This is a genomic window from Rhizobium sp. FG113 (assembly GCF_057809895.1).
Genome location: NZ_JBMDKV010000016.1, coordinates 1 through 110,729, shown reverse-complemented (window position 1 = coordinate 110,729; position 110,729 = coordinate 1). Strand labels below are relative to the sequence as shown.

The window sequence follows — 110,729 nt, the reverse complement described above, 5'->3', positions numbered from 1 at the left end:
GCGCGCTGCAGGAGGAGCCAGGAGGCCATCTGCATCAGGCGGGTGGTGAGGCGCATGGATTCCGCTGCGTAGAGAACCGATGCCATGCGCGGCAGAACCTTTGATGCGGTGCGGCCATTGCCATCCAGATAGGCGGCGGTCTCTTCGACCAGCGACATGCCCTCGGAGTACAATGTCTTAAACTGCGACGATGCGGCAGCGCGTCCTGCAAAACTGATCGTGTTCAATCCAAGCTCTGACATTTAAAGGGTCCCTGTTGCACGCATCTACTTATTGATCAGGTAACGCAGGCCGGTCCCAAAAGGTTTCACCGGTCGGCCTTAATGACTTTAAAGATGGTAGTTTTAGCCTAATAGCGCAAGGCGTTTCTTAATAAAGGGTTAACTTCCACAGTTTCGTGGTTTTCGTCCCCAGCCAATGCGAAAAAGGAGAGCCGCAAAAGCGGCTCTCAAGGTAAAACAGGGAGAAAAATCAGACCAATTCACCGCATGGGAAACTGTCTGAGATCCAGAGCAAGTCCGGATGAGCACATCAATACATTAGAAAGCTTAACGCCTCATTAAGTGTGTGCCGAATTAACACTTGCGCGGCGGCTATAAATCAAATCCGGGCTTTTGCCGGGTCACGATTTGAAGAGGTTTTCTGCGGCCAATCTTCCCGATGCCTTGCGAGCGGCTTCCTGCTCGATGCGCGAAATCTCGGCTTTGAGCATGCCGATACGCGCGTTGAGCTCGTCCACCGACATCATCGAGAGGTCCATGCCGATCTCGTGATTCGGCTTCTTCTGCGGCCGGTCGTCATCCATGAAGGTCATGTTCGGTCCTCCGTCCTCGTGTCGGCGGGCAAGCGCCCGGCCGTCTCCGCATTCCAAGTCTATCGGGTTGCCGGCTCCATCGGCGGCTCGGGCGTCTTGTTCTGCCCCCGATCGGCAAGCGTCATGCCCTCGGGCGTCATCATCTGCGAGGTGGCCGTCGGGATGGTGGTGAAGGCGTCGCGGTCACTTGCCGGAATGGCGGCGCGCGCGCGGCTGCGGATAATCGCGTAAGCGGTGATCAGCACGTGTGCTAGTGCGGTGACCAGGAACAGCGCGTGCGGGCTCGCCATCGACATGACGGGGCCGCCGATCGTCGGGCCGATGATGGTGCCGATGCCATAGAGCAGCAGCAGGCCGCCGGAGACCTTCACAAAGTCCTCCGAGGAGGCGTAGTCGTTGGCGTGGGCGACGGCGATCGGATAGAGCGTGTTGGCGACCGCGCCATAGAGCACCACCAGCGTGATGATGAAGGCGGGCGAGGAGGGGTGGAGGACGACGAGCATCAGCCCGGCAAGGGCCGCGATCGCCGACATGGCGGCCAGCACATAACGACGGTCGATGCGGTCGGAGAGGCGGCCGGCGGGGAGCTGCATGACGGCGCCGGCAAAGATGGTCGAGCTCATCATGATGGCGATCGAGGTATCCGAGAGACCGGCGCCGGCGCCGAAGACGGCGCCCAGCGTGCCATAGGCGCCATTGGCGATGCCGACCAGGAGAATGCCGAGGCAGGAGACCGGGGAGTTGCGATAGAGCGCCTTGAGATCGAGCTTCACGGCCTTCAGCGGCTGCGGCGAGGCGGCGGTCGACAGCAGTGTCGGCAGCATGGCGATGCAATAGAAGATGCCGCAGATCATGAAGAGAATGGGTGTGCGGACATCCTCGAGCGGGATCATCATCTGGCCGGCGACGACGCCGATCAGGGTGATGGCGATATAGAGCGAGAAGATCGCGCCGCGGCTCTCGTTTGTAGCGCGCTCGTTCAGCCAGCTCTCGATGATCATCGAGGTGCCGGCCGTGGCAAAGCCGGTGACGGCGCGCAGCAGCACCCACCAGACGGGATGAACGGCGATGCCGCTCACCAGCGCGATGATGGCGATGATCGAGATGAAGCCGGAGAAGGCGCGCACATGGCCGACGCGGCTGACCATCTTCGGCGCAACAAGGCAACCGATGACGAAGCCGGCGGCCCAGGATGTGCCGAGCAGGCCGAGCGTGGTGGTCGCATAACCTTCGAGATTGCCGCGGACGGGGAGGAGGATGCCTTGCAGGCCATTGCCCATGAACAGAAAGAGCGTGCCGAACAGAAGTGCGGCGACGGATAGAAGATTTCGTTTCATTGGCCCCCCATGCAACTCAGCTTACATGCACAAAGACATATGGCAGCACACGATGCTGCCCAGTCTTTGAAATGTTGATTGTCTCCCCGAATGCCTTTACGGCATGTTTAGAGGCAGTCGTCGCGCGAAATAATGTCCGTCCTGTGACATCAAGAACATATGGAAAAATAAAGACATGACGAAGCTGATCGCGCTTCTCCTGATGCTTGCGATGGTGGTGCACCTGATCAAGCCGCTGGGTCTTCCGGGCCTCAGAAAGCGCGCGGATTTCTGGAAGATCGCGCTGTTTGCCTTCGCGATCTGGGCGGTTGCGCTGCTTGGGCGGGATCTGTTTGTTTAAGCGCAATTGGTTGTAGAGACGCCGGTCGCGGGAAGAGGCTCGCCCCCGATGGCGTCCGGCCGCCGTTTCGGGTACTTTACGGCTGCTTGGACGCTTCTTGGGGGGAGAGGACATGCTTGCCCTGCATCACGTGTCGATCATCACTGATGACCTGGAGACATCTCTTCCGTTTTACCGCGATGTCTTTGGTCTTTCCGAAATTCCTCGGCCGGACTTTCCGGTCGAAGGGGCGTGGCTCGCCTGCGGCAGCTTGCAGGTCCACCTCGTCGTGCATCCCGAGGGTACCTTCCGACAACGGCCGGTCATCGATCGCAACGACTGGCACTTTGCGTTTCGGACCGACGACTTCGAGGCCGTTCTCGAGCGCCTCGCCGCTCTCGGCTTCAGCGGGGATCTGCCCGAAGGCGATCCCAAGCACATGCTGATTTTCCGCACCGGCCTGGCCGGGTTCCCGCAGCTTTATCTTCGCGACCCTGACTTGAATATCGTCGAGATCAACGGAGCGCCTTGAGGGGCGGTCTATAGGCTCGTCGACATCTTATGCCGACCACGGATCATCCGGCAGCGGGGTTTCCTGCTGAATGCTCTGGAGGATGCCGATCAGGCGGGGTGCCATTTCGCGGATTTCCTTGAGGTGGATGGTCGTCAGCTGTTTGAGGACGGCCTCGGCCTGGTCAGTCAGCATGAGCGTCTGGCGGCGGCGGTCGTTGGGGTCGGGGCGGCGGCTGACGTAGCCGGCTGCCTCGAGACGCCCTACCAGTTCGGTGGCGGTATGCGGCGCGATGATCAGCCGCTCGGCGAGCAGCCCGACGGTCATCGGATCGGGCGCGCGGTGTCCCTTGATGGCGAGCAGCGCCTGATGCTGCTGCGCGGGCAGGCCGGCTTCAAGCGCGGCCGAGGCGCTGAAATCCATGAAACGGCGCAGCGTATGGCGAAGGTTCGCGAGCGCTTCGTAGTCCTCGTCCGACAGATCGTCCCGCATCGCCACATCCTTCCGTCAACGCCCATGAAAGTCAGGGCGATCTCTAGCCGTTATCGCCGCCATCCGCAAAGCCTGCGGCGCGAGAAGCGCGCCTTATGAGACGCGAGAGGCGGGTCTCTTGATTTGTATCGTAATACGATATATTTGAGCGCGCGGATAAACACCAGACAGGATCGACCATGCCCCCAAAATCTCTTCCTCCCGATACATCCCCCAATGCCGCTTCCCTGCTGCGGCGCCGCGCGGCGGGCGATTTCACCACCGACAGGCGCGTTCTGGCGCTGATCGCGATGGCCGTCGTCGTCGGCACCGGCGGCGCGTTTGCGGCGTGGCTGCTGGTCAGCCTGATCTCGCTCGTCTCGAATGTCGTCTGGTTCGGAAAGTTCAGCCTCGTTGCCGAGAGCCTGGCGCATGCGCGTCCGTCGCTATGGATGCTTGTCGTGCCTGTGATCGGCGGACTGATCATCGGGCTGATGGCGCGCTTCGGCTCGGAGAAGATCAGGGGACACGGCATTCCCGAGGCCATCGAGGCGATCCTGATCGGCGGAAGCCGCATGTCGCCGAAGGTGGCCGTGCTCAAGCCGCTGTCATCGGCGATCTCGATCGGCACCGGTGGGCCGTTCGGGGCTGAAGGGCCGATCATCATGACCGGTGGCGCGATCGGTTCGCTGTTTGCGCAGTGCTTCGAGATGAGCTCGGCGGAGCGCAAGTCTCTGCTGGTCGCGGGCGCTGCCGCCGGGATGACCGCGATCTTCGGCACGCCGATCGCGGCACTTCTCCTGGCGGTCGAGCTGCTTCTGTTCGAATGGAAGCCGAGAAGCTTCATTCCAGTTGCCGTGGCGGCCTGCGTGTCGGCTTGCTGGCGGCCGTTTCTGTTCGGCGCCGGTCCGCTGTTTCCCGCGCATTTCGCCATGAGCCTGCCCTGGTGGGGGATCGCGCTCTGCGCCGGGCTAGGCATTCTCACGGGCTTCGCGTCCGGTCTTCTGACCGTGCTTCTTTACAAGGTCGAGGACCTGTTCGAGGCCCTGCCTGTTCACTGGATGTGGTGCCCTGCGATCGGCGGGTTGTTCATCGGGCTCGGTGGGCTGATCGAGCCCCGCGCGCTCGGCGTCGGATACGATATCATCGAGGATCTGCTGCACAGCAACGTGCTCCCGGCTGCTGTCCTCACCATCCTCGCCGTGAAGGTGGCGATCTGGCTGATCGCATTGTCATCCGGCACGTCGGGCGGTGTGCTCGCGCCGTTGCTCATCTTCGGTGGCGCGATCGGCTGGCTGGCCGGGCTGTTTCTGCCAGGCGACCAGGGCTTCTGGGCGCTGATCGGCATGGCCGCGATGATGGGCGGCACGATGCGCGCGCCGTTGACCGGGACGTTCTTCGCGGTGGAGCTGACGGGAGACCTGTCGGCGCTTCTGCCGCTGCTTGCCGCCACGGTGTCCGCCTATGCGGTGACGGTGCTCGTGCTCCGGCGCTCGATCCTCACGGAAAAGATCGCCCGGCGCGGCCAGCACATCACGCGCGAATACGGTATCGATCCGTTCGAGCTGACGCGCGCCCGCGACATCATGATCGTCGACGTCGACGTGCTGTCGGCCCGGCAGACGGTGGGGGAGGTGAAAACCTTCTTCGAGACCGCCGAGAAAACGCATCGGGTCTATCCCGTCGTCGACGACCAGCGTGTGCTGCTCGGCCTAGTCTCCCGCGCCGATGTGCTGCGGTGGCATCAGCAGGGCGTGGCAGATGATGTCAGCATTGTCGACGCGACGTCGAACGCTGAGATCGCCTATGCGCTTGCGGATGATACGGTCGGGCATGTCACGGATATCATGCTGAATTCAGGTGAAGGACGCATCCCCGTCATCGATCCGCAGACGAAGCGGCTGGTCGGGCTGATCGCACGCAAGGATCTGCTGCATCTGCGGCATTCCTTCAAGACGAGCGAGACCGAACGCCGGCCTTATCTGTTTTCAAGCGCTGCTTAAGTCGCTGCTGAACAAGTCGCCCGCCGCGTTCTCGTGGCGGGCGCTTTCATTTTGTCACTTCTCGACACCCTCGGCCGCCGGCACCTTCCGCTCCCTGATATGGCGCAGCGAGACGCCTGACGGGATCGTCCCCATGGCGCGGCGCTTCGGGACGCCGAGGCGCTGGGCCAGATAGATGCTTGAGTGGCCACTGCAGAGATAGGCGAGGAAGCAGGCGACGGCGAGGTAGACGGCGTGGGTGGCGCCGAAGAGCTCGATGCCCATGATCATGCAGGCGAGCGGCGTGTTGGTGGCGCCGGCGAAGATCGCCACGAAGCCGAGCCCGGCGAAGAGATCGGACGGAGCGCCGAAGAGGGCTGCCAACGCATTGCCGAGTGCGGCGCCGATGAAGAAGAGCGGCGTGACCTCGCCGCCCTTGAAGCCGGCGCTGAGCGTGACGATGGTGAAGAGCGCCTTCCACAGCCAGCTCCAGCAATCGACGGCGCCGGGTGCGAAGAAGCCCGCTATCGTCGGGTCGGCTGGATCGGGCGACCAGACACCGAGGCCGAGATAGGCGCGGGTGCCGAGCAGGTGAACGAGGCCGATCAGGATCAGCCCGGCCAGAACCGGGCGCAGCGGCGCGTAGGGTAGGAGCTTCTTGAACAGGGCTGAAGCCGCGTGAGAGAGTTCGGCGAAGGATTTCGCCGCGAGCCCGAAGATGACGCCGGCGATCGCGACTTTCGTGAGCAGGATCGCATCCAGATGGAAGACATTGGCGGGCGCGTCGGCGAGATAGGCGATGTGGTAGTGCGTGTGCTCGATGCCCCAGGCGTGGCAGGCCCAGTCGCCGGTGACTGCTGCCATCAGGCAGGGGATAAGGGCTTCATATTGCATGCGGCCGATGGTGAGCACTTCGAGTGCGAAGATGGCGCCGGCGATCGGCGTGCCGAACACCGCGCCGAAGCCGGCCGCAACGCCGCCCATGAGGATGATCCTCACGTCGGCGGGCGACAGACGGAATAGCTTCGCCACGGCGCTGGCGATGCTGCCGCCAAGCTGCACCGCCGTGCCCTCGCGGCCGGCGGAGCCGCCGAAGAGATGGGTGGCGATGGTGGAGATGAGGATGAGCGGTGCCATGCGCAGGGGAACGCCGGCGCCCGGTTCATGGATCTGGTCGACGATGAGGTTGTTGCCGCCTTCGGCCGACTTTCCGAATGTCTGGTAGATCAGAACCATCAGGAAGCCGGCAACGGGCAGGCCGTAGAGCAGCCAGGGATGGTCGAAGCGGCTCCTGGTCGCGAGGTCGAGCGCCCAGAGGAAGAATGCGCAAAGCGAGCCGACGACGACCGCCATCGGAACGATGACGGCGATCCATTTGCCGATATCGCGCAGTTGGCGCAGGCGAATGCCAAAGATGTCGGAGAAGGCGATCATAGTGCTGCCCCTTGATGATGGGCGGTATCGCCGGCGATGTGTGATGGAATGAAGATTTCGAACATGACTCTACCCTTTCGCGCGATGGCAAATGAAGTAGGAGTCATCGGCTTCGTCGGGGAAGCGGTTCAGCCTTTTCTGGCCTCGGCAGAATCCATTACCGATAGCCAGTTTGATATCGCTTGCGCCGGATTGCTGTCAAGCGTGCCGGAGCGTTGATCCCTCCTGTTCGAGCGTGGCGATCAGCAGTCGATCACGCCACGCATGACCTCGACGCAGGCGCCCGAGATCGCAACGTCGGTGACTACGCCATCCTTCTTCGTTACCTCGATGCCGATGAGGCTGCGGCGGCCCATCTCCACGCCCTGCTCGATGGTCAGCGATACCGTCATATTCGGTTCCGGCTCGAGCGAGACGAGGTAGGCGCCGAGGGCGGCCGAGGCGCTGCCGGTCGCCGGGTCTTCCGGGACGTTGTCGAGCGGGGCGAACATGCGGGCGCGGATGTGCCAGGGCTTGTCGGCCGAGCGGATGTAGACGAAAAGCGAGAAGTCGTGGTTGCCCTCCAGTGTTGGGCCGGCCGCATCCTGGAAGTAAGCGAGGTTGGGGCGGGCGCGGGCGAGCGTGTCGAGATCGGCGAGTTCGGCGACGACGAAGCTCAAGCCGACGGACGCTGTCAGTGGCTGGTGGATGCGGGTGCTGACCTCTGTGCTGTCGATGGCGAGGCAGCGGGAGATGGTGTCTACGGCGACGGTGTTGCCAGTCGATAGCGGCTTCGGTGCGCGGATCGCGGTGGAGGTCACGCGGCCTTCCTCGCGGCGCACGTCGACGGTGACCACGCCGGCTTTTTCCTCGAAGCGCATGACGTCGCCAACAGGCTTTCCGAAGATATCGCCGAGATTGCCGAGGACATAGGCGGTGCCGACATTGGGGTGGCCGGCGAAGGGCACTTCCGTGGTCGGCGTGAAGATGCGCACGCGGGCGGTGTTTTCGGGATTCTCTGGCGGCAGAACGAAGGTCACTTCCGAATAGCCGAACTCGGCGGCGATCTTCTGCATCTGATCATCGGAGAGGCCGCGCGCATCCGTCATCACAGCCAACGGGTTGCCTTCGAAGCGGGTGGAAGTGAAGACATCGACGGTGGTGAAGGAAACGGCGGTCATTGCGTGCTCCGATAGTTCAGGAGCGAAATCAGTAGCCATCGCCGCCGCTTGGCAGAAGAGCAATTCTTGTCGCCGTGACAATCGACCGATGGCAATTAACCGGCAACAAAAAACCGGCCGCCAGAGGCAGCCGGTTTGTAAAGATAGGCGGGCGGATCAGGCCTTGTTGACGCTGGCCGTGTAGATCTCGTTGATCGTTTCGGCAAGGCTCGCGTCGAACTCCGCATCGCTCATCGAAACGCGCAGGTTTTCCGTCAGTGCGCGCGAGAAGCTGGCGATCATGCCGTGGTTGTGGCTGAGCTTCTCGCAGGCGTCGGTGCGGCTGTAGCCACCGGAGAGTGCTACGACGCGCACGACCTGCTTGTGGGCGACCAGAGGCGCGTAGAAATCGGCAACCGTCGGGATCGTCAGCTTCAGCACCACCTTTTCGCTCGCCGGCAGCAGGTCGAGCTGCTTGGCGATCTCGTCGCGCAGGATGGCTTCGGCCTCCTGCTTCGTCGGGCTTTTGATGGACACTTCAGGCTCGACGATCGGAACGAGGCCGCTGCCGATGATCTGGCGTGCCACTTCGAACTGCTGCTTGACGACGGCTGCAATGCCGGTTCGGTCGGCGCTTGCGATCACCGAGCGCATCTTGGTGCCGAAGATTCCCTTGTCGCGGCCGCGCGCGAGGAGCGTCTCCAGTTCGGGCATCGGCTTCATGATCTGGACGCCGTTTTCCTCGGCGGCCAAGCCCTTGTCGATCTTAAGCAGCGGAACGACGCCGCGCTTTTCCCAGAGATAGGAGGGAACGGGCTGGCCATCGACGTCGCCGTCCATGGTGCGCTCGAAGAGGATCGCGGCGATGATCTTGTCGCCTGTGAAGGCCGGCGCGCTCATGATGCGGACGCGCATGGCGTGCATCAGGCGGAACATTTCCTCATCGCCCTGGTAATCGCTGTCGGCAATGCCGTAGAGGCGCAACGCTGCGGGTGTCGAACCACCGCTCTGGTCCAGCGCTGCAATGAATCCCGGCGCCGAGCTGATCTTGTCCAACATCTTCGCGTCCACCATACTTCACTCCTTCCGTAAAACCGGCGCATCGCGTCCGGGTTTTGCTCTATGTCAAAGCCGATAGGCACTCGAATCTGCGATATCAGAAGAATTTTAAAAGGAAAATCCTGGTGTAAGCTATTGAAACGATTGAAATCATTTCAAACGTTTGAAAGTTAAGTGTAATTTTAGCGCCAACGAAAAGACCGCGAAAGCGCTGGCTCTCGCGGTCTTGGATTAGATGGCCCAAACAGGCCGAAAACCCGGTTTGACTTACTTGGTCTTGGTGAGGACCTCGACACCAGGAAGGACCTTGCCTTCCATCCATTCCAGGAATGCACCGCCTGCGGTCGAGACGTAGGTGAAGTCATCGGCAACGCCGGCGTGGTTCAACGCCGAGACCGTGTCGCCGCCACCGGCGACCGAGGTGAGCTTGCCGGCCTTGGTGCGCTCCGCCGCGTATTGCGCGGCGGCGACGGTTGCCTTGTCGAAGGGTTCGATCTCGAAGGCGCCGAGCGGGCCGTTCCAGACCAGCGTGTTGGCGCGCTCGATCCAGGCCTTGACGGCTTCGACCGACTTCGGGCCGACGTCGAGCATCATGGCGTCATCGGGAATAGCGTCGATGGCAACGATCTCATTGGCGGCACCTGCCTTGAACTCGCGGGCGACGACGCCGTCTTCGGGCAGAACGATCGCGCAGCCAGCGGTGGCGGCTTCGATCATGATCTGGCGGGCGGTGTCGGCGAGATCATGTTCGCAGAGCGACTTGCCGACGCTGGTGCCGCGCGCGGCGATGAAGGTGTTGGCCATGCCGCCACCGATAACGAGGGCGTCGACCTTCTTCACGAGGTTCATGAGGAGATCGATCTTGGTCGAGACCTTGGCGCCGCCGACGATGGCAACGACGGGACGGACCGGCTGGCCGAGGCCCTTTTCCAGCGCTTCCAGTTCAGCCTGCATGGTGCGGCCGGCGTAAGCGGGGAGATGGCGGGCAAGGCCTTCGGTCGAGGCATGGGCGCGGTGCGCCGCCGAGAAGGCGTCGTTGACGTAGATATCGCCATTGGCGACCAGCGCCTTGACGAAATCGGGGTCGTTCTTTTCCTCGCCCTTGTGGAAGCGGGTGTTTTCGAGAAGCAGGATGTCGCCATCCTTCATGGCGGCCACGGCGCCGGCGGCTGCTTCGCCGATGACGTCGGTTGCCGTCTGCACGGGATGATCGAGCACGGCTTCAACCGAGGGGGCGATCAGGGTGAGCGACAGGTCCGGCGAGGGGCCATCCTTGGGGCGGCCGAAGTGCGCGAGAAGGATAACCTTGGCGCCCTTCTTGGAGAGTTCCTTGATGGTCGGGGCGACGCGCTCGATGCGGGTCAGGTCCGTCACCTTGCCGTCCTTTACCGGGACGTTGAGGTCGACGCGGACGAGGACGCGCTTTCCGGCAATGTCGTTAAGATCGTCGAGTGTCTTGAAGGAAGGCATTGGGAAATCCGTTCGTTTATTGCCTGAAAAGATGCGGGGACCATAGCAAGGATCATCGCGGACGCAAGGCGTTCAGCGCGGGTTTTCGTCGGCTTTTCCACCCGCCGCGGCGGCTGCCGCCTCCTTGTTCTTGCGGCTCTTGAAGCGGTCGTGCACGCGGTCGATGATATCGCGCATATTGATGAAGATCGGCAGCGTCACTGCCGGCTCGACGGCCTCCAGAGACATGCCGATCGCGCTGATATGGTCGTGGTCGTCGAGGTCGCGGACGATGAGGATGATGGATCCCAGGCGCACCCGGTCGGCATATTCCGCCTTGCCGCCGAGACGCTGCTTCATCAGCTCGGCGATGGTCAGGCCCTTCTCGTTTTCGTTCAGCAGACCGGGGCCATAGGCGGCGTCGAGATCGGTTGCCGGGCGGCTCGGGGAGAGCGCGAAGGCGCCGAAGAAATCGGTGTCGTCTTCCTCCACCGGCACGCGGCTCGCGAAGAGCTTGTCGAGCAGGCGCGAGTAGGAGGGAACGATGAAGAGATAGACGAGATCGTTCTCGCGCAGGCGGCCGGCATATTGATAGCGCATCGACTTGCCGTCGCGGATGACGAGCGAGGGTGTCGCCCAGCGCGGAATGCGCTCGCCGCGCAGCACCGGGCTGTCCTTGACGACGCGGTAGGAGAGGAGCTCGTGGTTGGCAGCACCCGGCAGATCGACCTCCACCTTGTCGACGGCGCCGATGCGCGGAGGAATGATCAGGCCGAGCTTCTTGGCGACCGGCTTGATGGTCCAGCCCTGCACCAGCAGCGAGACAAGCACGATGATGAAGGCAGTGTTGAAGTAGACTTGGCCGTTTTCCAGCCCGCCGAGGATCGGCATGATGGCAAGCAGGATGGAGACGGCGCCGCGCAGGCCGACCCAGGCGACGAAGCCGATCTCCTGCTGCGTGTAGTCGAAGGGCAGCAGCGACAGCCAGATCGCCAGCGGGCGGGCGATGAAGATCAGGAAGAGGGCAAGCAGCACGGCGGGGATGGCGATCGCGCCGAACTGCGACGGCGTCGCCAGAAGGCCGAGCACCAGGAACATGATGATCTGCGCCAGCCAGGTCATGCCGTCCTGGAAGCGCTTGATCGAGGCATAGCCGGGCAGCTTGCGGTTCCCGGCATAGATGCCGGCGACGTAGACCGCCAGGAAGCCGCTGCCGCCGACGGCGCCAGTGAACGAGAAGACCAGAAGCGCCAGCGCCAGAACGAAGATCGGCGTCAAGCCGCGATCGGTCTCCAGCCTACCGACGATCAGCACGATCATCATGCCGCCGAGCAGGCCGAGGATGACGCCGAGGCCCATCTGCTGCACGAACATGGCGAGCATGCCGATGTTGATACCGTGATAGCGCTCGCCCGATGCCAGGACCTCGACCAGCGCGATGGTGAGGAAGATTGCCATCGGGTCGTTGGTGCCGGATTCGACTTCGAGCGTCGAGCGCACCTTGTCGCGGATGTTGATGCCGCCGATGCGCAGCAGGAAGAAGACGGCGGCGGCATCGGTGGAGGCGACGATGGAGCCGAGCAGCATGCCCTCGAGCCAGGTGAAGTTCAAAAGCCACATGGCCGCGACGGCAAACAGGGACGCCGTCATCAGCACGCCGACCGATGCCAGCGTTATCGAGGGGACGGCGGCGAGCTTGAAGGCCTGCACCGGCGTGCCGAAGCCTGAATCGAACAGGATGATGGCAAGCGCGATCGAGCCGAGGATATAGGCGAGGTAGTTGTTGGTGAATTCAATGCCGAGGCCGTCGCTGCCGGCAAGCAGACCGATGCCGAGGAAAAGCAGCAGAAGGGGCGCGCCGAAGCGGAAGGCGAGCAGGCTGGAGAAGGCCGCAAGAAGCACGAGCGCCGTCGATACCAGTACGACGATGTAGAATGCTTCCATGCCCGAACCCCTTTATGCAAATATCAATCGCCGCAGTGTCGCCCCCCGTCGCATGCGGCTGTCTAAAACTATGGTATCGCTTCTCCAGTTCCGGTCCGATGCCTGCCAGTAAACGGCAAAATCCAAACGAAGGGTAGACCTAAAGGGCTATCCTTGCGCTTTGCTGCATCATGCTGCTGAGCGATCCGCCTAACGGCAAATCAAATGAACGGTTGGAGAGTGATCCTGAGTAAAGTGTAGGATCAAATCAGGCGAGAGCAGGGCAGAAATCGCTGCCCTGTCCTTTTCTTGGACAATCGTCGTGTATTTCTCTTTGGCCTTACGCTTCTTCGTCGCTGTCGTCTTCATCCGCGTCCGAAATCGGGATGAGGAAGACGACGAATTCGTCGTCGATGGTGCGCGAGGGGTCGTCGTCGAACTCGTAGGCATGCTCGACTTCGCTGGCCTCATCCGGGGTCGCCTTGCGCAGGGTGAGCGGCGCCTTGCCATCCCATACCGGCTTGCCTTCCGTCTCGAGCACGGTCAGATCCTCGCGGAAATCCTCGGCCTCGATGAAGTGCTTGGCGTCTTCGGCGTTTTCCGAACGGAAACTCGCGATGGCTTTGCCTGATATCTCGATGGTGAAATAATCCATTGAATTCTCTTTCGTTTCGCTGATGTCTAACATTATGGTGTTCGTTCGCGCCACGCCAGCCCCGCAGCTGTCGTGCGTGCAATTATCGCGGTCCCATCAGTCGCGAGGAGGAGGCCAGCAGCGGCTGGCCCTTGGCGAGCTGCTTGGAGCCGCCGCCGACGACGGTCAGGCTGAGCACACCGGCGATCATGACAAGTAGGATTGCCAACATCAGGATTTTCATGGGTGGTTCGCTCGTTGTCGGTTCGGCGTCTAGTTGCGCGACCGCGTTGCAGCTGTGAGCGAATTTACCGCATCCAGCCGGATGACGGCAAGCGCGTTTGGCCGTCGCGGCGCATCTTGGCAAACGAAAAGCGGCCCGGTTTCCCGAGCCGCTTTCCAAAGTCTTGTCGCGAGGACCTTAGATGGTCTTGGCGAAGGCGACAGCCGTGTCCGACATGCGGCTGGAGAAGCCCCACTCGTTGTCGTACCAGGACAGGACGCGCACGAAGTTGCCTTCCATGACCTTGGTCTGGTCGGAGGCGAAGATCGAGGAGTGGCTGTCGTGGTTGAAGTCGCGCGAAACCAGCGGCTCGTCGGTGTAGCCGAGGATGCCCTTCAGCTTGCCGTTCGAAGCAGCCTTGATGGCTTCGTTGATTTCGGCAACCGAGGTGGCCTTCTTGGCAACGAACTTGAAGTCGACGACCGAAACGTTCGGGGTCGGAACGCGGATCGAGGTGCCGTCGAGCTTGCCCTTGAGGTGCGGCATGACGAGGCCGACGGCCTTTGCTGCACCCGTCGAGGTCGGGATCATGGACAGAGCTGCGGCGCGGGCGCGGTACAGGTCCTTGTGCATGGTGTCGAGCGTCGGCTGGTCACCCGTGTAGGAGTGGATCGTGGTCATGAAGCCATGATCGATGCCGACGAGATCGTCGAGAACCTTTACAACAGGCACGAGGCAGTTCGTCGTGCAGGAGGCGTTGGAGATGACCAGGTGTTCCTTGGTCAGCTGATCGTGGTTGACGCCGAAGACGACGGTCAGGTCGGCACCGTCGGCAGGAGCCGAAACGATGACGCGCTTGGCGCCGGCCGTCAGGTGAGCGGCAGCCTTGTCGCGCGAGGTGAAGATGCCCGTGCATTCCATGGCGATGTCGATGCCGAGTTCGGCGTGCGGCAGCTGTGCCGGGTCGCGAACAGCGGTGACCTTGATCGGCTTGCCGCCGCCGACGGTGATCGTGTCACCTTCGACCTTCACTTCGGCCGGGAACTTGCCGTGGATCGAATCGTAACGCAGCAGGTGCGCGTTGGTCTCGACCGGGCCGAGGTCGTTGATGGCAACGACTTCGATGTCCGTGCGGCCGGATTCAACGATGGCGCGGAGAACATTGCGGCCGATACGACCGAAGCCGTTGATGGCAACCTTTACAGTCATGTGTGTCTCTCCCGAGAGTAGGGCTTGGTTTATAAGCAAAGAGGAGCGCCCTGAGGCGCTCCTTGTATCAGATCAAAGCTTGGCTTCAACTGCGGCGACGACGGCTTCCGCCGTGATGCCGAACTTCTTGAAGACATCCTTGGCAGGACCCGAAGCGCCGAAGCCCTTCATGCCGATGAAGGTGCCTTCCGGTCCGATGAACGCATCCCAGCCTTCGCGAACGGCGGCTTCGACGGCGATCTTGATCGGCGACTTGCCGAGGATTTCGGCGCGGTAGGCATCCGGCTGCTCGAAGAACAGTTCGGTCGAGGGGACCGAGACGACGCGGACGGTAACGCCCTTTTCTTCAAGCGTCTTGCGGGCGGCAACGGCCAGCTCGACTTCGGAGCCCGAAGCGAAGATCGTCACCTTGGCGTCGGCATTGCCGGCCAGTGTGTAGGCGCCGAGTTCGCAAAGGTTCTTCTCGCTGTACTCGGTACGAACCGTGGTGAGGTTCTGGCGGGTGAGCGCCAGGCCCGACGGACGGTCCTTGGTGTTCAGCGCGATCTGCCAGCACTCGGCGGTTTCGACGGCGTCGGCCGGGCGGAACATCATCAGGTTCGGGATGGCGCGCAGCGAGGCCATCTGCTCGACCGGCTGGTGGGTCGGGCCGTCTTCGCCGACGCCGATCGAATCGTGCGTCAGAACGTGGACGACGCGGATGCCCATCAGCGAAGCGAGGCGGATCGGAGGACGGCAATAATCCGAGAAGATCATGAAGCCGCCGCCGTAGGGGATGAGACCGCCGTGCAGCGCGATACCGTTCATGGCAGACGCCATGCCGTGCTCGCGGATGCCCCAGTGCATGTAACGACCGGCGAAGTCCGTCGGCGTGATCGAATGCATCTGGCTGGTCTTGGTGTTGTTCGACGGCGTCAGGTCGGCGGAGCCGCCGATCGTCTCGGGCAGGAAGCCGTTGATGACTTCAAGCGCGTCTTCCGAAGCCTTGCGGGTCGCAACGGTCGGCTTGGTCTCGGCGAGCTTCTTCTTGTAGTCGCTGATGGCGGCGTCGAAACCCTGGGGCAGGTCGCCCGCGAAGCGGCGGGTGAACTCGGCCTTGGTCGCTGCCTTTTCGAGGCGGCCTTCCCATGCCTTGACGGCTTCAGCCGAGCGGGTGCCAGCGGCGCGCCAATCGGAGAGAACGTCGTTCGGGATGACGAAAGGTGCGTATTCCCAGTTCAGCGCCTTGCGGGTGGCTGCGATTTCCTCGGCGCCGAGCGGCGAACCGTGAACCTTGTGGCTGCCCTGCTTGTTCGGAGCGCCGAAGCCGATGACGGTCTTGCAAGCGATGAAGGTCGGCTTGTCGGACTTGTGAGCTTCTTCGATGGCAGCGGCAATCGCAGCCTGGTCGTGGCCGTCGACTTCGATCGTGTGCCAGTGAACAGCCTTGAAGCGCATGATCTGGTCGGTCGAATCCGACAGCGATACGGCGCCGTCGATGGTGATCGAGTTGTTGTCCCAGAAGAGGATGAGCTTGTTGAGCTTCAGGTGGCCGGCGAGCGCGATGGCTTCATGGCTGATGCCTTCCATCAGGCAGCCGTCGCCGTTGATCACGTAGGTGTAGTGATCCTGCAGGTCGGCGCCGAATTCTTCGCGCAGCTTGCGTTCGGCGATTGCCATGCCGACGGCATTGGCAATGCCCTGGCCGAGCGGGCCGGTGGTGGTCTCGATGCCCGTGGCATGGCCGTATTCCGGGTGGCCGGCGGTCTTGGAGCCGAGCTGGCGGAACTGCTGGAGGTCATCAACCGACATGTCAGGGTAGCCGGTTAGATAGAGCAGCGAATATAGCAGCATCGAGCCGTGGCCGGCCGACAGCACGAAGCGGTCGCGGTCTGGCCAATGCGGCTTCAACGGGTCGAACTTAAGATACTTCGAGAACAGGACGGTGGCGACATCGGCCATACCCATCGGCATGCCCGGATGGCCGGAATTCGCCTTCTCGACTGCATCCATTGAGAGGAAACGGATCGCGTTTGCCATCCGGTCGTGTTGTTCAGGAGAAATCATCGCTATTCCGCTTGTTCCGGGGTGTCGGGGGATGGCCTCAAGCCTGCGGAGACCATCAATGAGAGCGGGTGCACAAATAGCAGTTGGAGCAGGCAAGTCAATAAATCGAAGCCCTATTAGAGAGCTCGGAATGACGATTTTTGACATTTGACCAACGATTTTAACAAAAGTTGACAGGCGTGTGACAGAGGTGTCGGCAGAGGCGCCAACGGGGCTGCTCACGGAGCCCCGGGCAGAGTTGCCGATTTCAGTCATCCACAACTAGCTCGCCTGCCGCCTTCCAGCCTTTATTGACGGGCAGTTGGCGAGCTGCATATCCTTTTGAAAACATCGCGTCGGGCCTCATTACCGATTCGCGGGTCTTGCGCGGGGAACCGGAAAGACATGACATCCACAGGCAACAGCATCGATGCAGCGCTCCTGGAGCTCCGGCAGGCGATTTCGGCGCTCGACAGCGCCGTCGACGCCCGGATCGAGCGGCAGCGCGAGACCGGCGAGATCGAGGGCGAGGTTCGCCGCGTGCATGCCGATCGTTCCAAGCTGGCGCAGGAACTCGATCAGGCGGAATTCCGCGCGAACCGGCTGGAAGAGGTCAATCGCGAGGTGTCGCGTCGGCTGGTGACGGCGATGGAGACGATCCGCGCGGTTCTCGACCGCTGATAAAGGGCTTAGGATATGGCGCAGGTAACGGTAACGATCGACGGCAAGGCCTATCGCATGGCTTGCGAAGAGGGGCAGGAAGATCACCTGACCGATCTCGCCACCCGGTTCGACCGCTATGTCGGCCATCTCAAGGATCAGTTCGGCGAGATCGGCGATCTCCGTATCACCGTCATGGCCGGCATCATGATCATGGACGAGATCTCGGAGCTGACGCGGCGCGTCGCCAGCCTGGAAGATGAACTCAACAGCCTGCGCAGCAACCGCGACACGGTGCTCGCCGCAACAAGCCGCACCGAAGAGAGCATCGCGGCCGCTATCGTAGAGGTCAGCAGCCAGCTGCGCGGGATCACCGACAAGCTGAACGGCCGGGCGCCAGCGGCTCTGAACTAAGCGGGCTCAACTGAAGCGCTTGAATTAAATCCGGGACGCCCGCGTCACCCTCTGGCGCGCGTCATGGATCGGTCTTATATAGCAGTTGCGATCTGCGCCTCTCGACAGGAACCACAATCCCTGGGGCCATACTCGATCCAAAGGGAGCTGTCCCTGGCCAGGCCCGTGGGCTTGGACATATGGCGCCCACCTACGTTTGTAGGCACCCAGGATCGTAAACCTCCATCGGTTGCCGCGGATCGCACTCTTCCTTCTCATCTCCCGCAATCGTATCGCGTTTCGAGCGCCCTGGTATCAGTCGCTATTCAGCGCCGTTTTCCTTCATGCAGGTCGTCAGCGCGGCAAATGCCTCCTCTGTGCCCGTCAGCGGCAGGATGACGTCGATGCCGTTTGCGGTGACGGTGAGCTCCTTGCCCGAGGTTAAGGCGGTGACGGCGGTAGCGTCGTTCGGAACGTCGATCGTCACGGTCTTGTCGCTATCGGCGGTCGAGGAGAATTCCGCGGCGGCAGTCCCATCCACCGACCATGTCCCGTTGACGCGCTCACCCTTGGCGATCGCGAAGGCATCGGCATTGGCAAACAGCGCCAGCTTGTCGCCGACGGCGAGGTAGCCGATGCCGGTGTGATTGTTCTGCGCAAGGCAACCGATGAACGTGTCGCCATCCGTCATCGGGGTGACGCCGAAATCGGCGGCCCGCGTGGCAGTGACCGAGAGCAGCGTGGCGGTTACGAGCGTGGCCGCGGCGAGGATATGCTTCATGTGACGTCCTTGTTGCGCGGGTGCTGGCACGGCCGCCTGATGTCGCGCATTCGATCACGCCGACGCGCTTCTACTGCCGCGTGCCGGGTTTGCTGGCAATGGGGTGCGGCTGCTTGCGGTGAAAAACGGGCTCCTCGTGAGCCTTTCACAGGCCGTCCGGTACTGTGTCGCAGGCTTGCCAATAAAGCATGCGCTGAGCGCACGGGATGCGTTTCGGGTTTTTCTCACGCAGAAATCGCTGATTTTCCGAAGCGTGAAGCCGATATCCGTCGATTAAAACGGTTAAAACACTTTAACGATTGTGATCGAGACGGCTGCCGTTCCGCGAATTCGGGCGAAATCGCCGCAAAATGGCGTTTTCCTAAAACGTTTACGGCTTTTCTGAGGGCAAAAATATTAAGCAGCACCGTTTTAGCCATGCGTCGCGTGCATGGGTGTTCTGATGCTTTAGCGCTGTTCGTTGTCGGCCTTCATGCATATATTCGCATCAACAGAGAGACACGGGCAGCAAACACGCTGCCAAGCGCTGAAAGCCCTAGGAAAGGGGATCATCATGAACGTAGCACGCTCCTTCAATAACTGGCGCAAGTATCGTCAGACCGTTAGCGAACTCGGCCGCATGTCCAACCGTGCGCTGAACGACCTCGGCATCGACCGCTCGGAAATCCAGCGCGTTGCTCGCGACGCCACTCGCTAACAAGCGATCGCTGCTCCCAATGAGCAGATAGATTTCAAACGCCCGTTGCTTCCAGCAGCGGGCGTTTTGCTTTTGTGGTCTTTGATTTGCGAGCGGGGCTGGGATTTGCGAGCGGGGCTTGGGCTTCAAGCCGGTTTTGCTTGCGAAGCGCGCGGTGCTGGCGATATGGCAGTGGCCATGTTTTCACTCACCCGCATCGAGACCCTGGAGCAGATCGTCAAGAAGAGCCGGTTTCTGGCTGTCGCGGCGCCGATCGGCTCGGAAGACGATGCCCGTGCGTTTCTGGCCGCGCACGGCGATCCCGCCGCCAACCATAATTGTTGGGCGTGGCGGATCGGACAGAACTATCGCTTCAACGATGATGGCGAGCCGAGCGGCACTGCCGGCAAGCCGATCCTGCAGGCAATCGACGGGCAATCGCTCGACCGGGTGGCGGTCGTGGTTGCCCGCTGGTTCGGCGGCGTGCTGCTTGGAACCGGCGGCCTGATCCGCGCCTATGGCGGCACCGCTGCCGCTTGTCTGAGGGCCGCCTCGACGGTCGAGCTGGTCGCAACCGTCGAGGCGGAGATCGCGGTGAATTTTTCGGATCTGGCTCTGGTGAAGGCTCGGCTTGCCGGCTCGGCCGGCGTGCGCGTCGTGGGCGAGGTGTTCGTGGATGCGGGTGCCCTGCTGACGCTTTCCGTGCCAGAAGCCGTGTTCTCCGAGACCGCGCGGATGCTCAGCGATGCCACCAGCGGCCGCGTTACCTTTGCGGTGCAGCAATGAGCCGCAACCTTAATGGTGGTTTGCGGTTGACATTCGAAATATTTTTTTAGTTTCCAGATTCGGCGGAACGCCTTGCGGGCTCGCGGTTCTCGCGTTCATTGGCGTCCCCAGCGTCGGCGTTCCCGCTATTGTGACGGAGACTTCGCTTGCGTGCTGCAGTGCGAGTGATAGGTATTCGCGAATAATATCGATTAGATTCTCAATTCTCAGGAGATTATGAGATGAAGCTTGGCATGGTTGGCTTGGGCCGTATGGGCAGCTTCATGGTCCAGCGCTTGATGCGTGATGGCCATGAATGCGTGGTCTATGATGCGAAGACGGAAAGCGTGAACGATCTGGTCGGCAAGGGCGCCATCGGCAGCGCCTCGCTGGAAGAGTTCGTTTCGAAGCTTTCACGCCCGCGCGCCGTGTGGCTGATGCTGCCGGCGGCCATCACCGACAAGGTGATCGCGCAGATCACGCCGCTGCTCGACAGCGACGATATCATCATCGACGGCGGCAACTCCTATTACCACGACGACATTCGCCGTGGTGGCGAGCTGATCACCAAGGGCCTGCACTATGTCGACGTCGGCACCAGCGGTGGCGTCTTCGGTCTCGAGCGCGGCTATTGCCTGATGATCGGCGGCGAGAAGGCCGTTGTTGAATCGCTCTCGCCGATCTTCAAGTCGCTGGCGCCTGGCGTCGGCGATGTCGTTCCTTCGGCGCATCGCCCCGATCAGGCCGGCAGCACGGCCGAGCAGGGCTATCTGCATTGCGGCCCGCACGGCGCCGGCCACTTCGTCAAGATGGTGCACAACGGCATCGAATACGGCCTGATGGCGGCTTACGCCGAAGGCTTCAACATCCTGAAGCGCGCCAATATCGGCGCCGACAATCATGAAGTCGATGCCGAGACAGCGCCGATCGCGCATCCTGAGCACTACCAGTACGACTTCAACCTGCAGGACGTCGCCGAAGTGTGGCGTCGCGGCAGCGTCATCACCTCCTGGCTGCTCGACCTGACCTCGGATGCGCTGCATGCCGATCCCGCGCTCGGCGCCTATGCCGGCCGCGTTTCGGATTCGGGCGAAGGCCGCTGGACGATCATGGCCGCCATCGACGAAAGCGTTCCGACGCCGGTCCTGAGTGCCGCGCTCTACAGCCGCTTCTCCTCGCGCGACAATGACGAGTTCGCCAACAAGGTGCTCTCGGCGATGCGCGCCGGCTTCGGCGGCCACGTCGAAAAGCCTAAGGCGTAAACCATTCAGCAATAATGGTTATCCAAGCCCGCGCAGCCTCAAGCTGCGCGGGCTTTTCTTTCCCGCGCTTCAATATAAGCTACGCTATATATATTGGAGGGGCTGGCATGGGTCTGGGGTTTGGTGCGTGCATCATGAGGCGGCTTCTGCCGCTCCTTGCATTTGGCATGATCGTTTCGAGTGCCGCGGCGCAAACGCCGGCGGTAACACCCAGCCCGGCAGCGCCGCCGCCCGCCGAGGTGCGGCAGATGCTGCAGCTGATGGAAACGCCCGCCGTCAAGCAATGGATGGCGACGCAGGCGCAGACGCAAAGCCCGACAGGACAGGTTCCGGCCGCAGCGCAGCCGGCGAGCACCCCGGCACAACCGGCAGCACCCGGCGGCGAGATGTCCGGCGAGCAGATGTCGGTTCTCTCCGATTTCCTAGGCCATGCCCGTCGTCACTTCGATCTCGTCTCCGGTGCCGCGATGACGCTGCCGGATGAAGTCGAAAATGCATCTGAGATCGTCGAACGCGAGGTGCAGCCGAGTGGTTGGGCATTCGTGACCATCGAACTGCTGGCGCTGTTCCTGGCCGGGGTGGTGGCGGAACTCCTGTTCCGGATGATCGTGCCGCGCCCGCGCGTCAAACTCGAAGACGGCGCGGTCGTTACGGTCGCACACCATGCGGCGAACAATCTGAGCTATCGCATTGTGCCGGCGCTGGTGTTCTGCGTCGCGACGCTCGTACCGCTCGTGCTCTTCAACTGGCCGCCGATCACGCAATCGCTGGCGATCGCTGTTGCCATCGCGCTGATCGTCTCGCGCGTCACCATCTCGGTTGGCCGTCTCATCGTGGCGCTGGTGACGCTGCCGCATGTCGGTGGTGAAAGGGACGTCTCGCGTGCCACCGCGATGTTCTGGTTCAAGCGCAGCTGCGTCTTCATCATCTATTTCGTCTTCGGCTGGGTGCTGATCCAGCTGATGGCGCCGCTGGGTTTCTCGCCGGGGTCGCGCTATCTCGTCGGCTATACGCTCGGGCTTGGGCTACTTGCCATCGCGACCGAAGCGGTCTGGTCGCGCCCTGTAGAGGAGGGGCAGAAAAGCACGACGGCCTCCTGGATGCTGACCATCTATTTCGCAGCGCTCTGGCTGCTATGGGTGGCGGGCTTCAATCTCATCCTGTGGATCGGCATCTATCTTGTGGCGTTGCCGCGTGTTCTGCGCGTCTCGACGCTTGCCGTGCGGGCGCTGCACAAGGCGGAAGCCGGCTTCCTCGCCAAAAAGCGGATTGCGGCGGTGTTGCTCGATCGCGGTGTGCGCGCCGTCATCATCACCATCGCGGCCCTGTGGCTCGGCCGCATTCTCGGCTTCGCGGCCGAGCGGATGGCGGCCGGCGAAACGATGATGGACCGGATCGTGCGCGGCTCGGTCGGCGGCATCGTCATTCTGCTTGCGGCCGATCTGCTCTGGCATCTGGCGCGCGCCTATATCAACGGCAGGCTGGAGGACTCGCCTCTGGAGGGCTCGATCAACGATGAGGAGAAGGCAAGGCGGGCGCGGCTGCAGACGCTGCTGCCGATCTTCCGCAATATCCTCGCTGTCGTCATCGCCGTCATTGCCGTGCTGATGGTGCTCTCCGGCCTCGGCGTCGAGATTGGGCCGCTGATTGCCGGTGCCGGCGTGGTCGGCGTCGCGGTTGGTTTCGGGGCGCAGACCATCGTCAAGGATGTGATCAGCGGCATGTTCTATCTCTGGGACGATGCCTTCCGGGTTGGCGAATATATCGAGAGCGGAAGCCACAAGGGCGTGGTCGAGGCCTTCAGCCTGCGTTCCGTGAGATTGCGCCACCATCGCGGGCCGCTGACGACCGTGCCGTTCGGCGAGCTCGGCGCGGTCAAGAACCTCAATCGCGACTGGACGATCGACAAGATCACGCTGAACGTGACCTACGACACCGATCTCGTGCTGGCGAAGAAGGTAATCAAGCAGATCGGCCAGAAGCTGCTCGAAAACCCCGATTACGCGCCTCACATCATCGAGACGTTGAAGATGAAGGGCGTCGAGCAGTTCGGCGAGTTCGCGATCGTCATCCGTCTGGCGATGATGACGAAGCCCGGCGAGCAGTTCGTCATCCGCCGCAACGCGCTGGCGATGATCCGCACGGCCTTCAAGGAGAACGGTATCGAATTCGCCGTACCGACGCTGCAGGTTTCGAGCGAGACCCACGATGCCGACGCCAATGCGGCCGCCGCGCGCTATGCGGCGCAGAAGAGCGGTCAGGGCGCGGAGCCGGCGGCTTAGCCGGCATGCCGGCATCCCCGGATGCCGGTGTTGGCGCATCGAAGGCTTTAACCTTACGAAAATACAATATTCAAACCCCTGTCCCCGCGCCAAAAATGCCCCAATTGGGGATGAAGCAGGCGTCGTTAAGCGGCATTGGGGTAGTGTTGGCATGTATTCGCGGGCTTGCGTCCAAGAACTTACATGCAGGTTATGTTAGATGTCCAAGACATGATTCCCGCTAATATGTAGGTTTACGACGGTTCGTAATGTCGAAGCACGCCAATTTGGAAGAGATTGAAGTCATAGAAGAATCGGGCATCTCGCGATTTTTCAGCCGGTACCGGACGCATCTGACGGCGCTTGCGACGCTGGCCGTGTTCTGCATGGTCGGTTTCGCGATCGAGCAGCTGACCACCGAAGTGCGCTACGACGACGTGGTGCAGGCGCTGGCCGACACGAAGATCAGCTCGATCGTGCTGGCGCTGTTCTTCACGGCGCTGAGCTTCCTCGCGCTGGTGTTTTACGACGTCAACGCTATCGATTACGTCGGCAAGAAGCTGCCGTTCCCGCAGGTCGCGCTGACCGCGTTTGCCGCCTATGCCGTCGGCAACACGGCGGGCTTCGGCGCGCTGAGCGGTGGGGCCATCCGCTACCGCGCCTATTCGAGGCTTGGACTGACGCCCGAGGATATCGGCCGCGTCATCGCTTTCGTCACCATCGCCTTCGGCCTCGGCCTGGCCGGCGTCGGCTCCATCGCGCTTCTCGCCATCGCGGACGAGATCGCGCCGCTCATCGATGTCAGCAGCTGGGTTTTGCGTCTCCTCGGCGGATCGATCGTGCTGGTGCTGGCGGCGGGCGTCGTGCTCGGCCGTGGCGGTCGTGCGGTCAGCATCGGGCGTTTCTCGCTGCGGCTGCCTGATTCCGCCACATGGTCGCGTCAGTTCCTGGTCGCCGCCTTCGATATCGCCGCGTCCGCCACCGTTCTCTACGTTCTCCTGCCGCAGACGGCGATCAGCTGGCCGGTGTTCCTCGCCGTCTACGCGATTGCCGTCGGCCTCGGCGTGCTCAGCCATGTGCCGGCCGGTCTCGGCGTGTTCGAAACCGTCATCATCGCCGCGCTCGGCAGTGCGGTGAATATCGATGCCGTGCTCGGCTCGCTGGTGCTTTACCGCCTGATCTATCACGTCGTGCCGCTGCTGCTGGCGGTTCTGGCGGTCTCGGCGACCGAGCTTCGCCGCTTCGCCGACCATCCTGTCGCCTCCGGATTCCGCCGCATCGGCATCCGGCTGATGCCGCAGCTCCTTTCGGCGCTGTCGCTGCTGCTCGGCGTCATGCTGATCTTTTCGAGCGTCACGCCGACGCCGGATTCCAACCTGGAGTTCCTTTCCAACTATCTGCCGCTGCCGATCGTGGAAGGCGCGCACTTCCTGGCGAGCCTTGCCGGACTGGCGCTGGTCGTTGCCGCGCGCGGTCTTGGCCAGAAGCTCGACGGCGCATGGTGGATCACCATCTTCTCGGCCGCTGCGGCACTGATGCTGTCGCTGCTGAAGGCCGTGGCTCTTGTCGAGGCCGCGTTCCTCGCCTTCCTCATCTTCGGCCTGTTCGTCAGCCGCCGCCTGTTCCGCCGCCGCGCCTCGCTGCTCAACCAGACGCTGACGGCATCTTGGCTGACGGCGATCGCTGTCGTCTGCGTCGGTGCCGTGGTCATCCTGCTCTTCGTCTATCGCGACGTCGATTATAGCAACGAACTTTGGTGGCAGTTCGAATTCGCCGACGAGGCGCCGCGCGGTCTGCGCGCCGTGCTCGGCATCACCATCATCTCCACCGCCATCGCCGTCTTCAGCCTGCTGCGGCCGGCCACAACCCGGCTTGAGCCTGCAACCGACGAGGCGCTGGAGCGCGCTGTCGATATCGTCGAGAAGCAGCGCTACGCCGACGCCAATCTGGTGCGCATGGGCGATAAGAGCGTGATGTTCTCCGACAAGGGCGACGCCTTCATCATGTATGGCCGCCAGGGTCGCTCGTGGATCGCACTGTTTGATCCCGTCGGCGACCGCAGCGCCATGCCGGAGCTCGTGTGGCGCTTTGTCGAGACGGCGCGCGCCGCCGGTTGCCGCGCGGTGTTCTACCAGATCTCGCCGGCGCTGCTTTCTCATTGCGCCGATGCGGGCCTGCGCGCCTTCAGGCTCGGCGAACTCGCAGTCTCCGACCTTTCGACTTTCGAGATGAAGGGCGGCAAGTGGGCGAACCTGCGCCAGACCGCAAGCCGCGCCCAGCGCGACGGGCTGAGCTTCGAGGTGATCGCGGCGGAAGACGTGCCTGGCGTGATGGACGAGCTGGCGGCGGTTTCCGATGCCTGGCTTGCCGACCATAACGCCAAGGAGAAGGGCTTTTCGCTCGGTGCGTTCACGCCCGACTACATTCTGGCGCAGCCGGTTGGTATCCTGAAGCTCGAAGGCAAGATCGTCGCCTTCGCAAACATCCTGATCACCGGCGCCAAGGACGAGGGCACCATCGACCTGATGCGCTTCTCGCCGGATGCGCCCAAGGGCTCCATGGACTTCCTGTTCGTGCAGATCATGGAATATCTGCGCGCGGAAGGCTTCTCGCACTTCAACCTCGGCATGGCCCCGCTTTCTGGCATGTCGAAGCGCGAGACGGCGCCGGTGTGGGATCGCATCGGCAGCACCGTGTTCGAGCACGGCGAGCGCTTCTACAACTTCAAGGGCCTCAGGGCCTTCAAATCCAAGTTTCACCCTCAATGGCATCCGCGCTATCTTGCGGTGTCCGGAGGAGGCAATCCGATGATCGCTTTGATGGACGCGACGCTCCTGATCGGTGGCGGATTGAAAGGGGTCGTGAGGAAATGATGAAAAGACACATTCTGGCCGCCGCCTGTGCGCTGGCGCTCTCCATTCCCGCCGTACATGCGGCCGACGAGACGACGCAGGAGTTCGAGACCGGGCTCATCCCGTCGCCGCATATCTTCCTGCCTGACGGCGACGTCAAAGGCGCCGTGATGCTGATCTCGGACGCTGGCGGCTGGGGCGACAAGGAGAAGACTGAAGCCGATCGTCTGGTGGGCGAGGGCGCCGTTGTCATCGGTGTCGACTTCCCGTCCTACATCGATGCTCTGCGCAAATACGACGTCAGCGACAATGACGGCTGCATCTATCTGGTCTCGGATATCGAGTCGCTCAGCCAGCAGGTGCAGCGCGCCGCCGGCAACAGCCCGTATCATCTGCCGATCGTGGCCGGCATCGGCGAGGGCGGGGCGCTGGCGCTGGCAATCGCCGCGCAGACGCCGGATGCGACGATCGGCCAGACGCTGGCGATCGATCCGCTCGCGGGTATTCCGCTGACGCAGCAGCTTTGCACGCCGGCCAAAAAGAAGACGGTCGGCGACCGGATGATCTATGGCCTCAGCGACATCGCGCTGCCCGATCCCATCATCGCCGCCTTCACGCCCAATGCCGACAAGGACGGCCGCGCGCATGCGGACGAGCTGAAGAAGGCGCATTCCGACATCGACATTCGCGAAGTCCAGGACGATGCGCAGACGACGCTGAACAGCACGCTCGACGACCTGATCGCCGCATCCGGCAATGCCGACAATCCGCTTGGCCTGCCGCTGACGATCCTCGACGCCAAACCGGCCTTCGACACGATGGCGATCATCTATTCCGGCGATGGCGGCTGGCGCGATATCGACAAGGAAGTGGGTGCGGCGCTGCAGAAACAGGGCATTCCCGTGGTCGGCGTGGATTCGCTGCATTACTTCTGGTCCGAGCGTAAGCCTCAGGAAACTGCCGACGATCTTGGCAAGATCATCGAGCTCTACCGCAAGCAGTGGAAGGTCAAGCATGTTCTCTTGGTCGGCTATTCCTTCGGCGCCGACGTCGTGCCGGCCGCTTTCTCGCGGCTGAAGCCGGCGGCCAAGAGCGCCGTTGCACAGATCTCGCTGCTGTCGCTCTCGCACGAAGTCGATTACCAGATCTCCGTCATGGGCTGGCTCGGCGCCAAGACCGAAGGCGCCGGCGGCGATCCGGTGGCCGATCTGAAGGCAGTCGATCCGAAGATCGTTCAGTGCGTCTACGGCAAGGAAGACGACGACGAGGTTGCCTGCCCGGATCTGAAGGACAGCGGCGTCGATGTGATCGCGCTCGCCGGTGACCACCACTTCGACGAAAACTACGCGCTGCTCAGCAAGACGATCATCGACGGGCTGAAGGCGCGGCTGCAGGATTAGCGCATCAGCTTCTCTTCGCTCCATCCGAGGGCGGCGATCTCGTCGTCCCGGAACCTGGCATCGTCTGAGACGATGAATTCGTCCAGCTGCGGCGGCTTCACGCTGGTGCCCGCCAACATGGCATGCACCTGGCCGCGATGATGCGTCTGGTGCTGGAAGAGATGGTTGAGTACATCCTCCATTCGCTCCCGCTGAATGCGTTCGCCGCGATGGATCTCGACGGTCGAGGTCAGCTTCTGCGGCGATAGCGCTTCGGCGAGCGTCACCAATCTTGCATCGACGGATTTCTGCTCGGCGGCAAGGCTCGCGATATCAGGGCAGGGCTCCTCGACCGCCCAGGCCTGCGGCCCCAGCGTGCCGCCCTCCAGCGCATCGACATAGAACCAGTCCACCGTCAGGATATGGTTCAGCGTCGCCTTGATCGACGGGAAGAAGCTCACGCGCGGCGCCTCGAACTCTCCAGGCTGCAACAGCGCGCAGGCCATGTGTACGCGGTGATTGGCGAGCGCGTTGTTATAGGCGAGCTTGCGGAAGGATCGGATGGGGTCGAAATCAGGCATGGCTCTCCCTCTGCGGCGGATCCGTAAGTTCCGCGTAATTTTAGCAGCCGCGTTATTAGCAATCCAGGCGCAAGGCCTGCGGGATAGTTTCCCGGCGAAGGTTAGCCGATTCTGGCTACCTGATCCAAAGGGCCGCCGATGAATACCGACAAAAGCATACAGACCATCCACGCGATGACGAATTTCATAGTCGAGCAACACCCGGAAATCTTGCTGACTATGGTACAGAGATTGCGGCTCCAGCTGTCGAACTCCGTGGGAGAGTTTCATAAAAACAAGGTTGCGCGCGGGCCGTTCAAGGGGCTGTCGCTCAGCACGGATTTGCAGTGGGGCGGTGGGCTCGATAAAGGGTCCATGATCCTTGGCCTCTACGAGCAGGAAATCCTGAACCTGCTGGCCGAGATTCCCGCTAAGTATCGGACATTCATCGATCTCGGGGCGGCTGATGGCTATTACGGCGTCGGTGTGCTGGTGAGCAAGCAGTTCGACACGTCCTACTGCTACGAAATGACGGAACGTGGCCGCGATGTCATCGCCGCCAACGCCGCGCTGAACGGTGTGACCGACAAGGTGATCATCCGTGGCGAAGCAACCCGTGAATTCTACAATGACATCCCCGCCGAGGTCCGCGACCAGTCTCTGGTCTTGATCGACATCGAGGGTGCAGAATTCGACCTTGTCGACGCCGATACTTTCGCGGCTTTTTCCAAGGCGATGATCGTCATCGAGATCCATGATTGGCTCGTCCAGGACGGCGCAGGCAAAATGGCCAAGCTGCGCGCCGACGCTGCAAGCACACACCGCATTACCGAGATCAAGATGGGTGCCCGCGACCTGTCGGAGATTTCCGAAGTTTACAGCATGCCCGATACGCAGCGCTGGTTGCTTTGCTCGGAAGGTCGCCAGCGGCTTATGACCTGGCTGCGGTTCGATCCGATCGAAGCGTAGTGTAGCTCACCCGAGGCTCACGAGCCGACGCCTTGCATTCTCGTTGCGAGGCGTCGGCACTGTAGGCATGGTCTCAGTCAGCCGGATTTCTTCAGCTCGGAATGGCTCTTCAGCACCTTGCCGCCGTCTTGCTGCTCGATCAGATAGGCCGGCTCCTCAGTGCTCGCCTTGCGCTTGATCACCGCACCTTCGATCGTGCGCTCGACGTCGTCGGTGAAGCTCTCCTTGATCTTGCCGGTTCCGGTTCCCTTGCCCCATTTCCATTCGACATCAGTGCCGATGCGGTACTTGCGCATGACGATCTCCTTTCGAGATGCCAATGCGCGACGCCGGGTAGGGGTTCCTCAATCGTCCTGCTGGAACAGGCGGAACTGAGCGGCTTCGAGATCCTTCGGTGGCTGCATGCCGAGGTGCTTCCAGGCGGTGGCGGTCAGTACACGGCCGCGTGGGGTGCGCTGGATGAAGCCCTGCTGGATCATGTAGGGCTCGATGATATCCTCGATCGCGTCGCGCGGCTCGGAAAGCCCGGCTGCTATCGTTTCGATGCCGACGGGGCCGCCGCCGAAATTCACGGCGATCATGTTCAGATAGCGCTTGTCGAGCTGATCGAGGCCGAGATTGTCGACCAGCAGGCGGGTCAACGCCTCGTCGGCGATCTCGCGGGTAACGGCTTCGGCCCTCGCGACCTCGGCGAAATCGCGGACGCGACGCAAAAGGCGGCCGGCGATGCGTGGCGTGCCGCGGGCGCGGCGCGCGATCTCGCGGGCGCCTTCGTCGGTCATCGGCAGGTTCATCAGCCGGGCGCCGCGACGCACGATCAGCTCCAGTTCGTCGACGGTGTAGAAGGAGAGCCGCACCGGGATGCCGAAGCGGTCGCGCAGCGGCGTCGTCAAAAGGCCGAGACGGGTGGTGGCGGCGACCAGCGTGAATTTCGACAGGTCGATCTTCACCGAGCGTGCGGCCGGGCCTTCGCCGATGATGAGGTCCAGCTGAAAATCCTCCATCGCAGGATAGAGGATTTCTTCGACGGCGGGGCTCAGGCGATGGATTTCGTCGATGAAGAGCACGTCGCGCTCCTCGAGATTGGTGAGCAACGCCGCGAGATCGCCAGCCTTGGCGATGACGGGGCCCGATGTCGAGCGGAAGTTGACGCCGAGCTCCTTGGCCATGATCTGCGCCAGCGTCGTCTTGCCGAGGCCGGGCGGGCCGACGAAGAGGACGTGATCGAGCGCCTCGCCACGGTTCTTCGCCGCTTCGATGAAGATCTTCAGGTTGGCGCGAGCCTCGGCCTGTCCAGTGAAATCGTCAAGCGACTGCGGCCGCAACGTCGCGTCGAAATCCTCGCCGCGTTTTTCCGGGGTGATGAGGCGGGCGGTGTCGGTCATGCGAGAAGTTCCATTCCGGGAATTTTGCGGGCGGCCTTGCGGTCGAAGGTAAAAGTTTTGGCGCAGCCGGCGTTAGCGGCCGCCCAGACAACAAGATAGTCCGCGATATCGGCGATCGGTCGGGATGCGTCGGCGGCCAAAAGCTTCAACTCCTTCGAATGCTCGATAAGGATTTCATCCGCTTGCGCAAGCTGCGCCAATACTGCGGCAATCTCGGGCTTCGAGTAACCAAGACGCCGGTTGAGCAACCAGATGGTTTCCGCGAGCACGACTGCGCTTACATACGCAGGATCGTCAGCGGTTCGCTCGGACATGAACTGTCGCGCCATCGCGCCTTGCGCCGGCTCGTCGTCCAGAAGAAACCGAAGGAGGATGTTCGTGTCGATCCCGATCATTTACGACCTTCGCGCCATTCCCGCTGGATACGCTCCTCGTCCTCGGCCACCGCGTTCATGATGGCCTCATCGATGTCCTCCAAGCTCAAGCTCCTGCCGTTGGGAGGCTTGCCGAGAATTCCCGCGAAATCCATCAACCTCTTCGTGCTTGGTATGGGCGCGCGCTTCGGTGTTGCCAATAGCTTGCCGTCTTCAACCGTCAGGTAAAATTCGGTGCCCGGCGCGATGTCCAGCTTCTCCTGAATTGCCTTCGGGATCGTCAGCTGTCCCTTCGAACTCAATTTTGTCAAAGCGCTCATCGTTGAAGCCTCTTTCGGTCGAGTGCATCAATTGTAGTTGCAAAGCCGCTTCCAGCCAATCACCGCGACAACTCCTTCAACCCCAGCCGGATCAGCTTGGCGCTGTCGGCGCCTTCTCCTGCCGTCTTCATCGCGGCGGCGACCGCGTTGGCGGCTTGGTCTCTGCTGTAGCCGAGATTGGTGAGGGCCGAGACGGCGTCTGCGACAGGGGCGGAGGCGACGCCCTCGCCGAGTTCCTGCTTTAGGCCGATATTGGCGGATGCCTCGCCGGCGAAGGCCGGTGCCTTGTTCTTCAACTCGGTGACGATGCGGACCGCGACCTTGGGGCCGACGCCGTTGGCGCGGGAGATCGATGTCTTGTCCTGCAGGGCAATGGCGTTGGCGAGTTCGCCCGGGGTCAGTGTCGAGAGAACCGCGAGCGCCACCTTGGCGCCGACGCCCTGAACGCTCTGCAGCAGGTTGAACCATTCGCGCTCGAGCGCGGTCATGAAGCCGAAGAGCTTCAATTGGTCTTCACGCACATAGGTCTCGATGAAGAGAATGCAGGCCTCACCCATCGAGCCGATGCGCGACAGGGTGCGCGCCGAGCAATGGGCGACGTAGCAGACGCCGTGCACGTCGACGAGCACATAGTCGTCGCCGATTTCGTCGATGGTGCCTTTGAGCTTGCCGATCATGTTTGGTGGTCCGCCGGTTAAGAGTTCAGATGGGATGGGTTTCGGGCGTAATGAGGTCGAGCGCCGGGAAATAGGCCCGGTAGCGCCCGGGGTCGCGAGTGAGCAGGCGATGGGAGCGAACGGACGCATGGGCGCCAATCAGGAAATCGGGCAGGGTGCGCTCTCGCGCGCCGCCGGCGCGGCGGTAAGCGATGTGCGCCATTCCAGCCTGATAGGCTGCAGGAAAGGGTACCGCTTCGCGCACCAGATTAAGCCGTGCCAGCATGAACATGAGTTGGTCTTCACTCGGCGCCATGCTTGCTAATTCGGCCCAGACAATCGGCGTGAGAACGAACTGCGCTTGCGGGCGCAGCCTCAAAATCATCTCCGACGACCATTCCTTGAATTGCGTTTCCGGCCCAAAAACGTCGATGAAAACATTGGTATCAACGAGGACCGAGGTCATCGCGCGGCCCCCTCAGCCATTCCATATACTCGTCGGTGGTCATGCCGAGCGTGTCAAACGTACCCGACACGCTTTTCAGCCACGTCGCGAATTCCTCGTCCGATGTGGATTTTCCCTCGGCGACGACCACGAGCCGAGCGCCTTTCTCGTCCGCGACAAAATCCACCTCCGATCCCGGGCCGATGTTCAATCGGTCGCGGATCTCCTTGGGGATCGTCACCTGGCCTTTTTCGGTTACACGCATGGTAATACCTCTCAGGTATTACTTACCACGAAAAGAGAACAAGTCAAGAACAAGCTAGCCGGCGAGCGCTGCCATGCGCATGCGGGCGCCGCCGCGGTTGTGGGCGTGGCAGATGGCGATGGCGAGTGCGTCGGCGGCATCGTCGCCCTTGAACTCGGCTTTCGGCATCAGAATCTTCAGCATCATGTGGATCTGCTTCTTTTCGGCGTGGCCGACGCCGATGACAGCCTTCTTCACCGCATTCGGCGCGTATTCCGAGACGTGCAGCCCGGCGCGAGCGGGAACGAGCATGGCGATACCGCGGGCCTGGCCGAGCTTCAGCGTGGCGACGGCGTCCTTGTTGACGAAGGTCTGCTCGACGGCGGCCTCATCAGGCTGATGCACGTGAACGACGTCGGCAAGGCCATCATGCAGCTGGCAGAGGCGCGAGGCGAGATCCATGTCGCCATCGGAGGTGACCGTGCCGGAGGCGACGAAGCGCAGCGAATTGCCGAGCGTCTCGATGACGCCCCAGCCGGTGCGGCGCAGACCGGGGTCGATGCCGATGATACGAATCGCGCTTTGCATGCGGTAATCCTATTGCAGATCAACGATAACTGCCATCGATATGTGAACAAAACAAAAACATCCCGGTGTTTTTGTCAGGGCTCATTTACGTGAATTTAAATTCCCTCGGTAACTTATGATCCACAAGAGATGAGAGGAGCCAGCTTTCTTGAGTGAAGGCTCCCCGTGTTCTGTTTTCAGGCCTGCCTGCGGGGCGCCAGCCCCGTCGGTATCAGCCGTTCCGGAAGGGGTTCGAGTTTTTCCATGGTTCAGAGATTCCAGTCGCTGTCCTTCAAGGTCATTGCTACTTTCATTCTGCTGACGGCGCTGTCGATCGCCGCCATCAACTGTCTCGCCTATTTCGCCAGCAGCCGCATTTCCGGCGAGCAGGCGCTGAAGGCCAAGGAGAGCGTGCTGATCTTTCGCGGCGACATGCTGCACGATCAGTTGGCGCAGCTGGAAAACCAGGCCAATTCGATTGCCCGCATCGAGGCGCTGCAGATGTCGATCACCAGCCTGAAGAGCGGCTGGAAGACCATCGAGAAGACCTCGGGCGATGTGCGCGCCGAGCTCAAGAAGGTGTTCATCACCGACAATCCGAACCCGGCCGGCGAGCGCGAGAAGCTGGTGAAGCCGGATGCGCCGAGCGGTTTCTATTATTCCAACCATGAGAAGACCCAGGGCGAAGTCGCGCGCGATCTGCAGAACACGCCGTTCAGCGATCTCCTGATCGCCGATCTCGATGGCTTCGTGCTCTATTCCTACAAGAAGAACGACGATTTCGCCGAGAACCTGAAGTCGGATGCGTGGAAATCGACCGGCGCCGGCCTTGCCTTTGCCAAGGCGATCGAAAACACCGCCAGGGCCACCGACGATGGCGCACCCGCCGGCTTTTCGGGATTGCGGGTGGATGCGAACGGTGCATCGGCGATCTTCTATGCCGTGCCGGTCGTCAAGCTCGGCCAGCCGAAGGGCGTGATGCTGTTTAGGGTGCGCGACGATGTCGTTGCCAGCATCCTCTCCAAGGGCATCGTTGCCGGAAGCACCGCGCAGGCCGCGATCGTTTCCGAGGATGGGTCGGCGGTCACGGTCAACGAGGCCGGCCGGTTGGCGACGCTCGATACCGCGCCCTTCACCTTCCTGAAGGATGCGTTTGCCAATCCCGCGATGTCGGTCAACGATTTTAGCCGCGCCGATGGTGCTGCGCGCGCCTATGTGAAGCCCGTCGATTATCAGGATGCGCGCTATCTGGTGGTCGAGAGCATGCGGCTCAGCGAGATCAATGCCGGCTCGCTCGAAATCGCGATGCTGTTGACGATGATCGGCTGCGGCGTGCTTGTGGTCATGGCGGTTGCCACCGGGATCATCACCAAGATGCTGTTTTCGCCGCTCGCCAAGCTTGCCGGCGTCACTCGCGCTGTGGCCGATGGCGATCTCGATGTCGAGATCGGCAGCCAGAACCGCCACGACGAGATCGGCACGATGGCCAAGGCGCTCGCCCGCTTCAAGCAATCGCTCATCGACAGCCGCACGCTGGAGGCAGCCAGCGCGGAGACGCGCGAACGCGCCGACCGCGACCGCCAGCAGCACATGGCCGAGCGCGAGGCGGAGGCGAAGACGCTGCAGGAGGTGGTCGAGGCGATCGACGAAGGGCTGCTGCATCTGGCGAATGGCGATCTTGCCTATCAGATCGACCGTCGTTTCCCCAACGAGCTCGAGGGGCTGCGCCACAATTTCAACCAGGCGCTGGCCACGCTCAGCGACACGATGACGGCGATCGGCGGCAATTCGGCGGCGGTGCGCGCGGGCTCGGAAGAGATGCGCGCTGGTTCGGACGATCTTGCCGGCCGCACTGAGCGGCAGGCGGCATCGATCACCGAGACGGCAAGCGCCATCGACGCGATCACCCAGTCGGTCCGCTCGCAGCTCGCGCGCGCCGAAGAGGCGGAGCGGATCGCCCGCGACGCCAAGCGCGAGACATCGGGCTCCGGCCAGATCATGCGCGATACGATCGCGGCGATGGAGGCGATCCAGGCCTCGTCGCGGCAGATCAACTCGATCATCTCGGTCATCGATTCCATCGCCTTCCAGACCAATCTGCTGGCGCTGAATGCCGGTGTCGAGGCGGCGCGCGCCGGTGAAGCGGGCAAGGGTTTTGCGGTCGTGGCGCAGGAAGTGCGCGAGCTTGCGCAGCGTTCGTCGGGTGCGGCCAAAGAGATCTCGCATCTCCTGCAGAAATCCACGAATGAGGTCGAGGCCGGCGTGTCGCTGGTCGAGCGGGCAGGCGTGGCGCTGACGGGGATCGGCGGTCACGTCGAGGCGATCAACGGCCAGATCAGCGAGATCATGGATGCCACCCGCGAGGAGGCGGAGACGCTACGCCAGATCAACAGCGCCGTCGCCGAGCTCGATCAGATGACGCAGCAGAACGCGGCGATGGTCGAGGAGAGCACGGCCGCCATCCATCTGCTCGCCACCGAAGCGGTCGAGATGGATCGCCAGCTCGCCAATTTCACGCTGGCGCAGGGTGAGCATCAGCACAGCGCCGAGGTGCATGTGCTCAGGCGGCGTGGATAAGACACGAATCGAGGCCGCCGCTTCTCATGGTTGAAGCGGCGGTGCCGGACCTGCGTATGCTCAAGGGCCGTCTGCGGGCGAAATCAGCTCCATCGCGAACGTTCTTCTCCGGTTCAGCCAATCGTCCGGACGAAGCTGTCGGCACGCCACTTGCCGCCAGCGCGCGATTGGCGTAAATAAGCGCATCGCGAAAAGCGACCGCTTCCCTTGATCCGCTCAGTGGCGGAGTAAAACAGGTGGACGAATTGTCGTCCATGCGGTCAAGCACACGCCATCCATGCCGTCTCCGGCATCGATCGGCCAGCGTTCCCAAACATCAATCGCCTGCATCGTCAGGCCCTATCGTGAGCCATCGGCGCCGCGTGCGTTCGTGCGCTTGCGTTCGATCGGAACACGCCATGACCACACCATCTGTGACCAGACCACTTCTCGTCATCTTCACTGCCATCGTTCTCGATGCCGTCGGCATCGGGCTTATCTTTCCCATCCTTCCCGCACTGCTCAAGGGCGTCACCCACACCGACAACGTCGCCTCCACCATCGGCATCATGACCGCGCTCTATGCGACCATGCAGTTCATCTTCGCGCCTGTGCTCGGCTCGCTCAGCGACCGGCTCGGCCGGCGGCCGGTGCTTCTGATCTCGCTTGGCGGTGCGGCCATCAACTATCTGTTCCTCGCCTTCGCACCCAGCCTCTGGATGCTGCTTCTCGGCCGCGCCATTGCCGGGCTCACCAGCGCCAATGTCTCCGTCGCGTCGGCCTACATCACCGACATATCGCCCGAGGCCAAACGCGCCCGCCGCTTCGGCCTCATCAATGCGATGTTCGGGGCCGGCTTCATCGTCGGTCCGGTGCTCGGCGGCGCGCTCGGCGATTACTGGCTGCGGCTGCCCTTCATCGCCGCGGCGGTGCTCAACGGCTGCAACCTGCTTCTAGCCTTCCTCATGCTACCGGAATCGCGCAGGCCCAGCCGGGAGAAGATCGATCTTGCGGCATTGAACCCGCTGCGGCCGCTTCATTGGCTCTTTTCCATGAAGAGCCTGTTGCCCATCGTCCTCATCTTCTTCGTCTTCAGCGCCACGGGCGAGGTCTACGGCACCTGCTGGGCGCTTTGGGGCGCGGACAGTTTCCAGTGGAACGGTCTTTGGGTCGGCCTCTCGCTTGGCGCCTTCGGCGTCTGCCAGACGCTCGCCCAGGCCTTCCTTCCGGGGCCGGCCGTCAAGCTGCTCGGCGAACGCGGCGCCATCCTCACCGGTGTCGCCAGTGCCTGCCTGTCGCTCGTCGCCATGGCGTTTGCCACGCAGGGATGGATGATCTTTGCGATCATGCCGCTCTTCGCGCTCGGCGGCATAGGCGTTCCGGCGCTGCAATCGCTGGCGACGCGGCAGGTCGACGAGAGCCAGCAGGGGCGGTTTCAGGGCGTATTGTCGTCGGCGGTAAGCCTTGCCTCGATCGTCACGCCGCTAGGCTTCTCCAGCATCTACTTTCTCGTCAGGGCGCAATGGCCCGGCGCGATCTGGCTGTCTGTCATCGTCGTCTATGCCGTCAGCGTGCCGCTCGTCTGCGGATTGCGGTTCAGCAAGCCCGGGGCGGTTCCTGTTCCGTCTTCGCCGTGAGCGGATACCAGCTCACTGTCCGAAATGCCGAACAGCCCGTGCGGATTGTCCTGGCTTATCGATGGAACCAGACTGACCTATTTCTCGTCTTGATCGAAACGGAGAAAGATCATGTCCAATCTTGAAAAGTCTGGAACATTCAAACTCGGCAACCGCACCGTCAAACGGCTCGGTTATGGCGCCATGCAGCTTGCCGGCAAGGGCGTCTTCGGGCCGCCGAGGGATCGCGCGGAAGCGGTGGCCGTGCTGCGCGAGGCGGTCGAGAGCGGTGTCGATCATATCGATACCAGCGATTTCTACGGACCGCACGTCACCAACCAGATCATCAAGGAAGCGCTGCATCCCTATAAAGACGACCTCGTGATCGTCACCAAGATCGGGGCGGTGCGCGGGGCGGATGCGTCGTGGAACCCGGCCTTCTCGAAGGAGGCGCTGACGCAGGCTATCCACGACAACCTCAAGAACCTCGGCCTCGATGCGATCGAGGTGGTCAATCTGCGCGCCATGTTCGACGTGCACGGCCCGGCCGAGGGCTCGCTGGAAGAGCCGCTGACGGTGCTTGCGGACCTGCAGCGCCAGGGCCTCGTCAAGCATATCGGCCTCTCCAACGTTACCGCCAAGCAGATCGCCGATGGACGCAAGATCACCGAGATCGTCTGCGTGCAGAACCAGTACAATCTGGCCCATCGCGGCGACGATGCGCTGATCGAAAAGCTTGCGGGCGAGGGGACGGCCTATGTGCCTTTCTTCCCGCTCGGTGGCTTCTCGCCGCTGCAGTCCTCGACGCTGTCGGATGTCGCGGCCGAGCTGGGTGCCTCGCCGTTGCAGGTGGCGCTGGCTTGGCTGCTGCAGCGCGCGCCGAATATCCTGCTCATCCCCGGCACCTCGTCGCGCGGACACCTGCGGGAGAACCTCGCGGTTGCCGATCTGGTGCTGCCGGCCGATGCCGTCGCCAAGCTTGATGGTATCGGATCGGCAAAGGCTGGTTGATCTCTCGACCACAACAGGCTCATGCCGGCATTGGCGCCGGCATGAGCGGTATCTTTCAGGTCATTGCCCCTCGGGGAGTGCCGCACGGGCGGTTCTGCGGCGCAGGGCGGTGGCGATCAGCAGGCCGAAGGTGGCGGTGATGCCGCCGACAAGGAAGATGCTGTCATAGCCGGCCCGATCGGCGAGGAGACCGGCAAGGGGCCCTGTCAGCCCGTAGGACGCATCCTGGAATGCCGAGAAGCCACCGAGCGCCGTTCCGCGCAGATGCGGCGCAACGAGGTGGACGACCTCGCGGCCCATGGCCGGAAAGATCATCGAGCAGCCGAGGCCGGTCATGAAGGCGCCGATCAACGCGACGCCGGGATCGCCGGCGCTCCAGATCAGCGTCTGGCCGACCGCCTCGACGGCAAGCGACACCATGGCCACGGCAAGCCCGCCGAACCGATCCGGCAGATGGCCGAAGAGAATGCGCACCATGACGAAGCCGACGCCGAAGGCCGTCAAGCCGAGCCCGGCGAACGCCCAACCTTTGCTCTGGAAGTAAAGCGTGAAGAATGCGCCGATCGCGGCGAAGCCTATGCCCTGCAGGCAGATGACCGCGCCATGCAGCCAGATGCGGCCGATCACGCTCAGAAGCGGAGGGCGCTGCTGCGCGGCATGCACCGGAACTGCTGGAACCCTGCTGATGGCGATGAGCCCGAGCAAGGGCAGGATCGCGCTAACGGCCATGGTTCCGGCAAAGCCGAGATGGGCGAGCAGCAGCAGGCCGATGGGGCCGCCGACGGCCAGCGCGCCATAGATGGCAGCGCCGACGAGGGCGAGCACCTTGCCCGAACGCTGCGGCCCGACGATGCCGATACCCCAGGAGATGATGCCGACCGCGACAAGGCTTTCGCCAAGCCCGAGCAACAGCCGTCCGGCAATGAGCACAAGGTAGGCGGCGGCCGGCATCTGCGACAGCAGGCCCGAGATCAGCGACACCAGCGCGCCCAGCATATAGAGCGCAAGTCCGCGCTGCACGGCAACCTTGGTGCCGCGCTGGTCGCTCATTCCGCCGGCATAGCCGCGGCTGACGATGGTCGAGAGGAATGCAATACCGACGCCGAGGCCGGCCCACATGTTTCCAAGCTTGAGCGTGCCGGTGACGTAAACGGGGATGACGGGAAGCGCGATCGCGATGCAGAGATAGGAGATGAAGAGGATCGCTGCGAGCAGATACAGCCGGCGCTGCTGCGGATCACGAAAAGTCTGGAAAGCCACGGTAACCTCCTGGCTATTCCTCGTCCAACGGGCACAAAAAAAACGCACTCCGACCGACGAGGATCGATAAGTGCGTTGCTTGACGTTAGACGCTTACGACCGGTCAGCCGGTATGAGGCATGCTTAGACAACCGGCGGCGGGCTGTCAATGCGCGCGCTACCTTTCCGTGTTGCGGCCGGTGTTTTTCGCGCGCTGCCCTTTGGGGCTTCCATTCGAGCACCTACATAGGATGTCCAATCCAACCACCGACAGGCCGCGCCATGGTTCCCTTCTCCATCCTCGATCTCTCACCCGTTGCCGAAGGCAGCACAATCAGGCAGTCGCTGGAGAGCTCGGCGCAGATGGCGCAGCGGGCCGAGGCGTTCGGCTATAACCGCTTCTGGCTGGCCGAGCACCACGGCATGCCGGGGATCGCCAGTGCCGCAACCGCCGTGGTCATCGGCCATGTTGGGGCGGCGACGAAAAGGATCAGGATCGGCTCGGGCGGCATCATGCTGCCTAACCACTCGCCGCTCGTGATTGCCGAGCAGTTCGGCACGCTGGAAGCGTTGTTTCCGGGGCGCGTCGATCTTGGGCTCGGGCGGGCGCCGGGCACCGACATGCGCACGGCGCAGGCGCTCAGACGCAATCTCGATGCCAGCAGCTTCCCCAACGATGTCGTCGAATTGCAGCAGCTGCTCGGCGCGCCGGTCGAAAACCAGGCGATCCTTTCCGTGCCCGGGATGAACAGCAACGTGCCGATCTGGCTGCTCGGCTCCAGCCTCTACAGCGCGCAGCTCGCCGGCATGCTCGGGCTTCCCTACGCATTCGCTTCGCACTTCGCGCCGGATTCGCTGATGGAGGCGCTGGATATCTATCGCGACCGGTTCCAGCCATCAGCCGTGCTCGACAAGCCCTATGCGATGGTCGGCGTCATGGGATCGGTAGCGGAGACCGACGAGGAGGCCGCGTATCATTTCACCTCGGCGCAGCAGCAATTCGTGAACCTGCGCCGCAATGTGCGCGGCCAGTTCCCGAGGCCGCTCCAGGATATGGAGAGCTTCTGGTCGCCGATGGAGAAGATGACGGTCGAGCACACGCTACGCTACGCCGTGGTCGGGTCACCAAAGACGGCAGAAGCGAAGCTCGCGGAATTCCTACGCGATACGCAGGCCGACGAACTGATCATCTCGATGCCGATCCACGATATCGAGGCGCGGCTGAAGTCCGTCGAGCTGTTCGCCGGGCTCAACACGCTTATGAAGGCCGCCGCCTGAGCCTCTACTTGATCGTCTCGTTAGGATAGACGCCCCAGAGCGCCGATTGCCTAACGAAGCCGTCCAGATCGTGGCCGGTCACGTCCACCTTGCACCAGCTGCCGTCGCAATCGCTGATCGCGACCCGAACGCGAGGGGTCAGCGAGGCCAGCTTGCGCGCCGAGCTGCTTGGTCCGTCGCGGAGCGGCACGTGCGCCGATAGCCACGGCCCGACGATGGCGGTGCGGTTGCTCGACAGCAGCGCGCGGTGCATCCAGCCGGAGACGCCGTCGCTGTCGCGCACCTGGCGCCAGTTGCCGTATTCGGCGGTGATCTCCAGCGGCAGGCCGGGAACGCGGTAAATCCAGGCGATGCCGTAATCGAGCGAGGGGCCGACGCGCATGCGGGCCTCGCGCGACCGCAGCGACACGAAGCGGGGAACCTTCAGCCCGGTCTCGCGGCCCTTGGGGCCATTGTCGGCTTTGGCCGCGACCGGTGCGGGCTGCGACAGCAGCGGATTGGCGGCGATCGAGGTGCAGGCCAGCGCCATTCCGGCGAGGCAGATCGCCGCCGTGCGTTTCCAGCCGCGAGCAAGGCGGGAAGGGGACGGCACCCGGGCGCCGTCCTTTCGAGCGCGCCTCATGCCGAGATGCGCTTCGTCAGTTTTGTCTTACGCATTGCGATCGGCTCAGTTGCACTGGGCCATGCGCTTCAGCGCGGCGGTAACACCGTTCAGCGAGTAGGTGTAGCTGGTGGCAGTGCCGCGGCGCGAGACGGCGTCGACGGTCATGTCGCTGCCGCCGCGCATGGAGTCGATCAAATCCGGCTCCTTGGTCTCTTCCAGCACCCAGGCGGACGAGCCCTTGGTGAACATGGTGAATTCCTTGCCGCCGATCTCCACCTTGGCGCGCGAGCCGGGCTTCAGATCATAGCCCATGATCGCCTGCGGCTCGTAATTGGTGCCACGGCCCGGCGCGCGGCCGACCACGAAATAGTTGCGGCCATGATCAACGGCGGCGGGCTGCATGGTCTTCGGCACTGTCAGAATATAGCACACCGTCTTGCCTGAGCGGTCGTAGGAATAGACACCCCAATCGTCGAACTGCTTGACCATGGATGGCTGCGCATGAGCCGTGACCGCGCCTGCGAGCGTGCCTGCAAGTGCGATGGAGAGCGAAAGGGATAGTCTTTTCATGGGTCGTTTTCCCGCCGAGAGTATGAAGTGAGGCTGGCCTTGAGGCAGACCGGCTGGAGCGAATGGGCGGCATTCAAAGCGGCCAGGGTTACCGAGGCCTTAACAAACACCCCGTGTTCACGGACGTGTTACCGCTTGAGGCCAGTATGTGAGGGTTCACGCGGATAGACCTGTGGACAACAAAAAAACCAGCCGCGTTTCCGGGGCCGGTTTTTGGGATTGCGATCGGAAGCGATCAGGCCGAGAGCTTGGCCAGCACTTCTTCCGAAACTTCGAAGTTCGAATAGACGTTCTGCACGTCGTCGTCGTCCTCGAGGCTGTCGATCAGCTTCAGCAGCGACTGGGCGCGCTCTTCGTCGACAGGCACGTTGTTCTGGGCACGCCAGACGGCCTTGACGGTTTCGGCTTCGCCGAGGGAGGCTTCCAGCGCCTTGGCGACTTCGCCGAGGGCTTCGAAACCGCAGGTGATGTAGTGGCCTTCCTCGTCGGTCTCGACGTCGTCGGCGCCGGCTTCGATCGCCGCTTCCATCATCTTGTCGGCATCGCCGGCAGAGAGCTTGTAGGTGATCTCGCCGACATGGTCGAAGGAGAAGGATACCGAGCCGGTTTCGCCCAGTGCGCCGCCGGCCTTGGTGAAGATCGAACGGACGTTGGAGGCGGTGCGGTTGCGGTTGTCGGTCAGCGCTTCGACGATGATCGCGGTGCCGCCCGGGCCGTAGCCTTCGTAGCGCACTTCATCGTAGTTCTCGCCGTCCGCGCCGGCAGCCTTCTTGATGGCGCGGTCGATGTTGTCCTTCGGCATCGATTGTGCCTTGGCGTTCTGGATCGCCAGGCGCAGGCGGGCGTTCATCGTCGGGTCGGGCAGACCGGCCTTGGCGGCAACGGTGATTTCGCGCGCGAGCTTGGAGAACATTTTCGACCGCACGGCATCCTGACGGCCCTTGCGATGCATGATGTTTTTAAACTGTGAATGGCCAGCCATGGCACCCCTGTTCACGTCTTATTGTTGGGAATGGGCCGCCTTATAAGAGTGAAACGGGGCGCGTTCAAGGGAAAACAGGCGTGCCGGATGGCCGCGGCGCCGGGGCGCTGCGTCAATCGACGGTGTATTTGTTGCGGCTCGCGAAGAAGCCGTGTCCGTCCTTGCGGCGGCAGGTGAGGCCGCTCTCATCGGACATGCAGGTGAATGGTCCCGCCTTCCAGCGATCGCCGTAGTTCAGCACGTTGACATCGTCGCAGCAGGCCGTGTCGCCTTCCATCTCGAAGATGAAGGCCTTGCCGGAAGCCGACAGGATCAGCCGGATGTATTTCGGCTCGATGCGGTCGCAGCCGAGCTCGGGGCCGCCGTCATCGGGCTTGTACATCTGCGTCCCGCCCTTCGGGATATAGGTGCAGCCGATGTTTCTCGATGGCGTGACGAAGACGATCTGGCCGTTCTCGTCGGGCATGAAGCTGCGGTCGGCGGCGTCGGCGGGCAAGAACGATGCCAGAGACAATGCCGAGGCGAAGCCCAGCGTGACCAGTGCCGCTATGCGCATGACGATCCCCCATATCCCCACGATACCAGGAGCGTAGCATCTGTTTTCACTTTGGGGAACAAAGCCCGCGAGATGACGTTTCAAACACGGACCATTCGAAACGGAAGGAAGCGCTATGGCTAGTTTCAACGAGGCACGGGAACACCCGGCACGCCAGCTCTGGGATCAGGTCAACGACATTCATGCCGGCATGCTCGGCGTCGATGGCGCCGACATGCACATGCAGCCCATGGCGCCGAACGCCGATCCCAAGACCAATACCATCTGGTTCTACACCAAGTCGGACGCGGAGATCGTGCGGGCGATCAAGCCCGGAACGCGGGCGCATTTCTGCGTGGTCGGCAAGGATCACGACTACCACGCTTGCCTGGCCGGCAAGATCGAGGTTCGCCAGGATGCGTCCAAGATCGAGGAATACTGGAACTCGGTGGTGGCCGCCTGGTACGAGGACGGCAAGAAGGACCCGAAACTGACGATGCTCGCCATGCATGTCGACGACGCCGAAATCTGGGTGTCGACCGGCAGCAAGCTGAAATTCGGCTGGGAAATCGCCAAGGCCAATCTCGACGAGGACAAGATGCCGGATGTCGGCGTGCGTCAGCATCTGCAGTTCGCCTGAGATTGATTGCGGCGAGGTCGATCGAGGCCCGGGAGCTTTGGCTCCTGGGCTTTTTGTTGCGTCGGTTGCATGGGTGAGAGGTTTGACGCATCTGCTGGTATGGCGTAGCTTTCGTTACAACCGGAGGTGAGCGATGAGCAGTCATGACCTTTCAGACCCGATCACCATGCGTCTGCCTGCCGATGTGCTCGCGGAGATCGAGCGGATCGCTGGTATTTGTAATCGGAACAGAAGCTGGGTGTTCGTGCGCGCTCTGAAATCCTATCTCGCATCGGAAGGCCGGGAAATCATCGAGCTGGATCAAGCTCGCAAGGATATCGACGCAGGCCTAGGACATGACCTGGACGACGTGATCGATGAGGTCGATGCCATCGTGAAAGGTGCCGTTGCATGAAGATAGCACCACTTCTCGCCATGCCGACGAACGAGGCGGAGTATGATCGCCTCGTTGGACAGCTTGACGAAATCTTTGCCGAGATCGGTGATGACGAAGATCATCCGCTCGCCTTGCTGGCGTCGCGGATCGGCGATCTTGTCGAAGCCTATGACGAAAAGCACCGTCCGATATTGCCGCCGCTTTGAGTGCCCCCGCCTTCCTACTGCATCCCCTTCGCCACAAAAATCTGCGGCTTCTTCGGTAGCGTGCGCATCGAGACGTCGATGCTGTTGCCCGAGGCGTAGACGACGTCGAAGTCGGGGCCGAACATGGAGAGGAAGTTGGCGAGCGGCCGTTGCTGGTGCATCGGCAGCACCAGCGAGGAGCGAAGGCGCTTGATGATGCGGCTCATACTGTCGGCGCCCATGGTGAGCCCGCCGTCGACGGGAACCATGACGATGTCGAGCCGGCCGATCTCCGTGTAATGCGCGTCGGTCAGTTCGTAGTGCAGGTGGCCGAGATGGCCAATGCAGAGCCCTGCGACCTCGAAGATGAAGATCGAGTTCCCGTCCGGTTGCGGTCCGCCATAGCCGCCCCTGATATCGGTGGTGACGTTGCGGATGTAGGTGTCGCCGACCGTGAGGTCGATCTTTGCTTTCTCTCCCGGCACGTCGCTCCAGCCGTGCAGCACATATTTGATCGCCGGATCAGGCGTCAGCGTGTAGTGCGAGGAGTGGGCGCGGTTCATCGTCGCCACCATTGGCATCCGCGGCGGCGTGTACCAACCGCTGTAATCGGTGGCGATGCTGACGCCGCCGGGCGTCTCGATCAGGAAGGTCGAGTGGCCGATATAGGTGAGCGTCACCGTCTCGTTGTCCGCGGCGCCTGCGATCGGGACGGCGCCGGAGAAGCTCGCGAATGTCGCTTTGGGAATGGACTGCGCGATCGCCTGGCATTGGCTGACGTTGCGGCGCGCTTCCTGCGCCTGCGCGGCGTCAGAACCCAGCCAACCGGGCAGCAGGCCGGAGAGGGTGGTCATTGCGAAGACAAGAAAATGCAGCTTCATGCCACGTCCCCAGCGCTTTCACTGGCAAAAGGATGCGGCAAGGGTCGGCAGCGGTCCAGATCAAATCCGGACCGCGATGCTCACTTTTACGTCATGGAAGACAAATGCCCGGATCAGCGCCAGAATTCCGGAATGGTTTCCGACAGTCTCGGGCCGAGGCGCAGCGGCGCGATCTTTTCCGCAAGGCCCGTCGCATCCGAGATCTCGACACCGACGCCGCAGATGGTGGCGGGGCCGGTTGCTGCCTCCATGCGGCCCTTCGGCATCTTCGAAATGAAGCGGTTCAGCGGCTCTTCCTTGTCCATGCCGAGCGAACTGTCATAGTCGCCGCACATGCCGGCATCGGAAAGATAGGCGGTGCCGCCGTTCAGGATCTGGTGGTCGGCGGTGGGCACATGCGTGTGGGTGCCGACGACGAAGGAGGCACGGCCATCGACGAAGTGGCCGAAGCACTGCTTCTCGCTGGTGGCTTCCGCGTGGAAATCGAAGATGATCGCATCGGCCTGCTCCTTCAACGGGCAGGCGTCGAGAATGGTCTCTGCCGCTTTGAAGGGGTCGTCGAGTTCCGGATGCATGAAGACGCGGCCCATGACGTTGGCAACCAGCACGCGGGCGCCGTTGCGGGCGTAGAACAGGCCGGAGCCGCGGCCGGGCGTGCCTTGCGGATAGTTGGCGGGGCGCAGGAACTGGTCGTTGCGGCCAGCGAAAGCGACCGCTTCCTTCTGGTCCCAGACGTGGTTGCCCGTGGTCACCACGTCGGCGCCGGCATTGATGGTCTCGAGAAAGATGTCCTCGGTGATGCCGAAACCGCCGGCGGCGTTTTCGCCGTTGACGACGACGAAGTCGAGCTTCAGGTCCGATATCAGGCCGGGGAGGCGATCCCACACCGCCGTGCGTCCCGTCTTGCCGACCATGTCACCCAAAAAAAGCAGTCGCATTGCTATCCAATCCAAGAGGCAAAAAAGCGCAGGCCGCTTTCTGTCAGGATGGCATCCAGGCTTACATCGTGCGGCTCGTCGGGCACATGTGCCACTTCCTGGCAGTCGAATGCAATGCCGATGAGTTTCGGATGCATGCCTTTTTGCCTCAAACGGTCGATCGCGCGGTCATAATGACCGGCGCCGTAGCCGATCCGGTGGCCGCGCTGGTCGAAGGCGGACAGCGGGACGAGCAGGATCTCGGGGTCGAGAACCGGTGCGTCGGGGCCGGGACCAGACGTGCCGAAGCCGGTGGAGACTAGTGGCGCGCCATCCACGAGTTCGCGAAAAGCGATGGTCTGGCGGTCGAGAATGGCGGGGACGCAGAGCCTGGCGCCGCGTGCGCGAAACCGCGCCATCAGCGGGCGAAGGTCTGCTTCCGAGCGGATCGGCAGGAAGCCGGAGATGATCGTGCCGGGATCAAACGCAATCGCCTCGCCGGCGTGTTCGGCCATGGCAAGGCTCATCGCTGCCCTGGTCTCCACGGGAATGGCATCTCTCAGCGCCAGCCTTTCGGCGCGCATGCCGGCCTTGATGTCTCTTGCGTTCATGATGTCCGCCTTGCTCTTGTGGCGCGACAATAGAACGGACGGCGCGCAATGCAACGCGCGTATTCAAAAGCAACGCGCGAATGCGACGTTCGTGCGTCAGGCCGCCGGCTGTGTCGCGAGCGCGTGGATGGTTTCCTCGAAGAGCGGCAGTCCGCCCGGCTGCCAGCCCAGCGCCTGCAGCTTGGTCGTGTCCATCGGCGTCAGCAGCGATTTGTCGGCGGCCACAGGCAGGCGGTTGGCGCAATCGTGCTCCCAGCGGATCGGCTCGAGAATATCCCAGGTGTCGAGCGCGAGGTCGGAGACGTTGAAGGTCTCACCCGAGATGCGGCCGGCATCGGCCTCGAGCATGACGCGCACCGCCTTGCCGACGTCCTGGCCGTGCACTTCGGTGCCTGCCCGCGCCGGGATCGGCCGGCCGCTCAGATAATCGCCGAACAGCTTGTCCCACTTGTTGGGGCGCAGATTGCCGTAGACGCCGGTGAGGCGCAGGCTGGCGGTGGCGAAGCCGGGCGCGGCCAGATGCGCCAGGCTGCGTTCGGCGTCGAGCTTGGTCTGGCCGTAGAGCGTTTCCGGCTTTTCCTGTGTCGCTTCCGTCAGCGTGGTTCCCGGTGGATGCTCGCCATAGGCGGCACGGCTGGAGATGAAGATGCAGCGGCGCGTGCCGGCGCGCTTGGCGGCCTCGAACAGGCGCACGGTGCCATCGAGATTGAAGCGCTTGAAGGTCTCGGGGTCGTCGCCTTCGCCGCCGCGATATTTGCCGGGCGCATGGTGGAAGGCGGCGTGCACGAAGAAATAGGCGTCGTCGAAGGCCTCGATATGGTCCTTTTCGGGGTCAAGCGACAGCGGCGCGAAATCGACGGGGCGGGAGAAGGCGCGCGGCAGCGGGGCGTGGCGGCCACCGATGATGACCGAATATCCGGCTGCAAGCAGTTCCTCGACGATATAGCGACCGACAAGCCCTGTTCCACCCGATACCAGTACCTTCATGCTGCCCCTTTCGGATTGGCCATGGCCGATATGTCCGGCACGTCCTTGCCCGTGTAGAATGCCTGCCATAGATCGATCAGCGGCCGCAGGCTTTCCGCCTTCGGATGATCTGTTTCCCATGGCTTTTCATACTGGTAGTGCAGGACGGAAATACTGTTCCAGTCCCAAAGCGCAGGCATGGTAAACCAGACATATTGTAGCATGTTGAAATAAACAGGTAGACCATGCCATTCTGGGAAAAATGCCTGCAGGAAGGTCTGGTCGGTGCGTTTCCACAGGATTTCCGGCTGGTCGAGCCGCTCCAGCATGGCGCTGAATGTTTCCTTCGAAGGCTTTGCGACGAAGACACCGGAGTTGATGCGGTGAAAATCGGCGAGCGATTCGTAGACATTGGGCGCAGCGGAGAATTCGGGGTAGGCGAAGAGCCGGTCTATATTGCGCAGCACGATGGCGTCGGCGTCGATGAAGACGCAGGTCGTGTATTCGGTCAGCTCCCAGAGGCGAAGCTTGCAGAAATTGTCGAGCGGCGAGTGGAACAGCGGTTTGCGGCCCTTGGTGAAGGGGGCCGCGGCGTGTAGCTGGCCGCGCGCGTGGCGCTCGTTGAAGGCGTCCGACAGCGGCAGGTGCTCGACTAGGATGAGGCGGCAGCCGATAGTGCGCAAGGGCGCGAGGTCCGCGCCGGTGACGCCGCCGGTGTGGAGGACGATGATGTCGGCGGTGGTTTGGGTCATGCTCAGCGAGCGGGCCAGCGCGGTGGCGCCCATGGCGTAGTCGGCGTTGGTGACGAGGGTGACGTAGGCGTTGGAGGATGTCATTGTGCGAGGGTCTCGGGGTGGGCTGTGGAGGTGGCCTTCGCTTGCTGCTCAGGCCGCTCGGCTAGCCTCGCCCCCCTCATCGCCTCGCTGGCGCTCCGGCACTTCTCCCCGTTGGGGAGAAGAGGCAGGTGGTGGGCGTTCTGCCCAACTACAGGAACGGTAAGGTTAGGCGAGGCAGAGAGAGTGCAACGAGTCTCTTCTCCCCACCGGGGAGAAGGTGCCGGCAGGCGGATGAGGGGGCTCAGCGTTCGGCGGAAGTTATAGCCACTTCCCCTCACGACACCGACTTCAATCGCTTGCCCTCGGGATCGTGGTTGATCGTCGGCGCGATATCTCTCGTCCAGGCCGACACCGCCGGTACGCGGCTGCGATCGACGCGATAGGCGAATTTCTTCGCGACGTCGACGATCTCGCCCATCAGCCCCGTCTTCAGCGTGATCGGATCGAGGCCGAGATTGCGGAACTTGTCGTTCTTGACGATCAGTTCGTTTTCCGGCGCTTCCTTGCGCGGATTGGGCAGCCAGGCAATCTCGGCGCCGGTCAGCTTTGCAATCATCTCGGCGAGGTCGCGGACGCGGTGGGTTTCGGTCATCTGGTTGAAGATCTCGACGCGGGCGCCGCGGGTTGGCGGGTTCTTCAGCGCCAGCTCGATGCAGCGCACGGAATCCTGGATGTGGATGAAGGCGCGGGTCTGGCCGCCGGTACCGTGGACGGTCAGTGGATAGCCGATCGCGGCCTGGATCAGGAAGCGGTTCAGAACGGTGCCGTAGTCGCCGTCATAGTCGAAGCGGTTGACCAGCTGTTCGTGGCGGCGGGTCTGCTCGGTGTGGGTGCCCCAGACGATGCCCTGGTGCAGGTCGGTGATCCTGAGGCCGTCGTTCTTGGCGTAGAAATGGAAGAGCGTCTGATCCAGGCACTTGGTCATGTGGTAGATCGAGCCGGGATTGGCGGGGTAGAGGATTTCCTGGCTCACGGTTTCGCCACTCGTCGTCTCGATGCCGACGGGGAGATACCCTTCGGGGATGGCGGCGCCGACCGTCGAATAGCCGTAGACGCCCATGGTGCCCAGGTGGATCAGATGCGCGTCGAGCTGCAGTTCGACCAGCGCGTTCAGGAGATTGTGCGTGGCGTTGATGTTGTTGTTGACCGTGTAGTTCTTGTGCCGGTCGCTCTTCATCGAATAGGGCGCGGCGCGTTGCTCGGCGAAGTGGATGATGGCGTCGGGCCGGTTCTCGGCGAGCCATTTCTTCAGGAGTTCGTAATCCCGCGCGAGATCGATCAGGTTGAAGTGGATGCGGCGGCCGGTCTCGGCGTGCCAGATGCGGGTGCGCTCCTGGATCGAGTCCATCGGGGTCAGCGACTGGACGCCGAGTTCCGTGTCGATCCAGCGCCTCGAGAGGTTGTCGAGGATGTGAATATCGTGGCCGGCGTCCGACAGATGCAATGATGTTGGCCAGCCGATAAATCCATCTCCGCCCATCACCGCAATCTTCATGGTGTCGTCTCCTTGTTGGCCTTCGCTATCGAGGATTACTTAGAAAGCGTGACAATTGTTCAATGCTTGCAAGGCGGAATGTCTTCAGCCAAAGAGGGCGCGCGACTTTGGAGAAAATTATGGCGGACGGTGTGCATTCGATCTCTCATTCGATCTCGGGCGAACTGACGGAAGCGGGCCATCGCCTGCTGCAGCGGGTCTATTACGAGGACACCGATTTCTCCGGTCTCGTCTATCACGCCCGCTATCTGCACTTCCTCGAGCGCGGCCGCACCGATTATCTGCGCTGCCTCGGCGTCGAGCAGCGCGAGCTGATCACCGCCGACGAAGAGGGGTTGGTCTTCGTCGTCCATCGCATGGAGATCGACTTCAAGTCGCCGGCGCGCATGGACGATATACTGACCGTGACGACCCGCACCGAAAAGGCCGGCGGCGCCAAGATGGTGCTTGCGCAGGAGATCCGCCGCGATGACACGCTGCTGATCGCCGCCAAGGTGATCATCGCCGTCATCAACGCCAGCGGCCGTCCTCGGCGCCTGCCGGAGGGGTTGGCGAAGCAGATGATGATTGAGGTCTAATTTAGACCAATCGTCCGGCGTCATCCTTGAATTTTTACCCTCAAAGGGTAATATTGGGTATGGAGAAACGGACGGCGCATTACGATCTTGCGGCGATTGTCGTGGTGGTGAAAGCCCGCCGCGCTGCAGCTTTCACCAAGACCGCGATCGACGGCGGCAGAGCCATGGGGCTGACGATCTCGGAGATGATCGATGTGATCTGCGGGCTGAAGAGAAAAGATCTCTACAAGTCGATGACGACATACGCCGACAGTTCCGTATGGCAGGACGTCTACCATGCAGATACGCCGGCCGGCATGGCCTATGTGAAGGTGACGCTTCGGGCCGATGGCGCGCCGGTGATACAGTTCAAGGAGTTGGGTTCATGACCAAGCTTTGTGTTTGCTGCGAGGCGGAGCGCGAGATGGTGCGCTTTGCCAATGAAACACATCAGGTCGTCTTTCGGGATATGAAAGCGGATGTGGAGGGCCTGTCCGGTTTCCGCTGCGGCGCCTGCGGCGAGATCGAGTATGATCAGGAAAGCGCCGAGCGTTACGCGGCGGCCGGTGACGCCTTGGTGCTCGAAGCTCGCAAAGCGCTCGGCAGCGAGTTGCGTCGCATCCGCAAGAAACTCCGGATCAATCAGGTCGAAGCGTCCGAGCTGACGGGTGGGGGGCACAACGCCTTTTCGCGCTACGAGACCGGCAAAGTCATGCCGACGCCTGCTGTCGTCAATCTCTTCCGTCTGCTCGATCGTGATCCCGGCGCTATCAAGGAATTGAAGCGGGCGTGATCGTCCTGCTAACCGGTATTCGGTAAGAGCTCTTCCGTTACCGCATTGCCGCCATGCACGGATATCGCCAACCAGCCCTTGCAAAAACATGACTTTCATGTGAAGGAATTGCCGCGCGCAAGGTTTGTGCTGTTTTGGTCATCGATCTGAGATCTGGCCAAGTATTCCAAGGGATCAACCTCTCGCCAATAGTCAGCCTTTTATGATCCGGCGCTAACGAACTATTAACGATAATAGTGTCTTACTCGGATTGTCAGAGTTTGTGCGGTGCACGCCTTCCTTTGACCAAATTTGACGGCAAGGAAGGCGGATAAGAGCTTGGAAGCTTGACCAGGGCTTTGGGCGGCGGCAGCCAGACATATCTTGCGAGATCACTTTGTGCCGCCCGGTCAAGTGCCGGGCGTTTGGATTCGGGGATTTTGGATCAATGGAACAAGTAGGTTTGGCAGCGGCTCACACGGACGTCAGTCTCTGGTCGCTCTTCATGCAGGCTGGCCTCGTCGTCAAGCTCGTCATGCTCGGTCTTATCGCAGCGTCCGTCTGGACCTGGGCGATCGTCATCGACAAGTATCTGGCCTTCGGCCGCGCTCGTCGGCAGTTCGACAAGTTCGAGCAGGTATTCTGGTCGGGCCAGTCGCTGGAAGAACTCTACCGCTCGCTGTCCGAGCGTAACAACACGGGCCTCGCCTCGATCTTCGTCGCCGCCATGCGCGAGTGGAAGAAGTCGTTCGAGCGCGGCGCACGTTCGCCGATCGGCCTGCAGATGCGTATCGACCGCGCCATGGACGTGACGCTTGCTCGTGAATCCGAAGGGCTGTCGGCCCGTCTCGGCTCGCTGGCGACGATCGGCTCGGCCGGTCCGTTCATCGGTCTGTTCGGTACCGTCGTCGGTATCATGACCTCGTTCCAGGCGATCGCCGGTTCGAAGTCGACCAACCTCGCCGTCGTTGCGCCGGGTATCGCCGAAGCGCTGCTCGCAACCGCGATCGGCCTCGTCGCCGCTATCCCGGCGGTTATCGCCTACAACAAGTTCTCCGCCGATGCGGGCAAGCTCTCGGCACGCATGGAAGGTTTCGCGGATGAATTCTCCGCCATTCTTTCGCGCCAAATCGACGAGAAGCTGCAGCCGCGTCAGGCCGCGCAGTAATTCGACGGAAACGGAGAGAACGACATGGGTATGGGTGCTCCAAGCGGTGGCGGAGGCGGTGGAAACCGTCGGCGTCGTCGCGGTGGCCACAGAGGTGGCGCCATTTCCGAAATCAACGTGACGCCGCTGGTCGACGTCATGCTCGTGCTTTTGATCATCTTCATGGTCGCCGCTCCGATGATGACGGTCGGCGTGCCGATCGACCTGCCGGAAACGCAGGCAAAGGCGCTGAACTCCGAAACGCAGCCGATCACGATCTCCGTCAAGAACGACGGTACCGCGTTCCTGCAGGAAACGCCGATCCCGGTCGAGGAAATCGCCGCCAAGCTCGAGGCGATCGCCACCACCGGCTACAATGAGCGCATCTTCGTTCGTGGCGACTCGGCCGCGCCTTATGGCGTGATCGCCGATGTCATGGCACGCATCCAGGGTGCGGGCTTCAAGAACATCGGTCTCGTCACCCAAGAGAAGAAGGGCCCGTAGTAGAGCTATGAAGGCCAGTATTGTCTCATCTGCTGTACTGCACTGTGCTCTGCTCGCCTGGGCGCTGATTTCGATCGGCTCCCCGTCGGAGTTCAAGGTCGAGGATTTCGAGGCCATGCCCGTCAACCTCGTGCCTGTCGAGGACCTGACGCAGTTGCAGCAGGGAGACAAGACGGCCAAGCCGAGCGACAAGCCGGCGCCGAAGCCGACCTCAAAGCCGACCAACGTGGCCAACGCCGAAAACATGGGCGAGAACAAGGTCGACCTGAAGACGCCGCCGATCCCGAACGCCAAGCCAAACAACAACGAGTCGGCCGCAGCACCGAAGGCCTCCGAAAAGCCGCTTCCGGAAAATGATCCCGTGCCCAACGAGGTGAAGGACATCATGAAGGAAGACACGGCGGTGGAGCCGAGCCAGGTCGCGTCGATCACGCCGCCGAAGCCGGAAATCGCGCCGACGCCTCCGAAGGCTGAAGAGAAGCCGCAGGACATGCCCGAGCCGCCGAAGCCGGATGCGGAAGCATTGCCGGACAAGGTGCCGACACCCGTAATCAAGCCGCAGCCGAAGCCGCCGGAACAGAAGCCGGCTGAAAAGCCCGCGGAGAAGAAGACGGAAGACAAGGCGCAGACCGACGAGAAGCCGTCTGACAAGAAGAAGTCCGACAAGAAGCAGGAAAAGGCCAAGGCCTCTTCCGCGCAGAAGAGCGACTTCAACGCCGATGACATCGCCGCACTCTTGAACAAGCAGGATCCGTCGAATGGCGGCGCCAAGAGCTCGACCGAAGTGGCCTCGCTCGGCGCCAAGAAGGCGACCGGCGGCTCCAAGCTGTCGATGAGCGAAATGGATGCGCTGCGCAGCGCGATCGCCGGCAACTGGTCGGTCATTCCCGGCATGGAAGGCGCCAGCGAAGTCCGCATCAGGGTCCACATGAAGCTCGACCCCGACGGCAACATCATTGGCGCTCCCGAAGTGGAAGCCATCGGCGGCACCAACGAATCGACCCGCATGGCGCTCGCCAGCGGTGCCAAGCGCGCCGTCATGAAGTCGTCGCCGTTCACCAATCTGCCGAAAGACAAATACGACGCCTGGGGCGAAGTCATCGTCAATTTCGACCCCAGCGATCTAGCCCTTTAAAATGCTGAAAGGCTTGTCCTCTATGTCCAAGTGTTCCCTTTTTCGCGCCCTGATGGTCGCCGTCGGCATGATGACCACCGCGGTCATCGCCACGCCGGCGCATGCGCTTGTCGAAATCAACATCAACAAGGGCAATGTCGAGCCCCTGCCGATCGCGATCACCGACTTCCTGCAGGGCGACATGGGCGCCCAGGTCTCGCAGGTTATCGCCGCGGATCTGCAGCGCTCGGGCCTGTTCAAGCCGATCGCCAAGAATGCCTTCATCGAGAAGATCTCCAACCCGGATGCCGCTCCGCGCTTCGAGGACTGGAAGGTCATCAATGCGCAGGCGCTGGTCACCGGCCGCGTCACGCAGGAGGCCGATGGCCGTCTTCGCGCCGAGTTCCGCCTCTGGGACACGTTTGCCGGCAGCCAGATGACCGGCCAGCAGTTCTACACGCAGCCTGAGAACTGGCGCCGCGTGGCCCACATCATCGCCGACGCGATCTACAAGCAGATCACCGGTGAAGAAGGCTATTTCGATACCCGCGTCGTCTTCGTTTCCGAATCCGGCAGCAAGCAGGAGCGCAAGCGCCAGCTCGCCATCATGGACCAGGACGGGTTCAACGTGCGCATGCTCACCAATGGCAGCGACCTCGTTCTGACCCCGCGCTTCTCGCCGAACCGGCAGGAAGTCACCTACATGTCGTTCGCCAACCAGCAGCCGCGCGTCTACCTGCTGCAGCTGGAAACCGGACAGCGCGAAGTGGTCGGCAACTTCCCGGGCATGACCTTCTCGCCGCGCTTCTCGCCTGACGGCCAGAAAGTGGTGATGAGCCTGCAGCAGGAAGGCAATGCCAACATCTACACGATGGACCTGCGTTCGCGCACCACGACGCGCCTGACGTCCACGGCCGCGATCGATACCTCGCCGTCCTATTCGCCTGACGGCAGCCAGATCGTGTTCGAAAGCGACCGCGGCGGCCGCCAGCAGCTCTACAAGATGAGCGCCGACGGTTCCGGCCAGACGCGTATCTCCTTCGGCGACGGTTCCTACTCCACGCCGGTCTGGTCTCCGCGCGGCGATCTGATCGCCTTCACCAAGCAATCGGGCGGCAAGTTCTCGATCGGCGTGATGAAGCCTGATGGTTCGGGCGAGCGCATCCTGACCACGGGCTTCCACAATGAAGGCCCGACCTGGGCGCCGAACGGCCGCGTCATCATGTTCTTCCGCCAGGCGGCGGGTGCAGGTGGCCCGCAGCTCTATTCGATCGATCTGAGCGGTTACAACGAGCAGATGATCAAGACCCCCGCTTACGCTTCCGACCCGGCCTGGTCGCCGCTTCTGGAGTAGGGAAGTCCGCATGCCTGCCTTCTTGTCGCCTCAAAAATCTACGAATGGGGCGACAGAGGGCCAAATCAACCATTCGTTAACCATAGTTCTTGAAAGCCGATTAACCGAGAACGGTTACAGTCCGGCAACCTTAATCAAGTCGCAAGGAGACCGGCCATGAGCCGAATTCATACCCCGGCAATGAGCCGCATGCAGAACTTCGCCCGCAACCCGGTCATGATCGCGCTCGTCGCCGGTCTGGCACTTGCCGGCTGCGCCAACAAGAAGAACATGGCCAACAGCGCCGGTGACCTCGGCCTCGGTGCCGGTGCCGCGACGCCGGGTTCGGCCCAGGACTTCACCGTCAACGTTGGCGACCGCATCTTCTTCGACACCGACTCGACCTCGGTCCGCGCCGACGCTGCCCAGACGCTCGATCGTCAGGCTCAGTGGCTCGGCCGTTATCCGAAGTACGCAATCACGATCGAAGGCCATGCCGACGAACGCGGCACGCGCGAATACAACCTCGCTCTCGGCGCTCGCCGTGCGGCTGCCACCAAGGACTACCTCGCTTCGCGCGGCGTTCCGGCTCAGCGCATGAAGACGATCTCCTACGGCAAGGAACGCCCGGTCGCCGTTTGCGACGACATCTCCTGCTGGTCGCAGAACCGCCGCGCCGTTACCGTTCTCGGTGGCGCTGGCATGTAACTGCCGATCCGGCGATAAAATGCCGGGTTTTATTACAAATTGGAAAGGCGGCTCCATCGCGGGCCGCCTTTTCTTTTTGAACACACTTTGGCCGAACTCCGTTGCTTTTTGAAAGCAATTGGAAAAATCTCCTGTTCGTGCCATCGAGGCGCGAAGAATCACTGGGACAGGACGAACCAAATGAAGAAATTTGTCGTGGCGGGCATGCTCTGCCTCGCAACGGTGGCCGGGGTTGGCCAATCGGCGAACGCGTCGTCGCTATTCGGATTGCATTTCGGAAACAAGACTGCCAGCCAGGCACCGGCGCAGGCGCCCGTCGTCAACGTGCAGGCCGGCGGCGCGGAAGTGCGCATCCAGCAGCTCGAAGATCAGCTTCGCCAGCTGAACGGCCGCATCGAGGAAATGAGCTTCCAGCTGCTGCAGATGCAGGAAACCATCCGCAAGGCACAGGAAGACAATGAATTCCGCTTCCAGGAACTGGAAAAGAGCGGCGGCGGTGGCGGCAGCGCCGGCGGTGCATCCAAGCCGATGAAGAAGAGCGAAGCCGATATCCCGGCTTCCAACCAGACGGCCCAAGGTCAGCAGATGGGTCAGGGACAGGGCGGTGGCGACGATGTCGCCCGCGCCATCCAGACCTCGAGGGCACCCGAAACGTCGCCCTCGACCGACGTTCCCGAAAACACCGGTCTCGGCCAGCCGCCGCAGCAGCTTGGTTCCATGCAGTTCGACCAGAACGGCAATCCGATCGGTGGCTCGGTCAATCCTGGCGCCGAAGTCGGCTCCAGCCCGCTACCGCCGGTCGGTGCAGCCGGCTCGCAGACGGCGTCGCTCGGCAGCGAGGCTGATCAGTACAAGGCTGCTTACGGCCATGTGCTGTCAGGCGACTATTCGACCGCCGAAAAGGAATTCAACGCCTATATCGGACAGTATCCGAACAGCGCTCGCGCGGCCGACGCCAATTTCTGGCTTGGCGAAGCGCTCTATTCGCAGGGCAAGTTCAACGAATCGGCCAAGACTTTCCTCAACGCGCACCAGAAATACGGCACGTCGGAAAAGGCGCCGGAAATGCTGTTGAAGCTCGGCATGTCGCTCGCCGCACTCGACAACACGGAAACCGCCTGCGCAACGCTGCGCGAAGTGCCGAAGCGTTATCCCAAGGCCTCCCGCGCCGTCATATCCAAGGTCGCGAGCGAGCAGAAGCGTCTCTCCTGCTAAGGCTTTCCGGTCTTGCGCCCGGACGGCATCCTATCCCCTGAGACGGCGACACGACGCTTTCTCTCCTCGCTTGACCAGCCCTCGCGCATTCTCGTCGCGATTTCGGGCGGCAGCGATTCCACCGGCCTGCTGATTGCGCTTTATGATGCGCTGAAGGCCGAACCCAATCCCAGAATTTCACTCTGCGCCGCGACCGTCGACCACGCGCTGCGCCCGCAATCGGCCGATGAGGCGCGCGATGTCGCTGCTCTTTGCCGATCGCTCGATATTCCCCATGTCACCAAGGTCTGGCACGGCGCCAAGCCGAAGGCCGGGATCATGGCGGCCGCGCGCGATGCCCGCTACGGGCTGCTCGCCGAGGCTGCGCTTGAGCTCGGCGCTGACATTATCGTGACCGGCCACACGCTCGACGATCAGCGCGAGACATTTGCCATGCGCGGCCAACGCTCGGCCGCCGCCACGACCGGGATCGCCGATCTGGTTCTGTTTGACCGCCGCATCTGGATCGCGCGACTGCTGCTGTCTTCGCTGCGGGCGGATATTCGCGCGATGCTGGAGCTGCACGGTATCGGCTGGAGTGATGACCCGAGCAACGAGGACGTGAAATACGAGCGGGTGCGGACGCGCCAGGCGCTGGCGGGCGAGGGCATCTCGGTCGGCGAGATCGAGGCGATGACCTTTGCGCGGATGGCGCTCGACGAGGCCGCGGCCGGGTGGGTCGATGCGCATGTCTATGTGCATGAGGGAATGCTGGTGCGGGTTGGCGTTGCTGGGCTGGGCGTCGATCGGGCGGTGCTCGGTCATGGGCTTGCGCGGCTGGCGGCCGTGATTGGTGGGCAGGCGTTTGCGCTTGGGGCGGAGCAGATTGGTGCGGTGCTCGACTTTCTCGAGGCGGGCCGACCGGGCCGGATGACGGCGGGGCGGGTGGTGTTCGATCTCGGGCGCGATGGGCTTTATCTGGCGCGGGAGACGCGAGGGCTCGTGCCGCTTGCAATTGGCGCCGGAGAGCGTGGCGTTTGGGACGGGCGCTATCTGGTGGCGAATGGTTCCGGCGTTGAGGTGACGGTGGTGGCTGCAGGGGCGAGTGCCGACGCTGTAGTAGGGCACCAAGCGCCCAACTCACACTCCCTCATTCCTGTGCCCAAGCTTCGCTCGGGCGATGTCACAGGAATCCAGCGTGCCCAAGTCCTTGGGCACAAAAGAGTCTCTCACGGCGCGGACGCGCCGTTGCTGGATTCCTGTGACAAGCACAGGAGTGAGGGTGGAGAGGAGGGCGGCGCCGAAACAGCCAGAGGCGAGGAAGGCATTGAGGGTGGCGGCGGGCGGAGTGCGGCCATGCCCGCACCCGAAAACCTCCCTAAAAGCACGCTCGCCCGAGCCCGTGCGGCGCAACCGCGCATCAAGGCCGCCGACCCGTCGCCCGATCTCGCCGATGGCATCGCCGTCGTGCCATATTTCGCGCCCTTCGACCGTTTTTTGACACGATTGGACGTCAAGTTCGCGACCAGCCTCGCGGCAGCCTTTGGAACACGCCCCTATCCAAAACCGCCTTTAGGTCTTATTGACGGAAAAACCATCTAACTGATGGGTTTGCCTTGGCAACCGCCTGACGCAATCCTATGTTAGAGACCGAATAAAGCGGTCGCCATGAGGCGGTCGTTCCAGTGCTGGGGAGTTCGATGAACCCTAACTTACGTAATTTCGCCTTGTGGGCAATCATAGCGCTTTTGCTGATTGCCCTCTTCAGTATGTTCCAGACGTCGCCGGCGCAGACCAGCTCCCGCGATATCCCTTATTCGCAGTTCCTGCGTGAAGTGGATGCGGGCCGCGTCAAGGAAGTCGTCGTCACGGGTAACCGCGTCTCCGGCAGCTATGTTGAAAATGGCACCACCTTCCAAACCTATACGCCTGTGGTCGACGACAATCTGCTCGATCGCCTGCAGACGAAGAATGTTCTCGTTTCGGCACGTCCCGAAACCGACGGTTCTTCCGGTTTCCTGAGCTATCTCGGCACCTTGCTGCCGATGCTTCTCATCCTCGGCGTCTGGCTGTTCTTCATGCGGCAGATGCAGGGTGGTTCGCGCGGGGCGATGGGCTTCGGCAAGTCGAAGGCCAAGCTGCTCACCGAAGCGCATGGCCGCGTCACATTTGACGACGTCGCCGGCGTCGACGAAGCCAAGCAGGACCTCGAGGAAATCGTAGAATTCCTGCGCGATCCGCAGAAGTTCCAGCGTCTCGGCGGCAAGATTCCGCGCGGCGTGCTCTTGGTCGGCCCTCCCGGTACCGGTAAGACGCTGCTCGCACGCTCCGTCGCAGGCGAGGCAAACGTTCCGTTCTTCACGATCTCGGGTTCCGACTTCGTCGAAATGTTCGTCGGTGTCGGCGCAAGCCGCGTCCGCGACATGTTCGAGCAGGCCAAGAAGAACGCGCCGTGCATCATCTTCATCGACGAAATCGACGCCGTCGGCCGCCATCGTGGCGCCGGTCTCGGCGGCGGTAACGACGAACGCGAACAGACGCTGAACCAGCTGCTGGTCGAGATGGACGGCTTCGAAGCAAACGAAGGCATCATCCTGATCGCGGCGACCAACCGTCCCGACGTTCTCGATCCCGCGCTGCTGCGTCCGGGCCGTTTCGACCGCCAGGTCGTGGTTCCGAACCCCGATATCGTCGGTCGCGAGCGTATCCTCAAGGTTCACGCCCGTAACGTGCCGCTGGCGCCGAATGTCGATCTCAAGGTTCTGGCTCGCGGTACGCCTGGTTTCTCCGGTGCCGACCTGATGAACCTCGTCAACGAAGCTGCCCTGATGGCCGCGCGTCGCAACAAGCGCGTCGTCACCATGCAGGAATTCGAAGACGCCAAGGACAAGATCATGATGGGCGCCGAACGCCGCTCGTCCGCCATGACCGAAGCCGAAAAGAAGCTGACCGCCTACCACGAAGCCGGCCACGCCATCACGGCGCTCAAGGTTCCGGTGGCCGATCCGCTGCACAAGGCAACGATCATTCCGCGCGGCCGTGCACTCGGCATGGTCATGCAGCTTCCCGAGGGCGACCGCTACTCGATGAGCTACAAGTGGATGGTCTCGCGCCTTGTCATCATGATGGGTGGCCGCGTTGCCGAAGAACTGACCTTCGGCAAGGAGAACATCACATCGGGCGCATCGTCCGACATCGAGCAGGCCACCAAGCTTGCCCGTGCGATGGTCACCCAGTGGGGCTTCTCCGACAAGCTTGGCCAGGTTTCCTATGGTGAGAACCAGCAGGAAGTCTTCCTGGGTCATTCGGTTTCGCAGTCGAAGAACGTGTCCGAAGCGACGGCCATGACCATCGATTCGGAAGTTCGCAAGCTGATTGACGAAGCCTACGCCGAAGCGCGCCGCATCCTGACCGACGACCATGACGCGTTCGTGGCCATCGCCGAAGGGCTGCTCGAATACGAGACGCTGACCGGCGAAGAGATCAAGGCGTTGATTCGCGGTGAAAAGCCGTCGCGTGATCTCGGTGACGATACGCCTCCGAGCCGTGGCTCGGCCGTGCCGAAGACCGGCACGCGTCCTGCCAAGGGCGATGAGGCCGAAGGCGGCATGGAGCCGCAACCACACTGATTTTCTTTGGAAATCATGAGAAGGCCGGACACCCGAGATGGTGTCCGGCCTTTTTCGTTGGTAACGGGATATAATCGATTTTCTCGTTAATTGACGTGATGGTTGCCGCGTTTTGTGGCATTCCGCTGACATAAGGTGGCCTCAATGAAGGCCTCTCTGGCGAGGGAACACGCGCAGGCGTGCAATTTGCAGACACGACGATGCGCAGCGTAACGCGCGCTCAAGGCACAGGGGTGCATATGAAAAGACGCTATTTCGGCACTGATGGTATTCGCGGTCAGTCCAATGTGTTTCCGATGACGCCGGATCTCGCGATGCGGGTCGGTATCGCGGCAGGCACGATCTTCCGTCGCGGCAACCACCGCCACCGGGTCGTTATCGGCAAGGATACGCGGCTTTCCGGCTACATGCTCGAAAACGCCATGGTCGCGGGCTTCACCGCCGCCGGCCTCGACGCCTTCGTTCTCGGCCCGATCCCGACGCCTGCCGTCGCCATGCTGACGCGCTCGCTGCGCGCCGATATCGGCGTGATGATCTCCGCCTCGCACAATCCTTACGAAGACAACGGCATCAAGCTCTTCGGTCCCGATGGCTACAAGCTGTCTGATGATCTGGAAATGCAGATCGAGGATCTGCTCGAGAAGGACATGAGCGCGCAGCTCGCCAAGTCCGACGATATCGGCCGCGCCAAGCGCGTCGATGGCGTTCATGACCGCTATATCGAGCATGCCAAGCGCACGCTGCCGCGCGACGTGACGCTGCAGGGGCTGAGGATCGCGATCGATTGCGCCAACGGCGCCGCCTACAAGGTGGCACCGGCCGTGCTCTGGGAACTGGGCGCCGACGTCGTCGTCATCGGCAACGAGCCGAATGGCACCAACATCAATCTCAACTGCGGCTCCACCAGCCCGGTGGCCTTGCAGAAGAAGGTAGACGAAGTGCGCGCCGATATCGGCATCGCGCTCGATGGCGACGCCGACCGCGTCATCATCGTCGATGAGAACGGCGCGATCGTCGATGGCGACCAGCTGATGGCCGTCATTGCCGAAAGCTATGCCGAGAGCCAGCAGCTGCGCGGCGATGCCATCGTCGCCACCGTCATGTCCAATCTCGGCCTGGAGCGCTTCCTACAGGGCAAGGGGCTTGGCCTGGTGCGCACGGCTGTCGGCGACCGCTATGTTGTCGAGCACATGCGCAACAATAATTACAATGTCGGTGGGGAGCAGTCCGGCCATATCGTGCTGTCGGATTACGGCACGACCGGCGACGGCCTCGTGGCCGCGCTGCAAATCCTGGTCGCGGTCAAGCGCACCGGCAAGACGGTGAGCGAAATCTGCCGCCGTTTCGAGCCCGTGCCGCAGCTTCTGCGCAACGTGCGCTATTCCGGCGGCAAGCCGCTGGAAGACCTGCATGTGCAGCAGGCGATCGCCGAGGCCGAAGCTGAGCTTGCCAAGAGCGGCCGTCTGGTCATCCGCCCGTCGGGCACCGAGCCGCTCATCCGCGTCATGGCGGAAGGCGACGATCGCAGCCAGATCGAGCGCATCGTCAACGACCTGATCGGCACGATCTCAAGCGTGCGCACGGCCGCCTGACATTCGTCAGGCACCGTCCACAAGCTTCCAATGCCCAGCCTTTGGCTGGGCATTCTCATTTGTACATCGCGATTTTGTCAGGTCACGTCTCGACGCATGAGCTCGAGAAGCGCTGGTGTCGTGATGGCACCGTCTTCGAAGAAGTCGAGCAGCCTCGATGCGGCTGCGCAGCCTTGCAGACTGTCGGCCCCGAATTTCTGCTCCCTGCACCAAAGCGACAGGGCATCGAAAACGGGCGATAAATCTTCTTCGAACGAAATAGCTCTATTGAGCTTGGACATGGGCGCACCTCCATAAAGGGGCGGAAGCGCTTAGTAACTCCCAAGCGGTCATTGCCTTAAAAGTCCTGACCGACAATGCACCCTACGCGCTTATGGCCAGAACCGCTATTAACTTTGTTAAGTCGGGCGCTTTTTATTAGCGTGGCAGCGACGCGCGGGTGGTGCTCTCCGCAGGCTTTGACCGCGTCCGCCTGATGTGTGCTTCAGTATTAAAATCAGAACCAAATCAGCGGTTTGCCAGTGCCTTTGAGTAAAAGGCGATGTTTGACAATTACAGTTAAGCAGCGCTTAACGTTTCCACTTCATTATCCTTACCGAAACGTATTCAACTGGCGGAGCTCGATCCTGCCAGGCGTCGAACCTTGGAGTGGGATCCATGAAGAGAAGCTTGTCTGGCGTCTTCGCCGCATTGCTCATTACCTCGAATGCTTATGCCGCGGACCTCATGCCCGCCGAACCGATCGCCGCTCCCGAGGTCACCGTGACCGAAGCGACCGGCTGGTATCTGCGCGGCGATGTCGGCTACGGCTTCAACGACCTGCGTGGCGCCAAATACTTCCAGGGCAGCAATGCCAGTGAAGTCGATTTCGACCGCTCCGATCTCGACGATGCCTGGACCATCGGCGGCGGTGTCGGTTACCAGATCAACAACTATCTCCGCACCGACGTGACGCTGGATTATCTCGGCAAGTCCGACTTCCACGGTTCGACCAGCGGCGGCGGCTCTGCCTTCGGCGCCTGCCAGGTTACCTGCTCCTCGACCGATCTTTCCTCGCTGACCGCATGGTCGCTGATGGCCAACGCCTATGTCGATCTCGGCACCTACGGCTACGTCACGCCTTACGTCGGCGCAGGCATCGGCGGCACCTACGTCAAGTGGAAGGACCTCAACAACACGTCTTGCGACACCAGCGGCAGCGGCAATGGTTGCGATGACACGGTCATCCACGGCGGCAAGGGCGGCTGGCGCTTCAGCTACGGCCTGATGGCCGGTGCGTCGATCGACGTGACCTGCAACGTCAAGGCCGACGTCGGCTATCGCTTCCTGCATGTCAACGGCGGCGACATGTTCGGCTATAACGAAAACGGCGGCCCGGGCCGCGACAAGGGCTTCAACGTTCACGAAGCACGCGTCGGCGCTCGCTACCTGTTCGGCGGTTGCCAGACGGCGTCCTACGAGCCTGCTCCGGAAATTCCACTGCAGCAGCCGGTCTACAAGTAAGGCCCTGTATTCAAACGAGACATTGTCTCCAAATCTTGGAAAGCCGTCCCTCGGGGCGGCTTTTCCCGTTTCCCGCCGCGTCGCTCCTGCGTCAAAAAAATCATAAGGGCGCGACATTTGTAAGTTGACGATATCTGGCCACATCTGTATCAACGGCGGCGGGACACCTCTCCCCAACGAGAGGCTAATTACCTGGAAGGGTATACATATGGCCACTGCCACCGCGAAGCCGGACGTCCGTCCGAACAACACCCATTTTTCTTCTGGCCCTTGCTCGAAGCGCCCCGGTTGGTCGCTCGAAGCCCTTTCCGACGCGCCGCTCGGCCGTTCGCATCGTGCGAAGATCGGAAAGACGAAGCTCAAGCAAGCCATTGATCTCACACGCGAAGTTCTCGAAGTGCCGGCGGATTACCGCATCGGCATCGTGCCTGCTTCCGATACCGGCGCCGTCGAAATGGCGCTCTGGTCGCTGCTCGGCGAGCGCGGCGTCGATATGGTCGCCTGGGAAAGCTTTGGCGCCGGTTGGGTCACCGATGTCGTCAAGCAGCTGAAGCTGAAAGACGTTCGCAAGATCGAAGCCGGTTACGGCCAACTGCCTGACCTTTCGACCATCGATTTCGACCGCGACGTCGTCTTCACCTGGAACGGCACCACCTCGGGCGTTCGCGTCCCGAATGGCGATTTCATTCCCGCCGACCGCAAGGGTCTGACGATCTGCGACGCGACCTCTGCCGCCTTCGCGCAGAACCTCGATTTCGCCAAGCTCGATGTCGTCACCTTCTCCTGGCAGAAGGTTCTCGGCGGTGAGGGCGCTCATGGCGTCATCATCCTGTCGCCGCGCGCCGTCGAGCGTCTGACGACCTACGCGCCGGCCTGGCCGTTGCCGAAGATCTTCCGCATGACCTCGGGCGGCAAGCTGATCGAGGGCATCTTCACCGGCGAAACCATCAACACGCCGTCGATGCTCTGCGTCGAGGACTATATCGATGCGCTGCTGTGGTCGAAGGATGTTGGCGGCCTGAAGGGCCTGATGGCCCGCGCCGACGCCAATGCCAAGGTCATCGCCGACTTCGTCGCCGCCAATGACTGGATCGCCAACCTTTCGGTCAAGGCCGAGACGGCTTCCAACACCTCGGTCTGCCTGAAGATCACCGACAAGGACGTTCTGGCGCTCGACGCCGACGGCCAGGCGAACTTCGCCAAGGGCATCGTCAGCCTGCTCGACAAGGAAGGTGTCGCCTACGACATCGGCCATTACCGCGACGCGCCGTCGGGCCTGCGCATCTGGGCCGGCGCCACCATCGAAACTGCAGACATGCAGAAGCTGATGCCGTGGCTCTCCTGGGCGTTTTCGACCCAGAAGGCAACGCTTTCCCAGGCTGCTGCCTGAGTTGATCGCATCCGGCTCCGCTGAAAAGGCGGAGCCTCGCAATCCCGATTACATTCCATCGTTGAACCTTTTGAAGGAAGCCCCCAATGGCACCTCGCGTTCTCGTATCCGACGAACTGTCGGAAACCGCCGTCCAGATCTTCCGTGATCGCGGCGTCGAAGTCGATTTCCAGCCGCAGCTCGGCAAGGACAAGGATAAGCTCGCCGAAATCATCGGCAATTACGACGGTCTCGCCATCCGCTCCGCCACCAAGGCGACGGAAAAGCTGATCGCGGCTGCGACCAACCTCAAGGTCATCGGCCGCGCCGGCATCGGCGTCGATAACGTCGATATCCCGGCCGCCTCGCGCCGCGGTATCATCGTCATGAACACGCCGTTCGGCAACTCGATCACGACCGCTGAACACGCCATCGCGCTGATGTTCGCCGTTGCCCGCCAGCTGCCTGCAGCGGATTCGTCCACGCAGGCCGGCAAGTGGGAAAAGTCGAAGTTCATGGGTGTCGAAATCACCGGCAAGACGCTCGGCGTCATCGGCGCCGGCAATATCGGCGGCATCGTCTGCAAGAAGGCCATTGGCCTCGGCATGCATGTTCTCGCCTACGACCCCTTCCTCTCTGTCGAGCGTGCTCAGGAAATGGGCGTCACCAAGGTCGAGCTCGATGAGTTGCTCGCCAAGGCCGACTTCATCACCCTGCACGTGCCGATGACCGACAAGACCCGCGGCATCCTCGGCAAGGAAAACCTCGCGAAGACCAAGCCCGGGGTTCGCATCATCAACTGCGCCCGTGGTGGCCTGGTCGACGAAGCAGCGCTTGCCGAAGCCATCAAGTCCGGCCACGTCGCCGGCGCCGGCTTCGACGTCTTCGAAGTCGAGCCCGCCAAGGAAAGCCCGCTGTTCGGCCTTCCCAACGTCGTCTGCACGCCGCACTTGGGCGCATCGACCACGGAAGCGCAGGAAAACGTTGCCCTGCAGGTTGCCGAGCAGATGTCGGACTACCTCGTCAAGGGTGCCGTTTCCAACGCCATCAACATGCCGTCGATCACCGCTGAAGAAGCGCCGATCCTGAAGCCGTTCATCAAGCTCGCCGACGTTCTCGGCGCCTTCGTCGGCCAGGTCTCGGAAGACCCGATCAAGGAGATCGAGATTCTGTTCGACGGCGCGACCGCGACGATGAACACCAAGGCTCTGACATCTGCGTTGCTCGCCGGCCTCATCCGCAACCAGGTCGCCGACGTCAACATGGTTTCGGCGCCGATCATGATCAAGGAAAAGGGCATTGTGCTCTCCGAGGTCAAGCGCGACAAGACCGGCGTTTACGACGGCTACATCAAGCTGACGGTCAAGACCGACAAGCAGACCCGCTCGGTCGCCGGCACGGTCTTCTCCGACGGCAAGCCGCGCTTCATCCAGATCAAGGGCATCAACCTCGACGGTGATGTCGGCGCGAACATGGTCTACATCTCCAACACCGACGTTCCCGGCATGATCGGCTTCATCGGCACGACGCTGGGTGCCGCCGGCGTCAACATCGCCAACTTCCAGCTCGGCCGTGGCGAGCAGGGCGGTGACGCGATCGCGCTGCTTTACGTCGATGGTCCCGTCAGTGACGATGTCCTTGGAAAATTGACCGCCAACCCGGCAATCCGACAGGCCAAGCCGCTCGTATTTGCTGTTGATTGAGGCTTTCCTCCCAGGGAAGATGTGAAGAGACCCGGCGCAGGCGACTGTGCCGGGTTTTCTGTTTCGAGTTCTCGCAGCGGCGTTGATCACAGGCGGGCGGGCGCTATCTACCCGATTGCGTGCCGCTCCGGCCGATCACTTCACTATTCTGAACACTGGGGAGATTTTCATGACACGATTTGCCGCCGCCATCGCCATTGCGCTCACCTCGCTGCTGGCCCTGTCGTCCTGCGCCAACACCGCCAACGGCCTCGCCAAGGATGGCCGCCAGATGGGCAATGCCGTCGATGACAGCACGCACCGGGTGCTGAAGGCCGGCCAGAACTAAGCATCGGTCACGCATGCAAAAAAGCCCGCCTGAACTGGCGGGCTTTTCGTTATCTGCGGTCGACCGACTTTACTGCGGGTTCGCGGGAGCCGGCGTTGCGGGTGCCGGGGTCGCTGGTGCAGGCGTTGCCGGTGTCGCGGGCGCTGCGGCCGGCGGTGTTGCAGCCGGCGGGGTGGCCTGCGAGGCGGGTGGCGTAGCCGGTGCCGCGGGTTCGGTCACGGGTGCCGTCGCGCTTGGCGCGGTTGCCGTGGGAGCGGATGCGCCCCTTGGCCAATAGGTTGCCGCCAGGGCGACGATGACGACCAGAAGTGCGATTGCAACCCACATCGTCTTCGACGAACTCTTCGCCGGTGGGGTGTTCGCGGCATTCGGACGATTGAAATCATTGGTCATGGTGCTTCTCCTCCTCGATCACAAACGCGCGAGGAAGAGATAGGTTCCAGAATGTGGCAGGCGCCACTTTCCGGTTGCAGCGCCGAAACGCGAAAGCCCGGCGCGGGAGGCTGCGCCGGGCTTTGTGATATTGGCCGCGGTCGTTTCGCGACGCGCGCCGTCAAAACTGCTGGTAGAGAAGCGTGACGGCGTTGACGCGGCTTTCTTCGCTGCCGGCCTCGACGCCGAAGAGCGACAGGAACGGCGATGCCGCGCCGGTCGAGCCGTCGGCGAACATAGACAGGAGCCGCTGGGATTCGCTCGTCTGCTCAGCCTGCTTGCGCACGAGATCGGTGAGGTCGATATCATCGCTTTTGCCGACGGCTCGTGCCGACGTTGCCGATGCCTTCGTGGCCGATGCACTTGCCGTGTGCGCCGGAGCGGCCGGCAATGGCGTTGCTACGGGAGCCGTGCCGCCGGTCGCGCCGGTGCCGGACGCCGGTGCGGTGCTGCTATTGTCGTTGGCGGGCGTGGCGGCGGTGCTCTGTTGCGGCTGTGCCGGCGCGGCCTCGTCGGCAGAGGCCGGCTGCGTCTGCGTGGCCGGTTGTTCGGCTGGCTCGCTGGCCTCGCCGGTGGTCACCGGCTCGCTTGCCTGCTGCGAGGGGGCTGCCTGCTGCGGCTCTGGTTCGGCCGGAGCTGCTGCCTCGGGCTCGGAATTGGCCGGATGCTCGGTTTGCGGTTCGGTTTGGGGCTGGGCGGTGTAGGTCTGGTCGTCCGTTTCCTCGGGCGGGTAGCTGATGGGCTCTTCGCTTGCCGGGGAGGGGGAGGTGGATTGCTCGGGCGCGGGCGATGTCTCCGAGGCGCTTTGGGGTGCGCTTGTCGAGGAACTGGATCCCCCGGAGGGTTGGTTGGGATAAAATATGCCGTCGAGTAACATATGCGAAGCCTTGGAAATTGAATAACTCGCGCCGGATAGAGGCAATCCCTTGCGAAAATCTCTCAAACAGCCGTCGCTTTTTAAGACAAGTTTAATGATCTAAATTTGCATCTAGTTGAATTGATTGGCGAATACACGCTCTGCGGAGCGTGGCGCTCTTCACCCCTCGATATTCAGGGGAAAATGCGCGCCACGCGTGCTGTTAACGCAGTCTTAAGCCTGTGACGAAACCGGCCGCAGCAATCGTAATGCGTTTATCGTCACCAGCACCGTGGCGCCGGTGTCGGCGAGGATGGCGGGCCAAAGCCCGGTGATGCCGGCGATGGTCGTGACTAGGAAAACAGCTTTCAGGCCGAGCGCGATCGAGATGTTTTCGCCGATGTTGCGCATGGTGCGCTTCGACAGCGCGATCATGGCGGCGACGTCGGAAACGCGGCCGTGCAGGATCGCGGCGTCGGCGGTCTCCAGCGCCACATCCGTGCCGCCGCCCATGGCGATGCCGACATCGGCCGCGGCCAGCGCCGGCGCGTCGTTGATGCCGTCGCCGACCTTTGCGACTTTCAGGCCACTCTTCTGCAACTCGCCGACGATGCGCTGCTTGTCCTCCGGCATCAGCTCGGCGCGGACCTCGATGCCGAGTTCCTGGCCGATGGCATTAGCGGTGCGGGCGTTGTCGCCCGTCAGCATGACGATCCTGACGCCTGCGTCGGTCAGCGCCTTGAGGCCCGATTTGGCGTCGTCGCGCGGCTCGTCGCGCATGGCGATGGCGCCGGCCAATTGGTCGCCGACAACAAGCACGGAGACGGTCTTGCCTTCGTCGTTCAACCTGGTGATGCGCGCCTGCTGCTCGTCTGAGAGTGTCGCGATTTCGGCGGCGGCCTTGGGGGAGCCGAGGAAGACCGGCTGGCCGGCCACAGTGGCGGTCACGCCCTTGCCGCCAAGCGCCTTGGCGTCGGTTGCCTGCGGGATGGCGATGGCGTCGCGCGCGGCCCTGCCGAGGATGGCGAGCGCCAGCGGGTGGCTGGAGCCGGTCTCAAGTGCCGCGGCATAGGTCAGTACCTCGGCCTCGGGCTTTCCGAAGCTCAATATGTCGGTGACGACAGGCTTGCCCTCGGTCAGCGTGCCAGTCTTGTCGAGCGCTACCGCGTTGATCTTGCCCAAGGTCTCGAGAACCGCTCCGCCCTTGAGCAGCAGGCCGCGCCGTGCGCCTGAGGACAGCGAGGCGGCGATGGCGGCGGGCGTGGAGATGACCAGCGCGCAGGGGCAGCCGATCAGCAGGATCGCAAGGCCCTTGTAGATCCACTCGTCCCAGGCGCCGCCGGCAATCAGCGGCGGCAGGATGGCGACGAGGGCGGCAACGACGACGACACCCGGTGTGTAGTAGCGCGAGAAGCGGTCGATGAAGCGCTCAGTCGGCGCCTTCTTGTCCTGCGCTTCCTCCACGAGCCGCACGACGCGGGCGATGGTGTTGTCTGCGGCGGCAGCGGTGACCTTGACGCGCAGTGCCGCGTCGCCATTGACGGTTCCCGCGAAGACGACGTCGCCTTCGCCCTTGCGCACCGGCGTGCTTTCGCCTGTCACCGGGGCCTCGTCGATCGCGCTTTCGCCGGACAAGATGATGCCGTCGGCGGAGATGCGGTCGCCGGGGCGCACGAGGATGATCGAGCCGACGGCAAGCGTTTCGGCCGGCACCTCACGGGTTACGCCGCCCTCTTCGAGAAGGGCGCTTTTCGGCACCAGCGTCGTCAGCGACTGGATGCTGGCGCGCGCCTTGCCGGCCGCGACGCCTTCCAGCAGTTCGCCGACCAGAAACAGGAAGACCACGGTCGCGGCCTCTTCGCCGGCATGGATGATGACGGCGCCGACGGCGGCGATGGTCATCAGCATCTCGATCGAGAAGGGCGTGCCCGACAGCGCGGCCATGATCGCGCGGCGGGCGATCGGGATGAGACCAACAAGCATGGCGGCGATAAAGGCATAGGGCGCGATCGAGGGAACGAGATGGCCAACGATGTAGGCGATGACGAGGGCGGCGCCCGAGAGGATCGTCAGGCGGCCCTTGCGGCTCTGCCACCATGGGCCGGACATGGGCGCATGGTCATGTCCATGCAGCCCCTCGATTTCGGCGGGGGCGCTTTGGCTGTCGTGAGCATGATCGTGTGCGTGGTCATGGTGATCATGATCATGGTCGTCGTGCGCGTGGTCCCGCGCGTGGCTGTGTCCGTGATCGTGACCGCAGTCCGGTCCGTGCACATGCTCGGCGCCGTGGCCGCTCGGTCGGGGTGCATCGGCGGTCGCGAAGGGGCGCAGACCGTAGCCGAGGCCAGTCACCTTCTTTTCGATCGCGGCAAGGTCGCTGCTGCCGTCGTGGCGCACGGTCATGGTGCCTGCGGTTACCGACACCGAAACGTCCTCGACGCCGGAGACGCGGCGCACGGCGGTATCGATCTTGGCCGCGCAGCTGGCGCAATCCATGCCCTCGACCCTGTAGCGCTTCTCGATCCTGTCGCTCATCATCGGCTTCCTTATGGGCTTCCTTGTCATTGACGAGCATCCTTCCTACATCCTCTAGCGACTAGAGGTGCAAGGGGGAAATGATGAAAAAGATTACTATCGGCGAGGCATCGCGCCAGAGCGGCGTGAAGGTGCCGACCATCCGCTATTACGAGGGCATAGGGCTATTGAGCGCGCCGAGCCGCAGCGAGGGCAACCAGCGCTCCTACGAGCCCGCCGATATCAGGCGCCTGGTGTTCATCCGCCATGCCCGCGAACTTGGCTTCGAGGTGGATGCCATCCGCACGCTGCTCGTCCTGCAGGACGATCCGAACCAGTCCTGCGCCTCGGCCGACGCGATCGCCAAGGCGCGGCTCATCGATGTCGAGCAGCGCATCCGCAGCCTGATGGCGTTGAAGGTGGAACTGGAGGCCATGGTCGCCGGGTGTGGCCATGGGCGGGTCGATCAGTGCCGGGTGATCGAGGTTCTGGCCGACCACGGGCAGTGTGCACATAACCATCACTGAGTTGTCCGATCTTTGTGCAGACCTTTCCAGTGTGTGAAGAAAAGCCGCGAAACATCATAACAAGCGGTTAGCGCTGCACATCATGAGGGCGGTTCGCCTAAAGTTTGTGCGAACTATGATTCTGATTTTATTTAGTTTTTTTCACTATAGTCGCCGGAATCAGCCATCAAAATCATATGATTGTGACATTGCCGATGACAGGTATTCAGAGAGCATTCGTTTCGACCGATACTCCCAATGATGATTTCCAGTCTCTCTTCGCAACCCATCCGTCGCCGATGTGGGTCTACGACCCCGATACGCTGCGCTTCCTGATCGTCAACAACGCCGCCGTCGATCTCTATGGCTACTCGCGTGAAGCCTATGAAGGCATGACCGTGCTCGACATCCGCCCCGCGCATGAGCGCCAGCGGATGCTGACAGCCGTGCATGCGCGCACCGACATGGAGCGGGCCGAGCGCTGGACGCATCTGAAGGCCGACGGCACCATGCTCGAGGTGCTGACCTATGGGCGCGGCGTGCGCTTCAACGGCCGCGACGCGATCCTCGCCATCGTGCAGGACCGTACCGAGGTCAATGCCGCACATCGCGAAGTCAGCGACACGCGCTCGCTCTTGGACAGCATTGTCGACAACCTGCCGGTCGGCGTGTTCGTCAAGGACATGGACGCAGATGGTCTCTATATCCTCTTCAATGAAGCCTGCGGCGAAATCGTCGGCCGTCGTTCTGTCGACGTCGTCGGCTGCAGCGATCACCTCTTCTTCGACAAGGAGCAGTCGGCTGCGTTTCGCGAGCAGGATGCCCGGGCCTTCGCCGCGCCTGCGGCGATCAGCTTCGAAGAGACGATGCAGCGCTCAGATGGCCAGCAGCGTATCTTGAGAACGGTGAAGCGCGCCCTGCCGTCGCCCGATGGTAGCGCGCCACGCTACCTGCTCGGCATCTCGCAGGATGTGACCGAGGAGCGGTCCGTCGAGGCACGGCTTGCCTATATGGCCATGCACGACGTTCTGACCGGCCTGCCGAACCGTGCCTTCTTCGCCGAGCACATCAAGCGCGTCTCTTCGCTTGCCACCGCCGACAAGCCGGTGGCGCTGCTCTATCTGGATGTCGATCACTTCAAGCATATCAATGACAGCAAGGGCCATGCGGCCGGCGATGCGCTGCTCCGCCAGGTGGCCGCGCGGCTGACTGGGCTTGCCGACGACGGCGATCTCGTGGCGCGTCTCGGCGGCGACGAGTTCGCGCTGGTGGTCGGCTTCCGGGAGGCCGGCTGTATCGAGCGGTTCGCCGAGCGACTGCTTGCGTCGCTCTCCTCGCCCTTCGATCTCGATGGCGTCAACGAGCATGTCACCTGCAGTATTGGCATCGCGCTGGCGCCCGATCATGCCGAAGACGACGACGTGCTGATGCGCCATGCCGACCTCGCGCTCTATGCCGCCAAGGAAAGCGGCCGCTCGACCTATCGTTTCTACGAGCCTTCGATGCGGCTTGAGGCCGAGCGCCGGCACCTGCTGACGGTGGAGCTGCGCGAGGCGCTGCAGAAGAACCAGTTCGAGCTCTACTACCAGCCGATCGTGCAGCTGGAAAATGACGGTCTCGGCGGCTTCGAGGCGCTGATCCGCTGGAACCATCCGGAGCGCGGGCTGGTGCCGCCGATGGAGTTCATTCCCGTGGCGGAAGAGACCGGGCTGATCGTTGCGATCGGCGAGTGGGTGCTGCGCGAGGCCTGCCGGACCGCTGCACGCTGGCCGTCGAACCTGAAGGTGGCCGTCAATCTCTCGGTCAGCCAGTTTCGCCATAACAGCCTGCTTGCGAGCGTCATCTCCGCGCTCGACGAGAGCGGGTTGCGGCCGTCGCGGCTGGAGATCGAAATCACGGAATCGGTCTTCCTCGCCGATGTCGGCCAGAGCCTGCCGCTCCTGAAGGCGCTGAAGGAACTCGGTATCCGCATCGCCATCGACGATTTCGGCACCGGCTATTCCTCCTTCAGCTATCTGCGCGCCTTTGCCTTCGACAAGATCAAGCTCGACCGCAGCTTCATCGCCGGCATCGACACCGACCCCGGTAACCTGGCGATCGTGCGCGCCGTTGTTGGTATCGGCTCCGGCTTCAACGCGACGACGCTGGCCGAGGGGATCGAGACCGACGCGCAGCTGCTGCGATTGCGCCAGGAGGGGTTTCACGAGGTTCAGGGGTATCTGCTGGGCAAGCCGATGCCGCTTGCGGAGGCCGAGCGGTTGATTGCGGGCGGGGGTGTGGTGGCTTCGACGGCGGCTTGAGGGGTGTGGGTGCGGTGCTTGTTTGGAGAGGGTGTGCCTTGTGATACCCCCCTCTGTCCTGCCGGACATCTCCCCCACAAGGGGGGAGATCGGCTGGGCGCAGCTGCTCGCTCCACCTTCACTGGTTGGCGCAAACCTAACCACGAGTCGATCTCCCCCCCTGTGGGGGAGATGCCCGGCAGGGCAGAGGGGGGTATCTCACGGCACAACAGTTATGAGACCAAGCACCACACGCCAAAACGCCCACCCCACCCAAAATCACCGCCCCTTGCACCCGCCCCCAATCCTTTCTATATCCACCGCCAGACAAGAACCGGCGGTCGATCCCGTTGGTCGCGATGCAAATCCGCCAAAATTCTGTAGGATAGGGCGGATCGAGATACCCTTTTGAATTGGCAGCACCCCCGTGAACACACTGGATTTTGACAAGAGGCCGGAAGATACGCGCGTTGTCGTGGCCATGTCTGGCGGCGTCGACAGCTCGGTCGTGGCCGGCATTTTGAAGCGGCAGGGCTATGATGTGCTCGGCATCACGCTGCAGCTCTACGATCATGGCGCGGCCGTGCATCGCGCCGGTTCGTGCTGCGCCGGCCAGGATATCGACGATGCGCGCCGGGTCTGCGAAACGCTCGGCATTCCACACTATGTGCTGGATTACGAAAAGCGCTTCCGCGACACCGTCATCAATCCGTTCATGGAAAGCTATGTCGCCGGCGAGACGCCGATCCCCTGCGTGTCGTGCAATCAGACGGTCAAGTTCGCCGATCTGCTTGAGACCGCGCGCGAGCTCGGCGCCGATGCGCTGGCGACCGGTCATTATATCCGCTCCGGCGCCAACCCGGCGCCCGGCAATCCCGGCCGTCGCGCGCTCTACCGCCCGGCTGACGCCGATCGCGACCAGAGCTATTTCCTGTTCGCCACCACGCAGGAGCAGATCGACTATCTGCGCTTCCCGCTCGGCGGGCTGCCGAAGGCGGAGACCCGCAAGCTCGCCGAAGAGATGGGCCTCGTCGTCGCCAAGAAGGCCGACAGCCAGGACATCTGTTTCGTGCCGCAGGGCAAGTACACCGACATCATCAACAAGCTGAAGCCGAACGCGGCGCTGGCGGGCGAGATCGTGCATCTGGACGGCCGCGTGCTCGGCCAGCATGAGGGCATCCTGCACTACACGATCGGCCAGCGGCGCGGTATCGGCGTTGCCACCGGCGAGCCGCTCTACGTCCTCTATCTCGACGCCCGCTCGCGGCGCGTCATCGTCGGCCCGAAGGAGGCGCTGGAGACGCACCGCGTCTATCTGCGCGACGTGAACTGGCTGGGAGACGAGGAGCTTGCACAGGCGGCTGCGGGCGAAGGCTTTGCCTGCTTCGCCAAGGTGCGCTCGACGCGCATGCCGACGCCAGCCGTGCTGCATGCCGATCACACCGGCATCTACGTCGATCTCGCGGTTGGCGAGGCGGGTGTCGCGCCCGGTCAGGCCTGCGCGCTTTATTCGGCGCCGGGCGACAATGCGCGTGTCTATGGCGGTGGTTTCATCGAGCGCTCGGAACGCGAGCCGGCAGCGGAAGCATCGCTGAAGGCGCTTCTGGCAGGTGCCGTTGCGGCGTGACAAAAGCCCGGTGATTTTCTCGATCATGTGCTTGACATGACCGTGAAGGCCGCCTTATAAGCCGCTCATTCAACGAGCCGGGCGCATCGCAAACGGCATCGTTAGGTGGTTTGGCTGGGTAGCTCAGTTGGTGAGAGCGCAGGATTCATAACCCTGAGGTCGGCGGTTCAATTCCGCCCCCCGCTACCATTCTTCCGGCAATAACAACGTCTTAAGACAATGTGCCGGCCACCAGGAATACACCAGCCCAAAACAGTGCGGACATTTCCGCGGCGACCAGAAAGCCAAAAACGCTATCGTTCATGTTTTCCTCCTTCGGCAACCTCCATTGCCTAGGGGAAACGATAGGTCGGATCGCATTGTTCCGCCACCAAAAAAACACGTCCTCGCCTTTTCTCAGTCCTGAGCCGGCTATTGCGTGGCGACGATGCAACTTTTCGCGCGGATTGGCAGGCCCAGCACTAAAGACAGAAGAAGAGCGAGCCGCGCCGAAGCGCGGCCCAGGTCTTTTTGTGTTTGCTTAGAAGGTGCGCTGGAAGCGCAGGAAGCCCTGGACCTGCTCGGGGGCGTTGTCAGGGTCGTAATACTGGACGCTGAGCTTGGTGAGCAGGTTGGTGGCGATCTTGTAGTCGACGGTCACGCCGGCGCGCCATGCGTCGCCGCCGGTGAACTCGCCGTTGGAATCCAGCGAAATCTTGCTGAAATACTGGTAGCCGGGGATGATCGTGAGCTTGTCGGTGGCCTTGTAGACGTATTGCGCGCCGAGCGCCCACTCGGATTCCTCGTAATAGTAGTTGGCGCCGCTGGCCCACAGGCCGTAAAGGCCGAGCTGGCCCGGGCCGATGTCGGCAAACAAGATGCCGCGCAATGCGACTTCCTCGGTGTCGGTGTCGTAACCGGCAAGCAGGTAGCCGCTGACGGCGCCGGCCTTGCCGAAGAGCTGGCCGGTGACACCGACATTGTTCGGGCCTTCGCCTGGCTTGGTGCGATAGCGTTCTTCCAGTTCGTCGACGGACACGCCGGCGCTGAAGTTCGGCGTCTCGTACATGTAGCGAACCGAGTTGTGGATCGTCTGGTTGCTCGAGATCACGTCGGTTTCACCGGTGCCGATGCTGCGGTCGTTATCCCACCAGGAATACTGCATGCCGACGCGGAAGCCGGCGAGGTCGATATAGCCTTCCTGCAGAAGGGCGGTCTGGTTGGTGGCGTTTTCGGCGTTGGTGCGCAGCGTGATGACGCCGGTCAGCGTACCGTATTCGGTCTCGCTCTTGGAGCTCAGCGTGACCTGACCACGGGTCCAGGAGTTCCAGTCGGACGTACCGGAGACGTTGCGGCCGAAACGTTCTTCGACGCGGATATAACCGCCGACCGAAAGACAGGTTTCGGTGCCGGGGATGTAGAAGTAGCCGGTGCCGTAAGCGTCGCAGACGCGGACGTATTCGACGGCTTCGGGTTCGGCCGCGACGATGGCGTCGGCGGCCTGCGCTGTCGACATGATGCTCATGGCGGCGGCGGAGCCAAGGAGGATGGTACGGATAGTCATAGGGGGCGTTCCTATCGTGGTTGATAGGAATTTGCCTACTGGATGGCCGATGACAGTCCGATGACAACATTGCGGCGGTGAGGCCGCTCATGCTGCATTGCAAAACGTGTATCTCATTCGCCACATATTCAATTGTACCAGCGAGGCGAGAGATTCCAGCGCCGGTTGTGAAGGCCGCAATGCGCGGCCTTCAATGATTGATTGCGCCGATAAGGCCCTTTCAGCCCTTGATGAACTGGCTGGCGCGAGGCCCTGCCAGGGTCACCTGCCAATTGGCCTTGCTGTTGAAGTTCTGGCTGGCGAGGAAGGTGTAGCCGGTGCGCTGCCATGGCTTGACGTTGTAGGCGAGATTGTCGAGCACGTAATCGCCGGACTTCAGACGGGCGATCAGCACGAGATGGTTTTCGCCGCTGCGATCGAGGACCACCGAAAGCGCCAGCTTGCTGGTCGGAAAGCCGATGTCGAGCAGGGTCTTCATCTTCAGGAGGGCATAGTCCTCGCAGTCGCCCTTGTTGTTGACGGGCAGCGTCCAGTTGTCCGAACGACGGCCCTTCGTGATGCGGTCCTCGGTGGGCTTCACCTTCGAGTTTACGAAGCGGTTGACCTCCTGAAGCGCCCGCAGCGCTTCCTTGTCGCCGATGTCGACGCCCCCCTTACCATGGCATACCCATCCATATTTGGCACAGGCTGCACCGAAGCCTACAGGTGGAGAGATAGAACGGCTGGCGGGAATTTCAGATCCTGCAAAACTCTGACTAGAAATTAAAGGAATACTCATAACAAAACTTAGAATGGCCGCAATTCTCCGCATATAAAGCTCCTTGTGTTACTCGGTGGTTCCGCGATTATCTACTATTAGATGATGCTTTTATACTAAATAATGCAATTGCAGCCGAAATGAGTACGCTCCTCATTTTTATTTGTCCTTTCTAATTTATAGCTCACTCATATAAAAATTCCCTGTTAACGCCACGTTAACGATGGGAGTGAGCGAAATGAACAGAACACTATTGAAGCTCTCTGTCAGTGTAGGATTTCTGCTGGCAGGAACGAGCCTAGGGAGCGCCCAGGCGCTCAATCTCGATTGCAGAAGCGTGCAGCCGGGATCGATTGAGGAGCGACTGTGCTTCCCGGTGCAGTCGATTTTTGACGTAAACCCCTTCACGGATTCCAACCATGACCGTGGCCGGAACGGGAACAACGGGTCTTCCAGCAACGGTGGTGGCGGCGGTGGTAGCAGTAGCGCAAGCGCCGACCCGATCACCGTAGTCAGTGATCCTGGCGGCGAGGATGACGGCAACGGTCGCGGCCGTCATCGTGGCCGCCATCATGGCGGCAACAACAATGGCGGTGGTTGGAACGACCCCGGCAATGGTAATGGCCACGGACATGGCCACGGCAGTGGCGGTGGCGGCGGTGGTAGCGGCGGCAATGCCGGCAACGGCGGCAATGGCGGCGACAACTACGGCGGCAACGGTGGCAATGGCGGCAATGGCGGCGGCGGCGGAAATGGCGGCAGCTACCATGGCGGCAAGGGCGGCAACGGCGGCAATGCCGGCAATGGCGGCAACGGCGGCAACAACCGAGGCGGCGACGGCGGCAACGGTGGTAACGGCGGCGGCGGCGGCAACGCTGGCAGCTGGTGGGGCGGTGACGGCGGTAACGGCGGTAAAGCCGGTAACGGCGGTCGCGGCGGCAACAACCGAGGCGGCGATGGCGGCAATGGCGGCAACGGCGGCGGCGGCGGCACTGGCGGCAGCTGGTGGGGCGGCGACGGCGGTAACGGCGGTGCAGCCGGTAACGGCGGCAACGGCGGCAACAACCGCGGCGGCAAAGGCGGCAAGGGCGGCAACGGCGGCAAAGGCGGCAATGGCGGCGACAACCACGGTGGCAACGGTGGTAACGGCGGCAAGGCCGGCAATGGCGGCAATGGCGGCAGCAACAACGGTGGCTTCGGCGGAAGCGGTGGCAACGGTGGTTCTGGCGGCAATGGCGGCAGCAACGGCGGCGGCAGCGGTGGTAACGGCGGTGCTGCAGGCAACGGCGGCAACGGCGGCAGCAACAACGGCGGCAACGGCGGTGCGGCTGGCAACGGTGGCAACGGCGGCAATGGCGGCAGCGGTAGTGGCGCTGGCGGCGGCGGCGGCGGCGGCTCCGGCGGCAACGGCGGTGCTGGCGGCAACAACGGCGGCGGTAACGGCGGTGCTGGTGGCAGCGGCGGCAACGGCGGCAACGGCTCCAGCAATGGCAGCAGCGGCGGCGGCGGCGGTAACGGCGGCAGCGGCGGCGGCGGCGGCAGCGGTCCCGGCGGCGGCAACGGCGGTGCTGGCGGCAACGGCGGCAACGGCGGCAGCGGCGGCGGCGGTTCCGGTGGCTCTGGCGGCCAGGGTGGCGCCGGCGGCAGCAGCGGCAACTAAGCCACGCTCGCACATGCCTCGATGGGGAAATGGCGGCGGGCTACAAGAGCCGCGCCATTTCACCGTCGCAAACATCAAGCCCGGGCGAGGTGCCCGGGCTTTTGGGGTTTAGGCATTCTGGCTTCGGCGCTCGGCAAAAAGCGCGGTTAGCGGCAACGTTTGGGCCGAAGGCTCTCAGGTGCCGGAGAACTGGGCCGCGCGCGGTCCGGCTAGCGTCACTTGCCATGCGCTCTTGTTGTTGAAATTCTGGCTGGCGAGGAAGGTGTATCCGGTGCTCGACCAGGGCTTTACGCTGCCTGCGAGATTGTCGAGCACGTAGTCACCCGATTTCAGGCGGGCGAGAAGCACGACGTGGTTGCCGCCGTTGCGGTCGATGACCACTGAGATGGCGAGCTTGTTTGCGGGAAAGCCGGCGTCAAGTAGGGACTTCATCTTCAAAAGCGCGTAGTCTTCGCAATCGCCCTTGTTGTTGATCGGCAGCGACCAGTATTCGGCCTTGCCCGTCGTGGCATAGTCCGTTGCCGGCCGGACGCTCGAATTGGCATCGCGATTGATCTTCTTCAGAAGCGGCATCGCCTTTTCGTCGCTGATCTCGCCGCTGCTGGTGTTGTGGCAGAGCCAGGCATAGCGGCTGCAGGCCGAGGGGAAGCCGATGGGCGCGCCGATCGAGCGGGATGCGCGCAGCGTGGAGCCGGCCGTGCCGGTATTGGGGAAGGCCATCAGCATTGTCGCCAATACTGAAATCATGAATGATATGCGCATGATCACACCTTTCGGCTCGCCGCGTGGGTGCGCGGCGGCAGTCTATGCTGCTGAATTTGATTGAGATTTTATGCGTTAGAGGTTGAGGACGTACTAACGGTTCGGCCTGTCACGCGGCCGTCTATTAGCGTGTTCTTACCTTCTGATGGTGAGTCGGACAAGGAAATCGCCGGCGCTATCAGGCGAAGCCCACAGATCTTTGCGTTCGATGCCCGCCCGCTTATCCGACCGTCATCCGCCGCAGCCTGTCGCTCTTCCAATAGAACTGGTGGGCGAGCGCTCCGAGCACGTGCAGGCCGATCAAGGCCCACAGGATGACCTTCAATATCTCGGCATGAACGGAGCCTGCCGCGCTTATCCCTAGATAATAGGCGGCCATTCCGCTCAGCGGCATGGCGAGCAGCAGAAGATAGAGCAGGCCATGCGTGATGCTGGCGGCGGCTCTAAGCAGGGGCGGTTCGTCGGGAGAGTGTGCCGGTACGCCCTGCGTTGCCCTGAGGACAAGACGCAGCGCCACGGCGACAAGGATCGCGATGCCGGCCCAGGCGTGGATGTTGGCGCTTGCGATCTGGTCTGAGGTCGCAGTGCCGCTCACGCGCATGCTGCGATGCCAGGCGTTCATGCCGTCGGGGAAGAGGAGATTGAAGAAGACGAGCAGCGCGGTCAGCCAATGCAGGATGCGTTGCGCGAGCGAATAGGATCGCGGGGAGGAAGATGTCGCGGTGTGCGTTTCAAGCGGCATACGGATCGCTTTCGGTTGTCAGCCCAGCCGCCGCATAGCGGTCGCAACTGACGCAAGCCTGAAACGCGCCCGCGCGGCTCCGCCTGCTGCCGACACGAAAAAGCCCGGCGCAGGACCGGGCTCTTTCGACAGGCGGCTTGCCGCCCAAAGATATGCGACGTCAGAACTTGAAGCCGACGCCGACGGTCACGACGTTCTGGTTGAAGTCGGTATCGACGCCCAGAAGATCCTTGCTGCCGTAATCGTTGTAGCGATATTCAAGGCGGCCGAAGATGTTGTCGGTGAAGGCGTAGTCGACACCGGCGCCGACTGTCCAGCCGGAGAAGGTGGCGCTGTCGCTGCCGAGAGGTGTGTCGACATGGCCGCGTGCGCCGGTCCAGCCGGCCGCGCCGTAGAGCAGGGCGTGGTCAAGCGCATAGCCGACACGGGCGCGGACCGATCCCGTCGTGTCGAACTTGTAGCTGTTGACGCCGACGTCTTCGGAGTTCCAGTTGTAGGAAACGTCGCCTTCGACACCCAGCACGATGCTGTTGTCCAGCTGCCAGTTATAGCCGGCGAAACCGGTGATCAGGCCGCCGTTCATATTGGACGAGCCGATGCCGGAGAAATCACCATTGCCCCAGGCGCCGCCGCCCTGAAGACCGGTGTAGAAGCCCGTCCAGGTGAAGACAGGTGCTGCCTGCTCGACGGGTGCGGGTGGTGGCTCGGAGACAAGGTCGGCCGCCGAGGCTGACCCGGCAAGCATGAGTATCGCTGCTGACGCAGTAAGGATGCGAACATTCATGATAAGATCCCTCTCCTATGAATAAGGGTACACTCTTCACTCAATCGGGAACCGCGGTGCCCAACCGTGGATCGCTGCGTTTTCGCACGCCGAAAGCGTGCCGCAGACAATGGCGCCTATGCGACCCGACGTACCAACGTCGCCACATCTCGAATGGTTCCATCACAAATGGCTAATTTTACGGCGAAGGGCCGGAGGAGTGCCTATTCGGCCGCCAAAGTCGCGTTTCTCTGGCTCAGGAATGCGCTTATATCGGCGGCAGGCATCGGCCGGCCGAAGAAGTAGCCCTGGCCGACATCGCAGCCGAGCTCAAGCAGGTGGTTCAGCTGACGCGGCTCCTCGATGCCTTCGGCGGTGGTCTTGATATTGAGGCTGACGCCAAGGGCGAGCATGGCGCGCACGATCTTTTCCTGCCGCTCGTCGTCGCGATAGGTGGCGATGAAGCTCTTGTCGATCTTGATCTTGTCGAAGCGGTAGCTGGCGAGCTGGGAGAGGCTGGAATAGCCGGTGCCGAAATCGTCGAGCGCGATCTGCACGCCGGCATCGTGGAGCTCATCGAGGACGGCCGCGGCGCTCGCGGGATCCTGGATCAGGGCGTTTTCGGTGATCTCGATCTCGAGACGGTGAGCAGGAAGATCGTTGACCGTCAGCGCCTTGAAGATGCGCGCCGTCAAGAGACGGTCTTCCATCTGCACCGGCGAGACGTTGAAGGAGAGTGTTATGTGATCGTCCCAGGCGAGCGCATCGTTGCAAGCCTGGCTCAGCAGATCCTCGAAGAGCACGGTGATCAACCCGGTCTCTTCCGCTATGCCGATGAAGACTGCGGGCGGAATGCTGTTGCCCTCGTCGTCGGTCCATCGGGCGAGCGCCTCGAAGCCGCAGACCTCGTCAGTCTTCAGATCGATCAGCGGCTGATAGAACGGGCGGATCGCCTTGTTTTTGATCGCGACGCGGAGCTTCGCTTCGAGCGAGGCGCGCAGAGCCACCTTGTCGCGCATCGAGGCTTCGAAGGCGAGGTAGTTGTTCGGCCCGCGCGATTTCGCCTCGTACATTGCGAGGTCGGCGCGGTGGGCGGTGTCTTCCAGCCGTTCGCCCTGCTGCCAGCGGTCATAGCCGACGCTGGCGCCGACTTCGACCGCGAAGCCGTTGATATGGATCGGGCGGGTCACGGCCTGGATTAGCAGCCGCGACAGGCGCTCCTCATGCTGCGACGACAGTCCGGTCGCGACGATGATGAATTCGTCGCCGCCGAAACGATAGACGGAATCGGCGCTGCCGATGGCGCAGATGCGCTTGGAGACCTCGACCAGCAGCGCATCGCCGCCATTGTGGCCGATCAGGTCGTTGACCTTCTTGAAGCCGTCGAGATCGACGCAGAAGATGCTGACATTGCGCTCCCATTCCTCGCTGTATGCGTCGATCTGCGCGCGGCGATGCAGGAGAACGGCGCGTTCGAAGGCGTAGCGGTTGGGAAGCTTGGTCAGGTGGTCGTGCGTTGCGGTCCAGTCGGCCTTGGCTTCCGCCTTGGCGCGCAGGTCCATTTCCTTGCGGAGATCGGTGATGCGCAGGACGGAATAGACGAAGCTCATCGTGCCGGCGACAGCGAGTGCCAGCACCAACTTGTCGGCGCCGTAGCTATCGAATTGCTGGACGAACAAGGCGAGCAGATCGCCGAATTCCAGCACCGCGCCGACGACCCACAAGGCCGCGCCAAGCGCCATGAGGGACAGCCACTGCCGTCCGGCTCTGCTCCGGAAAAATACCGGCATGCTCCCCACTCCATCTCCACCTTGGCGGGATATAGCACGGAAGTCTAAAGTATCCGTTGAAACTAGGGGGTGACTTCTAGTTATCTCCGCCTACTCATAGGCGTATCTAAATCTGTTAAAATACAAAAAGGAAACGGGCGAACATCGTCGTTCGCCCGCTATTCACATGCTTTATAGGTGCATCAGCATGGATACGGTGACGGCCAGGCACAGAAAGATCGCGCCGCCCGTAACCCGCATGAGACGCGTGCGTTTCAGCCGCGCCCCGTTCCAGTCGTAAGACATGGTCAGGCCTCCTTTTACGAAGGATTATCACCTGGAAATGCCAGGCGATTTAGCTTTTGCGCAATTGGCTTGCGCAAGGCTTATCTAAATTTCTGGATGTGAAACTATCGAAATTACACGCGGTCGAAGCGCAGCGACCAGCGTGTGCCGTTGCTGGTCATCCTGATCGCGGAAAGCGGCTCGACATCGATGTGCCAGAAGGACGAGAGCGGCGCTCCCAACGCGATCAGCACCGCGACGCGGATGGTGGGGGCATGGCTGATGGCGATGGCATGGCCGCCGAGCGCGGACTGCGCCTGCATCCAGGGCGCGACGCGGTCGTGAACGGCGCGGATGCTTTCGCCACCATGCGGCGCCGCGTCAGTGTCGGTCAGCCAGGCGGAGAGGGCGTCCGGTTCGCTCTCCTGCAGCGCCATGATCGACTGGCCCGCCCATCGGCCGTAATCGCAATCGGCCAAGGCGGGGACGACGTCGGCCTCCAAGCCAAGGGCATCGGCCGTCTGGCGGGCGCGCAGTGCCGGGCTGGCGTAGACGCGGTCGGCGCGCGGCATGGCTGGCGCCAGCGCTTGAGCCTCAACAATCGCCTTGTCCTCCAGCGCCTCGTCGAGCGGGAAACGGGCCTGCCTGATAGCGTCGGTGGCGCCGTGGCAGATGAAGGTGAGACGCGTCATCACGCTGGCTTTTTCCTCATCATGAGAGCGATGCCTCTCTGTAGCTGTGCCCTTGTGTGACAGCGCGTTGACAGGTCGAGGCCGGCAGCTATAACGTTGATCTCGTAGGTTTGGAAGCCGGTGAAATTCCGGTGCGGTCGCGCCACTGTGATCAGGATGAGGATACCTCAAACTGGAAGTCAGACCCTACCCACGAACATTCTCGACTGAACGCGTTTTTCCAGGAGGAATTCATGTCTCATACCACGCTCGCGCCCACCTCGGTGGCTGCTCCCATTCCCGTCGGCGACATCCTGCCATGGGCCATTTTCGGCGGCCTGCTGATGCTGATCGCCATCTATTTCGTCGGCACCGAAGAAGGCGCGATGGCGCTGTTCAACGGCATGTATGTGCACGAATTCGTGCATGACGGCCGACACCTGCTCGGCTTTCCCTGCCATTAAATCGTGTCGCGATCCTTCGGATTCGCTTTTCACGATTTAAGTCTTTGTTTTATCGCATGTCGTTGCCGCAAAACCGCTACGCGCTTTTGCGCGGCATGCTTGGGGAGTTTGAGACATGGTTGGAAAACTTTTGCTTCGCGGCATGCTGGCGGGCCTGATCGCTGGCGTCCTGGTGTTTGCCTTTGCCCATACGTTCGGCGAGCCGCTCGTCGACCAGGCGATCGGTTTCGAAGAGGCGGCAGCACAGGCGGCCGGTGAAGCGGCCGAGCCGGAGCTGGTGAGCCGCGCCACACAGGCGGGCATCGGCCTGTTTACCGGCGTGATGGCCTATGCGATTGCCGTCGGCGGCATTTTCGCGCTGATCTTCGCCTTTGTGCAGGGTCGCGTCAGCAGCCTCACCGCGCGGGCGACCTCGGCCGTCATCGCTGCCGCCGCCTTCGTTGCCGTCGTCATCGTGCCGAACATCAAGTACCCCGCCAATCCGCCCGCGGTCGGCAATCCGGATACGATCGGGGTCAGAACCGAGATGTTCTTTCTCATGATCGTGGTATCGATCGCCGCGCTGATTGCCGCGATTTCGCTCGCCCGGCGGCTGGCGCCGCACTTCGGCGCTTGGAACGGCGCGATCATCGCCGGATTTGCCTATGTGCTCTTCATCGGCGTCGTGCAGTATCTGCTGCCTGTCATCAACGAAGTGCCGGAGAATTATTCGGCGTTGGTGCTCTGGCAGTTCCGCACCACCTCGATCGGCATGCATGCGATCCTGTGGACCGTGATCGGTCTCGCGTTCGGGGCGCTTGCCGAGCGCAAGCTGGCGGTTGCCTCGGCTGTTCGCCAGCCGGCCGCGCCGGTTCTCCACTGACGAAAAGGAAAGCCCCGGTTCGGCCGGGGCTTTTGTCCGACATGATCGCCCGATCCGCCCGTCTTCTATTGTGCCTCATCCTGCCGCTGCTTGCCGCCGGTGGGCAGGCGCTTGCGCATCAGCGCAGCACCGACGGGCCGCACACCGGTCTCGCTATTCCCGAGATTTCGCATGGCGAGATGATCGTGATGGCCGAGCATCGGGGTGCCATCATCGACCTTGCATCGCGCGCCACCGATACCGACGAACCGTTCCGCCGCGTGCTGAACTATGCGGCGATCCAGTATGCCTATTGCTTCTGGGGCAAGATGCCCGGCGGCGTGACGGATGAGGCGAGCCCCTTCAACGAATGCTCGCACGCCTATCTGGCGGCCACCAAGGCAGTGCTGCTCAAGCTGCGCGACATGCCTCGCGAGGCTGACGCGGCGGGGGCGATCGTCTCCGAGATCGACGTCGCCATGACCATGCGCGGGCTGTCGCTGATCACCTGCGCGTTCAGCGGTGAGGCCTTCAACACGGCCGATGTGATCCGCCCGCATTGGGCCGACATCCCCACCCATCCCGCCAGCATGGCATCGCTGACCGGCCTTGCGGCTCTCGGCTTTCTGATCGTGATTGCGTGCCGACGACTGCTTGGTGCCAAGGCGCCGGACCAACCCTAGTTCCGGTCGGTCTCGCGGTGCAGGTGCATGGCCACCAGCATGGCGGTGAGGTGCACCGTGTTCTTGGCGCCGTATCGCTCCTTCATCCGCTCCAGCCTGTGCTCGACCGTTCGATGCGAGATGCCGAGTTCGGTGGCGATCTGCTTGGCGGTCGCGCCTTCGGTCAGAAGCTGGACGACGGCCTCGTCGGTGCCGTCGAGCTTTGCCTGCCGCTCCGGCGCGTTGAACATGAAGCGGCCGTTGGTAACGGTCAGCAGCCAGGCCGGCTTGGCCTCGGTCGTACGTTGCGGCAGAACCATGCGCTCATAGGCGATGTTGACGCCGAGCAGCTCGGTCTTGACCATTTCCATCGACGGCTTCTGCGAGGCGATCACCTCGCGATAGCGTGGAATGACCGCCGTCTCCATATAGCTGCGATCCTTGAAATCGCCGATGCGCTGGTTTGCGAAGAGCTTGTTGATGTTGAGGATCCGCGAGGCAAAGCCGGAGGAGCGGACCACCTGCAGCCGCCAGTCCATCGGATCCTCGCCATCGAGCACGACAACCGTCAGTCGCATCTTGATCGTCAAAAGGTCGACCGCGTCGCGATAGACGGCCTCGGGCGGCCCCGGCTGATGCGGAGACGTGCTCAGCCAGGCGTCGAGAAGCTTCTGCGTGACGGTGTGAAACGTGGTGTCCTTGGTCATCAACTCAGGCGTGAAATGTGCGACAGGTTAATCGAACAACCCAGGATGGGTTCATGCGGTGCACCATTCTGCGGCCAACTTACACCAAAGGATTCGTTTGAACAGAATATTCAATGTAGAGGCGAGTAAATCTTCGCGTCGAACGGGAAGGAATGCGCGTTAAACGCGTCTGGCCTCGGCAGGCCTGCGTGGGGTCGTGAACGCCGGCGATCAATCGTCGGCGTAGCGCTGTTCGCGCCAGGGATCGCCATACATGCTGTAGCCGTTGCGCTCCCAGAAGCCGGCCGCATCCGCCGGCATGATGTCGATGCGGCGCAGCCACTTGGCGCTCTTCCACAGATAGAGATGCGGCACGATCAGCCGCATCGGGCCGCCATGTTCGCGGGTCAGCGGCAGGTCTTCCCAGGCGGTGGCGAGAATGGCGTCTTCGGCGGCGAAATCGGCAAGCGGCAGGTTGGTGGTATAGCCGTCATAGCTGGTCAGCATGACGTGGCTCGCCTGCTGTTTCGGCATGGCGAGGTCGAGCAGATCGCGCGTGGCGACGCCCCTCCACTTGTTGTCGTAGCGCGACCATGTCGTGACGCAGTGGATATCCGACACGCGCGTGCTCTGCTCCAGCGCCTGAAAGGCCGCCCAGCTGAGATCAAGCGGTGTCTCGACCAGCCCGCCGACCTCCAGCCGCCACGTGTCGGTGGAAACGGCTGGCTGTTCGCCGAGATCGAGCACCGGCCAGGTCTTGACGAGATGCTGGCCTGGCGGCAGCCGGTCGGTCTCCGGCCTGCTCGTGCGGCCGGTCAGGAACTTGCCTTCGTCGGCCCAGCGGCGTTTCGAATTGGTGAGCTTGCTATCGGCGGGGATCTGGTCGTCGCTCATTGTGCGGCCTTTCGCGTTGGGGGAATTACTTCACTTGCGCCGGGTTCCTGTCAAGCGGCGGTGTTGCGACGCAAATTCGCAGCCCGTTCACAAGTGCGGGAGATCGGCGACAACGCCGGCGCAAGACGCAATGCTGCAGTCGCGAAAGGTTGAATTCGCCGCCCGTTTGCCTGATAAACAAGGTCTATCACGGGCGTCGCTTCGGCGCTCGATCGCATTTACAGGATCGTCTATCGCATGCCCATTTCCGCCGAGATCGAAGCCGATCTGCCGTTCCTCACCGCGCTGCGCCGCGATCTGCACGCGCATCCGGAGCTCGGTTTCGAGGAAGTGCGGACCAGCGACATCGTCGCCAAGCTCTTGGGCGAGGCGGGCATCACGGTTCATCGCGGGCTCGGCGGCACCGGCGTGGTCGGCACGCTGCAGGTGGGCAACGGAACGCGCCGCATCGGGCTTCGCGCCGACATGGATGCGCTTGCTATGCCCGAGATCGCCGATCGTCCCTACAAGTCGACAGTGCCAGGCAAGATGCATGCCTGCGGTCATGACGGGCACACGACGATGCTGCTCGGCGCTGCCCGGCATCTCGCGGCCACGCGCGGCTTTTCCGGCACCGTGCATTTCATCTTCCAGCCGGCTGAGGAAGGACGCGGCGGGGCGAAGCGGATGGTGGACGAGGGGCTGTTCGAGCTGTTCCCCTGCGATGCCGTCTACGGGCTGCACAACATGCCGGGCCTTGCCGTCGATGAGATGGCCGTGGTCGCCGGGCCGCAGCTGGCCTCTTCCGACAGCTGGCGGGTCACCTTCCGGGGCACCGGCACGCATGGCGCCAAGCCGCATCTCGGCCGCGATCCAATCACCGCCGCCGGCACGTTCCTCTCGTCGCTGCAGACCATCGTCGGCCGCGTCGTCGATCCGCTGCAGCCGGCCGTCGTCAGCGCCTGCTCGCTGCACGCGGGCGACCCCAAGGCGCTCAACGTCATCCCCGATATCGTCGAGATCGGCGGCACGGCACGCGCCTATTCGCCAGATGTCCGCGACCAGCTGGAGCACGAGATCGGCCGGTTGGCGGAGGGCACGGCATCGATGTTCGGGATTGCCGCCGATTACGGCTTCGAACGGCGCATTCCGCCTGTCGTCAACGATGCGGATGCGACGGAGCGGGCATTGGCTACCGCTTCAGACGTGTTCGGCGAGAAGGTCGTGACACACTTCCCGCCCTCGACGGCCGGCGACGACTTCGCCTTCTTCGGGCAGCAGGCCCCGGGCTGCTACGTCTGGCTCGGCAACGGCCCGGCGGTGGATGGGGCGCTGCATCACAATACGGCTTACGATTTCAACGATGCGGCGATCGGGCCGGGCGTGGCGTTCTGGACGCGGCTGGTGGAGCGGGAGTTGGCTGCGGGGTGAGGTGGCGATTGTGGTGGGCGGGCAAGATTTGATGTCGTGTGGCACAAATATCGGTTGGTAATCAGCGCGTTGGCCGAAATCGTCATTCTCATTCATCCCCGTCATCCGGTGCCGCTCCACAATGGCCATGTCATCGGACAGGGAGCCGGGTTCGCGAACCGGTCACGCCAAGTTTGGTCTCCGGCGTTCGGTGATGGTCGCCACAGGTGGATCAAGGGCTGTCAGGGCCTGATATCCATCCGGCAAGGAAAGGCCGAGAGACGCTCCTGTCGGCCCGGACGAACCGGAAACCTCTAAGCGATCGGGCAGGTGGAAACGCCTGATACCCATACCACCTTATACAATGCCGCCTGCCCATTCCCGTTTTTCAGCCGACCGTTGCCGGGCCTTGCTCGGGCGCGGGATTTTGTGGTGTCGCGGTGGTGCCAAGTGTCCACTCACGTCGAGCAAATGGGACCGTGCTTAGATCCTCGGGACGAGCCCGAGGATGACGATGGAGGGAGTGGTGGCCACCAGTAACCTATTGAAGTGATGAGGCAATCAACAATCTCGGCGTCATCCTCGGGCTTGTCCCGAGGATCTAAGCACGTCGCCATGACTGCAACGGTCATGGCCAAAAATTCGGCGTCACGCCACCCCTACAACACCTCAATCACCGGCGTCTCCATCACCCGTCCCGTCAGCACATCCGCTATCCCGCGATCCGTCTGGTGCGGGCCAATGTTGCAGGCGAGGGTGGCGCCGAAGCAGGCCTTGAAGACGAGGTAGGGTGGGCGCCAGTCGACGACGTCTTCCATGGCGCGGCGGATGGCGCGGAAGGTTTCCGCCGTTTGTTCGAGCGGGGCCTCGCTGACGAGGCCGGAGAGCGGGAGCGGCAGGAGCACCTTGATCTCGCCATCCTGCACGACAGCCATGCCGCCACCTGCCGCGATCACGGCATTGGCGGCGATCGTCATGTCGGCGACATTGCCGCCGAAGACGGTGAGGTTGTGGCTGTCGTGCGAAACCGTGGTGCAGAAGGCGCCGCGCCATGTGCCCCAGCCGGTGAGGAAGCCGATGCGGGGGCGAGCGTCGACCTTGCCGTGGCGGTGGACGACCGAGATCATCGCGCTGCCCTCGGGTGGGACGACGTAACCGTCCTCCACTGTGGTCTCGGCTTCGGCCCATTGGGTGAAGCGCGGGCGGTCGATGGTGGCGACGCGGACGCGGCTGCCTTCGGATGGGATGCGGAAGTCGTTTTCGGTCAGCGCCGGGAGCTTGACGGAGTGCTGCAGCGGCGCGCTGTCGACGGCCGGCAGGTCGATCGCCATTTGGCCATCGCGGGAGACGAGGCGGCCGCTGGCGAAGACGGCTGTGGTCTCGAACTCGGTGAAATCCTTGAACAGCACGATATCGGCGCGGCGGCCGGCGGCGATCAGGCCGAGGTCGGGGCGGCGCAGGCGCTGGGCGGCGTTGAAGGTCGCGGCGCGCAGCGCCCATTCCGGCTTCATGCCGTAGCTGACCAGACGGCGCACGACGTCGTCGAGACCGCCGCAGTAATGGAGCTCGTCGGGGAAAACGTCGTCGGTGCAGAGCGTCACGGTCGAGGGCAGGTGGCCGACGCCGTTCAAGGCCGCCACGAATTCGCGCAGCAGGTGATCGTGAGAGCCGCGCAGCTCGATCGTCAGGCCGGCGGCGAGCTTACGCACGAGATCTTCGGCCGAGGTCAGCTCGTGGTCGGAGGTGACGCCCGCCGCCATGAAGGCGTTGAGATCGCTGCCGTCAAGTCCGCGCGCGTGGCCGCAGACCAGCTTGCCGGATTGAAGGCCGGCATTGACGATCCCGGTCATGCGGGGATCGCCGTCGATGACCCCGCGCATATTCATCACTTCGGCGACGCCGCCGATCTCGGGCCGGCGGAGCAGTTCCGATACGACGGAAGCGTCGAAATCGGCGCCCGCGACCTCCAGGCCGGGCGCCGAGGGCACGCAGGAGGGGGCGAGCAGGATGGTGCGGAGGGACAAGCCGCGCGTCGCCTCGATCGACCAGCGCACGCCATCGATGCCGTGGACATTGCCGAATTCATGCGGGTCCCAGACAACAGTCGTGACGCCGCGCGGCAGGACGGCGGCGGCGTAGGCCGATGGGGTGACCATCGAGCTTTCGATGTGCATGTGGGTGTCGATCAGGCCGGGCGCGATGATGCTGCCGCGAGCGTCGATCGTCTCCTCGGCGTCCTTGCGACTCCCTGGGGCGTGGACGCTTGCGATCAGCGGCCCGACGAGGCCGATATCGGCGTCGCGGATCAGGCCGGTGACGACGTCGAGCAGCTGGCCGCCCGTGATCAGCACATCGAAGGGCGCATCGCCGCGCGCGGCGGCAACAGCGCGGGCGCGCAGTTTGGGATCGCTGAGGTCCATCGGTTCCAACTGGCTCATCGGGCGGCCTCCTGCCGGAGCGCGCCGAGGATGACGGCACGGGCGGCCTCGCTGTCGATCTCGACGGCGTAGTCGGCGTTCGGCTTGGCGTGGGTGGCGCGGGTTTCGACCACGGTGCGGCCGCGCGTGAGCTTGCCCTGCAGCTCGACGTCGATGCGGGCTGCGCGGAAGGTGACGATCTCGGGGTGAGCGAAGGCCACGGCAGCGCAGGGGTCGTAGATCGCCATGCCCAAGCGGCCACGGCTGGTGCCGATGCCGATATAGCCGTCGAGGAAATCCGCCAGCATCTCGGCGCTGACGCCGCCTGCCGTGCGGATCGGGGCGACGTCGTCAGTGATGGCGATGACCTTGCGGCAGAGGTCGAGATCGACCATGCGCAGCGGCAGGCCGGAGGCGATGACGATCGCCAGCGCTTCGGGGTCGGCCAGCGCGTTGAACTCGGCGGATGCCGTGTGGTTGCCAGCGGTGACGCCGCCGCCCATCCAGGTGAGTTCGGTGATGCGGGCGGCGAGATCGGGGCGGGCGAGTGCAAGCGCTGCGATGTTCGTCAGCGGGCCGAGCGCGAGGATGCGGTGCGGACCGTCCTGCTCGAGCCAGTTGCAGAGCGCGGTGAAGGCGTCGCTTTCGGGCAGGGCAGCGGCTTCGGGCAGCGTCTTGCCTGATGTCGGGATGCCCGTTTCGCCGAGGATCGCCTGGGCGGTCTCGATCTCGCCAAGCACGGCTGAGGCGCGGCCGGAGTGGATCGGGAAGGTCCAGCCGAAGGCCTTTGCGGCGCTGGCGGCGTTTCTGCGCACCTGCGGCAGCGGCGTGTTGCCGAAGACCAGCGAGATGCCTGCAATGTCGAGCTTGGCATGCGCCACGACCAGAATGGCGGCGATGTCGTCGAAGCCCATGTCGGTGTCGATCCAGACGCCCATGATATTACCTGTAGCGAGAGAGTGGGGCTGCGGCGCCAAGCGGCAGATCGAAGGCAAGCGTGGAGCCGATGGCGTGGCTCGGCTCGCCGGCGTCGACCTCGGCCTTGATGGGGCCGAGCGGTGTGTCGAGCAGATATTCTCTGACGTTGCCGGCAAACGAGGTGCCGCGCACGGTGCCTTGGAAAGGACCTGAACCAAGGATCACCATGCGCGGACGCCAGGCCAGGCCTTTGGCGGCCTGTGGCGCTGGGGCGGAAAGCTCGACGAGTGAGTTGGATGTCGCGAGCTTGCCGTTTTCCAGCGCAAAGACGTTTTCGAAGCCGACGAAATCGGCGACGAAGGCCGAGACGGGCTTGTTGTAGATTTCCTCCGGCGTGCCGATCTGCTCGATGCCTCCATCAAGCATCACCACGATCCGGTCGGCGAGCGCCAGCGCCTCGATCTGGTCGTGGGTGACGAAGATCATGGTGACGCCGGTTTCCTTCTGGACGCGCTGCAGCTCGGCGCGCATTTCCAGACGCAGGCGGGCGTCGAGATTGGAGAGCGGCTCGTCGAGAAGCAGCACCTTGGGCTCCATGACCATGGAGCGGGCAAGCGCCACGCGCTGCTGCTGACCGCCGGAGAGTTCGCCCGGCTTGCGGGCGGCGAAACTGGCGAGGCCGACGGACTTGATGCCAGCGGTTACCTTTGCGTCGAGATCCTGGCCGCCGACGCCCTTGAGACGCAGGCCGAAGGCGACGTTTTCATAGACGGTCAGATGCGGGAACAGCGCATAGGACTGGAAGACCAGGCCGACATTGCGCTTGTTGGCGGAGACGCGGGTGATATCGGCGCCATCCAGCGTGATGCGGCCGGAGGCGGGGTTGAGCAGGCCCGCGATCGAGCGCATCGTCGTGGTCTTGCCGCAGCCGGAGGGGCCCAGCAAAGCGACGAGCTCGCCCTTCCTGATCGAGAGATCGAGATCCTTCACCGCGACCGTATCGCCGTAGGCAAGCGTCAGCTTGTCGAGTTGCAGATAGGTGTCAGACATAGCGAGAGAACCCCAGGAAGCGTTCGGCAAGGAAGACGATGCCGATGGACAGAAAGGCGAGCAGCGCCGAAAGCGCGGCGATCGACGGGTCGTAGGTGGTTTCCATGTAGCCCAGCATGTCGATCGGCAGCGTGCGGACGCCGGGACCGGAGAGGAAGAGCGAGACGGGCACCTGGTTGAAGCTGGTGACGAAGCCGAGGATGAAGGCGGCGAGAATGCCGCCGCGGATGTTCGGCATCACCACGCGGAAGAAGGTGCCAGCGCGCGACGAACCGAGCAGAACGGCCGCTTCCTCGATATCGGAGCGCAGGTTGTTGAGGCTGGCGGAGACGACGCGCACGGCATAGGGCAGCACGAGTGCGGTGTGGGCGAAGAACAGCGCCAGCGTGATGTTGAAGCCGAAGGGCACGACCAGATAGCGCAGCAGCGCCAGGCCGACGATGATCCCCGGCACGATGATCGGCAGCGAGACGATGGTGCGGATGGTTTCCGCGCCCGGCAGCTTGTAGCGCGACAGCGCGTAGGCGGCGGGGATGCCGAGGACAAGGGCCGCCAGCGTGCCGCCGACGGCGAGCAGCATCGACATGGCGAAGCTGTCGCGGAAACTGTCGATGGTGAAGACCTTGAAGACCCAGCGCAGCGACAGGCCCTGCGGCGGGAAGGCCAGCGTATCGCCGGCAGAGAGCGAGGCGGCGATAATGATGAAGAAGGGGCCGATCAGGAAGATCAGCAGCAGGCCGAGGACGAGCGGCGAGAGGATGCGTGATGTCATCGCTTGTTCCTTCCGCTCGCGTTTCGGGCTGTAGCCAGACGCTTCAACAGGATGTTCGCGGCGAAGCTCATGACGATCAGCATGAAGGCGATGACGCTGGCGGCGACGAAGTCGTTGGCGACGGAGACCTGCTGGTAGAGCAGGGTTTCCAGCATCAGCACCTTGGAGCCGCCGAGCACCGCGGGGGTGATATAGGCGGTGAGCGAGCCGGTGAAGACGAGCGTGCCACCGACGACGAGGCCTTCGCGGGTCAGAGGGAGGATCACCTTCCAGAACACCTGGAACCAGTTGGCGCCCAGCACGCGGGCGGCGGGAATGGCGTCCTTCGGCATGTTTTCGAGCGCGCTGATCAGCGACAGGATCATCAGCGGCAGGAAGAGCTGCAGCAGGCCGATGAAGACGGCGGTCTCGGTGAAAAGCAGGCGCAGCGGGCTGTCGCTGAGGCCGAGGCCCTGAATCGCCTGGTTGACGATGCCCGTGCGGCCGAGGATGACGATCCAGGCATAGGTGCGGGCAACCGGCGAGATCATCAGCGGCAATGTCACGAGACCGATCATCTGGCCCTTGCCTTTCGGCGGCAGGTTGACGATGGCAAAGGCCGCGGCATAGCCGATGACGGCGGAGACGACGGTCACTTCGAGGCCGAGCTTGAAGGTGCGCAGGAAGACCGTGCGGTTCAGCGATTGCGAGAAGAAGCCGGTATAGGCGCTGAGCGTCCAGCTGCCGTCGATGTGAAACCCTTCGGAGAGAAGGATGACGACGGGCAGCAGGAAGACCAGCGCGGCGAACAGGGCCGCGGGCAAGGCAAGCGCCAGGGCTTCCGTGCGGTTTTGAAACATGAGGCTTCTTTCAGAGCAATCGCATGGTGCGGCTCCGGCCGGTGCCGGAACCGTTTCGGTGTCTCTCGACCGTTACTGGCCGACCGTGTCGTTCCAATCCTTCAGCCAGCCGGCGCGGTTATCGAGGGCTGCGGCCGAGGGGATGAGCTTCAGGTTCTTCACCGTGTCTTCGCCGTAGGTGAGGTTGTTGGCGGCTTCGTCGGAGACCTTCACCTCCTTGTTGGCGGGGCTATCGACCAGCTTTTCGGCGAGCTTGGTCTGAATCTCGGTGGAGAGCCAGAAATCCATGAACTGCAGCGCGAGGTCCTGGTTCTTCGAGCCCTTGGTCATGACCATGACGTTCATGCCGCCGGTCTGGCCTTCCTTGGGCGTTGCCCAGGCAACGGGGACGTCGAGCTTGGTGAAGCCCGCCCAGGAGAAGCGGCCGATCGGGGCGGCCCAGATTTCTTCCTGCTGCATCAGCTGCACGAGCTGCGAGGACTTCTCGTAGAAGGTGACGATGTCGTCCTTCTTCTCGCCGACGGCTGCGATCGGCGCCTTCAGGTCCGGGCTGTCCTTGCCGAGCGCCAGGCCGAGCATGTAGAGCGCCGGCGGGCCCTGGTTGGTGGTGACATTCGGGAAGGCGACATGGCCGACATACTCAGGCTTCAGGAGATCGGCCCAGCTCTCGATCTTCATCTTGTCGGAGCGGTAGGCGATCGAGGTGGCGTAGAAGGTGTAGCCGACGCTCATGCCGTCGCCGTTCGGATCCTTGGCGAGATCGTAGAGCTTGCCGAAATTGGTGAGCTTTGCGGTGTCGATCTTGTCGATCAGGCCCTTGCGGGTGGCCGATAGCGCATCGGCCATGGAGACGACGGCCATGTCGATAACGGGGTTGGCCTTGTTGGCCTCCATCTTCGCCAGACGCTCGACGCTATTGCCGGTCTCGACCACCAGCTTGCAGCCGCACTTGGCCTGGAAGGGGTCGTAGACGATCGATTTGAAGTCATCCTGCGCGAAGGCATAGACGGAGATGGTGAGCGTCTTTTCCTGAGCGCTTGCGGCGACGGGCGTGAGGGCAAGAAGGGCCGCCGAGGCGATGAGGGCATGCTTCATGTCAGGAGTTCTCCGTCTGAGAGGCTAGGTCCAGTTTGCTTGGGTCGCTATTGGTCGGGTCGATCCTGGCTGGATCGGCGGGACCCGATGATTGGCGAACGATCAGCTGCATCGGTACCCGATCGGTGTCGGCGCTGACCAGCACGCCTTCGCGGCTGCCGCTTGCCTGTATGGTTTTCAGGAGCGACGAGATGGCGACATCGGCGATCGTCGCCATGTCCATCGCCACAGTCGTCAGGCTCGGCGTGATCACGGGGGAGAAGATCAGGTCGTCGAAGCCGGTGACGCTTGCCATGTCGGGAACGACGATGCCGTCGCGCTGCAGTTCGGTGAGCGCTCTCAGCGCCTGCAGGTCGGACAGGGCTGCAAAGGCGGTGTAGCCTTGGCGGACCTTTTCGGCGAGGCCGAGCGTGCAGCCGATGCCGTTCTCGCGTTCCAGGCGCTCGACCCAAAGGGTGGAGGACTGCATGTCGGGGCGCAAACCGGAGCGGATGCCGCCGACGCGATCGTTCTGGACGTTGGATTCGGGGTTGTTGCCGATGACAAGGATGCGCTTGTGGCCGAGTTCGGCCAAATGGTCGGCTATATCGCGTCCGCCCTGCCAGTGATCGGCGGCGACCGTGTTTCCGGGTGTCGAGGCCGTGTCGATGACGGCGACGGGACAGCTCGCGGCCGAGATGCGGGTCGCGCGGCGCGGCACGATGACCAGGCCCTCAACGCCGCGTTCGACCAGCCGGTTGATGGCCTCGGTCTGTGCGGTGATGTTGCCGCGGGAGTCGGCGATGAGGACGCCGTAGCCAGCAGACGTGGCGGCGAATTCGATTGCCTGCGCGAGCTTCGGGAAAAGCGGATTGGCGATGTCAGGCAGAACAAGGCCGATGACGCCGCTGCGGCCGGTGCGCAGCGCGCGCGCCGCCTGGCTCGGGACATAGCCCATTTCGGCCGCGTGTTCGCGGATGCGCTCGGCGAGCTGTTCGGACACACGGCCCTTGCCCGAAAGCGCGTTCGACACCGTCGCAACGGAGACGCCAAGCGACGTTGCGATCCTGCTCAGATTTGGTCCTGATCGGGCTGGAGGCATGATTTTCGACGGATTGGATTAATCGTTTAACCAATGCGTACATGACGACGTCGACGTTGTCGAATCCAATCTTGCGCCGCTTTGCGATTTTCCGCAATCGCGCGTGCCCTAGAAACAAAAAAGCCCCGGCGAACCGGGGCTTTTTCTCAATTGCTGTTGTCTCAGCCTGCCTTTGCAGTGCTTGCCTTTGCGGCGACCGGCTTGGCCGGGGCGTTGTTGCCGCCCGGGTTGTAGCCGCCGCCGATGGCGACGTTGAGCGCGACGTAGTCGGTTGCCATCTGCTGGACGGCCGCGGCCAGGCTTGCCTGGGCCAGCGAGACCTGACGCTGGGCGTCGAGAACGTCGAGCAGCGAGGAGGCGCCGTCCTTGTAGCTGGCGGTCGACAGATCGAGCGTCTCCTGGGTCGTCTTGACCTGGGCGCGGAGCGCGGCCACCGTCTGCGCATCGCGGCGAACCGCCGACAGCGCGTTTTCCACTTCCTCGACCGCCTGCAGAACCGCCTGCTTCCAGGCGAGATACTGGGTCTTGGCGTCGGACTTGGCGATATCGACATTGGCGCGCAGGCGACCGCCGTCGAAGATCGGGAGCGTCAGGGTCGGGCCGAAGGACCAGCTGGTCAGGCCGCCATTGGCGCCAACCGGGCGCACATAGGTCGGCGAGATCGAGCCGGAGAGCGAGATCGTCGGATAGAGCTGGCTGATGGCGATGCCGATATTGGCGGTGGCGGCGGCCAGATTGCGCTCGGCGACACGGATGTCGGGACGGTTGCGGATCAGGTCGGCCGGAACGCCGGAGACGATGCCGGCACGGAAGACCGGCTGCGAGCCGCCGCGCTGCAGTTCAGCAACCATCGAGCCGGCCGGCTTGCCGAGCAGGGTGGCGATGTGGTGGGCGGCAACGCGGAAGTTGGTTTCCAGACCCGGGATTTCAGCCTGGGTCGACTGCACCAGACCTTCGGCCTGCACGACGTCGAGACGCGAGGCTGCACCGGCATCGAGCTGGAACTTGGTCAGCTCGTAGGTTTCCTGGCGCGATTTCAGGTTGGCCTTGGAGAGCGCGATGCGCTCCTGATAGTAGCGGGCGTTGATGTAGGAGTTCACCAGATCCTGGAGATAGGTGAGCTTGGCGACGTCGGCGGTCGAGTAGGCGGCGTCAAGCGAGGCCTGGGCGCTTTCCTTCGAGCGGCGATACTGGCCGAAGAGGTCGAGCAGCCAGCCGACATTGGCGTTGGCGCCGGTCGTGTTGGTGGCGGCGCGGCTGTCGGCCAGCGAGCCGAGCGAACCGCTGGTGGTGTGCGAAGCGCCAACCACCAGGCTCGGCAGGGCGCCGGCGCCAGCGACCGTGACATTGCCGGCAGCGGCGTTGATGCGCTCCAGCGACTGCTGGATCGACAGGTTCTCATTGAGACCTTCGACCACCAGTCCGTTCAGGCGGGTGTCGCGATAGGCGGTCCACCAGGCGACCGTCGAGACGTCGCCATCGGCCTTGGCCGAGCCTTCATTGAACTTGGCCGGGAGGGGCATCTCCGGGGGAACATGATCCGGGCCACTCACACAGCCCGCGAGCAATAACAACAATGCCGGAGAGGCAAAACGAAAAGACGCCATTAACTATCTTCCTGTAACTCGACCAAAAAATTATTCATGTCAGAAGCGATCATGCTTCACTATCGGTCGCGCTTCGCTCAAACGAGAAACGCCATCCCGAAGCAGTCCGCGGCAATGTACCAATGAGTCTCACTTTATCACAGTGCAGATATGTCACACTCATACCTCATTTTTTTGACGTCGCGAGAAGACGCGGCGGATAACCACAAAGAATGATGGCACGAAGAAAATGCCGAGCGCGGTGGCAAACAGCATGCCGCCGAGCACGCCGATACCGATGGCGTTCTGCGCGGCCGAGCCCGCACCGGTGGCAATCGCCAGCGGAACGACGCCGAGGATGAAGGCCAGCGAGGTCATGATGATCGGCCGCAGACGCAGCCTTGCTGCCTCCAGCGTCGCATCGATGATGCCCATGCCGGTCTCCATTCGGTCCTTGGCGAACTCCACGATGAGAATCGCGTTCTTCGCCGCCAGACCGATGGTCGTGAGCAGGCCGACCTTGAAGTAGACGTCGTTTGCCTGGCCGAAGACGGTCGCCGCAACCAGCGCGCCGAGCACGCCGACCGGAACGGCCATGATGACCGAGAACGGGATCGACCAGCTTTCATAGAGCGCTGCGAGGCAAAGGAAGACGACCAGAACCGAGATGGCGTAGAGCATCGGGGCCTGCGAACCGGACAGGCGTTCCTGATAGGAGATGCCCTGCCAGGCAACGGTGTAGCCGCCGCCGAGCTGCGCCGTCATCTCTTCCATCGCGTTCATCGCGTCGCCGGAGCTGACACCCGGCGCCGACGCGCCGTCGAGCGGGATGGCGCTGACCGCATTGAAGCGGGCAAGCGTCGGGGCGCCCTTCACCCATTCCGTGCGGGTGAAGGCCGAGAAGGGGACCATCTCGCCGTTGGTGTTGCGGGCATACCAGTGGTCGAGGTCGTCGGGCTGCATGCGGAAGGGTGCATCGCCCTGGACGTAGACCGGCTTGATCTCGCCGTTCAGCGTGAAGTCGTTGACGTCGCGGCCGGTGAAGATGACCGAGAGCATCGCATTGACCGCGGAGATGTCGACACCCATGGCGCCGATCTTCTCCTGGTCGATGATGATCTTCATCTGCGGCTCGACTTCCTTGTTGTTGCTGCGGAGCGCAACAACCTTGCCGCTCGTGTTGGCCATGCTGATCAGGCGCTTGGACGCCGCGTCGAGCGCCTCGGTGCCATGACCGCCGGTGTCGACGAGATACATGGAGAAGCCGCTGGAGACGCCGAGACCCTGGATTGCCGGCGGCAGCAGCGCGAAGACCTGGGCTTCGCGGATCTGCGAGAAGGCGCCCAGCGCGCGGGTGGCGACGGCCTGCGCATGCAGCTTGTCGTCCGTGCGCTCGGCGAAGTCCTTGAGCTTGGTGAAGACGATCGCGCTGTTCTGGCCGGAGCCGTTGAAGCCGAAGCCAAGCGCGCCGAACACCGACTGCACGGCGTCCTTTTCGTTTTCGCGATAGTAGGTCTCGACCTTTTCGACGACGGCCTGGGTCTGCTGCGTGGTCGAGCCCGGAGGCGTCGTCACGATGGTCAGCAACACGCCCTGGTCTTCCTGCGGCAGGAACGAGGTCGGCAGGCGGGTGAAGAAATAGGCGCAGCCGAGGCCGACCAGCAGGAAGACGACCATGACGCGCCACGGGCGCTTCAGGAGATAGCCGATCGAGCGGACATAGCCGTTGGTGGAGCGGGTGAAGTTGCGGTTGAACCACTCGCTCGCCCGGTTCTTCTTGTGGTCATGCACCGGCTTCAGCATCGTGGCGCAGAGCGCCGGCGTCAGCACGATGGCGACCAGCGCCGAGAGCAACATCGCCGAAACGATGGTGACGGAGAACTGGCGGTAGATGATGCCGGTCGAGCCGCCGAAGAAGGCCATCGGAATGAAGACGGCCGTCAGGACGAGCGCGATGCCGACGATGGCGCCGGTGATTTCGCCCATCGATTTCTCGGTGGCCTCCATCGGCGACAGCTTCTCCTCGGTCATGATGCGCTCGACGTTCTCGACCACGACGATGGCGTCGTCGACGAGCAGGCCGATGGCGAGCACCATGGCGAACATGGTCAGCGTGTTGATCGAATAGCCTGTCGCCGCAAGGATGCCGAAGGTTCCGAGCAGAACGACCGGAACCGCGATGGTCGGAATGAGCGTCGCGCGGAAATTCTGCAGGAAGACCAGGAGAACGACGAAGACGAGCACGATCGCTTCGATCAGCGTGTGCACGACCTTTTCGATCGACAGCTCGACGAAGGGCGTCGTGTCGTAGGGATAGGTGATCTCGACGCCCTCGGGCAGGCCCTTGGAAATGGAATCGAGCGCGGTCCGGACACGGCCGGCGGTATCGATGGCGTTGGCGCCGATCGCGAGGTTGACGGCGAAGCCGCTCGACGGCTGGGCGTTGTAGCGCGAGGAGCCACCATAGCTTTCCTGGCCAATCTCGATGCGCGCGACGTCGCTCAGGCGGACCGTGGAGCCATCCTTCTCGACCTTCAAGATGATGTGCTCGAAGTCGGAAACGGTGGTCAGCTGGCTCTGCGCGGTGATCGTGACGTTCATCTGCTGGCCTTCGACGGAAGGCTGGGCGCCGAGCGAACCCACGGATACCTGCGTGTTCTGCGCCTCGATCGCCGAGGTCACGTCGCCGGTCGTCAGCTGGTACTTGACCAGCTTGTAGGGGTCGAGCCAGACGCGCATGGCGTAGCCGGAGCCGAAGATGTTGACGCTGCCGACGCCTTCCAGGCGCTGCACCTGCTTTTCGATCGAGTTGGAGAGAATGTTGCCGAGATCGACGGAGTTGCGCTTGCCGTCGGTGGAGACCAGCGCGCCGACGAGAAGGATACTCGAGGTCGAGCGTGTGACGCTGATGCCGGCGTCTATGACGTCGCTCGGCAGCTGGGACTGCACCAGCTGCAGCTTGTTCTGCACCTGCACCTGGGCGATATCGGGATCGGCCGCCGTGCCGAAGGTCAGCGAGATGCTGGCCGAGCCGGTGGACGAGGTCGAGGTCATGTAGGTGAGGTCGTCGAGGCCGGTCATGCCGTCCTCGATGAGCGTCGTCACCGATTTCTCGACCGTTTCAGCGCTGGCGCCGCGATAGGTGGCGTTGATGCGCACCGTGGTCGGCGCGATATCCGGATACTGCGAGATGGACAGCGTGAAGATCGCCAGCACGCCCGCAAGCATGATCGTGATCGCTATGACCCACGCAAAGATCGGACGTCGGATGAAAAACTTGGCCATTGGCTAATTCCTGTACGGCTCGGATCAATGATCGACGCGTTACTTCGCGGCGGGCTTCTGCGCGTCGCCGGCGGCGGCTGGAGGCGCCACGGGCACGACGATACCCTTGTCATTGATCTTCATCTCGGTCGGCTTGACCGGCATGCCCGCGGTGATCGACTGCAGGCCGGAAACGATCAGCTGATCGCCGTCGTTGACGCCTTCGGTCACCAGCCATGCATTGTTGGATGGCGATGCGTTTTCGAAGATGCGGTTTTCGACCTTGCCATCCGCGGATACGAACTGCGCCGACAGCTCACCATTGGCATTGCGGCTGGTGGCGAGCTGGGGCAGGGCGAAGCCGTTTTCGGAGCCGAGTTCCAGCGTCGCGCGGACATACATGCCCGGCAGGATGATGCGCTCGGGATTGGGGAAGCGCACGCGGATGGTGAAGGTGCCCGTCGTCTCGCTGACGACCGACTTCGACATGTCGAGCGTGCCCTTCTCACCATATTCCTTGCCGTTTTCGAGGATCAGGCGGAAGGCGTCGTTGCCGCGCGTGCCCTTGATCTCGCCATCGGCAATCGCGCTGCGCAGACGCAGCAGGTTGGTGCTCGATTCCGTCAGAAGGATATAGGCCGGGTCGAGCTGGCGCACGGTGGTCAGCGCCGTGGTCTGGTTGGCGGAGACGACGTTGCCGACGTTGTAAGCCGTCTGGTCGATGACGCCATCGAAGGGCGCGACGATCTTGGTGTGGTCGAGATCGATCTCGGCGGCTGAAAGGGCGGCCTTCGCCGATTCGACCTCGGCCTGCGCCTGCAGGAGGTTGGTTCTTGCTGTCTCAAGCTCGATCTGCGTGGCGCCGGAGCCGACGAGGCGCTGGTAGCGGTCGAAATTGCTCTGCGCGCTCGGAACGCTGGCCTCGGCCTTGGCGATGGCGGCGCGCGCCTGGGCGACAGCCGCGACGTAAGGGGCGTCTTCGATCTGGTAGAGAACGTCGCCCTTCTTCACCTCGCCGCCTTCGCGGAAGGTGATGTCGCGGATGAGGCCGCTGACCTGCGGACGGATGTCTGCGGTCTGGAATGCCTCGGCGCGGCCGGGAAGGATCGTCGTGACCGGGAAGTCGCCCTTCTTCAGCGTGATCACGCCGACGGCGGCCGCCTGCTGAGCCGCTCCGGCGCCGCCGGCGCCCGCGGCCGGTGTCTTGCCGCTGTCGCTGCAGGCAGCGAGAACGCCACCGATGGCAAGAGCTGAGGAAACGAGGAGAAAGCGACGTATCATGTTCAATTCCCTATGCGCTGGCTCGCGGATCTAAGCCTGCCGGGGATGCCACACGACAAACGATCCGGAGTCAAATGCCTCTGATCCGAATTAACAAAGCCTTTAGAAAGTGACGTAAGTTATGAATCGTCACTTAGCAAGCGCTATTTTGCAGCGCGGCATCGGCGAAATCGACGATATTGCGGGCTTTCTCGACAAGCGTCTCCCGGTCGTCCTTGACGATCAGAACCGGGTGCAGCACGCCCGCCAGCACATCGGCGACGGTCCTTGCGGCAAGCGCCGGGTCGGCGCAGTGATAGCGGCCTTCCGCGACACCTTCGCGAATGATGACCTCCAGTTTCTGGATCACTTTTTCGCGATATCGCTTACCTGCCTCGATCTTGGCCTCGATGCTGACGAGGACCATTTCGAAGATGTAGGGGTTTTTCTGGATGTCCTCGAGGTGGCTGTCGAGGAGCCGGAGCACGAAGCGGAGCAATTGTTCGCGCGGCGGCAGATCATCGGCGACGAAGCGGTCGGCGACGTCGCTCAAATGTCTTTCGGCGATCGCGTCGACCAAGGCGGTCTTCGAATGAAAGTGCTTGAAGACGTTGGCGGGAGACATGTCGAGTGCTGCGGCGATATCGGCGATCGAGACGGCGACGAAGCCGCGCTGGCGAAACAGCTGCTCGGCCATCGTCAGAATATCTTCGCGGGTCTCTTCGGCCTTGCGCCTTGGCCTTCGTGCCATGAATTCTCCAGCCGGATCCGCCCGGCTTCGGTGTTTTTCAAAATCTAACGCGACATTGAAAGGGCCTGCAAGCTAAAGTCGCAGGCCTTCACGCGAACGAACGCTTACGGGAAGTAGCGCGAGAGGTTCTTGCGCACGCGCTCCACCGGGGTCGCGCCGGTGTCGTCGGGCACGAAGGTCTGCGCGGTGATCGCCTCATATGCCTTTATATAGACAGCCGAGGTCTGCTCGATGAGATCGGTCGGGATCTCGGGGATCTCGTCCTTGTAGGGGTCGCAGCGTTCGGCCACCCAGGCGCGGACGAAATCCTTGTCGAAGCTTGCCGGGCGCGTGCCGGCCTCGAAGCTCGTCTGGTAGCTGTCGGCGAGCCAGTAGCGGCTGCTGTCGGGGGTGTGGATCTCGTCGGCGAGGATGATCGTGCCGTTCTCGTCGGTGCCGAACTCATACTTGGTGTCGACGAGGATGAGGCCGCGCTTGGCCGCCATTTCCTGGCCGCGGGCAAACAGCGCCAGCGCGTACTTGGACAGCGTATCCCACTGCGCCTGCGTCAGCAGACCGCCTTCGACGATCTGATCAGGCGTCAGCGGCTCGTCGTGGCCACCATCGAATTCCTTGCTTGTCGGCGTGATCACCGGCTCGGGGAGCTTCTGGTTGTCGTGCATGCCATCCGGCAGGCGCATGCCGTACATCTCGCGCTCACCCTTCTTATAAAGAGTGAGGATCGAAGTGCCGGTGGTGCCGGCGAGATAGCCGCGCACGACGATCTCGACCGGCAGGATGTCGAGACGCTTGCCGACGACGACGTTCGGGTCAGGATAGGCGATGACGTGGTTGGGGCAGATATCCTTGGTCGCCTCGAACCAGTAGCGCGCTGTCTGGGTGAGGACCTGGCCCTTGTAGGGGATGCAGGTCAGGATCCGGTCAAACGCGCTCAGCCTGTCGGTGCTGATGATGATGCGGCTGCCATCGGCAAGGTCGTAGTTTTCTCGCACCTTGCCGCGGTAGTAATTCGGCAGTTCCGGGAAATGGGCTTCTGAGAGAATACGCACGGGCTTGACCGTCCTTTTGGGTTACGGGGTCGGTTTGATCGGGGCTTTCCCCTGCTCTAGTTCCATCGCCGGGGATGTCAAGCAATCGGGGCTCAAACCCAGAAGACATATAGAAGCAGCAGGCTCAAAAAGTAGCTCAGCACCGTCACTGGCAGGCCGGCGCGGATGAAATCGGAAAAGCGGTAGCTGCCGACACCCATGGCGAGCGTGTTGTTGTGATGGCCGAAGGGTGTGAGGAAATCGAGCGAAGCACCGAGGGCGACTGCCAGCAGATAGGCTTGCGGCTGGTGGTGGCCGGCTGCCGCGAACTCGATCGCGATGGGGCTCAGCACGATGGCGACGGTGGCGTTGTTGACGAAGGGCGTCAGCGCGATCGCCAGCAACAGCACAACGGCGATACCCGCGAGCGGCTGCGATACGGGGAGGATCGCGCCGAGCGCGGATGCGATCACTTCGGCGGTCCCTGATGTGCCGACGGCCGAGCCGATCGGGATCATCGCGGCGAGCATGATGATCACTGGCCAGTTGAGGTCGGCCATCGCCTGGCGGATGTTCAGGTAGTTCAGCAGCGCCAGCACGAGCACGACGCCGGCGAGCGCGATATCGGGCCGCACGACCGTGGTCGCGGCGATGCCGCAGGCAAAGATCGCGAAGGGCTGCCAGCTCAGCGAGAATGAGGGCGAAACGGGCGGCGAGGCGAGCGGCAGACATTCGCATTCCTCGAGCGCTTCAGAGATTGCGGCACGGTCGCCCTCCAACACCAGGACGTCGCCGATCGACAGCTGCAGATCCTCGAAGCGTCCCTCGATGCGGGGGGAGCGCATGGATAGCGCTCTGATCGCGATACCGCGCATGGTGAAGACCTCGAGCGAGCGCAGGCGGGAGCCGACCAGCGTGCTCTCCGGCATGACGACAGCCTCGACGCGGCTTGCCTCTGCCTGCCCATGATCCGTCTGCAGCGCGCCCGATGCGGCGAGGTCGACAAAGACCGTATCGTCGGCTTCGGCCAGGAGGATATCGCCGGCTTCGACGATGGAGCGCTCGGCGGATCCGAAGACGAAGGTGTCGTTGCGCAGCAGCGCATGCGGCTTGAGCGCGAAGCGGGCGGGGAGCTCGGCGAGGCTCGCGCCGATCAGCGGCGAGTTCGCGGGAACACGCCGTTCGGCCACCATGCGGCGTCGCGAGGTTTCGGGCGCTGCCGCATCGTCGTCGCCATCCGCAGGGAAGAGCAGCGGCGCCAACACTGACGTCATCAGGATGCCGGCTGCGGCGACCGGCAGGCCGACATAGGCGAAATCGAACAGGCGAAAGCTCTCGCCGGTCGCCGCCGCAAGCGCGTTGCTGACGAGCAGGTTGGCGGGCGTGCCGATCAGCGACACGAGGCCGCCGAGCAGGGCGGCAAATGAGATCGGCATGATCAGCTGCCGCTTGGGGATGGCGCTGATGGCGCTGACGCGCAGCGCCACCGGCAGCGAAATCGAGAAGGCGCCGATATTGTTCATGAAGATGGAGATGAAGCCGGTCACGCCGGACAGGATGGCAATGACGCCCGTGCCGCGCATGCCGCGACTGGCAAGCGCTGTCGATACCCTGTCGAAGAAGCGGGTGCGAGCGAGCACCTGGACCACCAGCAGGATCTCGACGACGGTGATGACCACGGGGCTGGCAAAGCCCGCGAAGACCGCGTCGGTCGGATAAAGCCCGAGCGCATAGCCGGCAAGAAGGCCGGCGATCGCGATGACCTCGACCCTGAAACGGTCGATCAGAAACAGAACCAGCATCGCGATCAGCAGGATCAGCAGACATGCTTGTTCTAAGGTCATCAGGTCTTCCGGATTGATGCGCTTGCTTTACGTGCTGACTGAGACTGTAGCGGTTCGCGGCGCGCTGTATAGAGGGGCGGGCGCAGAGTGCAGTCTATATAGTAGGACGCACTCTATAATAGGAGCGGCGGCTCAGATCCCGGGCGCGCGCCAGGCGCCATGCTCGGTTCGCTCGAGCATCGGGGTCGCGAAGACGGCGACCGTTCGCTCCAGCCATTGCGGGCCGGCATCGTCGAGCGCGGTGCGCCAGCGATCGGATTGCAGCATGGCTGCGCCGATCGCGACGGGCTCGATGGAACAGGCCGACAGCAGCTTGAGGCCGGAGACGATCGAGGTGCCGCTCGAGATGACATCGTCGATCAGCGCGACGCGCCTGCCTTCGAGCAGCGGCAGCATGCGCGGATCGATATAGAGGCGCTTCTGCTGTGTGGGGGTGGTGATCGACGACAGCGGCACGGAGAGCTCGTCGCGATACCAGAACTTCCTGGAGGTGCCGAGCGGGACATATCGCTTGTGCCCGAGTTTCTGCGCCACGGATGAGGCGAGCGTCAGCCCAAGCGTCGGCAGTCCGGCGACGACGTCGATATCGAGAGCTTTCAGCCTGTCGGCGAGCTGTCCGGCCAGCGCGTCCAGCACTTCGAAGCTCGCCTGGTTGATGATGAGCGAGGCAAGCGCGTGCTCGCCATCGGCAAGCGGGCGGAGCGGCAGGCGGAGCTGGCGACCATCGGTGAGCGTCGCGACATAGAAGGATGTGAAGTCACCCCCGATCGAAAAGGTGCCGGGCGCGTGCAGCTCCTGCCAGAAATCGTGCGGGGCGAGGGCGGCGCTGTCTGTCATGATGTCATCTGGTCCGTTTGGTCGTGTCCATGCCGGCGCGGCGGCGTAGCGCCTTGAGCTCGGCCTCGGTCAAAGCCCGTACCGCGCCTTTCGGGAGATCGCCGAGTTGGAGATCACCGATCGCCACGCGCACCAGCCGCAGGCATTCGGTGCCGAGCGCTTCCAGCATGCGGCGGATCTGGCGGTTGCGGCCCTCGTCGAGCTCGACTTCGATCCAGCTATTGCGCTCGCCTTGTCTTAAGAGCGTCGCCGCCGTCGCCTTCAGGAGTTCGCCGTCGTGGCGAACGCCATAGGCCATCTCGGCCAACATCTCGGGCTCCATGACGCGATCGACCTGGACGTGATAGGTCTTGGTGACATGGGTGACCGGGTCGAGCAGCGCCTGGGCGAAGACGGTGTCGTTGGTGAAGAGCAACAGGCCCTCGCTCGCCTTGTCCAGCCTGCCGACCGGCGACAGATGCGGGGTGTCGACATCCTTGAGGCAATCGAACACCGTCGGGCGGCCTTCCGGATCGTGGCGTGTCGTCACCAGCCCGCGCGGCTTGTTGAGCATCAGATAGGTCATCGGCTCGGCCGCGACATCACTGCCGTCGACCTTGATCTTCGCCGATGAGAGGTCGATCCAGGCGGCGCTGTCGAGCACGGTGCGGCCGTTGACGGTGACGCGACCGTCGGCGATCAGCTTTTCGGCCTGGGTCCGCGAACAATAGCCGAGCTTGGACAAAGCGCGCGGCAGGGTCACCCGCTTGCTCTCGACGGCTTCAGGCCTGTTGCGGCCGTTCTGCCTTTGCGGTGCGCGCCGCTCTCTCAATCGCCTGTTCCTCTGCTCTTTGTTATCGGCGTTCTGTTATCGGCGTTTTTGGCATGAACGGTCAGGGGATGCCAGACGCGGGGTCGCAAAACGCGGGGATAAGAAGGATGGGACAAGAAGGATGGGGCAAGAGGGGAGGGGGCTCTGCCGCTCGGCCAAAAAGAAGAGGCGGCGCCGGTGGCGCCGCCTGTCTTGGCCGCATTTATATATAGAGAGAGCGGATCGCGGTTGCGACCGCTCTCAGTGACGCGCCACGAAGCCCGCAAGCTGTTCGCGGTTCATGGTGACACCGGCTGCCGCCTTGGCGGGATCCGGATGCGTATAAGAGACACTGGGCATTTCAGGAAGTTCGAGAGCCTGTCGCATGTTCATAATACCGACCGCCAGGCGGCCCTGCGCTCCGTCAACTGTGACTTCGACGATGCAGTTCGATCCTTTGGCAATCATCAGCAGTCCTCCCTCGTTCTTTATAGTCTCCATTATTGGCCTGAAAAACGGGTTTTTCTAAGACCTAAGTAGTACGGGCCGGATGATACTTCGGATCATCCGGCCCGTAAACAAATTAGATATGTCTAATTTTAACGAATGCTATCGCCACCACTGCTGGCGCTGCGGGGCGGCCTGGGCGCCGCTCAGGAGATAGCCGGCGAGAAAGCCAAGCGCGCCGGCGAGCGCCAGAGCCGTGGTGGTGGCGGCCGGGTGCTCGCGGGCGGCGTCGGCGGCGGCCACGCCTTCGGCCTTGATCTGGGCGACGGCGGTCTTGGCGCGGGGCGCCATATCCTCATAGGCCTTGCCGGCGCGATCGCGCACTTCGTAATAGGCCTCCGCGCCCTGGGCCGAGATCATCTTCTGCAGACGGGCGACCTCCTGCTGCAGGGCGCTGATGTCCTTGCTAACGGCGGATCTCACATCATCTGTATTGGAAGCCATTGGGCTGTCTCCTTTGTTGCTGACGATAGAAACACGTCTAGAAACACATGGGAGAGGGGTTCGGTTCCGAAAATCGGGCGTTTTGGGTGCGGATAATGGTGCATAGGGGATGATAGGCGGTGGATTGGCCTGATGTTCAGGGAGACGCGCGGTGGCGTCGAAATGGCTCCACAGACAGGCCCTGAAATTCCCCCAGTCAAAACAACATGTTATAAAACTGTCAAAAAACTTTGCGTGGGTGTGTTGACTTGTTTGGGTGAGGGGCCTTATAAGCCGCTTCACAGAACGAGGGCGGCGGCGCTGCTGGCGACGGTG

At 62.7% G+C, this 110,729-nt stretch carries 108 protein-coding genes, 1 tRNA gene, 1 other RNA gene and 1 riboswitch (1 of these 111 running past the window's edge); of the genes, 46 read left to right on the top strand and 64 right to left on the bottom strand.

Annotation, left to right across the window (positions count from 1 at the left end):
- The 3 genes from rcdA to ACODTZ_RS27590 form a co-directional block, all read right to left on the bottom strand.
- Nucleotides 1-242, bottom strand: partial view of a protease adaptor protein RcdA gene (gene rcdA, locus ACODTZ_RS27600; RefSeq protein WP_026283232.1) — the 5' portion only. 274 nt of this gene lie to the left of the window's left edge; 242 of the gene's 516 nt are visible here — the first part of the coding sequence; its start codon is at nucleotides 240-242; its stop codon lies beyond the left edge, outside the window.
- A gap of 380 nt (nucleotides 243-622) precedes the next feature.
- Nucleotides 623-814: a DUF1192 domain-containing protein gene (locus tag ACODTZ_RS27595; RefSeq protein ID WP_489029574.1), complete on the bottom strand. Its 192-nt coding sequence runs from the start codon at nucleotides 812-814 to the stop codon at nucleotides 623-625.
- Nucleotides 815-873: 59 nt separating this feature from the next.
- Complete coding sequence (locus ACODTZ_RS27590; protein ID WP_018899678.1) at nucleotides 874-2,151, bottom strand: MFS transporter; 1,278 nt, start codon at nucleotides 2,149-2,151, stop codon at nucleotides 874-876.
- 175 nt (nucleotides 2,152-2,326) lie between these two features.
- On the opposite strand from ACODTZ_RS27590, the gene ACODTZ_RS27585 reads away from it, so the two are divergent.
- On the top strand, nucleotides 2,327-2,491 hold the full coding sequence (locus tag ACODTZ_RS27585) for a hypothetical protein (RefSeq protein ID WP_018899677.1): 165 nt from the start codon (nucleotides 2,327-2,329) through the stop codon (nucleotides 2,489-2,491).
- Between the two features lie 112 nt (nucleotides 2,492-2,603).
- Nucleotides 2,604-3,002 carry a VOC family protein gene (locus tag ACODTZ_RS27580; protein WP_489029571.1) on the top strand — a complete coding sequence of 133 codons (399 nt, stop codon included), beginning with the start codon at nucleotides 2,604-2,606 and terminating at the stop codon, nucleotides 3,000-3,002.
- Between the two features lie 27 nt (nucleotides 3,003-3,029).
- Here ACODTZ_RS27580 and ACODTZ_RS27575 read toward each other — a convergent pair whose 3' ends face one another.
- Nucleotides 3,030-3,473 (bottom strand): MarR family winged helix-turn-helix transcriptional regulator, encoded by a 444-nt coding sequence (locus ACODTZ_RS27575; protein ID WP_489029570.1) that lies wholly within the window; start codon nucleotides 3,471-3,473, stop codon nucleotides 3,030-3,032.
- 179 nt (nucleotides 3,474-3,652) lie between these two features.
- On the opposite strand from ACODTZ_RS27575, the gene ACODTZ_RS27570 reads away from it, so the two are divergent.
- Nucleotides 3,653-5,455 (top strand): chloride channel protein, encoded by a 1,803-nt coding sequence (locus ACODTZ_RS27570; RefSeq protein ID WP_489029568.1) that lies wholly within the window; start codon nucleotides 3,653-3,655, stop codon nucleotides 5,453-5,455.
- 54 nt (nucleotides 5,456-5,509) lie between these two features.
- Here the strand turns inward: ACODTZ_RS27570 and ACODTZ_RS27565 are convergent, their stop codons facing one another.
- The 9 genes from ACODTZ_RS27565 to tkt form a co-directional block, all read right to left on the bottom strand.
- Complete coding sequence (locus ACODTZ_RS27565; RefSeq protein WP_489029566.1) at nucleotides 5,510-6,868, bottom strand: voltage-gated chloride channel family protein; 1,359 nt, start codon at nucleotides 6,866-6,868, stop codon at nucleotides 5,510-5,512.
- A gap of 90 nt (nucleotides 6,869-6,958) precedes the next feature.
- A riboswitch (Fluoride riboswitch) is annotated at nucleotides 6,959-7,039 on the bottom strand.
- Nucleotides 7,040-7,110: 71 nt separating this feature from the next.
- Entirely contained in the window at nucleotides 7,111-8,028 is a 918-nt protein-coding gene (locus tag ACODTZ_RS27560) for a PhzF family phenazine biosynthesis protein (RefSeq protein WP_489029564.1), read from the bottom strand.
- Nucleotides 8,029-8,184: 156 nt separating this feature from the next.
- Nucleotides 8,185-9,081 (bottom strand): fructose bisphosphate aldolase, encoded by an 897-nt coding sequence (locus ACODTZ_RS27555; RefSeq protein ID WP_489029562.1) that lies wholly within the window; start codon nucleotides 9,079-9,081, stop codon nucleotides 8,185-8,187.
- Nucleotides 9,082-9,333: 252 nt separating this feature from the next.
- Nucleotides 9,334-10,536, bottom strand: coding sequence for a phosphoglycerate kinase (locus tag ACODTZ_RS27550; RefSeq protein ID WP_489029561.1), 1,203 nt, complete (start codon nucleotides 10,534-10,536; stop codon nucleotides 9,334-9,336).
- A gap of 72 nt (nucleotides 10,537-10,608) precedes the next feature.
- On the bottom strand, nucleotides 10,609-12,459 hold the full coding sequence (locus tag ACODTZ_RS27545) for a potassium/proton antiporter (protein WP_112980052.1): 1,851 nt from the start codon (nucleotides 12,457-12,459) through the stop codon (nucleotides 10,609-10,611).
- A gap of 319 nt (nucleotides 12,460-12,778) precedes the next feature.
- On the bottom strand, nucleotides 12,779-13,093 hold the full coding sequence (locus ACODTZ_RS27540) for a hypothetical protein (RefSeq protein WP_047509389.1): 315 nt from the start codon (nucleotides 13,091-13,093) through the stop codon (nucleotides 12,779-12,781).
- 82 nt (nucleotides 13,094-13,175) lie between these two features.
- Entirely contained in the window at nucleotides 13,176-13,304 is a 129-nt protein-coding gene (locus ACODTZ_RS27535; RefSeq protein WP_280637050.1) for a hypothetical protein, read from the bottom strand.
- Between the two features lie 189 nt (nucleotides 13,305-13,493).
- A complete protein-coding gene (gene gap, locus ACODTZ_RS27530; RefSeq protein WP_111563323.1) occupies nucleotides 13,494-14,504 on the bottom strand; it encodes a type I glyceraldehyde-3-phosphate dehydrogenase in 1,011 nt (336 codons plus the stop codon).
- A 72-nt stretch (nucleotides 14,505-14,576) separates the two neighbouring features.
- Nucleotides 14,577-16,550: a transketolase gene (gene tkt / locus ACODTZ_RS27525; protein ID WP_489029558.1), complete on the bottom strand. Its 1,974-nt coding sequence runs from the start codon at nucleotides 16,548-16,550 to the stop codon at nucleotides 14,577-14,579.
- Nucleotides 16,551-16,934: 384 nt separating this feature from the next.
- On the opposite strand from tkt, the gene ACODTZ_RS27520 reads away from it, so the two are divergent.
- From ACODTZ_RS27520 to ssrS, 3 genes are all read left to right on the top strand, one after another.
- Nucleotides 16,935-17,210 carry a DUF4164 domain-containing protein gene (locus ACODTZ_RS27520; protein ID WP_018899664.1) on the top strand — a complete coding sequence of 92 codons (276 nt, stop codon included), beginning with the start codon at nucleotides 16,935-16,937 and terminating at the stop codon, nucleotides 17,208-17,210.
- Between the two features lie 15 nt (nucleotides 17,211-17,225).
- Complete coding sequence (locus tag ACODTZ_RS27515; RefSeq protein WP_018899663.1) at nucleotides 17,226-17,603, top strand: cell division protein ZapA; 378 nt, start codon at nucleotides 17,226-17,228, stop codon at nucleotides 17,601-17,603.
- Between the two features lie 86 nt (nucleotides 17,604-17,689).
- Nucleotides 17,690-17,848: non-coding RNA, 6S RNA (gene ssrS / locus ACODTZ_RS27510), on the top strand.
- A 56-nt stretch (nucleotides 17,849-17,904) separates the two neighbouring features.
- On the opposite strand, the gene ACODTZ_RS27505 is transcribed toward ssrS, so the two are convergent.
- The gene (locus ACODTZ_RS27505) at nucleotides 17,905-18,363 is read right to left on the bottom strand and encodes a hypothetical protein (RefSeq protein ID WP_489029556.1); all 459 of its coding nucleotides are present in this window, start codon (nucleotides 18,361-18,363) and stop codon (nucleotides 17,905-17,907) included.
- 553 nt (nucleotides 18,364-18,916) lie between these two features.
- On the opposite strand from ACODTZ_RS27505, the gene ACODTZ_RS27500 reads away from it, so the two are divergent.
- The 6 genes from ACODTZ_RS27500 to ACODTZ_RS27475 all read left to right on the top strand — a co-directional run bounded on the left by ACODTZ_RS27500 (nucleotide 18,917) and on the right by ACODTZ_RS27475 (nucleotide 27,579).
- Nucleotides 18,917-19,060 (top strand): DUF1127 domain-containing protein, encoded by a 144-nt coding sequence (locus ACODTZ_RS27500; protein WP_018899661.1) that lies wholly within the window; start codon nucleotides 18,917-18,919, stop codon nucleotides 19,058-19,060.
- Nucleotides 19,061-19,237: 177 nt separating this feature from the next.
- Nucleotides 19,238-19,825 carry an IMPACT family protein gene (locus ACODTZ_RS27495; RefSeq protein WP_489029554.1) on the top strand — a complete coding sequence of 196 codons (588 nt, stop codon included), beginning with the start codon at nucleotides 19,238-19,240 and terminating at the stop codon, nucleotides 19,823-19,825.
- A 221-nt stretch (nucleotides 19,826-20,046) separates the two neighbouring features.
- Complete coding sequence (gene gnd / locus ACODTZ_RS27490) at nucleotides 20,047-21,066, top strand: phosphogluconate dehydrogenase (NAD(+)-dependent, decarboxylating) (RefSeq protein WP_489029552.1); 1,020 nt, start codon at nucleotides 20,047-20,049, stop codon at nucleotides 21,064-21,066.
- Between the two features lie 107 nt (nucleotides 21,067-21,173).
- Nucleotides 21,174-23,348, top strand: coding sequence for a mechanosensitive ion channel family protein (locus ACODTZ_RS27485; RefSeq protein WP_489029550.1), 2,175 nt, complete (start codon nucleotides 21,174-21,176; stop codon nucleotides 23,346-23,348).
- A gap of 248 nt (nucleotides 23,349-23,596) precedes the next feature.
- Nucleotides 23,597-26,200 (top strand): bifunctional lysylphosphatidylglycerol flippase/synthetase MprF, encoded by a 2,604-nt coding sequence (mprF, locus tag ACODTZ_RS27480; RefSeq protein ID WP_489029549.1) that lies wholly within the window; start codon nucleotides 23,597-23,599, stop codon nucleotides 26,198-26,200.
- Nucleotides 26,197-27,579: a virulence factor family protein gene (locus ACODTZ_RS27475; protein WP_489029547.1), complete on the top strand. Its 1,383-nt coding sequence runs from the start codon at nucleotides 26,197-26,199 to the stop codon at nucleotides 27,577-27,579. The genes mprF and ACODTZ_RS27475 overlap by 4 nt, the downstream gene beginning before the upstream one ends.
- Here the strand turns inward: ACODTZ_RS27475 and ACODTZ_RS27470 are convergent.
- Entirely contained in the window at nucleotides 27,576-28,139 is a 564-nt protein-coding gene (locus ACODTZ_RS27470) for a DinB family protein (RefSeq protein WP_489029545.1), read from the bottom strand. The two genes, ACODTZ_RS27475 and ACODTZ_RS27470, sit on opposite strands and share 4 nt — an antisense overlap.
- Nucleotides 28,140-28,358: 219 nt before the next feature.
- Here ACODTZ_RS27470 and ACODTZ_RS27465 point away from each other — a divergent pair, with 219 nt between their 5' ends.
- Entirely contained in the window at nucleotides 28,359-29,087 is a 729-nt protein-coding gene (locus ACODTZ_RS27465) for a hypothetical protein (protein WP_162724941.1), read from the top strand.
- A 77-nt stretch (nucleotides 29,088-29,164) separates the two neighbouring features.
- Here the strand turns inward: ACODTZ_RS27465 and ACODTZ_RS27460 are convergent, their stop codons facing one another.
- The 8 genes from ACODTZ_RS27460 to ruvC are packed head-to-tail and all read right to left on the bottom strand — an operon-like array spanning nucleotide 29,165 to nucleotide 33,099.
- Nucleotides 29,165-29,383: a hypervirulence associated TUDOR domain-containing protein gene (locus tag ACODTZ_RS27460; RefSeq protein WP_489029543.1), complete on the bottom strand. Its 219-nt coding sequence runs from the start codon at nucleotides 29,381-29,383 to the stop codon at nucleotides 29,165-29,167.
- 48 nt (nucleotides 29,384-29,431) lie between these two features.
- Nucleotides 29,432-30,472 (bottom strand): Holliday junction branch migration DNA helicase RuvB, encoded by a 1,041-nt coding sequence (gene ruvB, locus ACODTZ_RS27455; protein WP_489029541.1) that lies wholly within the window; start codon nucleotides 30,470-30,472, stop codon nucleotides 29,432-29,434.
- Nucleotides 30,469-30,867, bottom strand: coding sequence for a type II toxin-antitoxin system VapC family toxin (locus ACODTZ_RS27450; RefSeq protein ID WP_489029539.1), 399 nt, complete (start codon nucleotides 30,865-30,867; stop codon nucleotides 30,469-30,471). Before ACODTZ_RS27450 ends, ruvB begins: the two co-directional genes overlap by 4 nt.
- Complete coding sequence (locus tag ACODTZ_RS27445) at nucleotides 30,864-31,166, bottom strand: AbrB/MazE/SpoVT family DNA-binding domain-containing protein (RefSeq protein WP_489029537.1); 303 nt, start codon at nucleotides 31,164-31,166, stop codon at nucleotides 30,864-30,866. Before ACODTZ_RS27445 ends, ACODTZ_RS27450 begins: the two co-directional genes overlap by 4 nt.
- Before the next feature lie 59 nt (nucleotides 31,167-31,225).
- On the bottom strand, nucleotides 31,226-31,843 hold the full coding sequence (gene ruvA / locus ACODTZ_RS27440) for a Holliday junction branch migration protein RuvA (RefSeq protein ID WP_489029535.1): 618 nt from the start codon (nucleotides 31,841-31,843) through the stop codon (nucleotides 31,226-31,228).
- A 25-nt stretch (nucleotides 31,844-31,868) separates the two neighbouring features.
- Nucleotides 31,869-32,288: a type II toxin-antitoxin system VapC family toxin gene (locus ACODTZ_RS27435; protein ID WP_489029533.1), complete on the bottom strand. Its 420-nt coding sequence runs from the start codon at nucleotides 32,286-32,288 to the stop codon at nucleotides 31,869-31,871.
- Complete coding sequence (locus ACODTZ_RS27430) at nucleotides 32,269-32,532, bottom strand: AbrB/MazE/SpoVT family DNA-binding domain-containing protein (protein WP_018899646.1); 264 nt, start codon at nucleotides 32,530-32,532, stop codon at nucleotides 32,269-32,271. Before ACODTZ_RS27430 ends, ACODTZ_RS27435 begins: the two co-directional genes overlap by 20 nt.
- A gap of 54 nt (nucleotides 32,533-32,586) precedes the next feature.
- Entirely contained in the window at nucleotides 32,587-33,099 is a 513-nt protein-coding gene (ruvC, locus tag ACODTZ_RS27425; protein WP_489029531.1) for a crossover junction endodeoxyribonuclease RuvC, read from the bottom strand.
- A gap of 243 nt (nucleotides 33,100-33,342) precedes the next feature.
- On the opposite strand from ruvC, the gene ACODTZ_RS27420 reads away from it, so the two are divergent.
- The 3 genes from ACODTZ_RS27420 (at nucleotide 33,343) to ACODTZ_RS27410 (ending at nucleotide 38,261) form a co-directional block, all read left to right on the top strand.
- Nucleotides 33,343-35,655: a methyl-accepting chemotaxis protein gene (locus ACODTZ_RS27420; protein WP_489029529.1), complete on the top strand. Its 2,313-nt coding sequence runs from the start codon at nucleotides 33,343-33,345 to the stop codon at nucleotides 35,653-35,655.
- A gap of 413 nt (nucleotides 35,656-36,068) precedes the next feature.
- Nucleotides 36,069-37,271, top strand: a complete 1,203-nt coding sequence (locus ACODTZ_RS27415) for a TCR/Tet family MFS transporter (protein WP_489029644.1) — start codon at nucleotides 36,069-36,071, stop codon at nucleotides 37,269-37,271.
- A 111-nt stretch (nucleotides 37,272-37,382) separates the two neighbouring features.
- Complete coding sequence (locus tag ACODTZ_RS27410; protein ID WP_489029527.1) at nucleotides 37,383-38,261, top strand: aldo/keto reductase family oxidoreductase; 879 nt, start codon at nucleotides 37,383-37,385, stop codon at nucleotides 38,259-38,261.
- 60 nt (nucleotides 38,262-38,321) lie between these two features.
- On the opposite strand, the gene ACODTZ_RS27405 is transcribed toward ACODTZ_RS27410, so the two are convergent.
- Nucleotides 38,322-39,521, bottom strand: coding sequence for an MFS transporter (locus ACODTZ_RS27405; RefSeq protein ID WP_489029525.1), 1,200 nt, complete (start codon nucleotides 39,519-39,521; stop codon nucleotides 38,322-38,324).
- 261 nt (nucleotides 39,522-39,782) lie between these two features.
- Between ACODTZ_RS27405 and ACODTZ_RS27400 the strand changes: the two genes are divergently transcribed.
- Entirely contained in the window at nucleotides 39,783-40,778 is a 996-nt protein-coding gene (locus ACODTZ_RS27400) for an LLM class flavin-dependent oxidoreductase (protein ID WP_489029523.1), read from the top strand.
- Between the two features lie 4 nt (nucleotides 40,779-40,782).
- Here the strand turns inward: ACODTZ_RS27400 and ACODTZ_RS27395 are convergent, their stop codons facing one another.
- From ACODTZ_RS27395 to ACODTZ_RS27380, 4 genes are all read right to left on the bottom strand, one after another.
- Entirely contained in the window at nucleotides 40,783-41,370 is a 588-nt protein-coding gene (locus tag ACODTZ_RS27395) for an SH3 domain-containing protein (protein ID WP_489029521.1), read from the bottom strand.
- Between the two features lie 75 nt (nucleotides 41,371-41,445).
- The gene (locus ACODTZ_RS27390; protein WP_018899638.1) at nucleotides 41,446-41,952 is read right to left on the bottom strand and encodes an invasion associated locus B family protein; all 507 of its coding nucleotides are present in this window, start codon (nucleotides 41,950-41,952) and stop codon (nucleotides 41,446-41,448) included.
- Between the two features lie 235 nt (nucleotides 41,953-42,187).
- Complete coding sequence (locus ACODTZ_RS27385) at nucleotides 42,188-42,934, bottom strand: YebC/PmpR family DNA-binding transcriptional regulator (RefSeq protein ID WP_018899637.1); 747 nt, start codon at nucleotides 42,932-42,934, stop codon at nucleotides 42,188-42,190.
- A gap of 112 nt (nucleotides 42,935-43,046) precedes the next feature.
- Nucleotides 43,047-43,490, bottom strand: coding sequence for a DUF6636 domain-containing protein (locus ACODTZ_RS27380; RefSeq protein WP_489029518.1), 444 nt, complete (start codon nucleotides 43,488-43,490; stop codon nucleotides 43,047-43,049).
- A gap of 115 nt (nucleotides 43,491-43,605) precedes the next feature.
- Between ACODTZ_RS27380 and ACODTZ_RS27375 the strand changes: the two genes are divergently transcribed.
- The 3 genes from ACODTZ_RS27375 to ACODTZ_RS27365 all read left to right on the top strand — a co-directional run bounded on the left by ACODTZ_RS27375 (nucleotide 43,606) and on the right by ACODTZ_RS27365 (nucleotide 44,691).
- Complete coding sequence (locus ACODTZ_RS27375) at nucleotides 43,606-44,109, top strand: pyridoxamine 5'-phosphate oxidase family protein (protein WP_018899635.1); 504 nt, start codon at nucleotides 43,606-43,608, stop codon at nucleotides 44,107-44,109.
- 133 nt (nucleotides 44,110-44,242) lie between these two features.
- Entirely contained in the window at nucleotides 44,243-44,503 is a 261-nt protein-coding gene (locus ACODTZ_RS27370) for a CopG family ribbon-helix-helix protein (RefSeq protein ID WP_489029516.1), read from the top strand.
- Nucleotides 44,500-44,691: a hypothetical protein gene (locus ACODTZ_RS27365; RefSeq protein ID WP_489029514.1), complete on the top strand. Its 192-nt coding sequence runs from the start codon at nucleotides 44,500-44,502 to the stop codon at nucleotides 44,689-44,691. Before ACODTZ_RS27370 ends, ACODTZ_RS27365 begins: the two co-directional genes overlap by 4 nt.
- A 14-nt stretch (nucleotides 44,692-44,705) precedes the next feature.
- Here ACODTZ_RS27365 and ACODTZ_RS27360 read toward each other — a convergent pair whose 3' ends face one another.
- The 6 genes from ACODTZ_RS27360 to ACODTZ_RS27335 form a co-directional block, all read right to left on the bottom strand.
- Nucleotides 44,706-45,551 (bottom strand): MBL fold metallo-hydrolase, encoded by an 846-nt coding sequence (locus ACODTZ_RS27360; protein ID WP_489029512.1) that lies wholly within the window; start codon nucleotides 45,549-45,551, stop codon nucleotides 44,706-44,708.
- Nucleotides 45,552-45,664: 113 nt separating this feature from the next.
- Nucleotides 45,665-46,489, bottom strand: coding sequence for a TIGR00282 family metallophosphoesterase (locus ACODTZ_RS27355; protein ID WP_026283224.1), 825 nt, complete (start codon nucleotides 46,487-46,489; stop codon nucleotides 45,665-45,667).
- Between the two features lie 2 nt (nucleotides 46,490-46,491).
- Nucleotides 46,492-47,079 carry a 5-formyltetrahydrofolate cyclo-ligase gene (locus tag ACODTZ_RS27350; RefSeq protein WP_489029510.1) on the bottom strand — a complete coding sequence of 196 codons (588 nt, stop codon included), beginning with the start codon at nucleotides 47,077-47,079 and terminating at the stop codon, nucleotides 46,492-46,494.
- 96 nt (nucleotides 47,080-47,175) lie between these two features.
- Nucleotides 47,176-48,066, bottom strand: a complete 891-nt coding sequence (locus tag ACODTZ_RS27345; RefSeq protein ID WP_047509342.1) for an NAD-dependent epimerase/dehydratase family protein — start codon at nucleotides 48,064-48,066, stop codon at nucleotides 47,176-47,178.
- Complete coding sequence (locus ACODTZ_RS27340; protein ID WP_489029507.1) at nucleotides 48,063-48,881, bottom strand: glycosyltransferase; 819 nt, start codon at nucleotides 48,879-48,881, stop codon at nucleotides 48,063-48,065. The genes ACODTZ_RS27345 and ACODTZ_RS27340 overlap by 4 nt, the downstream gene beginning before the upstream one ends.
- Nucleotides 48,882-49,155: 274 nt before the next feature.
- Nucleotides 49,156-50,376 (bottom strand): NAD-dependent epimerase/dehydratase family protein, encoded by a 1,221-nt coding sequence (locus ACODTZ_RS27335; RefSeq protein ID WP_018899627.1) that lies wholly within the window; start codon nucleotides 50,374-50,376, stop codon nucleotides 49,156-49,158.
- A gap of 119 nt (nucleotides 50,377-50,495) precedes the next feature.
- On the opposite strand from ACODTZ_RS27335, the gene ybgC reads away from it, so the two are divergent.
- From ybgC to glmM, 12 genes are all read left to right on the top strand, one after another.
- On the top strand, nucleotides 50,496-50,954 hold the full coding sequence (gene ybgC, locus ACODTZ_RS27330) for a tol-pal system-associated acyl-CoA thioesterase (protein ID WP_047509334.1): 459 nt from the start codon (nucleotides 50,496-50,498) through the stop codon (nucleotides 50,952-50,954).
- A 59-nt stretch (nucleotides 50,955-51,013) separates the two neighbouring features.
- Nucleotides 51,014-51,322, top strand: coding sequence for a type II toxin-antitoxin system MqsR family toxin (locus ACODTZ_RS27325; protein ID WP_489029505.1), 309 nt, complete (start codon nucleotides 51,014-51,016; stop codon nucleotides 51,320-51,322).
- Nucleotides 51,319-51,726 carry a type II toxin-antitoxin system MqsA family antitoxin gene (locus ACODTZ_RS27320; protein WP_489029503.1) on the top strand — a complete coding sequence of 136 codons (408 nt, stop codon included), beginning with the start codon at nucleotides 51,319-51,321 and terminating at the stop codon, nucleotides 51,724-51,726. Before ACODTZ_RS27325 ends, ACODTZ_RS27320 begins: the two co-directional genes overlap by 4 nt.
- Before the next feature lie 427 nt (nucleotides 51,727-52,153).
- Entirely contained in the window at nucleotides 52,154-52,873 is a 720-nt protein-coding gene (tolQ, locus tag ACODTZ_RS27315; RefSeq protein WP_026283222.1) for a protein TolQ, read from the top strand.
- A 24-nt stretch (nucleotides 52,874-52,897) separates the two neighbouring features.
- A complete protein-coding gene (tolR, locus tag ACODTZ_RS27310; RefSeq protein ID WP_026283221.1) occupies nucleotides 52,898-53,356 on the top strand; it encodes a protein TolR in 459 nt (152 codons plus the stop codon).
- Nucleotides 53,357-53,363: 7 nt separating this feature from the next.
- Complete coding sequence (locus tag ACODTZ_RS27305) at nucleotides 53,364-54,491, top strand: cell envelope integrity TolA family protein (protein WP_047509331.1); 1,128 nt, start codon at nucleotides 53,364-53,366, stop codon at nucleotides 54,489-54,491.
- Nucleotides 54,492-54,513: 22 nt separating this feature from the next.
- Entirely contained in the window at nucleotides 54,514-55,824 is a 1,311-nt protein-coding gene (gene tolB / locus ACODTZ_RS27300) for a Tol-Pal system beta propeller repeat protein TolB (RefSeq protein ID WP_018899620.1), read from the top strand.
- A 156-nt stretch (nucleotides 55,825-55,980) separates the two neighbouring features.
- Nucleotides 55,981-56,511, top strand: a complete 531-nt coding sequence (gene pal / locus ACODTZ_RS27295) for a peptidoglycan-associated lipoprotein Pal (protein ID WP_026283220.1) — start codon at nucleotides 55,981-55,983, stop codon at nucleotides 56,509-56,511.
- Nucleotides 56,512-56,691: 180 nt separating this feature from the next.
- Nucleotides 56,692-57,726 (top strand): tol-pal system protein YbgF, encoded by a 1,035-nt coding sequence (gene ybgF / locus ACODTZ_RS27290; RefSeq protein ID WP_112980017.1) that lies wholly within the window; start codon nucleotides 56,692-56,694, stop codon nucleotides 57,724-57,726.
- 12 nt (nucleotides 57,727-57,738) lie between these two features.
- Nucleotides 57,739-59,307 (top strand): tRNA lysidine(34) synthetase TilS, encoded by a 1,569-nt coding sequence (gene tilS, locus ACODTZ_RS27285; protein ID WP_489029499.1) that lies wholly within the window; start codon nucleotides 57,739-57,741, stop codon nucleotides 59,305-59,307.
- Nucleotides 59,308-59,405: 98 nt separating this feature from the next.
- A complete protein-coding gene (gene ftsH, locus ACODTZ_RS27280) occupies nucleotides 59,406-61,334 on the top strand; it encodes an ATP-dependent zinc metalloprotease FtsH (protein WP_026283219.1) in 1,929 nt (642 codons plus the stop codon).
- Nucleotides 61,335-61,573: 239 nt separating this feature from the next.
- Nucleotides 61,574-62,926 (top strand): phosphoglucosamine mutase, encoded by a 1,353-nt coding sequence (gene glmM, locus ACODTZ_RS27275; protein ID WP_489029497.1) that lies wholly within the window; start codon nucleotides 61,574-61,576, stop codon nucleotides 62,924-62,926.
- 77 nt (nucleotides 62,927-63,003) lie between these two features.
- On the opposite strand, the gene ACODTZ_RS27270 is transcribed toward glmM, so the two are convergent.
- Nucleotides 63,004-63,207: a hypothetical protein gene (locus ACODTZ_RS27270; protein ID WP_113239163.1), complete on the bottom strand. Its 204-nt coding sequence runs from the start codon at nucleotides 63,205-63,207 to the stop codon at nucleotides 63,004-63,006.
- Between the two features lie 376 nt (nucleotides 63,208-63,583).
- On the opposite strand from ACODTZ_RS27270, the gene ACODTZ_RS27265 reads away from it, so the two are divergent.
- The 4 genes from ACODTZ_RS27265 (at nucleotide 63,584) to ACODTZ_RS27250 (ending at nucleotide 67,829) form a co-directional block, all read left to right on the top strand.
- Nucleotides 63,584-64,429: an outer membrane protein gene (locus ACODTZ_RS27265; RefSeq protein WP_047509320.1), complete on the top strand. Its 846-nt coding sequence runs from the start codon at nucleotides 63,584-63,586 to the stop codon at nucleotides 64,427-64,429.
- Between the two features lie 208 nt (nucleotides 64,430-64,637).
- A complete protein-coding gene (locus ACODTZ_RS27260) occupies nucleotides 64,638-65,819 on the top strand; it encodes a phosphoserine transaminase (protein WP_489029494.1) in 1,182 nt (393 codons plus the stop codon).
- 86 nt (nucleotides 65,820-65,905) lie between these two features.
- Complete coding sequence (serA, locus tag ACODTZ_RS27255) at nucleotides 65,906-67,501, top strand: phosphoglycerate dehydrogenase (RefSeq protein WP_209191552.1); 1,596 nt, start codon at nucleotides 65,906-65,908, stop codon at nucleotides 67,499-67,501.
- A gap of 169 nt (nucleotides 67,502-67,670) precedes the next feature.
- Nucleotides 67,671-67,829, top strand: coding sequence for an entericidin (locus tag ACODTZ_RS27250; protein WP_111563287.1), 159 nt, complete (start codon nucleotides 67,671-67,673; stop codon nucleotides 67,827-67,829).
- A 69-nt stretch (nucleotides 67,830-67,898) separates the two neighbouring features.
- On the opposite strand, the gene ACODTZ_RS27245 is transcribed toward ACODTZ_RS27250, so the two are convergent.
- From ACODTZ_RS27245 to ACODTZ_RS27235, 3 genes are all read right to left on the bottom strand, one after another.
- Nucleotides 67,899-68,222, bottom strand: a complete 324-nt coding sequence (locus tag ACODTZ_RS27245; protein WP_489029491.1) for a hypothetical protein — start codon at nucleotides 68,220-68,222, stop codon at nucleotides 67,899-67,901.
- A gap of 160 nt (nucleotides 68,223-68,382) precedes the next feature.
- The gene (locus ACODTZ_RS27240) at nucleotides 68,383-69,138 is read right to left on the bottom strand and encodes a hypothetical protein (RefSeq protein ID WP_489029489.1); all 756 of its coding nucleotides are present in this window, start codon (nucleotides 69,136-69,138) and stop codon (nucleotides 68,383-68,385) included.
- Between the two features lie 213 nt (nucleotides 69,139-69,351).
- Nucleotides 69,352-71,652 (bottom strand): heavy metal translocating P-type ATPase, encoded by a 2,301-nt coding sequence (locus ACODTZ_RS27235; RefSeq protein WP_489029487.1) that lies wholly within the window; start codon nucleotides 71,650-71,652, stop codon nucleotides 69,352-69,354.
- Between the two features lie 83 nt (nucleotides 71,653-71,735).
- Between ACODTZ_RS27235 and ACODTZ_RS27230 the strand changes: the two genes are divergently transcribed.
- From ACODTZ_RS27230 to ACODTZ_RS27215, 4 genes are all read left to right on the top strand, one after another.
- The gene (locus ACODTZ_RS27230) at nucleotides 71,736-72,158 is read left to right on the top strand and encodes a MerR family transcriptional regulator (protein WP_489029485.1); all 423 of its coding nucleotides are present in this window, start codon (nucleotides 71,736-71,738) and stop codon (nucleotides 72,156-72,158) included.
- Nucleotides 72,159-72,352: 194 nt separating this feature from the next.
- On the top strand, nucleotides 72,353-74,437 hold the full coding sequence (locus ACODTZ_RS27225; RefSeq protein ID WP_489029483.1) for a putative bifunctional diguanylate cyclase/phosphodiesterase: 2,085 nt from the start codon (nucleotides 72,353-72,355) through the stop codon (nucleotides 74,435-74,437).
- A 406-nt stretch (nucleotides 74,438-74,843) separates the two neighbouring features.
- Nucleotides 74,844-76,043, top strand: a complete 1,200-nt coding sequence (mnmA, locus tag ACODTZ_RS27220) for a tRNA 2-thiouridine(34) synthase MnmA (protein ID WP_489029481.1) — start codon at nucleotides 74,844-74,846, stop codon at nucleotides 76,041-76,043.
- Between the two features lie 112 nt (nucleotides 76,044-76,155).
- Nucleotides 76,156-76,232 (top strand) — tRNA-Met (locus ACODTZ_RS27215).
- 331 nt (nucleotides 76,233-76,563) lie between these two features.
- Here the strand turns inward: ACODTZ_RS27215 and ACODTZ_RS27210 are convergent.
- Together ACODTZ_RS27210 and ACODTZ_RS27205 are read right to left on the bottom strand one after the other, a co-directional pair.
- Nucleotides 76,564-77,586, bottom strand: a complete 1,023-nt coding sequence (locus tag ACODTZ_RS27210; protein WP_489029479.1) for a porin — start codon at nucleotides 77,584-77,586, stop codon at nucleotides 76,564-76,566.
- 220 nt (nucleotides 77,587-77,806) lie between these two features.
- Nucleotides 77,807-78,397 (bottom strand): transglutaminase-like cysteine peptidase, encoded by a 591-nt coding sequence (locus ACODTZ_RS27205; RefSeq protein WP_047509295.1) that lies wholly within the window; start codon nucleotides 78,395-78,397, stop codon nucleotides 77,807-77,809.
- A 184-nt stretch (nucleotides 78,398-78,581) separates the two neighbouring features.
- Between ACODTZ_RS27205 and ACODTZ_RS27200 the strand changes: the two genes are divergently transcribed.
- Nucleotides 78,582-80,003, top strand: coding sequence for a hypothetical protein (locus tag ACODTZ_RS27200; RefSeq protein WP_489029477.1), 1,422 nt, complete (start codon nucleotides 78,582-78,584; stop codon nucleotides 80,001-80,003).
- Nucleotides 80,004-80,177: 174 nt separating this feature from the next.
- On the opposite strand, the gene ACODTZ_RS27195 is transcribed toward ACODTZ_RS27200, so the two are convergent.
- The 5 genes from ACODTZ_RS27195 to ACODTZ_RS27175 form a co-directional block, all read right to left on the bottom strand.
- Nucleotides 80,178-80,729, bottom strand: coding sequence for a transglutaminase-like cysteine peptidase (locus tag ACODTZ_RS27195; RefSeq protein WP_489029642.1), 552 nt, complete (start codon nucleotides 80,727-80,729; stop codon nucleotides 80,178-80,180).
- A 256-nt stretch (nucleotides 80,730-80,985) separates the two neighbouring features.
- Complete coding sequence (locus ACODTZ_RS27190) at nucleotides 80,986-81,507, bottom strand: cytochrome b (RefSeq protein WP_489029475.1); 522 nt, start codon at nucleotides 81,505-81,507, stop codon at nucleotides 80,986-80,988.
- Nucleotides 81,508-81,667: 160 nt separating this feature from the next.
- Nucleotides 81,668-82,291: an outer membrane protein gene (locus ACODTZ_RS27185; RefSeq protein ID WP_047509289.1), complete on the bottom strand. Its 624-nt coding sequence runs from the start codon at nucleotides 82,289-82,291 to the stop codon at nucleotides 81,668-81,670.
- Between the two features lie 203 nt (nucleotides 82,292-82,494).
- Nucleotides 82,495-84,060: a putative bifunctional diguanylate cyclase/phosphodiesterase gene (locus tag ACODTZ_RS27180; protein WP_489029472.1), complete on the bottom strand. Its 1,566-nt coding sequence runs from the start codon at nucleotides 84,058-84,060 to the stop codon at nucleotides 82,495-82,497.
- A gap of 398 nt (nucleotides 84,061-84,458) precedes the next feature.
- On the bottom strand, nucleotides 84,459-85,019 hold the full coding sequence (locus ACODTZ_RS27175) for a histidine phosphatase family protein (protein ID WP_489029470.1): 561 nt from the start codon (nucleotides 85,017-85,019) through the stop codon (nucleotides 84,459-84,461).
- 230 nt (nucleotides 85,020-85,249) lie between these two features.
- Here ACODTZ_RS27175 and ACODTZ_RS27170 point away from each other — a divergent pair, with 230 nt between their 5' ends.
- The 3 genes from ACODTZ_RS27170 to ACODTZ_RS27160 all read left to right on the top strand — a co-directional run bounded on the left by ACODTZ_RS27170 (nucleotide 85,250) and on the right by ACODTZ_RS27160 (nucleotide 86,983).
- Nucleotides 85,250-85,459 (top strand): CbtB domain-containing protein, encoded by a 210-nt coding sequence (locus tag ACODTZ_RS27170; protein WP_018902549.1) that lies wholly within the window; start codon nucleotides 85,250-85,252, stop codon nucleotides 85,457-85,459.
- Between the two features lie 115 nt (nucleotides 85,460-85,574).
- Nucleotides 85,575-86,321: a CbtA family protein gene (locus ACODTZ_RS27165; protein WP_489029468.1), complete on the top strand. Its 747-nt coding sequence runs from the start codon at nucleotides 85,575-85,577 to the stop codon at nucleotides 86,319-86,321.
- A gap of 41 nt (nucleotides 86,322-86,362) precedes the next feature.
- A complete protein-coding gene (locus ACODTZ_RS27160; RefSeq protein WP_489029466.1) occupies nucleotides 86,363-86,983 on the top strand; it encodes a hypothetical protein in 621 nt (206 codons plus the stop codon).
- Here ACODTZ_RS27160 and ACODTZ_RS27155 read toward each other — a convergent pair.
- Together ACODTZ_RS27155 and ACODTZ_RS27150 are read right to left on the bottom strand one after the other, a co-directional pair.
- A complete protein-coding gene (locus tag ACODTZ_RS27155; protein WP_209191474.1) occupies nucleotides 86,980-87,669 on the bottom strand; it encodes a response regulator transcription factor in 690 nt (229 codons plus the stop codon). The two genes, ACODTZ_RS27160 and ACODTZ_RS27155, sit on opposite strands and share 4 nt — an antisense overlap.
- A gap of 210 nt (nucleotides 87,670-87,879) precedes the next feature.
- On the bottom strand, nucleotides 87,880-88,542 hold the full coding sequence (locus ACODTZ_RS27150; RefSeq protein ID WP_489029464.1) for a sulfite oxidase-like oxidoreductase: 663 nt from the start codon (nucleotides 88,540-88,542) through the stop codon (nucleotides 87,880-87,882).
- A 237-nt stretch (nucleotides 88,543-88,779) separates the two neighbouring features.
- Here ACODTZ_RS27150 and ACODTZ_RS27145 point away from each other — a divergent pair, with 237 nt between their 5' ends.
- Nucleotides 88,780-89,952 (top strand): M20 aminoacylase family protein, encoded by a 1,173-nt coding sequence (locus ACODTZ_RS27145; protein ID WP_489029462.1) that lies wholly within the window; start codon nucleotides 88,780-88,782, stop codon nucleotides 89,950-89,952.
- A 638-nt stretch (nucleotides 89,953-90,590) separates the two neighbouring features.
- On the opposite strand, the gene ACODTZ_RS27140 is transcribed toward ACODTZ_RS27145, so the two are convergent.
- From ACODTZ_RS27140 to ACODTZ_RS27060, 17 genes are all read right to left on the bottom strand, one after another.
- Entirely contained in the window at nucleotides 90,591-92,369 is a 1,779-nt protein-coding gene (locus tag ACODTZ_RS27140; RefSeq protein WP_489029460.1) for an adenine deaminase, read from the bottom strand.
- On the bottom strand, nucleotides 92,366-93,286 hold the full coding sequence (locus ACODTZ_RS27135) for a nucleoside hydrolase (RefSeq protein WP_489029458.1): 921 nt from the start codon (nucleotides 93,284-93,286) through the stop codon (nucleotides 92,366-92,368). The genes ACODTZ_RS27140 and ACODTZ_RS27135 overlap by 4 nt, the downstream gene beginning before the upstream one ends.
- A gap of 4 nt (nucleotides 93,287-93,290) precedes the next feature.
- Complete coding sequence (locus tag ACODTZ_RS27130) at nucleotides 93,291-94,316, bottom strand: ABC transporter ATP-binding protein (RefSeq protein WP_489029456.1); 1,026 nt, start codon at nucleotides 94,314-94,316, stop codon at nucleotides 93,291-93,293.
- Nucleotides 94,309-95,088, bottom strand: a complete 780-nt coding sequence (locus ACODTZ_RS27125) for an ABC transporter permease (protein ID WP_489029454.1) — start codon at nucleotides 95,086-95,088, stop codon at nucleotides 94,309-94,311. The genes ACODTZ_RS27130 and ACODTZ_RS27125 overlap by 8 nt, the downstream gene beginning before the upstream one ends.
- A complete protein-coding gene (locus tag ACODTZ_RS27120) occupies nucleotides 95,085-95,927 on the bottom strand; it encodes an ABC transporter permease (protein ID WP_489029452.1) in 843 nt (280 codons plus the stop codon). The genes ACODTZ_RS27125 and ACODTZ_RS27120 overlap by 4 nt, the downstream gene beginning before the upstream one ends.
- Nucleotides 95,928-95,999: 72 nt before the next feature.
- Nucleotides 96,000-97,022 (bottom strand): ABC transporter substrate-binding protein, encoded by a 1,023-nt coding sequence (locus ACODTZ_RS27115; RefSeq protein WP_489029450.1) that lies wholly within the window; start codon nucleotides 97,020-97,022, stop codon nucleotides 96,000-96,002.
- Between the two features lies 1 nt (nucleotide 97,023).
- Nucleotides 97,024-98,103 (bottom strand): LacI family DNA-binding transcriptional regulator, encoded by a 1,080-nt coding sequence (locus tag ACODTZ_RS27110; RefSeq protein ID WP_489029448.1) that lies wholly within the window; start codon nucleotides 98,101-98,103, stop codon nucleotides 97,024-97,026.
- Nucleotides 98,104-98,264: 161 nt separating this feature from the next.
- Entirely contained in the window at nucleotides 98,265-99,710 is a 1,446-nt protein-coding gene (locus ACODTZ_RS27105) for an efflux transporter outer membrane subunit (RefSeq protein ID WP_111565423.1), read from the bottom strand.
- Between the two features lie 159 nt (nucleotides 99,711-99,869).
- Nucleotides 99,870-102,974, bottom strand: a complete 3,105-nt coding sequence (locus ACODTZ_RS27100; protein WP_047515373.1) for an efflux RND transporter permease subunit — start codon at nucleotides 102,972-102,974, stop codon at nucleotides 99,870-99,872.
- Nucleotides 102,975-103,013: 39 nt separating this feature from the next.
- A complete protein-coding gene (locus tag ACODTZ_RS27095; protein ID WP_111565422.1) occupies nucleotides 103,014-104,234 on the bottom strand; it encodes an efflux RND transporter periplasmic adaptor subunit in 1,221 nt (406 codons plus the stop codon).
- 133 nt (nucleotides 104,235-104,367) lie between these two features.
- Nucleotides 104,368-104,964 carry a TetR family transcriptional regulator gene (locus ACODTZ_RS27090; RefSeq protein ID WP_047515378.1) on the bottom strand — a complete coding sequence of 199 codons (597 nt, stop codon included), beginning with the start codon at nucleotides 104,962-104,964 and terminating at the stop codon, nucleotides 104,368-104,370.
- Between the two features lie 104 nt (nucleotides 104,965-105,068).
- A complete protein-coding gene (locus ACODTZ_RS27085) occupies nucleotides 105,069-106,013 on the bottom strand; it encodes a phosphoribosylaminoimidazolesuccinocarboxamide synthase (protein ID WP_489029444.1) in 945 nt (314 codons plus the stop codon).
- A gap of 92 nt (nucleotides 106,014-106,105) precedes the next feature.
- On the bottom strand, nucleotides 106,106-107,836 hold the full coding sequence (locus ACODTZ_RS27080; protein WP_489029442.1) for an SLC13 family permease: 1,731 nt from the start codon (nucleotides 107,834-107,836) through the stop codon (nucleotides 106,106-106,108).
- Between the two features lie 132 nt (nucleotides 107,837-107,968).
- Entirely contained in the window at nucleotides 107,969-108,673 is a 705-nt protein-coding gene (locus tag ACODTZ_RS27075; protein ID WP_489029440.1) for a phosphoribosyltransferase, read from the bottom strand.
- A 4-nt stretch (nucleotides 108,674-108,677) separates the two neighbouring features.
- Nucleotides 108,678-109,484 carry a pseudouridine synthase gene (locus tag ACODTZ_RS27070; RefSeq protein WP_209191458.1) on the bottom strand — a complete coding sequence of 269 codons (807 nt, stop codon included), beginning with the start codon at nucleotides 109,482-109,484 and terminating at the stop codon, nucleotides 108,678-108,680.
- A 240-nt stretch (nucleotides 109,485-109,724) separates the two neighbouring features.
- Nucleotides 109,725-109,931 (bottom strand): hypothetical protein, encoded by a 207-nt coding sequence (locus tag ACODTZ_RS27065; protein WP_018902526.1) that lies wholly within the window; start codon nucleotides 109,929-109,931, stop codon nucleotides 109,725-109,727.
- 141 nt (nucleotides 109,932-110,072) lie between these two features.
- Complete coding sequence (locus ACODTZ_RS27060; protein ID WP_018902525.1) at nucleotides 110,073-110,414, bottom strand: hypothetical protein; 342 nt, start codon at nucleotides 110,412-110,414, stop codon at nucleotides 110,073-110,075.
- Nucleotides 110,415-110,546: 132 nt separating this feature from the next.
- Here ACODTZ_RS27060 and ACODTZ_RS27055 point away from each other — a divergent pair.
- On the top strand, nucleotides 110,547-110,729 hold a 183-nt coding region (locus tag ACODTZ_RS27055), incomplete at its 3' end, for a hypothetical protein (RefSeq protein ID WP_489029437.1).

What these genes read in the sequence shown, in the direction of transcription:
- ACODTZ_RS27595 (WP_489029574.1), bottom strand. Translation starts at nt 814, where the DNA reads ATGACCTTCATGGATGACGACCGGCCGCAGAAGAAGCCGAATCACGAG.
- ACODTZ_RS27590 (WP_018899678.1), bottom strand. Translation starts at nt 2,151, where the DNA reads ATGAAACGAAATCTTCTATCCGTCGCCGCACTTCTGTTCGGCACGCTC.
- ACODTZ_RS27585 (WP_018899677.1), top strand. Translation starts at nt 2,327, where the DNA reads ATGACGAAGCTGATCGCGCTTCTCCTGATGCTTGCGATGGTGGTGCAC.
- ACODTZ_RS27580 (WP_489029571.1), top strand. Translation starts at nt 2,604, where the DNA reads ATGCTTGCCCTGCATCACGTGTCGATCATCACTGATGACCTGGAGACA.
- ACODTZ_RS27575 (WP_489029570.1), bottom strand. Translation starts at nt 3,473, where the DNA reads ATGCGGGACGATCTGTCGGACGAGGACTACGAAGCGCTCGCGAACCTT.
- ACODTZ_RS27570 (WP_489029568.1), top strand. Translation starts at nt 3,653, where the DNA reads ATGCCCCCAAAATCTCTTCCTCCCGATACATCCCCCAATGCCGCTTCC.
- ACODTZ_RS27565 (WP_489029566.1), bottom strand. Translation starts at nt 6,868, where the DNA reads ATGATCGCCTTCTCCGACATCTTTGGCATTCGCCTGCGCCAACTGCGC.
- ACODTZ_RS27560 (WP_489029564.1), bottom strand. Translation starts at nt 8,028, where the DNA reads ATGACCGCCGTTTCCTTCACCACCGTCGATGTCTTCACTTCCACCCGC.
- ACODTZ_RS27555 (WP_489029562.1), bottom strand. Translation starts at nt 9,081, where the DNA reads ATGGTGGACGCGAAGATGTTGGACAAGATCAGCTCGGCGCCGGGATTC.
- ACODTZ_RS27550 (WP_489029561.1), bottom strand. Translation starts at nt 10,536, where the DNA reads ATGCCTTCCTTCAAGACACTCGACGATCTTAACGACATTGCCGGAAAG.
- ACODTZ_RS27545 (WP_112980052.1), bottom strand. Translation starts at nt 12,459, where the DNA reads ATGGAAGCATTCTACATCGTCGTACTGGTATCGACGGCGCTCGTGCTT.
- ACODTZ_RS27540 (WP_047509389.1), bottom strand. Translation starts at nt 13,093, where the DNA reads ATGGATTATTTCACCATCGAGATATCAGGCAAAGCCATCGCGAGTTTC.
- ACODTZ_RS27535 (WP_280637050.1), bottom strand. Translation starts at nt 13,304, where the DNA reads ATGTTGGCAATCCTACTTGTCATGATCGCCGGTGTGCTCAGCCTGACC.
- gap (WP_111563323.1), bottom strand. Translation starts at nt 14,504, where the DNA reads ATGACTGTAAAGGTTGCCATCAACGGCTTCGGTCGTATCGGCCGCAAT.
- tkt (WP_489029558.1), bottom strand. Translation starts at nt 16,550, where the DNA reads ATGATTTCTCCTGAACAACACGACCGGATGGCAAACGCGATCCGTTTC.
- ACODTZ_RS27520 (WP_018899664.1), top strand. Translation starts at nt 16,935, where the DNA reads ATGACATCCACAGGCAACAGCATCGATGCAGCGCTCCTGGAGCTCCGG.
- ACODTZ_RS27515 (WP_018899663.1), top strand. Translation starts at nt 17,226, where the DNA reads ATGGCGCAGGTAACGGTAACGATCGACGGCAAGGCCTATCGCATGGCT.
- ACODTZ_RS27505 (WP_489029556.1), bottom strand. Translation starts at nt 18,363, where the DNA reads ATGAAGCATATCCTCGCCGCGGCCACGCTCGTAACCGCCACGCTGCTC.
- ACODTZ_RS27500 (WP_018899661.1), top strand. Translation starts at nt 18,917, where the DNA reads ATGAACGTAGCACGCTCCTTCAATAACTGGCGCAAGTATCGTCAGACC.
- ACODTZ_RS27495 (WP_489029554.1), top strand. Translation starts at nt 19,238, where the DNA reads ATGTTTTCACTCACCCGCATCGAGACCCTGGAGCAGATCGTCAAGAAG.
- gnd (WP_489029552.1), top strand. Translation starts at nt 20,047, where the DNA reads ATGAAGCTTGGCATGGTTGGCTTGGGCCGTATGGGCAGCTTCATGGTC.
- ACODTZ_RS27485 (WP_489029550.1), top strand. Translation starts at nt 21,174, where the DNA reads ATGGGTCTGGGGTTTGGTGCGTGCATCATGAGGCGGCTTCTGCCGCTC.
- mprF (WP_489029549.1), top strand. Translation starts at nt 23,597, where the DNA reads ATGTCGAAGCACGCCAATTTGGAAGAGATTGAAGTCATAGAAGAATCG.
- ACODTZ_RS27475 (WP_489029547.1), top strand. Translation starts at nt 26,197, where the DNA reads ATGATGAAAAGACACATTCTGGCCGCCGCCTGTGCGCTGGCGCTCTCC.
- ACODTZ_RS27470 (WP_489029545.1), bottom strand. Translation starts at nt 28,139, where the DNA reads ATGCCTGATTTCGACCCCATCCGATCCTTCCGCAAGCTCGCCTATAAC.
- ACODTZ_RS27465 (WP_162724941.1), top strand. Translation starts at nt 28,359, where the DNA reads ATGGTACAGAGATTGCGGCTCCAGCTGTCGAACTCCGTGGGAGAGTTT.
- ACODTZ_RS27460 (WP_489029543.1), bottom strand. Translation starts at nt 29,383, where the DNA reads ATGCGCAAGTACCGCATCGGCACTGATGTCGAATGGAAATGGGGCAAG.
- ruvB (WP_489029541.1), bottom strand. Translation starts at nt 30,472, where the DNA reads ATGACCGACACCGCCCGCCTCATCACCCCGGAAAAACGCGGCGAGGAT.
- ACODTZ_RS27450 (WP_489029539.1), bottom strand. Translation starts at nt 30,867, where the DNA reads ATGATCGGGATCGACACGAACATCCTCCTTCGGTTTCTTCTGGACGAC.
- ACODTZ_RS27445 (WP_489029537.1), bottom strand. Translation starts at nt 31,166, where the DNA reads ATGAGCGCTTTGACAAAATTGAGTTCGAAGGGACAGCTGACGATCCCG.
- ruvA (WP_489029535.1), bottom strand. Translation starts at nt 31,843, where the DNA reads ATGATCGGCAAGCTCAAAGGCACCATCGACGAAATCGGCGACGACTAT.
- ACODTZ_RS27435 (WP_489029533.1), bottom strand. Translation starts at nt 32,288, where the DNA reads ATGACCTCGGTCCTCGTTGATACCAATGTTTTCATCGACGTTTTTGGG.
- ACODTZ_RS27430 (WP_018899646.1), bottom strand. Translation starts at nt 32,532, where the DNA reads ATGCGTGTAACCGAAAAAGGCCAGGTGACGATCCCCAAGGAGATCCGC.
- ruvC (WP_489029531.1), bottom strand. Translation starts at nt 33,099, where the DNA reads ATGCAAAGCGCGATTCGTATCATCGGCATCGACCCCGGTCTGCGCCGC.
- ACODTZ_RS27420 (WP_489029529.1), top strand. Translation starts at nt 33,343, where the DNA reads ATGGTTCAGAGATTCCAGTCGCTGTCCTTCAAGGTCATTGCTACTTTC.
- ACODTZ_RS27410 (WP_489029527.1), top strand. Translation starts at nt 37,383, where the DNA reads ATGTCCAATCTTGAAAAGTCTGGAACATTCAAACTCGGCAACCGCACC.
- ACODTZ_RS27400 (WP_489029523.1), top strand. Translation starts at nt 39,783, where the DNA reads ATGGTTCCCTTCTCCATCCTCGATCTCTCACCCGTTGCCGAAGGCAGC.
- ACODTZ_RS27390 (WP_018899638.1), bottom strand. Translation starts at nt 41,952, where the DNA reads ATGAAAAGACTATCCCTTTCGCTCTCCATCGCACTTGCAGGCACGCTC.
- ACODTZ_RS27385 (WP_018899637.1), bottom strand. Translation starts at nt 42,934, where the DNA reads ATGGCTGGCCATTCACAGTTTAAAAACATCATGCATCGCAAGGGCCGT.
- ACODTZ_RS27380 (WP_489029518.1), bottom strand. Translation starts at nt 43,490, where the DNA reads ATGCGCATAGCGGCACTGGTCACGCTGGGCTTCGCCTCGGCATTGTCT.
- ACODTZ_RS27375 (WP_018899635.1), top strand. Translation starts at nt 43,606, where the DNA reads ATGGCTAGTTTCAACGAGGCACGGGAACACCCGGCACGCCAGCTCTGG.
- ACODTZ_RS27370 (WP_489029516.1), top strand. Translation starts at nt 44,243, where the DNA reads ATGAGCAGTCATGACCTTTCAGACCCGATCACCATGCGTCTGCCTGCC.
- ACODTZ_RS27365 (WP_489029514.1), top strand. Translation starts at nt 44,500, where the DNA reads ATGAAGATAGCACCACTTCTCGCCATGCCGACGAACGAGGCGGAGTAT.
- ACODTZ_RS27360 (WP_489029512.1), bottom strand. Translation starts at nt 45,551, where the DNA reads ATGAAGCTGCATTTTCTTGTCTTCGCAATGACCACCCTCTCCGGCCTG.
- ACODTZ_RS27355 (WP_026283224.1), bottom strand. Translation starts at nt 46,489, where the DNA reads ATGCGACTGCTTTTTTTGGGTGACATGGTCGGCAAGACGGGACGCACG.
- ACODTZ_RS27350 (WP_489029510.1), bottom strand. Translation starts at nt 47,079, where the DNA reads ATGAACGCAAGAGACATCAAGGCCGGCATGCGCGCCGAAAGGCTGGCG.
- ACODTZ_RS27345 (WP_047509342.1), bottom strand. Translation starts at nt 48,066, where the DNA reads ATGAAGGTACTGGTATCGGGTGGAACAGGGCTTGTCGGTCGCTATATC.
- ACODTZ_RS27340 (WP_489029507.1), bottom strand. Translation starts at nt 48,881, where the DNA reads ATGACATCCTCCAACGCCTACGTCACCCTCGTCACCAACGCCGACTAC.
- ACODTZ_RS27335 (WP_018899627.1), bottom strand. Translation starts at nt 50,376, where the DNA reads ATGAAGATTGCGGTGATGGGCGGAGATGGATTTATCGGCTGGCCAACA.
- ybgC (WP_047509334.1), top strand. Translation starts at nt 50,496, where the DNA reads ATGGCGGACGGTGTGCATTCGATCTCTCATTCGATCTCGGGCGAACTG.
- ACODTZ_RS27325 (WP_489029505.1), top strand. Translation starts at nt 51,014, where the DNA reads ATGGAGAAACGGACGGCGCATTACGATCTTGCGGCGATTGTCGTGGTG.
- ACODTZ_RS27320 (WP_489029503.1), top strand. Translation starts at nt 51,319, where the DNA reads ATGACCAAGCTTTGTGTTTGCTGCGAGGCGGAGCGCGAGATGGTGCGC.
- tolQ (WP_026283222.1), top strand. Translation starts at nt 52,154, where the DNA reads ATGGAACAAGTAGGTTTGGCAGCGGCTCACACGGACGTCAGTCTCTGG.
- tolR (WP_026283221.1), top strand. Translation starts at nt 52,898, where the DNA reads ATGGGTATGGGTGCTCCAAGCGGTGGCGGAGGCGGTGGAAACCGTCGG.
- ACODTZ_RS27305 (WP_047509331.1), top strand. Translation starts at nt 53,364, where the DNA reads ATGAAGGCCAGTATTGTCTCATCTGCTGTACTGCACTGTGCTCTGCTC.
- tolB (WP_018899620.1), top strand. Translation starts at nt 54,514, where the DNA reads ATGTCCAAGTGTTCCCTTTTTCGCGCCCTGATGGTCGCCGTCGGCATG.
- pal (WP_026283220.1), top strand. Translation starts at nt 55,981, where the DNA reads ATGAGCCGAATTCATACCCCGGCAATGAGCCGCATGCAGAACTTCGCC.
- ybgF (WP_112980017.1), top strand. Translation starts at nt 56,692, where the DNA reads ATGAAGAAATTTGTCGTGGCGGGCATGCTCTGCCTCGCAACGGTGGCC.
- ftsH (WP_026283219.1), top strand. Translation starts at nt 59,406, where the DNA reads ATGAACCCTAACTTACGTAATTTCGCCTTGTGGGCAATCATAGCGCTT.
- glmM (WP_489029497.1), top strand. Translation starts at nt 61,574, where the DNA reads ATGAAAAGACGCTATTTCGGCACTGATGGTATTCGCGGTCAGTCCAAT.
- ACODTZ_RS27270 (WP_113239163.1), bottom strand. Translation starts at nt 63,207, where the DNA reads ATGTCCAAGCTCAATAGAGCTATTTCGTTCGAAGAAGATTTATCGCCC.
- ACODTZ_RS27265 (WP_047509320.1), top strand. Translation starts at nt 63,584, where the DNA reads ATGAAGAGAAGCTTGTCTGGCGTCTTCGCCGCATTGCTCATTACCTCG.
- ACODTZ_RS27260 (WP_489029494.1), top strand. Translation starts at nt 64,638, where the DNA reads ATGGCCACTGCCACCGCGAAGCCGGACGTCCGTCCGAACAACACCCAT.
- serA (WP_209191552.1), top strand. Translation starts at nt 65,906, where the DNA reads ATGGCACCTCGCGTTCTCGTATCCGACGAACTGTCGGAAACCGCCGTC.
- ACODTZ_RS27250 (WP_111563287.1), top strand. Translation starts at nt 67,671, where the DNA reads ATGACACGATTTGCCGCCGCCATCGCCATTGCGCTCACCTCGCTGCTG.
- ACODTZ_RS27245 (WP_489029491.1), bottom strand. Translation starts at nt 68,222, where the DNA reads ATGACCAATGATTTCAATCGTCCGAATGCCGCGAACACCCCACCGGCG.
- ACODTZ_RS27240 (WP_489029489.1), bottom strand. Translation starts at nt 69,138, where the DNA reads ATGTTACTCGACGGCATATTTTATCCCAACCAACCCTCCGGGGGATCC.
- ACODTZ_RS27235 (WP_489029487.1), bottom strand. Translation starts at nt 71,652, where the DNA reads ATGAGCGACAGGATCGAGAAGCGCTACAGGGTCGAGGGCATGGATTGC.
- ACODTZ_RS27230 (WP_489029485.1), top strand. Translation starts at nt 71,736, where the DNA reads ATGAAAAAGATTACTATCGGCGAGGCATCGCGCCAGAGCGGCGTGAAG.
- ACODTZ_RS27225 (WP_489029483.1), top strand. Translation starts at nt 72,353, where the DNA reads ATGACAGGTATTCAGAGAGCATTCGTTTCGACCGATACTCCCAATGAT.
- ACODTZ_RS27210 (WP_489029479.1), bottom strand. Translation starts at nt 77,586, where the DNA reads ATGACTATCCGTACCATCCTCCTTGGCTCCGCCGCCGCCATGAGCATC.
- ACODTZ_RS27205 (WP_047509295.1), bottom strand. Translation starts at nt 78,397, where the DNA reads ATGCGGAGAATTGCGGCCATTCTAAGTTTTGTTATGAGTATTCCTTTA.
- ACODTZ_RS27200 (WP_489029477.1), top strand. Translation starts at nt 78,582, where the DNA reads ATGAACAGAACACTATTGAAGCTCTCTGTCAGTGTAGGATTTCTGCTG.
- ACODTZ_RS27195 (WP_489029642.1), bottom strand. Translation starts at nt 80,729, where the DNA reads ATGCTGATGGCCTTCCCCAATACCGGCACGGCCGGCTCCACGCTGCGC.
- ACODTZ_RS27190 (WP_489029475.1), bottom strand. Translation starts at nt 81,507, where the DNA reads ATGCCGCTTGAAACGCACACCGCGACATCTTCCTCCCCGCGATCCTAT.
- ACODTZ_RS27185 (WP_047509289.1), bottom strand. Translation starts at nt 82,291, where the DNA reads ATGAATGTTCGCATCCTTACTGCGTCAGCAGCGATACTCATGCTTGCC.
- ACODTZ_RS27180 (WP_489029472.1), bottom strand. Translation starts at nt 84,060, where the DNA reads ATGCCGGTATTTTTCCGGAGCAGAGCCGGACGGCAGTGGCTGTCCCTC.
- ACODTZ_RS27170 (WP_018902549.1), top strand. Translation starts at nt 85,250, where the DNA reads ATGTCTCATACCACGCTCGCGCCCACCTCGGTGGCTGCTCCCATTCCC.
- ACODTZ_RS27165 (WP_489029468.1), top strand. Translation starts at nt 85,575, where the DNA reads ATGGTTGGAAAACTTTTGCTTCGCGGCATGCTGGCGGGCCTGATCGCT.
- ACODTZ_RS27160 (WP_489029466.1), top strand. Translation starts at nt 86,363, where the DNA reads ATGATCGCCCGATCCGCCCGTCTTCTATTGTGCCTCATCCTGCCGCTG.
- ACODTZ_RS27155 (WP_209191474.1), bottom strand. Translation starts at nt 87,669, where the DNA reads ATGACCAAGGACACCACGTTTCACACCGTCACGCAGAAGCTTCTCGAC.
- ACODTZ_RS27150 (WP_489029464.1), bottom strand. Translation starts at nt 88,542, where the DNA reads ATGAGCGACGACCAGATCCCCGCCGATAGCAAGCTCACCAATTCGAAA.
- ACODTZ_RS27145 (WP_489029462.1), top strand. Translation starts at nt 88,780, where the DNA reads ATGCCCATTTCCGCCGAGATCGAAGCCGATCTGCCGTTCCTCACCGCG.
- ACODTZ_RS27140 (WP_489029460.1), bottom strand. Translation starts at nt 92,369, where the DNA reads ATGAGCCAGTTGGAACCGATGGACCTCAGCGATCCCAAACTGCGCGCC.
- ACODTZ_RS27135 (WP_489029458.1), bottom strand. Translation starts at nt 93,286, where the DNA reads ATGGGCGTCTGGATCGACACCGACATGGGCTTCGACGACATCGCCGCC.
- ACODTZ_RS27130 (WP_489029456.1), bottom strand. Translation starts at nt 94,316, where the DNA reads ATGTCTGACACCTATCTGCAACTCGACAAGCTGACGCTTGCCTACGGC.
- ACODTZ_RS27125 (WP_489029454.1), bottom strand. Translation starts at nt 95,088, where the DNA reads ATGACATCACGCATCCTCTCGCCGCTCGTCCTCGGCCTGCTGCTGATC.
- ACODTZ_RS27120 (WP_489029452.1), bottom strand. Translation starts at nt 95,927, where the DNA reads ATGTTTCAAAACCGCACGGAAGCCCTGGCGCTTGCCTTGCCCGCGGCC.
- ACODTZ_RS27115 (WP_489029450.1), bottom strand. Translation starts at nt 97,022, where the DNA reads ATGAAGCATGCCCTCATCGCCTCGGCGGCCCTTCTTGCCCTCACGCCC.
- ACODTZ_RS27110 (WP_489029448.1), bottom strand. Translation starts at nt 98,103, where the DNA reads ATGCCTCCAGCCCGATCAGGACCAAATCTGAGCAGGATCGCAACGTCG.
- ACODTZ_RS27105 (WP_111565423.1), bottom strand. Translation starts at nt 99,710, where the DNA reads ATGGCGTCTTTTCGTTTTGCCTCTCCGGCATTGTTGTTATTGCTCGCG.
- ACODTZ_RS27100 (WP_047515373.1), bottom strand. Translation starts at nt 102,974, where the DNA reads ATGGCCAAGTTTTTCATCCGACGTCCGATCTTTGCGTGGGTCATAGCG.
- ACODTZ_RS27095 (WP_111565422.1), bottom strand. Translation starts at nt 104,234, where the DNA reads ATGATACGTCGCTTTCTCCTCGTTTCCTCAGCTCTTGCCATCGGTGGC.
- ACODTZ_RS27090 (WP_047515378.1), bottom strand. Translation starts at nt 104,964, where the DNA reads ATGGCACGAAGGCCAAGGCGCAAGGCCGAAGAGACCCGCGAAGATATT.
- ACODTZ_RS27080 (WP_489029442.1), bottom strand. Translation starts at nt 107,836, where the DNA reads ATGACCTTAGAACAAGCATGTCTGCTGATCCTGCTGATCGCGATGCTG.
- ACODTZ_RS27075 (WP_489029440.1), bottom strand. Translation starts at nt 108,673, where the DNA reads ATGACAGACAGCGCCGCCCTCGCCCCGCACGATTTCTGGCAGGAGCTG.
- ACODTZ_RS27065 (WP_018902526.1), bottom strand. Translation starts at nt 109,931, where the DNA reads ATGATTGCCAAAGGATCGAACTGCATCGTCGAAGTCACAGTTGACGGA.
- ACODTZ_RS27060 (WP_018902525.1), bottom strand. Translation starts at nt 110,414, where the DNA reads ATGGCTTCCAATACAGATGATGTGAGATCCGCCGTTAGCAAGGACATC.